The sequence below is a fragment of the Gemella taiwanensis genome (assembly GCF_054054385.1).
Genome location: NZ_JBSMTL010000005.1, coordinates 1 through 110,526, shown reverse-complemented (window position 1 = coordinate 110,526; position 110,526 = coordinate 1). Strand labels below are relative to the sequence as shown.

The window sequence follows — 110,526 nt, the reverse complement described above, 5'->3', positions numbered from 1 at the left end:
TTCGCTCGACTTGCATGTATTAGGCACGCCGCCAGCGTTCGTCCTGAGCCAGGATCAAACTCTCCAAATAAATTTGTTAGCTTGATTAGCTCATTAAAAAGTTTTATAGTTTCTTTTTAAAACTGTCCTTTTTTGGAATTAACGTTGACTTAATTCGTTTAGTTTTCAATGTTCAAATCGTTGCGATTAACAACTTTTATATTTTAACATTTTTAAATTTCTTTGTCAAGTCTTTTTTAGAACTTTTTTTTAAAAATGTTTTTTTATCTCCATCAGAAGATTTTAATTATTTTATCATTTCTTTGAATGTTTGTCAAGAAGTTTTTTATATTTTTTTTTGAACTTTTTAATCGTTTACTTCGTTGAAATAATAAGCGTTGTCTTTCTTCAAGACTTTTATAAGTTTTTCATTTCTTTTTTTTTATCAAGAAGTTTTTTATATTTTCTTAACTTTTAATTATTAGAAATTTTATATTGTTCGTCTTCTTCTTGAGAAGACTTTTACTATTCTATCATCAACTTTATTACTTGTCAACATTAATTTTCATATTTTTTCATTTTTATTTCAATATTTCTTTCTATTTGCTATTTATAATCAAATTTTATTGTGATATTATATAATTAAACACTTCAAGGAGGATTATTTATGATTTATTTTAAAGAACCTAAAGATGTTACTTTTGAACAAATATCAGATTACAAAGAAGAATTTGTTCTTAATAATGAAATCATTCATGGTGCAGCAAATATAACTGATTTATCTATCCCTGAATGGGTACAATTTACAGAAGATACTAAATATAAAGAATCAGTAACTCCTGGTTTTGTCACTGCTCATACATTTTTCGCTTTAGATAATGATAAAATCATTGGTATTATTAACGCAAGGCATAAACTGAATGACTACTTATTAAACTTCGGTGGCCATATAGGCTATAGTGTTAGAAAGTCACAGCGAAGAAAAGGATATGCTAAAGCGATGTTATCTTATACAGCAGATTTTTTATTTTCACTTGGCCTAGAGAAAATCTTAATTACCTGTGATAAAAAGAATATTGCCTCAAAACGCACTATAGAATCATGCGGTGGTATTTTAGAAAATGAAATAATAGAAGAAACTAGAACTACATTAAGATATTGGATATATAAAAAATAAGGTTAGGTTGGAATTTAATCCAACTTAACCTTTCTATTTCATCTCGACTACAGTAGCTCCCATACCACCTTCGTTTTGACCTCCGGTTCTATAGCTAGCTACATATCTATTATTTTTTAGATATTCACCTATATTTTTACGAAGTATACCTGAACCTAAACCATGTATTATAGTAAATGTGTCATATCCTTGAAGTATTACTTTATCCATATAATCTTCTATTTCCCTTATAGCTTCTTCTGTATTTAATCCTATTACATTAATATCAATACCTACTTTTTTGCTGCTAACACTACTTGTGCTCACGTATCTAGTAGTCACTTCAGGTTCACTGTCTATTTTTCTAACTTCTTTTTTCTTAATATTTAGTTTCATAGCACCCATTTTTATCTGTAACGTATTTCCTGAAATTTCTAAAACTGTCGCTCTTTGATTATAACCTAATACTAATACATCATCTCCAACTCTAATTTCACTATTGTCAAACTTAGGTTGGTTTTGTAGTTTTTTATGAAATTTAATATTATTTTTACTTCTATCCATAGTATGCAGCAATTCATTAACTTCATGCTGTTTTAACGAAGAACTATCTTTAAACTCTTTATAAATCTCAAGCATTTCTGCTTTCTTCTCTTCAATCTCTCTATTAAGTTCTATACTTAAATCATTATATAAACTTTCTCTATACTCTTCATATTTTTGTAGATTGGTATCTAGAGTTTGTTTTACATCATCTATCTCATCTAGTGTTTTATTTATATACTCTAATTTATAATCATATTCTCTGATACTTTCAGAAAGTTTATCAATAAATAGATTATTTTCTTTTGTATTTACTTCCAATAATGAAATTGCTTCATCTATAATTGATTGTTCTAAACCTAGTTTAGCTGATATATTAATCGCGTTAGACTTCCCTGGTAACCCAATAATAAATCTATAGGTTGGTTTTAATTTTTCAAAATCAAATTCCATTGAAGAATTTTTATAATACTCAGACTCAAAACAATAATTTTTGATTTCTGGATAGTGAGTTGTACATAATATAGTTGCATTCATTTTTTTGAATTTTTCTAGTAATGCAATAGAAAGTACTGCCCCCTCACTAGGATCTGTTCCTGAACACAACTCATCTAGAAGTATCAAACTCTTGTTATTCGTTTTATTTAGTATATTAATAATATTAGTCATATGAGAAGAAAAAGTAGATAAGTTATTTTCAATAGACTGTTCATCACCTACATCTACAAATACATCTTCAAAAAATCCAACTGTTGATTCCTCTAATGCTGGAATATAAAATCCTAGATGTGATAAGTACACACATAATCCAACTGTCTTTAAAATTACAGTCTTACCACCAGTATTAGGACCAGTAATTATTAGTGAATTTCCTTTATTATCTAGGATAACATCATTTTTCACAACTACGTCTTTATCAATTAAAGGATTATATGCTTTCTTTAGATTAAGCTCTTGTGAATTTACTATGTTTTGTTTATTAAAGCCATTTCTAGCACAAAAATTCATTTTTGAAAATATAAACTCTATTTGAGAAAAGTTCCAAAGAGAATTTATAAGTTCATCTGCTTTTTCTTTAATTACTTCAGATGCTTCTTTTAGTATTCTAAGAATTTCTTCTTTTTCCTTACGTTTTAGAATTCCTATTTCATTATTAATCTCTACATTTTCTTTTGGTTCAACGTAAAATGTATTTCCTGAGGCACTCTCATCATGTATTATCCCGCCAAAGTCATTTTTATATTCGGGTTTTACTAAAATTACATCACGATCATTTCTCTTTGTTACAATTGCTTCTGTTAATTTTTTTACATTTGAACGAAGGATATTTTTTAGTATCTGATCACTCTTATTTTTCAACTTAGAAATATTTACTTTTATATTTTTTAATTCAAGTGATGCATCTGGTCTTATATATCCATCTTCATCTATTATTCTATCTAAATATCTTTCCAAATCGCTAAAATCATCTAATTTAACAACATATTTTGTTAAACTTGGATAATTAGAATGTTCGTGTAATTTTATATTTTCAAATCTTCTTGAGAATCTATCATAAGTTATAATATTTCTTAATATATAAAAAAGTTCCTTTTCTGACAGTACACTATCAATTTTTGCCTTTTTAACACTAGAATTATAATCAAATATTTTTAATTTGAATTCGTTTGGGTATTTTCTAAGAAGATCATATCCCTCTTCATTCTCCTTATGTACTTCGACTAATTTATCAAAATTTGTAATATACTCTAAATTTTTTATTTTTTCAAATGATAGCTCTGAAAAACAGTATTTTTCTACATCTTTTAATACTAAGTCTAAATTAATTTTCTTTTGAGTAATTTTATTCAATCTAATCTCACTCCTTCAATCTATATTTACATGCTTTATCTTTTTATAACACAAACTATTATACACTAAATAAAAGTATTAAACAATTTCTTTTGATTAAAATCGACTTCTTACTCACATAATAGAAAAAATTCGGAGCACCTCAGGAACCCCGAATCTAATTTTATTTATTAAAGAATAAACTAATAAACTGCTTTGATAATACTGGTGTATTTTGAATTATATAATCTGGTAATGTAGAATCTTTAAATATCGCTATCTTCCAATCTGGAGCAGGCAATACCGTTACAAGGTAAAGTACTACAAACACAATCAAGTAAATCTCCACGAATCCTAGTATAGCACCAAGATATCTATCAGTCGTTTTTATTAATGGTAATTTTCTAATAACGCCCAATGTTTGAGCTAAAATTTGTATTATTAATCGAATAACAATAAATAATACGATAAATGATACTATACGATAATATGCTGTTGGAATATTAAGACCTTTATATATTCCCTCAAGCCCTTCCGTAACATCTGTTGGAATCGGGATCATACTCGTAAACAAATACGCTAATCTTGAACTAAATAACATAGATACTGCATAACCAATCACTATTGTTCCTAAATAGAATATTTGCATGATTAATCCACGTTTGTATCCTAAATATGCTCCCGCAGCTAATAATAATGCAATAATTATATCAACCATTTTTTCTCCTTTCAAATCGTTATCTATTTCTTAATGACTTATAATTAATATATAAGTATTTTAATCTACCAACTTTAAAGTAGCATTAATCTATTTTAGACTAATGCTACTTTTTTAAAAAATTTAAATTATTATTCAACTCCGATAATGTATGGATATACCGGTTGTCCTGATTCTATAAGTTCTACTTCTACGTCAGGGTATTTTTCTTCTATTAATTGTTCTAAGAAATCAGTATATTCTTCTGTACTTTCTTCACCTAAGTAAAGAGTTACAATTTCTTTATCTTCATCAATAGATTTTTCTAATAATTCTTCTAATACTGTATTCAGAGATAAGTTAGAAACCACTATTTTTCCATCTTTAATTCCCATGAATTCATCTTTTTTAATTTCAACACCTTCGATATTAGTATCACGAACAGCATGTGTTACTTCCAGAGTACTTACTGTTGATAATACTTCTTGCATATTAGCGAAGTTTTCATCAGCTGAAGCTTGAGGATTAAACACCATAACCGCAGCTAAACCTTGAGGCGCTGTTTTACTTTCAATAACAAAAACATTTTCCTCAGCTAACTCAGCAGCTTGTTTTGCTGCAAGTTGGATATTTTTATTATTAGGGAAGATAAAAATGTTCTTAGCGTTAACTTCTTTAATTGCTTTCATTATATCTTCAGTTGATGGATTCATAGTTTGTCCACCTTCCACGATATAATCAACTCCCATAGAAGTTAATACTTTACTTAATCCAGCTCCCATAGAGATAGAAATCATTGCTTGTTCTTTTAGTTCTTTTGGAGTAGTCGCTTGTTTAGCTTCTTGTTTTCTTAGAACTTCACGGTGCTGTTCTCTCATATTATCAGATTTAATCTTGATAAGTTCTCCATATTGTTGACCATAATTGAATACATCTCCTGGAGTTTCTGTGTGAACGTGAATTTTTACATACTCACTATCAGAAATAACTAGAAGAGAATCTCCAAATTTACTCATATCTTCACGGAATTTATCTTCGTTGAAATCTTTTTTCTCTTTATCAAGACGAACAGTAAATTCTGTACAGAATCCATACACGATATCTTCTGGAGACATAAAGTCCATATCGTGATCATCTTCAAACTGCATATCAACAACATTAGTTTCTACAGATTCTAATCCTTCAATTTTTTCACCTTTAAGTGCAGCTACAAAACCTTGATATACACAAACAAGCCCTTGACCTCCTGAGTCTACTACACCAACTTCTTTTAGAATTGGTAATAAATCCGGAGTTCTTTTTAGTGAAGCTTGAGCTTCAACATAGATTGCTTCCATTACTTCTACTACTGACGTAGTATTTTCAGCTGCTTTAAGTCCAGCTTCCGCTGCTTCACGAGCTACTGTTAAAATAGTTCCTTCTACTGGTTTAATAATCGCTTTATAAGCAATACTCACACCATTTTGAATAGCATCTGCAAACTCTTTAGCATTAACTTCTTTTTTATCAGCTATGTGCTGAGACATTCCTCTAAATAGTTGAGAAAGGATAACACCTGAGTTTCCACGTGCTCCCATTAATAATCCTTTAGAAAAAGACTTACCTAATTCACCGATGTTTTCTACAACATTTGCAGCTGTTTCTTTAGCACCTGATGACATTGAAAGGTTCATATTTGTTCCTGTATCACCATCTGGTACAGGGAAAACATTTAATGAGTTTATTTTTTCTGCATTTTTAGCTAAATTTTTTGATCCTAAATCAATCATTTCAGCTAAAACGAGTCCGTTAATTTTCTCCACTATCTTTCCTCCTATTTATTTACCTTGATGCCTTGAATATAAATGTTGATTTCATCAACTTTGACACCTAAAGTTTTTTCAATTTGATATTTTACTGAAGATTGAACATTGTTAGCTATTTCTGAAATTTTTGTTCCATACATAACTATGATATATAAATCAATTACAAGTTTTTCTTCATCTTTTTTTACTACTATTCCTTTTGCGTAATTTTCTTTACGTAAAATTTCTGTAATTCCATCCTTAACTTGATTTTTACTAGCCATTCCTATAATTCCGTAACAACTTACAGCTGCACCACCTGCAACTGATGCGATTACATCATCACTAATAGAAACATGACCATATTCATTATTAATTTCTAATGACATATCTTTTCCTCCTATTTTAAAAATAGTCAACTGAACATACGAACTATTATACCTTTTTTAACAGAAAAATACAAGTGAAACATTGATAATTCTTTACTTAGAGCCTTTTAGTATCCCTTTTATATTGCTAATATTATTTATTATTATTAATAAATTCCTTAGAATGAATCATTAATGTAATGACATCACACACTGGTGTAGGAATATTATGAATTTTTCCAAGTCTTGAAATTTCTCCATTAAGATAATCTATTTCCGTCAAACGACCATTCTTCATGTCTTGATATAATGATGGATAATGTGCTCCAGCAGTCTCTAAAGGAAAACAATTTTTTATATTATTTTCAATTACATCTTGATTAATATCAATCCCTTCAGCTTTACCTACAGCTGTAATTTCATTTAAAACCGCTCTTGTTAATTCTAAATTCTTATCATAGCTTCCATACTGATTAATATTACAATCAATAAGTGTGCAAAAAGTATTTAGCACACAGTTTAAACCAGCTTTATGCCATATTGATTGATATGTATCTGCCGAATATTTAATATTTAATCCCGCATCATTTAATCTATCTACAAGTTTCAAAGTTTCATCTAAGTTAATCTCTTTAACTTGTTTTAACTCTATTTTTCCCGTTCCATGAGCATTTAATACACCAGGACCTCCTAGTCCACTAGTCCACACTGTTACACCAATAAGAATGTTCTCTTCTTTTATATAATCTTTTAAAGTCTCAACATGACCTAAACCATTTAAAATACAAATGATTTTAGTATCATCGTGAAATAAATGTTTAACTTTTTCTAGCATAGCTCTTAATTGCATAGATTTAGTTGCAACAAAAACTACATCATATTTTCCTCTAACTTGATCAGGATGATATGTCGGTATATAATAATTACCTAAATCCACCTCATCAATTATAACTTTTAATCCATTATTAGTAATATTTCTTACATGTTCCTCCCAAGAATCTACAAATGTTACATCTTCATTATTTTTAAATAACATATACCCAAATCTTGAACCAAGAGCTCCTGCTCCTGCAAATAATATTTTCATAATTAATCTCCTTAAAGCGTATTCTACCTTAATTTTATAACTATAAAATAACTTTGTCAATGTGTTATCAAATCAATATAAATAATTAAAATAACCTAACAAAAACATCTCTTAAAAAACGAATTTGTTAAGTTATTTTTTATATACTATAAATTATAGATTTTCTGGTTTATATGCATCTTTCTTATATAATTTCAATACATCAGAATAAAATCTATCTGCTAAAAATGCAACTGTAAATGGAATTACGAAGAATGCCAATAACACTGGTAATAAGTTACCATTATTCATTGCGTATGATTTAGAAGGTCCGATTAAACCGATAATGCCAAATCCTGCACTCTCGTGTGTCCCAAGAATTTTTAGGAAATATCCTGAAAGTCCTGTGATTGCTGCTGTTGTTAAAATTGTTAATAGTAACTGTGGTTTACGTGCACAGTTTGGCATCATAAGTTTGATTGCACCTAAGATAATAGCCACACTAGCACCTTTACTTTTCGCTCTATAAGTACCGATAGCTAGTACCGCTGCTGCTGAAACTAATCCTAATGTTGCAGCTCCTGCCCCCACATAGTTTTCATTAGAAAATAGTATTAATCCCATTGCAACTGTTGATACAGGTGTAACGATTAAGAACGAAAATGTCATTGTTATTAAAATACACATTAACACTGGTTGTAATGTTGTAAATTCAAAAATGATCGATGCTAAAAGTTTAGTTAAACTCTTAGTATATGGTAATGTTACTAATCCTAACGCTGCTACTAATCCTCCAGTGATTGGTAAGAAAATAATTGTAACAGCTCCGAATTTATCTTTAACAAGGTTAATTGCTAAAGCTCCAATAATTGTAATTAAAATGACGTTAAATAAATCTCCCATTGGAACCCCAGTCCATGCTTTTGCTTGTGCATTAAAAGTTAAAGATCCACTTGCTGCTAAGACTGTCGCTCCTAATACTGCTGACTCTAATGGTTTAAATTTTAAACTTTGCCCTACAATAACTCCTACTAAAACTGGAATTGCAAATTGTAATAAATACATCGCTTGAGTTAATGTAGTGAATAATCCAGGTGCAAATAATGTTCCTAAATATTTAAATAATGTACTTAGAACTGCATTTGGAATTAATCCTGCAACAACTCCTAAAGCTGTACCGTTTAAAATAATATTAAGAAAATCCCTTACTGATTTTGTCATATACATCCTCCTTTGTTTGTTTTTAATGAATATAATAAATATAATAATATAAAATCAAACAAAAGTAAAGAATTTTTTGAAAATTTATCTATTTTTTCTTTATTTTATTATGTAAAGCGTATACAAATTAAAAAGCAGCTAACATCATTAGGTATAAAATGATATTTAGCTACTTTTATAATACTTTTATTTCATCACAAAATTACACTATAATAATGGTTTTTTATTCGGTGTACCTGCTTTTCTAGGATATTTGTTAGGTGTCTCTTTAGCTTTTCTTATTTCTAAAATATGACGCTCCTCACCTTCAATATCAAATTCTAAATCTTGTTCTAACTTTCCACCTAGAAGTTTTATTGCATTAATCGCTTCTTTCGTCTCTTCTTCCGCTTTTTGTGCTTTTAAACTTAAGAAATATCCACCTTTTTTTACTAACGGTAAACACAATTCAGCTAATACATTTAATCTTGCTACCGCTCTAGCAGTTACGATTTCAAAACTTTCTCTGTAGTCTTTATTTTGTCCAAATTCTTCTGCCCTAGCATGAACAAAATTACAATCACTAAGTCCTAGTTCATCTTTTACTAAATTTAAGAACTTAATTCTCTTGTTTAACGAATCAACAATCGTAACTTTTAAATTTGGATATAATATTTTCAATGGGATTGAAGGAAATCCTGCTCCACTTCCCACATCACAAATACTTTCAATATTAGAATAATCTTTATAGAAAGCTAGTGAAATTGAATCAAAAAAGTGTTTTGTATAAAATTCATCTTCTTCGGTAATAGCAGTAAGATTTATCTTCTGATTCAATTCAACTACTAAATCATAATATTTACTATACTGCTCTTTTTGAAGCTCTGATAATTCTATTCCTACCTTTTCTTTTACTGCAGCATAAAACTGTTCTTTATTCATTGTTTGTTCCTCTACGTTGTTCTAAATATACTAATAAAATAGAAATATCCGCTGGATTAACTCCTGAGATACGAGATGCTTGACCAATAGTTAATGGTAATACTTTTTTTAGTTTTTCCCTTGCTTCTAAAGCTAAACTTGGTACTTCATCATAATTCAGATCTGTAGGTATTTTCATCTCATTCATCTTCTTAAGTTTTTCTACTTGTTGAAGAGATTTTTTAATATAACCTTCATATTTAACTTCGATTTCAACTTGCTCTACTACATCTTTAGGAAGAACTGTATCATCATTAGCTAAATATAGAACATTTGCATGGCTTAATTCTGGGCGTCTTAGCATATCAATCGCCAAAATACCGTCACGAATTTCCGCACTATTTAATTCTGCTAGTTTTTCTAGAGTAGCAGCTGTTGGAGTTATTCTGAAAGTTTTAAGTCTTTCAATTTCGTCAGCAACCATCTTACGTTTTTCACAGAATTTATTATATCTCTCTTTAGTTACTAAACCGTAGTTATAAGCTTTTTCAGTTAAACGCATATCAGCATTGTCATGACGTAATAATAATCTATGTTCTGCTCTTGAAGTTAAAAGTCTATATGGCTCATTTGTTCCTTTTGTTACTAGGTCATCAATAAGAACTCCAATATATGCTTCATCACGACCTAGAATCATCGGCTCTTCACCAAGCACTTTACAAGCGGCGTTTATTCCAGCCATAATACCTTGACCTGCTGCTTCTTCATAACCACTCGTACCATTAATTTGACCCGCAGTAAATAACCCGTCAATTAATTTTGTTTCCAATGTTGGCCATAGTGTTGTTGGATTTACTGCATCGTATTCAATCGCATACCCATTACGCATAATTACTGCATTTTCAAGACCAGCAATACTATGTACCATGTCACGTTGAACATCATCTGGTAACGAAGTAGACAGACCTTGTACATATATTTCTTTCGTATTTCTACCTTCTGGTTCTAAGAAAAGTTGATGTCTTTCCTTATCGTTAAAACGAACATATTTGTCTTCAATACTTGGACAATATCTTGGTCCTGTTCCTTTAATCACTCCAGAATACATAGCTGAACGCCCTAAGTTCTTATCGATAATTTCATGTGTTGTTGAATTTGTATAAGTTAACCAACATGGTACTTGATCTTTAACAAATTCTTTAGTTTCATAACTAAATGCATGTTCTTCTTCATCACCTGGTTGAATTGCTGTTTTAGAAAAATCTACACTATCCGCATTAACCCTTGGTGGTGTCCCAGTTTTAAACCTAACTAAGTCAAATCCTAATTCTTCTAATTGTTTCGCAAGATCGATAGATGGCATTTGATGATTTGGTCCAGAAGAATATTTAATATCTCCAATTACAATTTCACCACGTAAATATGTACCTGTAGTTATAATAATTGTTTTTGCTTTATACGCTGTTCCAAGCATAGTTCTTAATCCAACTACTTTATTATCTTCAATAATAAGTTCACGTACCATTGCTTGCTCAATATCTAAATTTGGAGTATCTTCTAAAATTCTCTTCATCTCTAATTGATACTCAACTTTATCAGATTGCATTCTTAGTGCACGAACTGCTGGCCCTTTTGCTGTATTTAACATTTTACTTTGAATATTAGTCTTATCAGCTACTCGTCCCATTAGACCACCAAGTGCATCTACTTCACGTACAACAATTCCTTTTGCCGGTCCACCCACACTCGGATTACACGGCATAAACCCAATAGTATCTAAATTAATTGTAATCATTAGAGTTTTAACACCTTTTCTACTTGAAGCATGTGCTGCCTCAATTCCGGCATGTCCTCCTCCAATTACAATAACATCATATTCTTTTAAAAATTCAGTCATAGTACCTCCATATATTTTAACGTAATTGCAAAATAATGCTTTGACCAAAATTTTGATATATTACTAAATTTTTACCTTTATAATATTATCATATCGAGAAGAAAAACACTAATAATATACCTATGTTCATAAAAAAATCGTAGCACTTTCGTACTACGATTTAAATTATTTATTCTGTTACTTTATCAAACTCATAAAATTTATCTTTATTAAATAAACCTAAGTGTTTATCAACCATTATTGAGTTTGTCATACCACCACTAACATTTAAGCAAGTACGTCCCATATCTAAAATTGGGTCAACTGCTAAAATTGGGTTAATTTGATTGAATAATGCTCCAAAACCTACTCCGTTAACTGAAACTGAGGCAGCTGTAATTGCTGTACCAGGAACCCCTGCGATACCTACAGAACCTAATGTTACTACAATAACAGTCATAATAAATAATGTTGCATCAATTGTTATTCCATTTGCATTAGCTAAAAATACTACTAACATTGTTGGATAAATACCAGCACATCCTTGCATTCCCGCTGTAGAAGAGAACGAAGCAACAAAGTTTGCTGTTGACTGATTAACTCCCATTTCTTTAGTTAAAGTATTAATAGTTAAAGGTAATGTACCCGCACTTGAACGTGAAGTAAATGCTAAAACTAATGGCTTACTTGCTTTTTTAAAATATGTAACAGGTGAAACACCATGTAGTAATAAGAATAATCCTTGAATTACAAATTGAATTACTACTGCTACATATAATAATCCGATAAATAATAATACATCTTTAATTGATTTTAATCCTCTTTGTGCAATTGTGTTAGCTAGTAACGGGATTACAGCATAAGGTAATAATCTAATTATTAGTACTGTCATTCGAGATACAATAGCATGTAAATTAGCAATATAGTCTATGAAAGTTTTTACTTTACTTTCATCTTTATTTTGAATATATCTTGCAGCTAGTCCGATAAACATCGCAAAAATTACTACACCAATTACATTAAAGTCAACCATTGCTTTAATAGGATTTGAAGGAATTAATTCTCGAATAATTGTAACAACATTTTTTACTTCTTTAATTTTACTATCCCCATTACCTAAAACAATAGAACTACTTCCAAGTTTAAATACTGCAGAAACTACAAAACCAACTATAGAGCTTATTGCAACCATTCCTAATGTAATAATCAGTGTTAATCTTGTTAATTTTTTAACATCAGTATTAGCATTAATATTTACAATTACATTGATAATTGAAACTAATACTAATGGTACGATTAACATTTTAATTAAATCAATAAATCCATTCCCAAATAATGAATACCATGTAGTTGTTTCAGAAACATATTTAATCTTCATCGGTTCATCACTAAATCCTGAATATGCTTGTATACCAATCCCTAGAAGTAAACCTATTGCTGTTGATAATAACGTTCTTTTTGAAGAACTAACTCTTTTTTTTGCTAAATAATACATTAAGTAAAATAACGCAAAAAGTACTACTAAAAATAATAATGTTTCTTTTGTAGAAATCATAATAAATTTCTCAAAAAATGTAAATTTGTTTTCCATTTTCTATCCTCCAAATGAGTTTTTACTCATCTTCTTTTTTATTTTGTAAAATTTTAATCTTAAATTTTACTCCATCTACAGATAGAATGGAAAAGATAATGACCTTTTTCCATATTGTACCTCCGTAATGTAAAAGATATTTAAATTAAACTACAATTTTCAGAAATTTTCAATAGTTTTGCTCAAAAAAATATATTTTATAAATTCTTTTTATTTACTTAATATTTTTAATAAGTTATAATAATGATTAGTTATTATTTATATATTAATAGAATGGAGGGATTTTTTTGAGTATTAAATTAGTTTACGCAAGTTTAACAGGTAATACTGAAATGTTATCTGATTTAATAATAGAAAAATTCGAAGAAGAAAAAGGTCTAGAAATAGAAAAACTATTTATCGAAGACATGGAAGATTTTGATTTTCTAGATGATGCAGATGCTTTTATCGTTGCAAGTTATACATATGGTGAAGGTGAACTTCCTGAAGAAATGGAAGAATTTTACGAAGCATTAGCAGATAAAAACTATGAAGGAAAAATCTACGGGGTTATTGGAACTGGTGATACTATCTACGATGAGTACTGTGTTTGTGTAGATCAATTCGATGAGCAAATCGCTAAAACTGGTGCTACTAATCCAACTGAAAATCTTAAAATTGAAATTGAAGCAGATACTGATGAAGATTTCGAAAACATTGATAAATTTATTGAAGCATTCGCTAGCGCTCTATAATAAAAAAAACGGTTATGATAAATCATAACCATTTTTTTATTTATCCTTTAAAGAAAACATTAACCCTTTCAAATTCGTCTTCCCAATTATTCCAATCTAATCTTATCTTAGAATTTTCTTCAAGAATATCCTCAACTAAATTTTCGATTGTAATTTCTTCTAATGAAGCTTTAATCGCTTTATTCACAGTATTAACCTTTTTCAAGTATTTACTATAACGTTTATCTACCGCTAAAGCACCTTCAAAAATTTTTGAAACATAATCTGTTTTTAGTGCAAAAATTTCTACTTCGTCATTTAGCGCTACATATATATCATATAAAGTAACTTTTTTATTTGACTTGTATTTATATCCCCCGCCAATACCAGTGTTAGCTTTTACTAGATCATTGACAACCAATTTTCTCATAATTTTTTTCAGATATGTTGGAGAAATATTTAAACGCTGGCTTATTTCCTTAGAATTCAAGAAAACATGTCTATCTTGAAGGTATAACATAACCATTATACAGATTGCTTGTTCAGTACTCTTTGTTAAATGCATAAACTCAACCTCTTTTCTTTTTAATATAACTCTACTTACATCCTTATTTTATGATATATTTTTATAATTGTCAAATGTTATCTTAATTTTTCTCCCCAGTATTGATAATAGGTACATTCAATGGAACCATTAAAAAGTTTTCTTCTTTTTGTTGCTTTTTTCCCATATAAATGTTCAAACATTTTATGAGATGTTAATAAATAAAGTGACCAATGTTTCTTATTTTTAAGCTCAGTTCCTAAAAACTTATACATTGCTTCTACTTCTTTTTTCTCACCAAGACGTTCACCATAAGGTGGGTTTGCAATTACACAACCAGTTTCTTTTTTCGCTACAAAGTCAAATACCGACATTTGTTTGAACTTAATTACTCCTGCAAGTCCAATTTCCTCAGCATTATTTTCAGCCGTCGCAATCATTTTAGGATCAATATCAGAACCATATAGTTCTAATTCTTTATCATAATCAATAAGATCTTCTGCCTTATTTCTTTCTTCATCTACAAGACTTTTTGGCATCCATGGCCACTTTTCAAAGTCAAAGTTTCTATTAATACCAGGAGCCATATTTTGAGCTGCCATAGCCGCTTCTATTAATAATGTTCCAGATCCACAGAACAAGTCATATAATGGTGTTTCACCTTTCCAGTTAGTTAATTTAACCATTGCTGCTGCTAGTGTTTCTTTTAACGGTGCAGTACCTTGTTTAGCACGGTATCCACGTTTATGAAGTCCATCTCCTGAAGTATCTAGTAGGATAGTTGCAATATCATTCAACATAATTATCTCTAATCTATATCTAGCACCAGTTTCTGTTAACCATCCTGTAACTCCATAACTCTTTTTCATTTTTTCTACAATTGCTTTTTTTACAATAGACTGACAGTCAGAAACACTAAATAATGTAGACTTATGACTACGTCCATCTACAGGGAACTTAGCATCTACTGGAAGATATTTATCCCATTCGATTGCTTTAGTTTTTTCAAATAATTCCTCAAAAGTATACGCTGGAAATTGTGCTACAACGATTTTTACCCTGTCAGCACATCTTAACCATAGATTTGAACGAACTATCGCTCTTTTATCTCCAGAATAATAAACTCTTCCATTTTCTACTTTTGTCTCATAACCTAACTCTTGAACTTCTTTAGCTACTATTGCTTCAATTCCCATTGGGGTTGTTGCTACTAAATTAAATTTCATCTCTTCCTCCTTAAAAAAAAGAGGCTCCTAAGAGCCCCTAGAACTAGTTGTTTTTCTTATCATAAGCCATATTCTGTATCTATCTTACTCAAACGAGACTAGTCTACTCTCGTAAAAATAGCTGTGATCATCTGTCTAAATATATATATATATATATTTCCTATTCCTACATTCATTTCTGCGGAATAAGTGCTTCTACCAAAATTTGAATTGCTCACTCAAGGGGTTTACCGCGTTCCACTTCTTATATTTCTATAAGAACTCCGTCACTGTGGCACTTTCAAGACATATAACCATATAGAAAACTACTTAGGTTATATTTTCTGCCGTCACCATAAGGTGCCTAAACTTATTTTTTCGTTTAGCGTTGAACACTACAAGCATCTCAGCCTGTGTGAGTATGGACTTTCCTCAGCATTTCTGCCGCGATCACTCAAAGAAAAACACTTATACTACTTTACACTAAAAATATTATTTTGTAAACAATATTTTAAACTATTTTTCTAAAACAGAAATTTTCCCTTCAGCAATTTCTTCTAATGCTTTACCTACTTCTTTGTGAGAAGTATATTTATCTAATTTTGCTGTTTCAGGGTTTGCAAATAATTCTCTTGCTCTTTTGCTTGCTAATGAAACTAACATATATTTTGAATTTACTTTTGATTTTAATACATCTAATTTTGGATATAACATCTTCTTCTCCTACATTTCTTCTAATTCTAATAATGCTCTTCTATATTTCATCTCTATACGTTCGCGTTTTAAATGTTCACTAAGTATAATTGCTTTGATTCTTTCTACAGCTTTATCTACTTCATCATTTTCTACTACATAGTCATAAAGGTGCATCATATTAATTTCTTTTTTTGCTTTAGCTATACGTGATTCTATTACTTCATCGCTTTCTGTACCACGACCTTTTAATCTATCTTTAAGATCTGCAATACTTGGTGGAGCTAAAAATATAAATAAGGCATCTGGGATTTTACTTTTAACTTTCTCAGCACCTTGAACTTCAATTTCTAAAAATATATCTTTTCCTTTTTCCATCGTCTCCCTAACGTACTTAACGGGAGTTCCATAATAATTGTTGACATATTGGGCATATTCTAATAATTCACCTTGTTGAATTAAACTTTCAAATTCTACTTTTGTCTTAAAGAAATAATCAACTCCATCTTCTTCACCAGGTCTCATGCCTCTTGATGTCATTGAAATTGAATATTCGAAGTCAACATCTTTACTTTCAAAAATTCTTTTTCTTACAGTACCTTTACCTACTCCTGAAGGTCCTGAAAGAACTATTAGTAATCCTTTCTCCATTTTTCGTATCCTTCTATTATGTTTTATTATCTTTTTATAATACCATAAATCGGAAAAAATATAAACTATAAACATGTATATTTAAGTTGAAAATTAATTTACTTATATTTTCTCAAAATTCTCAATTTTCTAGTATAGTTTACTTCTAATTCTTTATTTATATCTTCCTAAAAAGCATATCTTATTATCCCTAAAGATAATATTCCAACCGCAACAATAACGAGAAGACTTTTTGAAATAATAGCACTAACTACTGTAGGCAAAGATGCTAATAGATTTTCATAATTGATTTGAGGAAATTCTCCAATTTTTTGTATAAATAAACCATCAAACCACAATGCTGACATTATTACAATTGGTACAAAACTAAGATACTCAATTATCGCTTTTGGTAGATCAAATTTTTTCAATAGTACAAATGGAAGTACTCTTGATAGCCATGTTACAATTGTACATCCCAATATTGTTAAGAGAATATAACTAGTTGATAACATTCTTTAATACCACTCCTATCGCACATCCTATTAAAGTAACTACTATTATCAATACATTACTCGGAATAAAAATCATTCCAAAATATACTAAAAATAACACAACAATAATTACAATAAACTGGACCTTTTTCTTTATAGTAAAGTCTGAAAGAACTTGTAAATATAATAATCCTATAAACATTGCTACTAAAGCAAAATCTAAACCAAGAGATTTAGGATCCTTAACTATTCCCCCTAATAATGCTCCTGAAACTGATGAAGTAAACCATGTAAAATAAGATATTAAATTTGCTGCATTAAACCATTCATAAGTAAGATTTCCATTTGTATAGTTTTGCTTATTCATTCCTAAAGCAAAACTCTCATCTGTTAAAAAAGTACCTATTACTATATTCTTAAATACACTATAACGTTTAAAAAATGGAGCTATGGCCATACTCATTAATATCATCCTCGAATTAATTAGAAACGTTGCTAGAACGATTGAAAGTATAGGAGCACCGCTTGAGAGCATACTCACTGTAATAAATTGAGCTCCTCCTGCATAAATAATGACATTGCTCCTACAAAGAAAGGACTAATCCCCACTGAACTAGATATAATTCCAAATGCCAAACCTATACCTATATATCCAAATACGGTTGGTAATGTATCTTTTATAGCTGTTTTTACATCTAATTTATCATCCATATACTCACCTTCTTTTGATGTTTAATATTTAATTTTTATCATTTGTTAAAAGTTGTCCAATAAGATCTTTATCTATCTTTTGCTTAACAGTTTTTTGTCCTGTATACGTCACTAATCCAGGTTTAGCACCAGATATTTTTTTCACATTTTTTATTAATGTTCTGTCAACATTAACATATTCTTCATTTTTAAACTTCGAATAGTATGCTGCTAACATTGATGCAACTTCTATTGTATCTTCACTTGGATTATTATCAAAAATTACAACATGACTACCTGGAATATCTTTTGCATGAAACCATAAATAGTCACGTCTTGCTAATTTATTTGTAATAGTATCATTTTGAAGATTATTCTTTCCAACATATATTGCTGTTTCATTATGATAAATAATAAAATAATTACTCTTGTTCTTTTTCTTATTAATTTTTATCTTTTCTTTTAAAATACCATTAGCAATCAATTCTTCTTTAATTTCTGCTATATCTGTTTTATCCGCATTTTCAAGTTGGAATTTTATCGTCTCAAAGTATCCTAAATCTTCTTTAGCTATCTCTATTTGTTCAATCAGATTCTCAATGGTTCTCTTATTCTTTTTATAAAGATTAAAATATTTCTCCGAGTTTTTTTCAATAGTTAAATTCGGATCTAATTCTATCTTAATTTCAGACAAATCTTCACTATAAAAATTCTGTAACGTTACTGTTTCTGGTATCTCTCTTTTAAATAAATAAATATTAGAAATCAATAGCTGACCTTTTAATTTGTAATCATCTCTATTTTCAGCTTGAATAAGCTCACTTTCTAGTATACTTACCTTTTTATTTAGTCTATTTATTTTTGTATTAATAAAATTAAATAGTTTTCTGTCAGTATTCTTATTAATTGATTCTCTAGCTATATCCATATAATAGTAATCAAGCAATTGTGATAACGAATCAAACTCTTTACTATACTCTTTAACTTCAAAGAAGTAAAAATCCTTTTTACCATTTTCTTCAATCAAAATAGGCTTATTATACTTATCAAATTCCTCACAGAAGTTTAGAAAAGCATTTTTCAAATCCAACTCAGAATTTTTTTCGAAATACTTATTCAATAAAGCAGAAACACCATAGAAATTTTTCATTAAAAACTTGTTATCTTTATTCTCAAATTCTAAATTTTTATATTTGTCAAAGTCGAATGGATCATATTTTTCTTTAGTAGGAGGTAAAGTATAAGCCATGTTTGAAATTGTAGATCGTTTAAATTCAAGACTATAACTATTTTTCAATGATTCAAGTATAATATTATCTTCATTTGTTAAAATAATATTAGAATGTTTCCCCATTAGTTCTGTTATTAAATAATAGTATTTCTCATATCCAAGGTCATCAAAATTTTTAATTTTAAAAACCAAAATACGATCATTATTTACTTGCTTTATTTCTTGTATTATCCCACCTGTTAAGTATTTTCTAAGTACAGAACAAAAATTTGATGGTGTTGAAGGATTTTCATAACTATTATTAGTTAATTGTATTCTAGATGCACTTGGATTTGCTGATAGAAATAATTTCAAATTTTTCCCTTTTCTGATTGAAAAGACGAACTCATCTGTTGATAGATTATTTACTTTATTTATTCGCCCTTGTAATATAGTTTCTTCTAATTCTTTTACCATCTTTCTTACAAAAAAACCATCGAATGCCATTTTTCTCCTCCTAATTCTAATTCAATATATATCTTAAAATTATATCACATATCTTTCTATGTGTATATGAAAACCAGAAGTCTAAGTGAACACAAAAAAAAAGAGATAATAACTATATCATCTCTTTTTTCTATTTATTATTTATTTTCAAATCTTTTAGATACTAATACTCCCCATACTAATAATCCAAGTAATACAACCCAGAAAATAACAGTCCAAAGTGTTGAATGAGGAAAATCGTGTGGTATTAATCCTAATTTTTCATGGGCAGCTGCTATAACAAATAGTTTAATACCTACCCAGCCAACTATTAAGAAAGCTGCGATTTCTAATCCAGGTTTAGTTTCTAATACTTTAATAAAAATATTAGCTGCATAACGCATTATTATAACACCTACAAAACCACCTATTACCATAACTGAGAATTGTCCAAGGTTAATCCCTCCGATTGATGTCTCTGAGATATGTGGTAATGTAATTGCAATTGCCACAGCTGCTAAAATTGAATCGATAGCAAAAGCTATATCTGTAAATTCTACTTTTATAACTGTCGCCCAGAAACCACTTTGTTTTTTCGGCGCTTTTACTTCCTCTTCAGAATCTTTTTGTTTCTGTTTATTAAAAAATTCCTTGATGTGAGTACCAGCCATATATATTAAATATAGCCCACCTAGTACCTGTATTTCCCAATACTGTGCTAAAATTGTAATTAGGAAAATTGCAATTATTCTAAAAATTAATGCTCCTGCAAGACCATACATTAAAGCATGTTTTTGATCCTTCGGAGGAAGATGTCTAACCATAACAGCTAGTACAATAGCATTATCTGCCGACAATAATCCTTCTAATAGTATCAAACTAAGCAATACTATTACATACTGAATTAATATCTGTGTATCCATTTAAATCTCCTTCTATCCGAATATTTTTTTTATTAATCTTACTATAAAAATAACTATTACTAACCCAACAAAATTTAACACTACAGGTAAAAAAGTAGTAAGGTTAAATGAAATATGTTGATTCAAATTATTAAATGATTTAGTAAAAATAGTAAGCACACTATTATCTATTCTTTCACTTGCAAAGTTAAGCCTTGTTTTAATCATCTTAGCAATTACCTCTCCACCTAAAAAGTATAAAAGCGAGACAGAAATAGCTAAATTAGTATTATTGAATAATGTTAACGATAATAAAAATATAATATTTGCAAAAAGTAACAATAATATTAACATTGTTACGAATGCCCCAGCAGTATTTACATTCATCATAATCGATTTTATTTCACTAAATAAACTATTCTTACGAACAAATAATAAAGCTAATAAACTTGATACTATTATTACATAATAAACTAAAAAGTAAATTAAATTAGCTAAGATTGAAGAAAAATCTCGGACACTTTTCTTTTTATGAATCTCAAGAAAAACATTTACCTTTGAAACATAATCTTCTCTGTATGAAAAGATGTAATTTAATCCCATAATAAATAATATTACCACTAAATCTATTTTTAATACAATATTAAAAATAATATCCACCAAAGACTTATCAAAAAATAATGATAAAGATTCTAATTTAAAAACTATACCTAAATTTAATAAAATTAAAATTAATGCGAATAGATAATTAAATTTTCTTCTAAATAACTTACCAAATTCAATCCTAAAAAACATTATAAATCAGCCTCGCCCTCATACAATTTAATTTTCTCACCTAAGTTACGAATTTGATATACTTCAATATTATTTTTTAATAGGCTATATACTACTTCTTCAAGAACCTCTTCTCTTACTACTATTTCATTATCATGATATATAGTATACTGATATCCAGATAGTATATCATCTAGTTTTTCGTTGTCAGAAATATTAATAGCAGTAAGTTGTTTTAAGATTAATAAATCTTCAAGATTACCAAAATATGATTTAATTCCATCAGTAATAACTAGAACCTTATCTGCAATACTGTTATATCTATTTAACATAGTATCTAAAATAATTACATTGGCATTATTTGATTTATCCAAAATAAAGTCACTTATAACTTCCATATCTTCAGAAGTTAAATCTTTATCAGTATTATCAATAATAAGAACATTTTGATCTACGAGTATTGAAAATAGTGTATGAAATTTATTAACTTCGTTTGGAAGTAATTCCTTATACTTAGAACTTGATTTAAGATTTAAAGATTCTAAATCATTTTCTAAATCATCAATTGAAAATTTTACATTGAATAAATCTAATGCTACCTTTAAATTTTTTATTAATGTTAAATCATTATAAAATCCAAAATCCTTAGTGAATAATAGTTTTTGCTTACTAACATCTTCATTATCGAAAAGAATCTCCCCTTTATACTTCGTTCTTTTTCTAAAAGAATCTTTTAGAAGTTCTAAATCCTCTGATTTATTATTAATAATAGTTAATATTTCACCTGTGTCCACCTGTAAATCTAATTCTAAGATTGTATCTTTTTTTATTTTCTTTTTATATTCTCTAAATTCTAAAACCATTGCTTCTCCTAAATAAAAATAACAAAATTTTATTACTCTTTTTCTATATCTTTTTTTCCTCAAAAATATAAGATTACATCTTACTATAATACCATTGCTTTATCTCATTGTCAAAACAATAGTCAAAAAAATTAAAAGATGATAGAAGATTAAACTCCTATCATCTTTTAATTAATTATTTATTTTCTTTTACAAAGAAAGTTAAAACGATACCTAGTACAAAACCGATTAATGCAAAGTCTAACCATGCAAAATCTGCAGGTACTGGTAAGAATTTAACTTTTGCTAATAAATTATCAACAGCTGGTACTGCTAATTTAAATGTTGAAATTACAGTTGTATATAAACTAAATAATCCTGTAAATAATACTGTAGTTACATAAACAACTCTCTTTCCTCCAAAGAAATTATTTAAGAATCCTAATAGGATTAATACCATTGTTAATGGGTATAATAAAACTAGTACTGGTACTGCACCTTGAATGATTGCAGCTAATCCATAGTTACCTACTGCAAATGAGAATAAAGTAAGTGCAATAGCATAAGTTTTATAGCTAACTTTATCATACAATCTTACGAAATATGAAGAACAAGCTGTTACTAATCCTACACTTGTTGTTAGACAAGCTAAGAATACAATAACGAATAATAATAATTTACCAACGTTACCGAAGTAATAAGTTGTTGCTCCAGTTAATACTCCTGCACCTGTTTTTTGTAATCCTAATACTGAAACAGATGTAGCTCCAATATTTGAAATGAATACATAAACTAAAGCTAGTAATATAGCTGCAATAATTGCTGATTTTGCTGTGTTGTTAAACACTTCTTTCTTAGTTTTAGCTCCGTATAGTTTTACAGAGTTAATAACGATAATACCAAATACTAATGACGCCAATGCATCCATAGTATTGTATCCCTCCATTAAACCATTCGTAAATGCTAATGAAGTAGTAGCATATGTTTTAGTAGGTTCTTGAGCTACACCCATAGGTTTAACTAATGATGCAATAATTAATACAACCATTGAAAGTAGTAAAACTGGTGTAATTACTGTACCAATTCTATCTACTAGTTTATTTGGGCTAATAGCTAACCATAATGTTAATCCCATGAATAAAGCTAAGAAAATAGCTTGAGCAATTGTAGTATTTTCAGGTGCTACAAAGCTTGATAATCCTAATTCGTAAGTTGTAGTCCCTGTTCTAGGAATTGCAAAGAAAGGCCCGATTGTTAAGTATAATAAAGTCGTAAAAGCAATACCGAAACCTTTACCTGCTCTACTAGATAAATCTAATAAGTCCTCAGCTCCTGAGTAACCCATTACAATAACTCCTAAAAGTGGTAATCCCACTCCCATAATAATAAATCCTATCATCGCTGTAGATAAATTACTTCCAGCGTTTTGTCCTAGGAATGCTGGGAAAATTAAATTACCAGCACCAAAGAACAGTGCAAATAACATAAGTCCGATTGATATATATGGATTTTTCTTTAAAAATTTCAACATGTCATCTCCTCCAAATAATTTTTGTTTTTCAAAGTATGTTATATACAATAATATATTTATTAATATTTGTCAATAGATTTTTAAAAATATTTCATTTTTTGTTGGATAAATGTTTTAAATTTTCAGATAATTAACTCCTTAAATAACATAAGTTAATCGTTTTCTCGATTAATTTATGGTGTTTGAAGACGCTATTTTAATACTAATAAATTATTATCTATCAATAATTAAAAATTAAAAAGATTTGACAATTAAACAAATTATCAAATCTTTATTATTGTTTTTATTTTTTAATTTCTTCTTTGTAATCACAGTGATCACAATGAACACCTTTTTTACCTTCAAATAGAATATTATCACACTTAGGACAATTTCTATTTATCGGCTTATCCCATGATACAAAATCACAAGTTGGGAATCCTTCACATCCATAGAAAAGTTTACCTTTTTTAGATTTCTTTTCTAATATATCATGTTTCTTACATTTTGGACATTTTACCCCTACTTTTTTTTGAATTGTATTTGTATATCTACAATCAGGGAAATTAGAACAAGCTATGAATTTACCAAATTTACCTAACTTGAATACAAGTGGAGATGAACATTCTGGACAAGATTCACCAGTAAATTCTTGTTTTATCTCAACTTTTTCCATTTCTGATTCCGCTTTTTCTACATCTTTTCTAAAACCACTGTAGAAATTATAAATTGTTTTTTCCCATCCAACTTTTCCTTCTGCAATATCATCTAGCTGACTTTCAAGATTTGCAGTAAATTTTGTGTTAATAATATCAGGGAAATACTGTTCGGTAATTTTGCTTACTAATGTTCCTAATTCTGTTGGAGTAAATACTTTATTTTGCAACTTAGCATAATATCTTTTTTGTAGAGTATCCACTATTGTTGCATAAGTTGATGGACGACCTACACCTAATTCTTCAAGTTCAGCAATTAATTTTGCTTCAGAATATCTTGCTGGTGGCTGTGTGAAGTGTTGCTCTTCTTTCATCTCTTTAACCTTAGCATCTTCTCCAACTTCAAATTCTGGTGCTAATTTAACTTTTTCTTTTTCTTTTAATACTGCCAAGAATCCATTAAATAAAAGCTTAGAATGCGCTCCGCGATACATAACTTCATTATTTTCAAATGTAGTAGTACTCGTTTCATAAACTGCAGCACTCATACGACTCGCAAGGAATCTTTCCCAGATTAATTTATATAACTTATATTGATCATTTGATAAATATTCTTTAATAGAATCTGGGGTGAAATTAATGTTTGTTGGTCTTATCCCTTCATGAGCATCTTGAACATTCTTACTAGATTTTCTTGATTTTACTGATGTAGCTAAATAATCTTTACCAAAATTATTTAGTATATAATCACTAGCCATTTTTACCGCTTCATCAGATACTCTAGTTGAGTCTGTTCTCATGTACGTAATTAATCCGGTAACACCACCCAATTTTTTAAGATTAATTCCTTCATATAACTCTTGTGCTACACTCATAGTTTTACGAGTTTTAAAATTAATCTTTCTTGAAGCATCTTGTTGCATAGTAGAAGTAATATAAACATTAGGAGCATTCCTATTTTTCTTAGTTTTCGCTACATCCGTTACTTTAAATGTATCACCTGCTATAGCTTTTCTTATATTGTCTACATCTTTTTTGCTCTCAAGTTTAATCTTTTCACCTTTATACGAATAGAAATTAGCTGTTAAGACTTTTCTATTTTTAATAAAATCTATAGGCATTGACCAATATTCTTGAGGTACGAATTTTTGTATCTCTTCTTCCCTATCTACAATTAGTTTTAATGCAGCATTTTGCACTCGACCAGCAGATAACTTTGGTTTAACTTTTTTCCATAGAACTGGTGAAATATTATACCCTACAAGACGATCAAGAATTCTTCTCGCCTGTTGTGATTGAACTAAGTCCGTATTAATTTTTCTTGGATGCTTAATTGCATCCATTACCGCATCTTTTGTTATTTCATTAAATACTATTCTATTATCAGAATCATTATCTAATCCTAATATGTGAGCAATATGCCATGCTATTGCCTCTCCTTCTCTATCAGGGTCGGATGCTAGGAAAACTTTTTTCCCTTTTGCCTCTTTTTTTAGAGATTTGATTACATCACCTTTTCCTCTTATAGAAATATAATCAACATCCACACTCCCATTATCTAGTACTTCTACTCCCATTCTACTTTTAGGTAGGTCTCTTACATGACCTTTTGAAGATATTACTCTGTATTTTTTCCCTAGATATTTTTCAATAGTTTTTGCCTTTGAAGGAGATTCGACTATTACTAAATTTTCTGCCATTTTCTTCTCTCCATAATTTTTTAATAAGTAGTATCTTAAATCATTTTTATTAAATTGTCAACTTTTTTCAATGAAAATTAGTCTATTTTTGTTAAGATTAAGGGTTCTTGATTCTCACGGACAACAATTGTATGTTCATATTGAGCGATATATGAACCGTCATTTGCGACTAATTCCCATTCATCTCTATCTGAATTTCCTACAGTTTTTGCTTTTGTAGATACGAATGGTTCTACAGCCAAACACATACCATCTTTTAGGATAATGTTATCCCATGGGTCAAAATAGTTGAAAACATGTTGTGGCTCTTGGTGTAACGAAGTTCCAATTCCGTGACCTGTTAAGTTTTCAATTACTTCTAACTTATGTTCTTTAATTTTTTTGTGGACATTTTTCCCAATTTGATTAATTTTTCTTCCAGCAACAGCATGTTTAATACCTTCGTAAAATGCTTCCTTAGCAACTTCACAAACTTTTTCTTTCATCGGATCATCTACTTTACCTACTACAAAAGAAATACCAGTATCTGCATAGTAACCATCTTTACATCCTGATACATCGATATTAAGAAGATCTCCATCTTTTAAAATTTTAGTACTTGATGGAATACCATGTGCTGCTTGATAATTTAATGAAATACATGTATATCCAGGGAAATCATACTCAGTTATTGGAGCAGACTTTGCTCCATATTTTTCAAATAATTCTTTAGCAATATTATCAAGTTCTTTTGTTGAAACTCCTGGTACTGCTTTTTTTACCATTTCGTCTCTGATTGTTGCACAGATGAAACCTATTTCTTTCATTTTCTGTAATTGTTCTTCAGTTTTTATAATCATTTATATTCTCCTCGCTATTTAATCAATTGATATAAGTTTTCTATTGAATACGTTGGTTTTTTCTCTTTTTCTTTCAATTCTTCGAAGCTTGTCACACCTGTTTGAACATGAATTGTATCTATTCCGCTATTTATACCTGACATAATGTCTGTATCATAATTATCACCTACCATTACTATTTCATCTTTTCTATAATTGAATAATTTAATGGCAGATTCCATAATAATATTACTAGGTTTACCTATAATTGTAGCCAGCGTAGAAGTTGCATATTCCAAATATTTGACTTGCCCCCCATTACTTGGCGCGAAACCATGTGCAGTAGGTAATAATGTATCTGGATTAGTACCAATAAGTTCTGCTCCATTTAAAATAGCTTTAGTAGCAATAGCTAATTTTTCATATGTAAGTTCTCTATCTAGACCTACCACTACTGCTTCAACATCTTCTTCAGTATCCTTTTGGCAAAATAAACTAAGCGTATTCTTTACCCCAGCTTCTCCTATTACATATAAGTTTTTATATCCTTTAGATTCAAGATAAATTTTAGTAGCATCACTTGAAGTAAAAACATGTTCTTCAGAAGTGTATATAGCAAATTTCTTTAGATGCTCAGCGACATCTTTTGGTTCTTTCGTCGAATTATTTGTTAAAAATAAATAGTCTATATTCTTTTCGTTTAAATATTCAACAAATTCTTTAGCATACCTGATTTTTTTTTCTCCATTATATATAGTACCATCTAAATCTATCAGGTATAATTTATAATTTTTTATAGTCATGCTATTACTCCATAAGTTTCTATTAACATAACAGTAAAATCATCAAATTAAAATAATTTTCGTCTTAAAATATAAATTTATTAATTGATATTACTTAAGCTATATAAAATCACAATTTTGATTCATTTTAGCACATATTATGTTACTCTTTATATTTTACACCGTTTATAAAAAAAATAAAAGCATTAATTAGGTTTTTCCTATTTAATGCTTTAAATAAAATCTTTAAATATTCTATCTAAAAAGATTAACCATGAGTTCATTTCAGATAATTGTTTTTTCTCATGATACCAAACTATCATAATAACTGATTGTAACGTTATATACCACTTCAATCTATTTCTATATTTTAAAGTAGGCTCTTGCCCATATATCTCTAACCATTCATTCCACTCGCTTTGAGGAATATATCTATACAGTACAAATGAAATATCGATTGCCGGATCACATAATATTGAGTGTTCCCAATCAACTAAAAACAGTTTCCCTTGATCAGATAACAACCAGTTATCTTTATGTAAATCTGTATGACACGGCGTATACTCAACTTCATCAACCGGAATAGAATTCTCTAGATAATTAAGTGCATTTACTATATTACTATTTTTACGAAGTTCATCGGCAATAATTGATTTCAAATTATATAAGGAACTCGCAGCTGTTTCCTCTGTATATCCCTGAGCCTTCATTATTTTCTTTAATTTTTCAGATCCATGAACTTTTTTTAAAATTTCAGGAATTCGTCTATCAGTCATGTCTTCTGTATTTAATGTTCTACCATTTTCAAAATCCTGAGCAATTAATACATCTCCATTACTTATACGCTTAGTCCATCTTAATCTAGGTACTATTCCTTCTGCTGAAAGAGTTGCTATCATTGGAGTAGTATTTTTTTTAATAAAATATCTCTGATTATCTCTCGAACAAAAATAATCTTCTTGATATGTATCATCTAAAGTCCAGCCCATTTGATAATATTCTTTAGACATTTTTCTTACTGCTCCTTTCTTCAATCTCTTTTTCTAATTTTAAAAACTATAATGCACTATATATTTTACATTCTTTAATCATTTTTTTCAAGATGCTATTTTTAATTAAAATTAAAAATCTCAAAGATATTCTAATTTTAATATTAAAAATATATAAGAACATCTTTGAGATTGACTTTTTATGTTACCTTGTGCTCTAAAATTATTATATCAAATAAATATTTTTATATAATTTTTATTCGCAGCAAAGTTTGTAAATTCCTTCTGCATAAATCGCAGTTGCTAATAATAAATCTTCAATTTCTAAGAATTCATTAGCTTGGTGCATTGTATCTTGTTTACCTGGGAAAAGAAGTCCAAATGCTACACCTTTTTTCAGACATCTAGCATATGTTCCACCACCAAGTACAAATGCATCATTTTCAATATCTCCTGTATACTTTCTATATACATCCATTAGAGTAGTTACTAACTCATCATCTTTTGGTACGTAGTGCGCTTCTTTTGTACTAGTTACTTCAATATTTACATTATCAACTTTTATTGTTTCCAGTTTTTCAACTAGATTAAATTTCTTAGGATGACGGCAGTCAGTTGATACTACCCCAACTTTTTCTGATAAATCATATTTTAAAATACCATAGTTGTATGTTGATGCACCCATTTCATCATCAGAATAATTTATCCCTAATTTTTCACCGAATGGATCATTTGCTAATTTTTCTACTATATAGTTAACGAAGTTTTTACCATTAACATCTAATCCTAATGTGCTTAAAAATTCTGCTAATTTTGTAGCACCATTAATACCAAATTGTGGTGTTGATCCATGAGCAGCTTTACCTTTTAGAACAAGTTTAATTGTATTACCAACTTCAACTTTTCCTTCTAGTTTTTCATTTGCTAAGAATTTTTCAAATTTTTCTTTAATATCGCTAGCATCGCCTTCTAATTCAGCTTCTGCACTTGCAATAACCATATTAAGAACTTGTCCACCATTAAATTTAACAAGTTTGTATTCATAAGTTCCTTCTTCATCTATAAAGATTAATTTATGATCGAAAGTAACACGAGCTTTCTCAGCATAAACTAATGGGAACATAGCATCTGGTGTAAATCCTAAAGCAGGTTGTTCTTCATGTTTAAAGTATGATTCAACACATCTAAATCCTGTTTCTTCATCACTACCGATAATTAAACGAACACGTTTATTCCATTTTACACCTAATTTATCTAAAAGTTTTACAGCATAGTAAGCAGCCATTGTAGGTCCTTTATCATCTAACGATCCACGTGCATAGATTTTCCCATCTCTAACTTCTGGTTTAAACGGGTGGCTAATCCAATCAGCTTCAACTACTGGCACTACATCGACGTGACCAAGGATACCGAATAACTCTTCACCTTCACCAACTTCAATGTGACCAGCTTTGTTTTCTACTAATTTAGTTTTATAACCATCACGTTCTCCAAATGATAGAATTAAATCTAATGCTTCTCTTGGACCGCTACCAAAAGGTGTTTCCTCAGTTACATCAGTTCCTAAAATTGAACGAACACTTAATAAATCGAATAAATCTTTTAATAGATCCTCCTTATGATTTTGAACCTCTTGTTTAAAATTGATATTCATAATATATCCCTCCATTATTTATTTAAATTTTTTAGTTCCTTTTCTGTTAAATATCTATATTCACCTAATTTTAGATTTTCATCTAATTTTAATGATCCTATAGACAATCTCTTTAAGTATGTTACTGTAGTTCCTAGAGCTTTCATCATTCTTTTTACTTGATGAAACTTTCCTTCAGTTATAAATATACTTGCTCTACTTTTTTCTTCATTTGATTCGAGTATTTCTAAGCGAGCACTTTTACACTTATATCCTCCGTCTATAATAATTCCATTTTCGACAAGTTCGATATACTCATCTTTTAATTTTCCAGATACTTCAACATAGTATTTTTTTTCTACATCTTTTTTTGGGGAAATTAATTTATGAGCAAGCTCACCGTCATTCGTCAGTAACATTAATCCTTCAGTATCCTTGTCTAGTCTACCAACAGGAAAAACTTTATGTATGCGATCTTTTTCTTCTAAAATATCAACTACTGTTTTTTCAACCGCATCTTCTGTAGCTGATACAACATTTTTAGGTTTATTCATCATTATATAAATATATTTTTGATAAACTAACCTTTCACCATTCACTATAACCTGATCACTTAATTCATCGACCTTATAATCAGGAGATTTTACAAGAATATTATTAATCAATACTCCCTTTTTTATTATTTTTTTTGCTTCTGCTCTACTTAGCGTCGTCGTTGTACTTATAAATTTATCTAGTCTCACTATCCTCTTCTCCTCATATTTCTTAATGATGATAAGGTTATTGTTCTTCCAAACAAATACTTATCAAATTTCATTCTAGTAATACTAAAGAAGTAGACTACAGCGCCTATAACAGCACATATTATAATTAATATCATACTAGAGATTTTTGACTCAATAACAAAATTAGAGACAATCGAATCATAAACCGCAGCGACTGCGATAAACATAATGAAACAACTACTTAAAAGAATAATTAATTTTGATAAAAATTCTAAAACTTTAAGTTTAACAACACTATTTATTATTACTAAGTTAATTATAATCATAACTACATAAGTTGTTACTGAAGATAAAATTACACCGTTTGTCTCATAATTAACGACAAATGGAGTAATCGTCATGTATTTGACCGCCAATCCAATTACTATAGTTATAAGATTTATCATTTGTTTATTTATTGCTTGCATTATAACACTTGTTAAACTATAAAAAGAATATAAAATCGCAAGTGGTAAATAAAATCTAAGTAAATCTGCATTTATAAGACTTCGACTATAAAATGTAGAATATAGCGGATCAGCAAGAACAAACATACCAACCAAAGCTGGTAAGACCATCATCATAAGAGCCAATATGACTTTATTAATCTGCGTACTTACACTTACTTTATCACCTTGGGCAAATAATCGCGTAATAGAAGGTAAAAATGTACTTGAAAATGCTGGTGCGATAGCTACAGCTATCATTACTACTTTATTAACAAGTTGTAAAGCAGAGAACCTTCCATCAACAATATCAGCTTTTCCTATTTTTGTCATACCATGAATAAAATTGTGTTGATCTATTATATTTAAAATCGGAAATAATCCAACAATAAATATAAACGGAATTGAAACTGATAGAAATTCTTTTACTAACTCTCCAGTAGTAATTTCTATAGAATTACTATCTTTTGGAGTATTAAAATCTAAACTTCTTCTATATTTAGTATAAAAAAAGGATAGCGTAATTAAAGAAAACACAGCTCCTACTGCTGCAGCAAAAGTTGCACTAACATTCCCTTCAACGACTCCATAACCTAAAACTCTCATGATAAAGTATGTTGCTCCTAACATGAAAGCAATACGAGCTACTTGTTCTACAAATTGACTTAATGCTGATGGTAACATAATCTCATGACCTTGGAAAAGTCCACGAATACCTGCAGAAATCAATACAAGTGGTATTCCAAAACTCAAACTTTTAAGCACCAACGCTCCTTCTTGAGGTGTAAATTTTTGTTGGTTACTAATTAATATCTGTTCCGAAATAAATCCAGAACCGAAAAATAAAATACAAAAACCAATTATTCCCATTACAACAAGAATCCAAGAACCTAATCTATAGATTTTTCTACTTATACTATAAGCACCTAAAGCATTATATTTCGCAACTAATTTTGCAATTGCTAAAGGAACCCCTGCTGCAGAAACCTCCAGTATAGTAGCATAATAACTATATCCATAATTGAACAAGGCCATCTGCTCTTCTCCACCAATAATCTGATAAAACGGAATTAGATATACAGCTCCCAAAACTTTCGTCAAGATTAAACTTATGCTAAGTATAGCAGTCCCTTTAAACAAGGAATCTTTTTTCAAAATTTTCACATCCAAACTTAATATTTAATTGTAATTTATATTATCTTATAAGTATAAATATTGATAGCAAAATACTAAAGCACTAACTAAGCTGTATGCCGCCACCAACTTCAATACCTTATCCATACGTCTTTTTTTTATTTTTCTTTTTGCCACTAGCATTATGTACGAACCTAAAAGTAGAACAAACGAGATAATAAAAACTATAACAGATAAAAATATCGCCATACTATCATCCTTTCTTTTTTATATAGCTTTATTTTATCACGATTTCTAAAAATTTTAAACACACTTTATATATATATTTAAAAAAACTCTATAATAATGCTTCTTCTGTTAACATAAAATTTAAATGTTAGATTTTTTAACATATACTTTATTTTTCAATTTTATTTTGTTATTATACTAATAGATATAAAATATTTATTTCACAAAATCTAATCTGAGAGGTGCTTTTATGGGGTTTAAAGAATTACAAAAAAATCTTCCTGTTTTTTCTATAAGTGTAGTAACTAAGATTACGCAACTTACAGCTAGACAGATAAGATATTATGAAGAAAAAAAACTATTCACTCCTAAACGTACTGAAGGAAACACTAGGCTTTTTTCATTTAATGATATTGATAAACTATTAACTATAAAAGATCTACTTACAAAAGGTTTTAGTTTAAAAGCAATAGATGAAATAATAAATGAGAAAGACGTATCTGCTAAAACTACACAAATCAGACAAATTATTCACAACGATATATTTGCTGGTCCAAACGGATTACCTAGGGAACGCTCTATTGGACGAGGTGACTTATCAAGATTTTATAACAATAAAAAAAATAAATTTTAATGTTAGATTTTTTAACAAATTTTTTACAGAGTTTTAAGGAGAAGACATGGCTAAAACTATTACTAGAGAAGAAATTATTAAAAGAATTGAAGAAGAAAATGTTAAATACATTCGATTACAATTTACTGATATTACTGGAACTATAAAAAACGTAGAAGTACCAGTTAGTCAAATTGAAAAAGTATTAGATAACAAAATGATGTTTGACGGTTCATCAATTGAAGGTTTCGTTCGTATCGAAGAAAGTGATATGTATTTATACCCTGACTTAAATACATTCTTAGTATTTTCATGGGATAGTGAATATGGAAAAGTTGCTCGTTTTATCTGTGATGTGTACACAGTTGATGGCAAACCATTTGCTGGAGATCCTCGCGGTAATTTAAAACGAACTCTTGAAAGAATGAAAAAACTTGGTTTTGATACTTTAAATCTTGGACCAGAACCAGAATTCTTCTTATTCAGACTTAAAGAGAATGGTGAACCAAGTTTAGAATTAAATGATAATGGTGGATATTTCGACCTTGCTCCAGTTGATTTAGGAGAAAATGTTCGTCGTGACATTGTACTTGAATTAGAACGCCTTGGTTTTGATATCGAAGCAAGTCACCATGAAGTTGCACCTGGTCAACATGAAATCGACTTTAAGTATGACGATGTAATTTCAGCTTGTGATAATATTCAAACTTTCAAATTAATCGTTAAAACTATCGCTAGAAAACATGGACTACATGCTACATTCATGCCAAAACCTATCTTTGGTATTAACGGATCTGGTATGCACTGTAACGTTTCATTATTTAGTAAAGGTGAAAACAGCTTTTACGATAAAACTAGTGAAAATGGTTTAAGTGAAGTTGCTTCACACTTTATCGCAGGAATTCTTAAACATGCTCGCAGTTTCACAGCTGTTTGTAACCCTACTGTAAATTCATACAAACGTCTAGTACCAGGATACGAAGCACCTTGTTATGTTGCATGGTCAACATCTAACCGTTCTCCTCTAGTACGTATCCCAGCAGCTCGTGGTAAATCAACTCGTGTTGAAGTTAGATCGGTAGATCCAGCAGCAAATCCATACTTAGCTATGTCTACTATTTTAGCAGCTGGCTTAGATGGTATTGAAAATAAACTTATTCCGGCTGAAGAAGTTAGAAGTAATATCTATGTTATGACTCCTGAAGAAAGAATTGCTAATGGAATCGATGAATTACCATCAACATTATACACAGCCCTAAAAGAGTTATCTTCATCTTCTATTATGAAAGAAGCTCTTGGTGAACACATTTTCTATAACTTTATAGAAGCAAAATCAATCGAATGGGATTCATTTAGAACTCAAGTTACCGATTGGGAAATTGATCAATATTTAAAAAATTATTAATATTAAAAAAATCAGGAATAATTCGCAATCGAGTTATTCCTGTTTTATAATATTTAAGGTAATAAAGGCCACAGAAAATTAATCCTGTAGCCTCTTTTTTTATTAGTATTTTGATAATAATTCTAATAATGCTTCTTTTGGTTGGTATCCAGTTTTTTCTTCTAATACTTCACCATTTTTCATAATTAATAGTGTAGGAATTGACATAATTCCATATTCACCAGCTGCTTCTTGATTTTCATCAACATTAACTTTATAAAATTCAATGTTAGTTAATTCATTAGAAACCTCTTCTAATACTGGTGCTAACATTTTACAAGGACCACACCATGGTGCCCAAAAGTCAAATACTTTTACACTATCAGTTTTTGATAGTTCAAAAAATTCTTTATCTGTAATTTCTCTCATTGTTTCCGTCTCCTTTATTACTTATGTTTTTATTTTATAATATCATAAAAAAATATTCAAATTATTTGTCTTACTAATAATTTACTACATCATTGGCATTTGAGGTTGCATAGGTTCATCCTTTGAAACATCAGCTACTACTGCTTCTGTTGATAAGAATAAACTTGATACACTCGCTGCATTTTGCAAGGCAGAACGAGTAACTTTTGTCGGGTCTACGATACCAGCTTTGATCATATCTACCCATTCTTCAGTAGCTGCATTAAACCCATATCCAACTTCAACTTCTTTCAATTTAGCCACGATAACACTACTCTCTAATCCAGCATTTTCAGCAATTTGACGAACTGGAGCTTCAAGAGCTTTTTTAATTATGTTAATACCTGTTTGTTCATCACCAGTTGCTTCTAGTTTTTCAACCTCAGATATTACTTGAACAAGTGCTGTTCCACCACCAGGAACTATACCTTCTTCTACCGCGGCACGTGTTGAATTTAAAGCATCTTCTATACGAAGTTTTCTTTCTTTTAATTCAGTTTCTGTTGCTGCACCAACTTTAATTACTGCAACACCACCTGAAAGTTTCGCTAGTCTTTCTTGTAATTTCTCACGATCAAATTCAGAACTTGATTCTGCATATAGTGCTTTTATTTGTTGAGTTCTACTTTCAATTTTTTCTTTATCACCTTTACCACCAACAATAACAGTATTGTCTTTAGTAACATTAACCTTAGCTGCTTTACCTAGCATTGTAATATTAGCATCTTTTAGCTCAAGACCTAAATCGTCAGTAATTAATGTTCCACCTGTTAAAATAGCAATATCTTCTAAAATTGCTTTTCTTCTTTCACCAAATCCTGGAGCTTTTACAGCTACAACATTAAATGTACCACGAAGTTTGTTTACAACAAGTGTAGCAACAGCTTCTTGCTCAATATCATCTGCAATAATTAATAGTGGTTTAGTGGCAGCAACTACTTCTTCAAGTACTGGTAAAATTTCTTGAACCGCACTAATTTTCTTATCTGTTACAAGGACATAAGGATTATCTAAGTCAGCAATCATTTTCTCAGTATCACTTACCATATAAGGAGATAAATAGCCTCTGTCAAATTGCATCCCTTCTACTACTTCTAGCGTTGTCTCAAGACCTTGAGATTCTTCGATAGTAATAACACCATCATTCCCTACTTTATCCATAGCTTCTGAGATGAATTTTCCTATTTCTTCATCAGCTGCTGAAATAGCTCCTACTTGTGCAATTTTATCTTTAGAATCCACAGTTACACTAATCTCACGAAGTCGTTCTACAGCTACTTTTACAGCTCTTTCCATACCTTTTCTAATTCCAATTGGATTAGCTCCGCTTGTAACATTTTTTAAACCTTCAGTTATCATTGCTTGAGCAAGTATTGTCGCAGTAGTTGTACCATCTCCTGCAATTTCATTTGTTTTATTTGCAACTTCAGCTACTAACTTTGCTCCCATATTCTCATATGGGTCTTCCAGTTCAATTTCTTTAGCAATTGATACACCATCGTTAGTTATTAATGGCGAACCAAATTTTCTATCTAGTACAACATTTCTCCCTTTTGGTCCTAATGTTATTTTTACAGCATTTGCTAATTTATCCACACCAACTTTCATCGATTGACGTGCATCTTCTGAAAATTTTAATTCCTTTACCATGATTCCTCCTATAATACTAAAATATCTTCTTTTTAAAATACGAACTTAATCTTCAATAACAGCTAAAACTTCTTCTTCATTAACTAAGAAGTACTCTTCGTTTTTAAAATTTACCTTTTTATAGTTATCTGAAAATACTACTTTACTTCCTGCCGTAAGTTCTCCATCATTATCTTTTGATAATAAACAACTTTCTCCTAAAGCAACAACTACTGCAATATTTGAAGTCTCTTCTTTTGAAGCTAATACTATTCCGCTAGTCGTTGCTTTTTCTTCTTCTACTTTTTTTAATAATACATTATCAAATAATGGTTTAATCATATTAATAACCTCTTTTAAAATTTTTATTCTATATACCTTCTGAAATATATAATAAAACAAAAGTCAAAAAAAGTCAAATCATAAATTCCAATAGGTAATATATAATAATATTCAACTTAATTTTAAAATAAATATTTAACAAAATTGCTTATAATTTAAAACATATTTTTCATACAAGTAAAACGATAACAAAAGCATTCTCATCATTCTTTCAAAGTATATTATTTTTATATTTTGGTGTTATGTGTTATAATACTATTTGTATAATAATACAATAGAAATTATACGGGAAAATTTTAATATTAATTTAGGAGGAAAATATATGAAATATGTAGTTGTTGGAACATCTCACTTCGGTTACGAAGCTGTTCAAACTATTTTAAAAAACGAGCCTAATGCTGAAATTCACTTGTACGAAAGAGGCGCAGGGGCTTCATTTATGGGTTGAGGTAGCCAATCTTATTTAGATGGGACATCTAAAGCGTTATCTGAACTACACTTTGCTACAGAGGAATCTTACCGTTCTCAAGGTATTAACATCCACTGTAACAGCGACGTTGTAGGATTAAACTCAAAAGAGAAATATGTTGTTGTTAAAACACCAGCTGGTGAAGAAAAACAAAGTTACGATAAATTATTATTAAGTCCTGGTGGAGCTGCAATTAAACCTCCATTCGAGGGAATTGAATTAGAAAATATCCACACTTTCCGTGGACCAGAAGACACTCAAGCAGTATACGATTGCATGAAAAACAGTAAAAAAGCTGTTGTTGTAGGTGGTGGATACATCGGTCTTGAAGTTGCAGAATCTTATGCAAAACACGGTATCGATGTAACAATCGTTGACTTTGCACCAAGAATCTTAAACACATACTTAGACCAAGAACTAACTGACATCCTTACAGAAGAAGGTGCTAAACACAACCTTAAAGTTCGTGGTGGAGAAAAAGTTCTTTCATTCAAAGGTGAAAATGGAAAAGTTACTTCTGTAGTAACTGATCAAGGTGAATACGAAGCAGATACAGTAATCGTTTCTGTTGGTGTTCGTCCAGATGCTTCATGGTTAAATGGAGAATTAGAAATGACAGAACGTGGTTTTGTTGTTACTAACGAATACTTAGAAACATCTGCTAAAGATGTATACGCTGGAGGAGACTCTACTTTACTTCCATACGCTCCAACTCGTGGAGAATTACCAATAGCTCTTGCTACATTAGCTCGTCGTCAAGGTGTTGTAGCTGCATTAAACGCTATGGGTACTAAAACTAAAATGCCTGCAGTAAACGGTACTTCTGCATTATCATTCTTTGATTACAAATTTGTAAGTACTGGACTATCTCAAAACGGTGTAGGTCTATATGACGGTAAAGTAGCTTCTAAATATGTAGAAGAAAGAATCTATCCTGACTTCATGAGAAAAGAAAACAATCTAGTTCACATGAAAATTTACTATGATGAAGATACTCACAGAGTTCTAGGAGCTCAATTCATGTCTAAACACGACGTTTCTAGTGCTATCGCAGCTTTATCAATAGCTATCGCATCAGACTGGACATTAGAACAATTAGCACTTGCTGATATATTCTTCCAACCAGAATTTGACCGTCCATGGCACTTTATTAACGTACTTGCTATGGCTGCTCTTGACTACAAACTTGGTGGAGCAGATAAATTACTATTTTAGTAAAAATAAAGAAGTTCGCAGGAAAATTTCTGCGAACTTTTTTTATTCCAAACAATAGTTTCACTATATTTTTACAAAAAAACCTACACAAGCTCCTTTTGGACTGTGTAGGTTTATGATTTATTCTGAAATTACCTGATCTAAATTTGATACAATTCTCGCTCTTCCTTGTACTTTAAAGTTTACGATATTATCAAAAATGTTTAAAATAATAACTTCTCCCTTATTTAATATTTCTAAAGCTTCTTCATTATTTGTCTTTTTCGTAATAACTTTTACATTATCGACTTCAGCTCTAATAATAATATAACTACTCTCTTTCATAATCTACTCCTTATATTATCAGTTATTCTTATAACTTAATTTTATATTGAATATCTTTAACTAATTCCGTATCTTCTAAGAAAATACCAGTTTTTTTACTAGTCACTGTTTTTGATCCAATTTTCTTGATTCCTCGCATAGCCATACACATATGTTCAGCTTCAATAATTACATACACACCTTTTGGTTGTAGTTGTTCTTCTATTGCATTTACAAGCATCAATGTCATATCTTCTTGAATTTGCAGTCTACGACTAGCACTTTCTACAAGACGAGCTAATTTACTAAGACCTGTTATTTTTTTATTATTTGGAACATATGCGATGTGACACACACCATAAAATGGTAACATATGATGTTCACATAATGAATAAAACTGAATGTCTTTTACTAATATAGGTTCATCATTATCTGATTCAAAAAATGTATTAATTTCTTCTTTTGGATCTACATTCGTTTTTGATAATAACTCTTCATACATTTTCACACATCTTTTTGGTGTATCTAGTAATCCTGGTCTTGATGTATCTTCCCCAATATTTTCTAATAATGTTTTTATAAGTTCTTGTGATTGTTCTTTATTTTTCAAAACTATCCTCCATTTTTATAAAAAAAAGAGCTACTAAGTAGTAACTCCTCTTTTTGAATTAAATTGTTATTATTTAACTGCGTCTTTAAGAGCTTTACCAGCTTTGAAAGCAGGAACTTTGCTTGCAGCGATTTCGATAACTTCGTTAGTTTGAGGGTTACGTCCTTTACGAGCAGCTCTTTCTCTAACTTCAAAGTTACCAAATCCGATAATTTGGATTTTTTCACCTTTAGCTAAAGTTTCTTCAACTGTTTCTACGAATGCTTCGATAGCAGCAGTTGCTTGTTTTTTTTGTAGTCCTGATTTCTCAGCAACTTTTGAAATTAATTCTGATTTATTCATTAATTCTTTACCTCCATTATTGAGTAACGGTTCTCCCGTTTCACTTATTAAATATTACCACATAAATCGCTAATAATCAAGGTTTTATTATATAAATTTAGCATTTTTTAGCATTTTTTCTATATTTTACTTAGTAATTTTCAAATTATTTTATCTTTCTATTAATATGTAAACTTCTTTATTCAAATTTATTTAATTCTTCTGCAGCCATTTTATTCATAAGGTTGTTAACACAGTCTTTTATACTAAGTCCTTCATATAGAACTTTATATATATTTTCAGTGATTGGCATATATACATCAAACTTCTTAGATAAGAAATAACATACTTTCGTTGTTCTAACACCCTCTGCCACCATGTCTAACTTTTCTATTGCTTGATCTAATGTATAACCCTGACCAATTAAATAACCGCAGTTATAGTTTCTTGAGTGCTTAGATGTACATGTTACTACTAAATCACCTATTCCTCCAAGCCCTAAGAAAGTCATTTTATCGGCACCTAATTTTTTACCTAATCTAGTTATTTCTATTAATCCACGTGTAAGTAACGCTGCTTTAGCATTATCACCGTATGCCATTCCATCAATAATCCCACATCCAAGAGCAATAATATTTTTAAGTGCTCCACCAACTTCTACTCCTACAATATCCTTGTTGACATAAATTCTAAAATATTTATTGTGGAAAATCTCCTGTGCTATCTTATTTAGTTCATCATTTTCAGAAGCTATTGCTACTACAGTAGGATTTCTTAAAATTAACTCTTCTGCATGAGATGGGCCACTAAGAACTCCAACACCTTTAAGTTTATCTTTATCAATTTCATCAGATATAACCTCTGACATCCTCTTGTTAGTATCCATCTCCAATCCTTTGGATACATGGATTATATATTTTGGTCGATCTAAGTATTTATTAATTTCCCTTGATACTTCTCTCATTACTTTAGTAGGTACTGCTATTACAATTACCTCTGCAAATTCTACTGCTTCTTTTAAATTACTAGTAGCAACAACTTCCTTAGGTAAAATAGCATTTTTTAAATATCTACTATTTGTGTGATGGATATTAATTTCATCACGCGATTTCTCACTTCTTGAATACAATAATAGTTCATGCCCATTATCAACAACAGCTTGAGATAAAGCTGTTCCCCAACTTCCTGAACCTATCACAGATATTTTCATCGTTCTGTCCTCACTATGCATTATTCTAACTATAATTATATCAAATTTTTTTAAAATATACATTAATTTTACTTATAAGCATCATTTTATCTTAACCAAAAAATTCAACTAAAATAGCGTCCACTAACTGCTATACTATTTTTTTCTTTTAAATTATGTTATAATTTAGTCAGAATAAATATAAGGAGGTAATTTTATGAATTGGTTTGAAATTACTTTAATTGACGGGAATCGTGGATTAATCAACTTAAACAATATCGTTGATATTTGGAAAGGATTAAATGATGAGTATGCGACTATTTCTCAAGTAAATGGAGAAGAAATTGAAGTACCTGCATCAGAATATGATAGATTAAAACGTGCATTAGATATGAAAGGATACGTATTAGGAGGTTTCTAATATGGCTAGATTTTTAAAAATATTTCTTACTTTATTAACTATAACAATTGTAGGGTTTGGTTTATATTATTACTTCAACAACAACTCTACCGATGATAATAAAGTAGATGACAAAACTAATATTGAAAATACTGTAAAAAGCGAAACAAATTCTCAAGAAAATATCGAAGGGACTGTCGTAGCAAAACGCAGTACTGAAAATAATTAATTCTCTTGAAAGGATAATACTATGAAAAAGAATACTTTAAAAAAAATAACAAGTTTATTTCTTACATCTACATTAATATTTTCTACAATAAGTGCATCAAGCATTAATCTTATAGAGGCAAAAGGATCATCAGCTAGACCAAGCGCTTCAAGATCTAGTTCTAAACCTAGTTCTTCTAAACCATCTAGTAGTAAACCAAGTTCTAAACCTACTAGTTCAACTTCTAGTAGCAAACCAACTTCAAGCACTACTAAGAACTTCACGAAAAATTCAGGTGGTTCATATAATAAGGATTATAATAGTTACAATAATCAAGGTTATAAAAAACAGTATACTGACTACATAAATAATAACTACAGAAGTAGCGGTTTCTTTTCAGGAAGTAATATAACGAATGCACTTCTATGGTATACATTATTCAGTTCTGCTACATCACACAATCATGTTCAAGCAAGTGATAAGCAAAAAGAGTTAGTCGATAATGTAAAAGATTCCAAAGTTCCAGTTTATATGCTTGAAATTAAAACTAAAGATGGTGAAACAAAACACGTTACCGTTACAAAAGAACAATACGAAAAAGTTAAAGAAGGAGATAATATCTCTTTAAAAGACGGTAATTTAGAAATTAAAAATCAATAACTCATAAAAACTAGCCTAAGAATTTTATAATTCATAGGCTAATTTTTTTTATTTACAGTATTTTTCTCTTAATATTTTTGAAGCTTTTACCATATTCTCTAGTTTTTTCTGAATTATTGGATAAGGATTTAGAGGTCTCTTCGAAAATGTTGCAAATCCACAGTCAGGATTTAGCCATACATTTTCAGGTGGTAAAAATTCGAGAACTTTTTCTACATTTTTCACTATTTCCTCAACAGTTTCAACTCTGTCACTTCTTGGATTTATACATCCAAAACCTAAAATAATCTTTGTATCTAGAAAATTATTATAAAACAATTTTTCCACTTCTCCTGCTCGAGGTGTTGAAAATTCTAATGCCAACATATCTACTTTAAGAGAATCAAAAAATTTCCCAAGTTTATCATATGCTCCTTCAAGTAATACACTTTCATCTTTTGTCCAATTCCCTCTACATACATGCATAATACTCATTACACCTTCATGAGAATTTATTTCATTTAAAACCTCAATTAATAAATTTTTTGCAAACTTTAACTCTTTGTCAACCTTGACTTTTTCCGATAAAGCACCTCAGTAGAAAGAATTATCTGATTTAGAACTAGTAAAGACGACTTCTGATAATATCGGTTCATCTATCTGGATAATCTTTACTCCTTCTTTTACTAATTCTCTAATTTCATGACGTAAAAGTTTTACTACATCTTCTCCTAGTTCATTTCTACTCTCATACGAATTTCCTGTAATTTCTTTTAACCACATTGATCTAGTTAATAAATATGGACTTGGTAATGTACATTTGAAATGTTCTATTGAACTATTCTTTAGTACTTCTATTTCTAATTTATTTAACCTAACTCCGGTATTTATTTTTTCAAAACAAATTGGACTATTCATACTATTATCTGAAGCATCCATTTCTTCTAAACTTTTACGAAAATTTTCATTATTCCCTGTTAATTCTTTTAACTCTTCAAGAGTTAATAATTTTACACCATCAACTATTTCACCTATGTAACTCATATAGTTATCTCGATTTAATTCGCCGCTAACAATAACCTCTATTCCACAATCTTTCTGAAAAGAAATTACTTTATTTGTTTCTTCAATATATTTTTCTAAATACACATTACTATATTTTTCACTTTTCATACTACTTTCTTTCAACATCAACAGTTCCTTTGATCTCGGCAAACTACCTATTAATGATGTAGTAAAAGGTTTAAACATATTTTCATCCATACTTAATACCTCCATCACCCTAAAGTCCTAAAATTTAACAAAGTTTATATGAAAACTTATAGACGCAGTGGTTTATTGATTTAAAAAATATCTTTATTAAAGCTTTTTTGAAATCTAATAAACTGTGTGAAAGCGACTCCACAAAATCTTGTTTCTACGAAATCACGATTTTTGAGTCGCTCCCTTAAAACAATACTATGGTTCAACAACTAGTTCGCTATTTGACAAAATATCTATTACTTCTGACATAGTTGTTAGTCCACCTACTTTTAAGTAATCAGTTAAGTCATAATAGTCTACACAAATTCCACAAGAAAGTATTTTTACTCCTCTTAATTCTAGTTCTTTTAAATCTTCTAACGCTTCAGAACCTTTTGCAGTATATTTTACTCCTTCTCCATAAAATATAATATGCTCTGGTAAGTGTTCTTTTTGAGCAAGAGTATGGATAAACCCTTTCATTAGGTTATCACTTAATTCTTGTTCTCCACTACCCATTCCTGTAGATTTAATAACAACATCATATTTTTTTGACATAATTATGTCCCCCTTAGTTTTTATAATATTTTTATAGAATTATTTCTAATACATATTATATCATTATATATAAAGTTAATCTACATCAAAATTAAATAAAGAAAAATTATTATATTTCTAACTATAAAGATTCTATTAAAATAATTTATTTATCTCTCTATATATTAATACAATTTTTCTATAAATATACAATAATTTTTCTTCATAAAAAAACTTTCGAAATAGTTTCCTACTTCGAAAGTTTCTTTAATTTTATTCTTCTGAATATTTAGCTTTACGAGCTGCTTTTTCGCGAGCCGCTTTATCTAATTCTTTTTTACGTAGACGAATTGACTCTGGAGTTACCTCTAAGTATTCATCATCACTTAAGTACTCAAGACTTTCTTCTAAAGTCATGATACGAGCTTTTTTAAGTGTTACAGTTTGGTCCTTAGTTGAAGAACGTACGTTTGTTTGAGCTTTAGCTTTTGTGATGTTAACTGTTAAGTCATTTTCACGGCTGTTTTCTCCAACAATCATACCACCATATACATCAGTACCTGGTTCAATAAATACTGTACCACGATCTTCTAAACTTGAGATAGAGTACGCTGTAGCTTGACCATTTTCTAATGCTACTAATACACCATTACGACGTCCACCAACACGTCCTTTTTGCATTGGTTGGTAAGAATCAAATGTGTGGTTAATAATACCATATCCTTTAGTCATAGACATGAATTCTGTAGAGTATCCGATAAGTCCACGAGCTGGTACATTGAAGATAAGACGAGTTTGTCCATTGCCATCAGCTTGCATGTCTACCATATCACCTTTACGTTGTCCTAATGACTCAATAACTGCTCCAACACTTTCGTCTGGTACGTCAACTTGAACACGCTCAACTGGTTCACAATCAACACCATCGATGTTACGGATAATTACTTCTGGTTTAGAAACTTGAAGTTCGTAACCTTCACGACGTAAATTTTCAATTAAAATTGATAAGTGAAGTTCTCCACGTCCACTAACTACCCAAGAATCACTTGTATTTGGTTCAACACGTAATGAAACGTCAGTTTCTAATTGTTGCATTAATCTATCTTCTAATTTACGAGCTGTAACAAATTTACCTTCCTTACCAGCAAATGGTGAGTTATTAACTAAGAAAGTCATTTGTAGTGTTGGTTCATCAATGTGAAGCACTGGTAATGCTTCTTGGTGATCAGTTGGACAAACTGTTTCCCCAACGTTGATATCATCCATACCACTTACTGCAACGATATCACCTGCATGTGCTTCTTGAATTTCTTCACGTTTTAATCCAAAGTAACCGAAAATTTTAGTTACACGGAAATTTTTAACTGTTCCGTCAAGCTTCATAAGAGATACTGATTCCCCTACTTTCATACTTCCACGGAATACACGTCCGATACCAATACGACCAACATAGTCATTGTAGTCTAATAATGCTACTTGGAATTGTAGAGGTTCGTCACTATTATCTTTTGGTGCTGGAACATAATCGATTACTGTTTCATATAAACATTGCATGTTTTCTTCTTGAGCATTAGGATCACTTTCTAAAGAAGCTGTTCCGTTAATAGCTGATGCATAAACAACAGGGAATTCAAGTTGCTCATCGTTTGCACCTAATTCAATAAATAAATCAATTACTTCATCCACAACTTCTTCTGGGCGAGCTGAAGGTTTATCAATTTTGTTTACTACAACGATTGGTTTTAAGTTTTGTTCTAAAGCTTTTTTAAGAACGAAACGTGTTTGAGGCATTGTTCCTTCATAAGCATCAACTACTAAAAGAACACCATCTACCATTTTCATAATACGCTCTACTTCTCCACCGAAGTCTGCGTGTCCCGGTGTGTCTAGAATGTTAATTCTCTTACCTTTATAATCAATAGCTGTATTTTTCGCTAAGATAGTAATACCACGTTCTCTTTCTAAATCGTTAGAGTCCATCGCTCTTTCTTCAACGTGCTCATTAGAGCGGAAAATCCCTGATTGTTTTAATAATTCGTCAACCAACGTTGTTTTACCGTGGTCAACGTGAGCGATAATCGCAATATTTCTAACATCATCTCTTAATTGTACTGACATTTTTTTCTCCTTGTTCTTACTTTATAAAACATAATAAATCATTAAATATAATTTTTATAATCTAACTTATCAATAATACCACTATTTTCCTCCATTGTAAACAAATATACTAATGAAAGTGATTTATTTTAGAATTTTTTTCTACAACTCTATATACAATGAAAAAGAAGACCGAGTATAACTCGATCTCCCTCTAAAATTTCTTTTATTATGGGTGTACTGGAATCATCCATCCAAGTACTCCTGTTGATTGAAGTGCGATGATAGCACACACAACGATTAATAGGATGAAACTGTGTTTAACTGTAAATTTAAGTAAATCTGACTCTCTTCCTACTAATCCAACCGCTGCAGCTGCTACCGCGATAGATTGTGGAGAAATCATTTTACCTACAACTCCTCCAGATGCGTTAGCTGCCACTGCTAATAATGGATCCATTCCTACCTGGCTAGCTGTAACTTGTTGTAATTTAGCGAATAGTAAGTTAGCTGATGTATCAGAACCAGTGATGAATACTCCAATCCATCCAAGTGCTGGAGATAAGAATTTAAATGCTCCTCCAGTTGCCGCTAATGCGTATCCTAAAGTATTTGACATACCTGATGCATTCATGATGTAAGCAAATCCTACTACAAAACAGATAGTTAGCAATGCAATTTTAACTTCATTAAATGTTTGAACGAATGTTACAGCTGCATCTTTCCAACTAATTTTAATGATAAATTTAGAAATTAATGCTGCTACTAAGATTGCTGTACCAATTGATCCTACTAAATCTAACTTGAATACTGCAGCTATTTCTTTGCCAGATACTGAACTGATAATATTGTTGTGAATAAATGGTACTTTAGGGTTTAAAGCAATTGTTTTGAAGAATGCTTTAGAAGATTTCATAGTCCATAAGAAGATAATCACTGTTAATACTACGAATGGTGACCAAGCTACTAAAACTTCGTTTAAGCTGTGTTTTGCTTTAACATCCTCTTTACCATCAACTTCTTTTTCATCAGCAAATCTCCAAGTTGTTTTAGGTTTCCAGAATTGAAGTAAAATAACGATTGAAACTAATGATACTAATGATGAAAGAATGTCAGGTAACTGTTCTCCCATGTAGTTAGAACTTACAAATTGTGCGATTGCGAATGATCCACCAGATACTAATAATGCTGGCCAAACTTCTAATGTTTTCTTAAATCCAGCCATAATTAATACTAAGTAGAATGGAATGAAGATAGACACTAGTGGTAATTGACGCCCAATCATTGCTGCGATTTCAGCAGCTGCGATTGGTGAACCATTTGCGTATGTTGCTAATCCGTCCATAGCTGTTACCGGTGCTCCAACCGCTCCGAATGCAACTGGTGCAGTATTAGCGATCATACAAACACCTGCAGCATAAAGTGGTTTAAATCCTAAACCTACTAATAATGAAGCTGTGATTGCTACTGGTGCACCAAATCCTGCAGCTCCTTCCAAGAACGCTCCGAATGAGAATGCAATGATTAATGCTTGAATACGACGGTCATCAGTTAATGAAGTAATACTGTCTCTGATAATGTCAAAGTGACCAGTTTTTACTGTCATTTTATATAAGAACACTGATGTTAAGATAATCCAACCGATAGGCATAACTCCGTATACCATACCATGTAATGTTGAGAATGCCGCAAATTGGAATGGCATTTTAAAGAATAGACATGCAATTACAATTGCTACTAATAAAGTTAAAAGTCCTGTTAACCACCCTTTAACTTTGAATCCAGCTAGTGCTACTAAGTAAAACACAATCGGGATTAATGCAACAAGTGCAGAAACATATAAATTATCAGCCACCGGCTGTAATAATTGAGTGAATTTTTCCATAAATACACTTCTCCTTTGTATAAATATATTTTGTTTGGTTTGAGAAAATCTATTGTTTTTAACTACCAAATAATATGTTAACCAAAAATCAAATATCATAAAAATTCTAAACTGTTTATTTTAAAGACTATTTTTTTCTTTTTCGAAAATCAGATATATAACAGATTTAAAACTGTTTCATTCTTTATTGATTAGATATAATAACCGCTTGATATTTGATGGTAATTAATCAATGATTTTCTTGTTTACATTAAACATTGTAGCACGCTTTCATTTAAATGTAAAGCGTTTTTTTAGTTATTTTTACAACATTCTTAAGAAATCCACTAATACCAAAGATAATTGTATGTATTTTTTTGAAATAAATTACAAACGTTTTTTATAACAGTTCCATTTTCTATTTACACTTTTCAATAAAAAATTAAGGTCAAAATAATTATTTTATACTATTTTATTCTTTAGGTATAAAAAAAATATATCGTAATAAACCTTATTACGATATGTTTGATTATACTTACTATAAAATAATACATAGTTTTTTAATATTTTTGTTTATCTTTTAAAACCCTACTTATCTCTTTATTTGCTTCTTTTTGCTTCAACACATGACGTTTATCATAGTTCTTTTTACCCTTAGCAACTCCAATTAACAGCTTTGCGTAGCCATTTTTTATATATAGTTTTAAAGGAACTATACTCATACCAATTTCATTTTGTACATTAGTCAATGAAGCAATTTGTTTTTTCTTTAATAACAATTTTCTTACTCTTAATGGTTCATGATTAAATCTATTCCCCTCTTCAAAATGAGATATATGCATATTATATACAAACATTTCTCCACGTCTAGTTTGACAATAAGAATCCTTTAGATTAATCCTTCCACGACGTATCGATTTTATTTCCGTACCAGTTAGAACTAATCCTGCCTCGTATGTTTCCTCAATAAAATAATCATGATTTGCTTTTTTATTTTGAGCTATTACTTTAATTTCTTTGTTCATAATATCTTCCTCTATTTACCACTAATTAATGATTTATGTTTTAATATTTTGAAATCTATTTCCTGATTCTCTAAATCAACATTCGCTACTTTAACGATAACCTCATCACCTAGGCGATATATTTTTTTCTTTCTTCTTCCAATTAAAACCATGTTCTTTTGATCATAAGTATAATAATCATCATTCATAGCCTTAATATGGACTAGTCCTTCAATATTACTTCTTTCTAACGTAATAAATACTCCAAAATTAGTAACACTAGATATAATACCTCTGAATGTTTGTTCTTGATATTTTAACATATACTCACATTTCTTCATTCTATCAACTTCACGTTCACAATCAACCGCTCGTTTTTCATATTCTGAAGAACTTTCTGCTAATTCTGGAAGTCTAGTTAGAAAGTTATCAATCGTTTCATCAGATACATCTCCATTAAACAGATAAGTTCTTATCATTCTGTGTACCAATAAGTCTGGATAACGTCTTATAGGCGATGTAAAGTGAGTATAATATTTCGTCGCTAATGCAAAGTGCCCTATATTATTTGTAGAATATCTTGCCTGATTCATAGTTCTTAATAAAATTGTAGAAAGCATAGGTTCTACTACTTCACCTTTAAATTTTCTAAGCATATTCGCAAGTATATAAGGTTCAATTTCTTCTATTTTCCCTTTTGTTCTGTATCCTAAACTAGCTGCAATATCGAAAAATTGTCTAATTTTTTCCATTTTTGGTTCTTCATGAATACGGTAAATAAACGGCACTTGCATCCAAAAGAAGTGTTCTCCTATTACTTCATTTGCACTTAGCATAAAATCTTCTATTAAGCGTTCTGATATACCTCTTTCTCTTAGAACGATATCCACTACCTCACCATTCTCATCAACTACAACTTTAGATTCTGGTTTATCAAAATCAATAGCTCCTCTTGTTTCCCTATTCATTCGAATTTTTCTAGATAATTCTAATGCAGTTTTTAACATAGGGACATACTCTTTATATTCATCTATAACTTCTTTATTTTCTGCATAGACTTCATTAACTTTTTTATAAGTTAGTCGTCCTTTTGATTTGATAACCGCTGGATAAATATCATAACTTTCAGGATGTCCTTTAAAATTAAAATCAATATCACAACATATTGTATATCTTAATATATGTGGATTTAAAGAGCAAATATTATTAGATAATTTTCTTGGTAACATAGGTACAACCCTATCCGCTAAATACACACTGCACCCTCTATTAGCTGCTTCTTTATCTAATGGGCTATCCTCAGTAACATACCTACTGACATCAGCAATAAATACTTTTAATCTATACCCTTTTTTAGTTTTCACAACAGAGACAGCATCATCTAAATCCTTCGCATCATCTCCATCTATTGTGACAACCATTTCGTCTGTACAATCTCTGTACTTATCCTCAATTTTAATCTCCTCACTGATTTTTTCAGTTTGTTCAACTACTTCCTTTGGAAATTCATTCGGGACATTATGTTTATATATTACTGAAAGAATATCAACTCCTGGATCATCTTTATGACCTATTGACTTGATTATTATCCCTTTATGATCTTCAAAGCTAACCTTAGAATAATCAGTAATTTCAACTAACACCTTAGTTCCATCTACAAAATTAAAATTTTTGGCATTTGTTATTTTTATATATTTTACAATATTTTTATCATCACTTTTTACAAAAGAGAAAAATTTTGCATTAGTTAATGTTCCAACCGTATACTTAGTATTTCTTTCTAGTACTTTTTGAACAATACCTTCTAAATTACGATCGTTTTTATATACACTATCTACTTTAACAAGAACAACATCACCAGTCATAGCACTTTGTGTAAATCCTTTAGGTATATATACTTCTATTCCTAAATCAGCCGAATAAACAAATGCAAATCCTTTTTGATGTAATCTAATTACCCCTTCTACTTCTAAAGCTTCTTTGACATAAAGAAATTTCTCATTAGGTAATTGAGTTATAACTAATTTTCTTTCTAACTTTCCAACATTCTTAACTAACTCAACAAATTCTTTTGCTGAATCAATATTTAATTTTTCTTTTAAATCTTCAATACTTAAAACTTTATCTTCATTGAATATTTTTTCAATTTTTTCTAACATATAATCCTCCTTTATTAGATTATACAACATATAATTATTTCTATAAAAATAAACCTAAAATGAAATTACATTTTAGGTTTATCATTGTTTAGTCTATAATTTTAACCAAGTAAGACACACTAGTGTTATAAAAAATATTAGTCCTAGTACTATTGTAATTCTTTGTAAAACTAATTCAGCACCTCTTACTTTTTGTTTTCCAAATAGTTCTTCTGCTCCACCAGTTAATCCAGATAAACCTCCAGATTTACTTTCTTGTAATAAAACTACTACAATTAACAGAATACTACTTACTATTGCTATTGTCATTAAAAAAGTGTGCATACTCTCCTCCTAAAATAATCATTCATTAATACAATACAATTTATATTAACACATTTTTTCAAAAAAAGCAAATTAATTAAACAATTCTTGTGAATATTATTCTTCCTGAAGATGTTTGTAGTACACTTTGCACCTCAACTTCGACAGTTTTTCCTACGGCACGTTTACCATTTTCAACAACAATCATTGTACCATCTTCAGTATATGCTACACCTTGATTATTTTCCTTACCTTCTCTTAGAACCTGAACTTCTAATTTTTCACCTGTAGTTAACATAGGTTTTACAGCATTACTTAAATCATTAACATTTAGAACCTTAATCGATTGTAAAGTAGCAAGTTTATTAAGGTTATAATCAGTTGTTATAATAGCACATTTATATTTTAAAGCATAGTCAATTAGTAGATTATCTACACCTTTATGCTCGTTATAATTGTATTTATTATCTATCTCGAGATCAATCTCTTTCATTTTTTGGAGATGTTCAACACAATCTAACCCTAATCGACCTTTGGCACGTTTTAATGGATCCTCTGAATCTGAAATTAATTGTAATTCTTTTAATACAAACTCAGGAACAATAATCTTCCCTTCTAAAAATCCAGTTTTAGCAACATCTTGAATACGTGAATCAATTAAGGAACTTGTGTCAACAACCTTAGCTACAACTTTCTTAGTCTTAACTTTAGGTTCTTTTTCTTTAGGTTTATTTCCAAATTTAAAAGCTGTAAGGATATTTAAAAATTCACCTTCACGTCTATATCCTAGTACCAACCCTAAGTATCCAAAAATAATATAAATCACAGCTGAGATAATTCTTCCCATTATTCCTGCACCAGCTATAACATCAACTCCTGATGAAAGTAAACTGGCTAAAAGTAACCCAAGAATTAATCCTATTGTCGTGAAAACAATTTTTTGTATTGGTGTTCTTGAAAGACGATCTTCGATTCTTTTTAACATTGCTACAAATCTATCTGAAAATAATAAAGACATTAATACAAAAAATACTGTAGTTCCAATTGTAACAATGATTCTTAACGTCGTCTCACTCATTGAAGTAAATATATTATAATAAATCAATGCACTAGTTGAAAGTGTTCCGACAGTTATTCCTAGAAAAAAGGAAATTGTAATTATAACTTTTTTCAACATAAAAATCACTCCTTTAAATATTTAATTGTAATTTAAAATTATTAATTATTCTCTAATAATTTTATATTGTATGATAAAGAGATATAAAACGTCTCTTCTAACTATTCTACTACATTCTACTTAAAATTAACATAATTAAGTTCAAAATAATTTAAGTATTTTTAATATTTTTTTATACTAATAGATGAATAGAGAAATTAAATTACTAAAACTCTATTCACCTATCATAATTTATTTAAAAAACATTGCTAAAAGCTATGTCTAAACATTCTCTAATATCTTTTACCGGAATTATTTCAATCCCATCTGGAAAATCAGAATTTTTCATATTGCCTATTGGCACTATAACACGTTTAAATCCATGTTTTTTAGCCTCATTGATTCTTTGTTCTATTCTACTTACTCTTCTAACTTCACCAGTTAATCCAACCTCACCGATGAAACAATCATTCATATTAACCGCAATATCTTTAAAACTTGAAGCAACAGCCATGACTACACCTAAGTCTACAGCAGGATCATCAATTTTAACCCCCCCTGAGACTTTAACGTAGACATCTTGTTGTTGAAGTAAATACCCTGCTTTCTTCTCAAGAACAGCCATTAATAGGATTAATTTATTATACTCTAATCCAGTAGAAATTCTTCTTGGGTTATTAAAAGCAGTTGGTGTAGTTAGCGATTGTATTTCTACTAATAATGGTCTACTACCTTCCATTGTACTTATAATTGTTGCCCCTGCAAGATTTTTACTTCGTTCCTCAAGGAACATCTGCGAAGGATTAGCTAAATCTTCTAGTCCACTATGTTTCATCTCAAAAATACCAATTTCATTAGTAGATCCAAAACGATTTTTTACCGCCCTAAGTATTCTGTAACTATGTTGACCTTCCCCTTCAAAATACAGTACAGTATCAACCATATGCTCAAGCATACGTGGCCCTGCAATAGTTCCTTCTTTAGTAACATGTCCTACTATAAAGATAGCTATGTTTAGACTCTTAGCAATCTTCATAAGTTGTTGTGTGCATTCTCTAACTTGGGTAATACTTCCCGGAGAATTTTCTAAGTTAGGGTTATAAATTGTTTGAATTGAATCGATAACTAAAAACTGAGGTTTTATTTTTTTTACTACTTGATAAATTAAATTCAAATCAGTTTGCGCATAAACAAAAAGTTCATCCGTATTATTTTTTAATCTATCTGCTCTTATTTTAACCTGCCTTACAGATTCCTCACCTGTTACGTAAAGAACATCGTGTTCTTTGGCTAAATATGCTGATATTTGAAGAAGTAAAGTAGATTTCCCAATACCTGGATCCCCTCCTAAAAGTACTAACGATCCTCCTACAACTCCTCCACCTAAAACCCTATTTAATTCACCACTATCTGTAAGTGTTCGTGGAACATCCTGTGTAGAAACTGATTTTAGTTTCCCAGCTTCTACACGTTCTGTATCATTTGTTTTAACTTCAAATTCTGTATGTTTAGTAGCCTTCTTTGCTTCAACTACTTCTTCCATAGATGCCCATTTTTTACAATTAGGGCATCTTCCCATATATTTCAAACTTTGGTAACCACAGGCATTACATTCATATTTAACATTTACCTTTGCCATAGTTACCTCTTAGTTTTCTTTACAACAAAACTATCATTTTTATAATCAATATTAATAGTCCCAGTTAATTCGGGATTTCTTAATAGTTCTTCACTTAATAAGTCTTCAATATTTTTTTGAATACTACGTTTCAATGGACGAGCTCCATATTCTTTTATACTACCGTCTTCAACGATTTTAGCCATAGCTTTTTTCGTAAGTTTAATAGTAATATCTCTATCTGCTAATCTCTTAGATAATCCATCTATTAATAACTCAGAAATTTTTTCTAATTCTTCTCTTTCAAGAGTTTTGAAGACAATAATATCATCTATTCTATTTAAGAATTCTGGACGATATTGTTTTTTCAATGCTTCCATCATAGTATTTTGAACGTTTTTATAATCATTTTTGATAGATTCACTTCCACCGAATCCTACGAATTTTTGATCATTTAGTTCACTCACTCCAACGTTAGAAGTCATGATAATAATAGTATTTTTGAAATCTACTACGCGACCTGAAGCATCTGTTAAACGTCCATCATCTAATACTTGTAATAAAATATTAAAAATAGATGGGTGAGCTTTTTCAATTTCATCAAATAATACTACAGAATATGGTTTTTGACGAACTTGTTCTGATAATTGTCCCGCTTCCTCATATCCTACATAACCTGGAGGAGCTCCAACAAGTCTACTAATAGAGTGTGGTTCCATATACTCACTCATGTCAATACGAATCATATTATCTTCTGAACTAAATAGTGCTTCAGATAAACTTTTCGCAAGTTCTGTTTTCCCTACACCTGTAGGTCCTAGGAAAATAAAACTTCCTATTGGTCTATTAGGTGCTTTAAATCCGCTTCTTGCTCTTCTAACTGCTTTAGCTAGGCTCACCACAGCCTCATCTTGACCAATAACTCGTTTGTGTAAAATTTCTTCTAATTTTAGAAGTCTTTCACTTTCAGTTTCTGTTAATTTAGTAACAGGAACCCCAGTCCAAGCAGCAAGAACTTCAGCTACATGATCAGCACTAATTTTAATTTTATCTTTTGATAAACTATCTTGCCAAGAAATTTTAAATTGTTCAATTTTACTAATTACTTGGTTAACTTCATCACGTTTTTTTGCTGCTATTTCAAATTCTTGATTAATTACAGCTCTATCTTTTTCTTTATTTAAACGACTTAATTCATCTTCATATTCTTTTAATTTCTCTGGAGATTTATAAAATCTTAGTTTAACTTTAGAACAAGCTTCATCGATAAGGTCAATTGCTTTATCTGGTAAACATCTATCAGTAATATAAGTTGTACTTAACTTAACCGCTGCATCTAAAGCTTCATCTAAAATTTCCACATTATGATGTTCTTCATATTTATGGCGTAATCCTTCTAGAATTTTAATTGAATCTTCTGTATTTGGTTCTTCAACTTTAATCGGTTGGAATCTACGTTCTAAAGCTGCATCTTTTTCAAAATATTTTCTATATTCTTCGGTAGTTGTAGCTCCTATACATTGAATTAAACCACGTGATAATGCTGGTTTTAAGATGTTTGATGCATCAGCACTACCTTCAGTTCCTCCAGCACCAATTATCGTATGAATTTCATCGATGAATAAAATAATATCTCCTGCATCTTCAATTTCAGTAATAATATTTTTTAATCTTTCTTCGAATTCACCACGATATTTAGTACCTGCAAGTAAAGTTCCCATATCTAGAACCATAACTCTCTTACCCAATAAATTACTAGGAACATTTTGAGATACTATTCTTTCCGCTAAACCTTCAACAATAGCTGTTTTCCCTACCCCAGGTTCTCCAATTAATACCGGATTATTCTTAGTACGTCTATTTAGTATCTCTATCATTCGAGTAATTTCTTTATCACGAGCTAAAACAGGGTCTAATTTATTATTAAAGGCATCTTTTGTTAAATCCTTAGCTAATGAATTTAGTGTTTTAGTTTTTGCTGAACTATCTTCTGGTGCTTCTAATTTTTTAAATCCATCGAATAATTTAGACAGTAACCCCTGGCTTTGTTTTAATAATTCAAATAGTTCCGTAATTAACGCATCAACATTAACTCCTAACTTGTCAGTTAATAAACGAACAGCAGTCCCTGTTTTTTCATTAAGTAAAGATAACAGTAAGTGCTCACTTGTAACTACAAAACTAGATGTATCATCTGCAAACTGTTGACTTTTTTCTATAGTTCTAACAGCTCCATTAGTATAATCTATTTTCATTAGAACATTGCGATAAAAATCAGTACCTTCTAATTCTGCTTCATAAAAGTCTACTACGTTTTTTCTGAAGTCATCATAATAAACACCATATTTATTAAGTGTTTTACATGCTAATGTATTATTCATACTCAACATAGCTAATAGTAAGTGTTCAGTCCCTACAGCCTTAACACCAAAATCATTAGCTTCTTCTTTTGCTGTCGTTAGCACCATAAGGGCTGTTTCATTAAATCTTATGTACATAACCTTATCCTCTCTTATTATATTTTATATTTGTTAAAAATCTTATTGTTAAATCTTTTAAATTTGCTTTTGTTTTAGAAATCATCTCTTCAGCACTATTATCATCAATATGCTCTAAGAACTGATTATGCACTTCTGTAACAATCTCTACGCTATCTATAAAATGATTGTAATCAAATTTATCTATGTATTCTTTTTCAAGTAGAATTTTAGCTATTCTCATAGCTTCATCTACCTCTAAAATTTCATTATCTATTGTCTCAATTAAATAGTCTATGTAATCTTTATTTTTGTGAAGGGTTATTTTAGTAATCCTAATAAATCCTCCCCCTCCACGTTTACTTTCTATAATAAATCCATGTTCCGGAGTAAATCTCGTTTTTATTACATAATTTAATTGGGATGGTACACAGTCAAATTTTTGTGCGACATTACTTCTTTTAATAATTATATGATCTTCTGTTGCCTCATTAAATAAGTTCATAATATATTGTTCAAGAATATCTGTCATATTATTATTCATAAGGGCACCTCCTTTATTGACTAAAATTGACCTTTATTAAATTATACTACATCTACAATATTTTGTACACAAAAAACATTGATTTTTAAGCCTAAATACATAAAAAAAGAGAACGTTTTTATAAAATCGAAATATTATATAAATCAATATTATAAAGTCATTCTCTTTTTAATTTTTAATAAATTTCTATATCTAAATCACAATCTATATCTAGCTAATTAATTATTTAATTTTGATTTTCTATTAAATATTAAATTCATTACAATAGCAACTATTGTTCCTAGTACAATACCACTATCCGTAAACATACGAATAAAGCTTGGTAATTGTGAAAATGCTGTTGGTACTGTAGTAACACCAAGTCCTAATCCAACTGAACAAGCTATTATCATAAGATTTTCCTGTTTCGCAAAATCTGTATTACCTAACATCTTAACCCCATACGCAAGTACCATACCAAACATACTAATCATCGCCCCTCCTAATACTGGTTGAGGTACGATTGTAGCTAAAGCTCCGATTTTTGGAATAGATCCAAAAACTAGTAGTAAAAGCACCATTACATACATCACTTTTTTACTCTTAACACCTGAAATTTGCACAAGCCCTACATTTTGAGAATAAGTTGTATACGGGAATGCATTTACTAATGAACCTATCATTACAGCTAAACCTTCAGCTAAGTACCCTCTTCGTAAATCTGGTTCTTTAACTTCTTGATTACAAATATTTCCTAGGGCATAATATACACCAGTTGATTCAATCATACTAACAATCCCCACTATAACAAATGTTAAAATAGCACTCATGTTAAATTCAAAACCAGTAAATTTAAATGGTGTTGGGTGCTGGAACCAACCCGCTTGTGATACTTCTGATAAACTCACCAACCCCATAAAACTAGCAATAATTGTACCAGATACTAAACCTAGAAGAATAGCTATTGATTGAATAAATCCTGTAGTGAATTTATATATTACTAAAATAATTGCTAAAGTGATACATGCTAATAAAATATTTTTTGGATTCCCAAAATCTTTTGATCCTTGTCCACCTGCAATATAGTTCATCGCAACAGGCACTAAAGTAATACCAATAATCGTAACTACACTTCCTGTAACAACTGGAGGGAATAATTTAGCCACCTTTGCAAAGAATGGAGCTATTAAAACTACTACTAATCCAGAAACGAAAATAGCTCCATACATAGTTGGCAATCCAGAACTATTACCTATAGCTATCATCGGTGCTACTGCCGTAAAAGTACATCCAAGAACAACAGGTAAACCAATACCTGTAAATTTTCCTTTATATACTTGTAGGAATGTTGCTACCCCACACATGAAAATATCAACTGACACCAAATAAGTTGTTTGTTCTGCTGAAAGACCTAATCCACCAGCCACAATTATCGGAACAATAACTGCTCCTGCGTACATTGCTAGTACGTGTTGTAAACTTAATATAAAAGTTTTCAAAATTCTTATCTCCTTAGTTATATATTATTTTTTGACAAATATAACTATATAAATACAAAAAATCACCTATAATTACTTATAGGCGATTTAAAATTCTACTACAAATAATACTTTAAAAACTAGTTTAAAGTAAAATATAATAATAAGTATGCCCATAGTCATCAAATTTACGGTTTGATGGTAGAAACTTGCAAGCCATATTCTTGCCTTTATATGTGCTATATTTTGTCTGTACAATATATAATAACAATTTTCAAATTGATTTTCAAGTGTTATCCATAATTTATTTAATATTTTATTATCTATCATAGAAGAATTTAATACATTATTAGGTTCTCAAATAGAATCTTTAAGCCCCAATGACTAATCTATTACTTTTAGCTTACCTCTAAAGTCCTCTAAACTTGAGTATCCTTTTTCTTTCATGATTTCTTGTAGTTCTTTAGTTAATCTAGAAAATACTGAAACTCCCTCTTTATGTAAAGTTGTTCCTACTTGAACTAAATCTGCACCACATAGAATATGTTCGAATACATCTTTACCATTAATAACTCCACCAGTTCCAATAATTTTTATACTTGGATTTAATCTTTCTCTAAATGCACGAACATTGGCTAATGCTGTTGGTTTAATATATTCTCCACCAAGACCACCAAATCCACCTTTTGGTTTAATAACTACTTGTTCTTTATCTAAATCAATATATAAACCATTACCTACACTATTTACGCTATTTACATACGTAAGTGGATATTTATTAAGAATTTTTGCCATTTCATCAAAATGTGCAATGTCAAAATATGGTGGTAATTTAACACCTAGTGGTTTTGTAAAGAATGTGAATACCTCAGCTAATAATTTATCTGTAAGTTCAAAATCATAAGCAATCTGAGGTTTCCCAGGAACATTCGGACATGACAAATTAAACTCTGTGACCCCTTCATATTCGCTCTCTTGAATTTTCTTTAATAAACCAACATTCTCTTCATAACTCATACCAGTAACTGATAAAAACTGTAATTTTGCTCCAGATTTTTGACGCTCAATAACATAGTCTAAATAATAATCTAAACCATTATTTGGTAATCCCATTGAATTAATACTTCCTAAATTTGTATCATAATATCTTGGTTCAGGATTACCTGCTCTATAGTCTCTAGTTGCAGTTTTTGTAACAAAAGCCCCCGCTTCACTATTAGCTAATTCATCTAATTCCTCGATAGTCATACAGTGTACCCCTGATGCATTCATTAACGGATTAGATAATTCTACATCTAAAAAATTTGTTTTTAACATTCTTCATACCTCCTATGTTTACTAACAATAGTTTATCACAAATAAATTCTAATAACCATTGTTAAAGCTAGTTTTAGATTTGTATCCAAGTAAAAAAAGAAGGAGATAAAAAATCAATTTTTTCTATCTCCTTCTATAGAAGTTAGTAATAAATAAATAATTCTTATTATGCTTCTATATACTTAATTATATCTAAATATAAATTGTCCATCTTAGGTAATATTTCTTTTATTCTATCAGAATGATTTTCTTTTAACCAAGAAGTAGGTTTTTCATATAATACTTCTGTCTTATCTTCTCTCTTAATAAGTAATAATTTAAGTGGTAGGTTAAAACTTAGATATAAGTCATCTTTCATTAGTAATGTTCCAACTTTTGGATTCCCAAAAACAACATATTGAATATCCTCTAATTCTAAATCAACGTTTCTAGCGTATTCACCTTGGTTAATATTTAGAAATTGGTGAATATTATTTTTTTCTAAATATTCATCTACTTTCGATTTTATATTTTTAAATTCGTCATTAATTAGATACTTTTCCATAATTTACCTCAAATAAATACTAATATACTTTTTTAACCATATCTTAGTATAAAAAAGACATTTACACAAATAATTTGTACTTTTCTTCTAAATTTTAAAATGTTTTAATATCATTTTTTATTGAAAAAAGTAGAAATCTAAGCAACAAAGTACACCTAGATTTCTAATAAAATTTTTCTTACTTGATAAAACCTCTTTTTATTTTCTCGTATAGCCCAACCCTAAGCATGCTAGCAGAGCAAAACCTAATAATCCTAACATAGAATCTTTCATTCTTGTATTTGGAAGTTGCTTCTTAGATTTTCCTTTTGAGTTAGTAACTTTTACAGATTCTTGAGATATTTTATCATCTTTAATTTCTTCATTCTCAACCATTTCTTTTTTTGTTTTCTTCGCATCTACAATGTTTATGACTTTACCAATAGCATCAGTAACTTCTTTTTGTTCACCTCCTATGTTAAAAGAAATACCATATCAATATTTTTTAGTAAATTATTTTTTATCTTATTTAATACTTAAAGCTCTCTACTGCTTTTGATCTCTCAATTAGTTTTCTATACACCCTAGAATGTTCTAACAAGTAATTATGTGTTCCTTGGCACTCAACTATTCCATTATCTAAGACTATTATTTTATCTACATTCTCTATTGATTTAAGTCTATGAGAAATAACAATTACTGTTTTATTTTTTATAAGATTATTTAAACTATCTTGAATTTTTTTCTCATTTTCCACATCTAAAGCCGCAGATATTTCATCTAAAATAACAATTGGAGAATCTTTTAAAAATACTCTAGCTATCGATAATCTTTGTCTTTCTCCTCCAGATAAGGTTGCACCATTTTCACCAACTATTGTATTGTAGCCATTTTCTAAATCATCTATAAAATCGCAACAAGCCATCTTCGCAGCTTCCATAACTTCCTCATCAGTAGCACTACTGCATCCTATTCTTATATTTTCCAAAATAGATGTATTGAATAATACGACATCTTGGAAGACGATTGAAACATATTTATATAGCGTATCTGTAGAAATTTCTTTTATATCATGTCCATCAATAATTATCTGTCCATCATCATAATCATATAATCTAGATATTAATTTTAAAATACTAGTTTTACCACATCCTGAAACACCTACTAGTGCTGTAACTTCATTTTGTTTAGCTGTAAAACTGACATCTTTTAATACGGGACTTTCTTTATCATAACCAAATTTCACATTTTTTAATTCAATACCAAAATTATTCAATTTAATTTCTTTACCTTTTTGAATTTGAGTCTCTTTTATCTCTTTGATTCGTTTAATACGAGAATCCAGGTAAAATAGCTCTGTAGTATTAGCAGCCAATCCATCAACTATATCTTTCATTTTCATCGCAACGAATATATAACCAATTAAGTATAATATATTAATACTTCCACTCGCATAAAGTGCTGTACCAACTATTATTACGACTACTAAAGTTCCTTGAGCAACAACCCATGATAAAAATAAAGGTATAAATAGTACCATTTCCACTTTAAGTTTTAATTTTTCACTTATATCCATATCTTTATTTAATTTTTCTCTTATCTTATTACCTAAACCAAAACTTTTTATATCTTGTTGAAGTTCAATCGCTTCTTGGAAACTTTCAGAATTATAACGAAGTTGTTCAAAATTCTCATATTGTTTTTTTAATTGAATTCTTTTAGAAACTAGTATTAGAGAATAACTTAGAACTACAGGTATCATTATTGATAAACCTAAATATATATTTCCAACTAACATAAGTATAGACATAATTGGGAAAAATAGAATAAATCCTATAATTTTTGCCATTGCATGACTCATTGCATGCTCTATTGCTTCAACATCTTTCATAACAGTTTGACTTATATCTGATAAGTTGTGTTTTGAAAAATAAGCAAGTGGAAGTTTGCTTAACGTTGTAGCTATATCTATTCTTAAATTAGCACTTTCTTTATAGGTTGCACTATATAATGCATCGTACTCTTTAGCCAAAAGTACATATATAACAATCAGTACCACTATTGATATTACTATATATAGATATTTACTTTTAACATTTCCTAACAAAAGTTCATCTACTAATATCATAAGTAACATAGCAGGAAACATATTTGAAAAATATACTAGAAATGATAAAATACTAGCTTTTATTAAATCAGTCGCTCCTTGATTTGTTAAAGCAAACCAATTTTTAATTTTATTTTTCATAATTAACCCTCCACTCATTTGCTTTATTATATAAACTTTGGAGTTTTTTATACTCACCATCTAAAGCCATCAATTCTCTATCAGTTCCACGTTCAATAATATTCCCATTATCCATTACTAATATTTCATCAACATTTCTAATACTAGGTAATCTATGAGCAATCATAATAACTGTTTTATTTTTTATTAGATTTGAAAATGCGCGCTGTAATTCATATTCATTTTCTGGGTCTACTGCTGCACTAGCTTCATCCATAATAATAATTTTTGCATCTTTTAAAATAGCACGAGCTATAGCAATTCGTTGTTTTTCACCACCTGATAGATATACTCCTTTAGTACCTATTTGAGTTTGTTCTCTTTCTCTGAATTTATCAAGAATACTATCACATCCCGCTAAACTCATGGCATTCATAACTTCTTCATACGATGCATCAGCTTTACCGATTTTAACATTCTCATATATTGATGTTTTAAATAATTTAACATTTTGAAAAACAAAAGCAATATTATTAATTAAAGTCTCTTCAGTATATGAACTTATACTTTTATCTCCAATTTTGATAACTCCACTATCTACCTTATAAAAACCAGAAATTAGTTTTGCAATAGTAGATTTACCACTACCAGATGATCCAACCAAAGCATAGCTTTTATTTTCTTCTAAGCTAAAACTCAAATCATTTATAATTTTTTTATCAGTATAACCAAAGCTAACATTTTCAAATGTAATATTATAATTTTCAAACTCCTCATTTGAACCAAATGTTAATTTATTACTATTCATCTCTTCAAAAAGGCTCTCTAGCTTTTCAACAACAGATTGCCCCATAAATGCATACATCGATACATACATTATTGCCATTAATGAAACAAACAGTGCACCGCTTAAAAACAGTACCATAATCAATTCAACAGCTAACATTTTTGGATCTTCAATATTGTAAAACAGTAAAAGAATTGGGATTACCATAGCTATAAAGCTAAAAAAGAACCATTGAAATCCAACAAAACCTCTTTTACATGACAAAGCATATTCTAAAGAATATTTAGAATAATTTTTTATGGCTGTATTTAAGGCTTTAAATGATTCAACACTAATACCAAAAATTTTAATAACTTGAATTCCTCTAACATACTCTACTGTTTCACTACTTAAAGTTTCTAAAGATTCTTGATAAATCTTCATAAATTCTTTTTCACCAGTCATCATAGATAGAGATATTCCTCCAACAATACTCAGTATTATCAGAATAATCCCTACTTTTATACTAACTAAAAATCCAAGGATTAATAATAGAATTGGCATTAATATAGCTCCAGCATTATCAGGTATTAAATGTGCTACAATCATATGTGTATCCGTTGCATTATCATCTATTATTTTTCTAGTTTTTCCTGAAGGATGAGTGTCAAAAAAACTAAAGCTCGCTTTTGATAATCCTTCAATTCCATATTTTCTAAGATTTGTTTCCAATCTAAATCCTAATACATGTGTTACTAATCCAGAAATTCCATATAATGTAATACCAATAATTAGTAAACCAACTATACAAAATCCATAATACTTAGCATTTTCTATATTATTATTAACAATTATTTCAATTAAAAACTTACTTAAATAATAATATCCCCATACTTTGAATACTACTGACAACATAGATAATAAAATCCCTATATATGCCAAATATCGTTCTTTAGGAACATAAGATAAAATTTTTTTATATACTGTTAACATAATTTCCTCCTTATTTTTTTATAAACTCCCATTTAAATTAATACTTTAACAATAATTTAAAACTCTTACATTAATTTTATCACTCTTATTTGTAATTGTAAATAATAACTATTATCAATTATATATAAAAAAGTAAAGAATTGTTAAAATTCAATTCTTTACTTTTTTATACTTATTTATTTAGTTTTGTGAATATATCTAAGTCTATATATTCACCATTCAATACTTCGTGTTCTACTAGTATAGCTTCTTTAAAATAACCTAAACGTTGAGGAACACTTGCACTCTTATAATTTTCAGGATGTACCCTAATTTGTAATTTATGTAGTTTTAATTCGTTAAATGAATACTTTTCTATCATATCAACAGCTTGTGTCATTATGCCATAACCTTCGAATTTTTCACTTAGCCAATAGCCGACTTCAGCCCTTTTTGAACTTCTATTTATATTATGAAGGTCAATCATTCCTGCCACATTTTCATCTACTAGAATAATAAACATCATCATTTCTTCTTTATGAATTTTTTCTATACTATACTCAAGGAATTGTTCCTCATCCTGAACTGATTTCATATCCATTACCCACGGTAAGTACTTTGCTAGTCTTAATCTTTCATCTACTATTACTTTATAAATATCTTCAGCATACTCTAAATCCGGTAATACTAATTTACATTCACTACCATTGTTTAAAATAAACTTCTTTGTTTTATAAATAAACATTGTACACTCCCTATTCGTTTTCTAATTCATCTACAGCTTCTTTTAATAATTCATATGAATAATGTTGAGCTTCTTCATCATAAATATATGAATTTATCATTAATTCATCAAACTCTACCCTGCGTTTTAAATCAGCAATTTGTTTTTTTACTGTTTCTTTACTACCAATAAACGAAATTTTAGTCATTTGTTTAACTACAGATTTCTCATGATCTACTATTTCATCGTGTTCAAAAGCTATTGGTCCAAAGTGTGGTACCTTAGTTGTAGCAATATAATTTTTCCAAACCGCTTCTTCAGATTGTACCGGTGGAACCATCCCCTGAGGATTACTTGTAATAATATTTAAAAATGATTGAATCTGAGTTGTTGATAACCTCTTCGCTTCTTCATCCGTGTCTGCGACAACTGCATTAGCTCCTAAAATTACATACGGTTCACTCAAAACTTCTGATGATTTGAAGTAATGTCTATAAATTGCTACTGCATTTTCCATCATAGCTGGAGCGAAATGTGATGCAAATGCATAAGGTAGTCCTAGTTCAGCAGCTACATATGCACTATCAGTACTAGATCCTAGTATATATAATGGCACATCAAGCCCTGCAGCTGGATATGCATGAACAGGTCTATTATCTTTAAAATACTCTGAAAGTTCTACTACTTCTTTTTTAAAATCCATCTCTCTATTAGTATTTCTTCTAATAGCACGTGCAGTATTATAATCTGTACCTGGTGCTCGCCCTAACCCTAAATCAACTCTATTTGGATAGAGAGTCTCCAAAGTCCCATATTGTTCTGCTACTATATAAGGACTATGATTAGGTAACATCACACCGCCCGAACCTACTCTAATATTACTAGTGTTATCTAGTGTACGTTGGATTAATAACTGCGTTGCGCTACTAGCTACACTTTTTGTATTATGATGTTCTGCAATCCAATATCTTTCATATCCTAATTCATCAGCCTTTTTAGCTAATCTAATCATTGCATCTATAGCATCTTTAAAATTCTGCCCCTGTCTTAATGGAGCTAAATTTAAAATTGAAATTTTCATAATTGTCTCCTTACTTATTTTCTATCAATATTTTAATAGGAATATATAACTAAATAAAAATATCCTTTTGAGCTAAATTCTCAATACACTCATCATAGTATTTCTCATCATGTTCTTTATAAATTGGTTTATTGATTTTATACTCTTTTAGATTGTTATGAGGAGCACAAATTTTTCCTCTGTAATTTTTATCTAGCCATTCTTTGCTGACATTATAGCCTCTTTTCTTCATTTCCTGCATGATTAATTCATGATACTTAAAAAGGAAAAATGGCTTATGTTCAAATACATAATCTACCGTTGCATGTTTCTTACCCCAACCATTTCCTCTTAATGCACAACACTCTCTATGCTGGCCTAAAAGTTGTTGCCTTGGTAATTTTGATATCAGTTCTTCATGCCAAAGTCTCATTTTGTCCTCCATTGATAAAAGTAGATTCTTCTAAATATTTATTTGGATATTTATTTAAAAGATGTTTTACTTCTTTTATCAAATCTTCTTTTTTGTATTTATTATTATGATATTCTTCAATTATTTCGAAAAAATTATCTTTTTCTTCTTTTGTTGCATATTTTTTGAAATATCCCCAGACATGATGTAATGCATTCGTTACTTGTCCTTTATCTTCAGGTAAATTTACAGCTTGTTTTATAAGCTCATTCACTTTACTTAGAGATACTTCTTCTTGCTTTAAATACGTTCTAATTTCTAAGTATATTTTACTCGAGTGACTTAAAACAAGATATTTATTTTTTGCCCATAACTTTTGACATTGAACTCTTTCTTCTTTATTATTCATTTTATCCTTTCAAAAACAGTTTGTTTTTATTTTAAAGCCATTACATTTCTTAGATATCCTACTAATGAATCATTTAATTCTTTCCCTTGAATGTATTCAAGTATTATAGAACCATCATTTTTTTCTATATCTAATACATTATAATTTTCATCAACATAATTATTAAATTTCATTTTATTAATAAAATCAGGAAAATCCTTAAATTTTTTCAACCAAATTTTTGTAGTTCCATTATTATAGGCTTTTTCCATGGGTGTTTTTTTACAATTAAAATACATTTTTAAATCATATAGCAAACAATCAATTCGGTCTTTATAGATGGCATATCTATAGGTATTTATTGTTGGTAGTTTATGTCTTGGCCATATAAAATGTAAATCTAATTTTGATCTTATAGTTTCATAATCTTTAATCCATTTTGAATATACTTCATCATTTATTTTTACCAGTTGTTTTCTACCACATATTACATCTGCAGATAATATTATTTTTTCGTTATCTACATAATCAATAAGTTTTTTCCCTTTTCTTTCTAAATTATACTTTTCGCTTAATTTTATATATAATTCTTCATCACACTCATCTGCATCTAAACACAGCTCCGTGAAAATTATCTCTAAAAAATCCGAATCATTTTCATTAAGAAATTTATAAAAATCACTATTATAAAATTCATTACATCTCACTATGTTTTCTTTGTATATCTTCATACTAGTCATTCTCCAACTTTTAAAATTCTATAATTACTATCTTCTAATTGTAAATCCCACACTAATATTGTATTATATTTCATTATCATTTACTACAAATTAATATCACAATATATGTAAAAAGTTCCTTATTAAGTTATATATTAATAAGAAACCTTTTTATTAGATTTTTGTTGTATTAAATTTAACCATGTTCTTTTGATTTGCTACGTCCATTTTTATACGCAATAAATTTAATAGATTGTCATTATCAATCGATACTTTTCCCGAGTCGTCTACTTGAATTGCAAGGTATTGTTTTTCTTTTGCCAAATAATCCATGCCTTGTAAATTCACATATCCATCACCTTTGAAATCAACTGATGCTAAGTAAAAAATAAATTTAGAAAATCCTTTTTCTGCAATATTTTTACTTGTTGCATTCATTTGAGCTAACGGCTCAAAAAATGTTTTGTAGTTTGGTTTATAAGTAGCTTTAACCGTGTATTGATATGTATCGATAGTTGGGGCGATTAAAGATAAGTAAACAGTATTACCCTCAACTTTATAATCTATAAAATCATAAGCTCCAGCCTTACCATAAGCATTACCATTAACTTTAAGAATCATAGGACCATATTCATTCATATCATAATTAATATTTTGATATTTAAAATTAACATTTTCTTCCGATGGAATCATAGATTGTTTTAAATCATTCCAAACCTTTTTATACATTTCTTTTTGATTATTAAAACCTGCTGCTTTCACAATAACATCGATATTTTCTTGGTTTACATAGAATGCATCAACAACTTTAAGTGCTTCTTGTACTTTTTTATCAGTTATGGTTTTACGTTTTTCGGATAATTTACTCTGAGCTCGCTTTAATCCAGTTAACTCGTGATCAAAACTTTTCCCAGTATTTTGCTCAGTATAAGTACGTTTAGTACCAACAGGTGAAACTTTAGCATTCCAATCAAAATCTTTACCTGGACCCTCAATAGTTTTTTGTTTTTGCTCACTCTGCTTATTTTCAGTTGATTGTTTAACACCACACCCAACTGTACCAATAGATAACAGTGTTGCTACTGAAATTAATAAAATATTTTTCTTCATATACTTTCCTCCTAAATAACTATAATATTATAATCACTATGATTATACCATAACAAAAAAAGAAGTGCTAATTTTAATATACACTTCTTTTTAATAATTTTTACTTTTAGAGTACCAATGAAATATTTCCATATAATATTATTCTAAATATACCTATAATAGCTAAATGTATTGGATAATAGTAGTAGAAGAACCACTTAGAACCAATATGTTTTCCTCTGGTACCATCATATCTCATTAATAATGGTAGAGAGAATAAAGTTGCAAACTGTAATACTCCATAGAATACATCTATAAAGATAATATAAATAGCAGCATAAACACTTATCCATATAACATAATCGAGTATTTGTTGTTTTTTACTATCTCTATGATTATATAGAAAGAATGGCATCATTAGGGCTATTGAAGACCAATCCGCTACAAAAGTTAATAAACAGAACACAATAATTGTTAAAATCTTTAATGTATTATTTATCTTCTCATTTTTAAAGATTGCGATCAATGCAACCGACATCGCCAATGGGAATAAGACACTTGTTTTATTAAATATACTTCCTGTAGTTATATCAAATGGTACACCTAGACCGAAGCAAAATGCAAAGTGACTGATAACAGCAAAGCTAATAATTCTAAAGAAATATTTTTTAATATTTTTTGTATAATAACATCCTTCTGCGATAAAATACCACATAATTGGCGCTGTTAAACGTCCTACTATGTGCATAAATACTGGTATCGGTTCTTTAACTAAACCTGGATATAATAGCCACGCTAAATGATCAATTGTCATAGCAATAATAGCTATATATTTTAACTGAGTTCCATCAAACTTTAAATTTTTCATTTTCTTCCTTTCTATATTATTTTGACTTTATTTAAAAATATTAGTTTATATATTACTCATAAATTTAGGGTAATGAGAATACTCTACACTAAGATATATTATCATATTAAAATACATTATACAATTATTTATCTAAACAATATATATAATTCAAAAATAAAAAAGACTTTCAAGAATAAAAGTCCTTCTTATCTAAACATGGCTATTTCTAGACTATCCATATATTGAGCTAATGACTTATTAAATTTTTCATAATCAGCTACTTGAAATTCCTCTGTAGCACAGGCTACTGAACATCTAGCTACTTGTAGTTGATTAAAAAATGTTATCATTAATGGTACACCTATTATTTTAGAAATACCTCGTATTGTCATCTTTCCAGCTTCTTCTAATTCCATAACTTGTTCTTTTGAATTTATATTTACTATTTTATCATCAACTAAGACTTCAACATTATCATAGTAATCATAAGCTAATTCAACACCTCTACAAATATGCTCCCAACCTACTCTATAAGTCAAGCTATATTCTGCAAATAACCATCCATTTTCTTTTTCTACACCTAGTAAAAGCATATTATTTATCTCCTATATATTTATGTATTAGTTTAATTATATTCTAACTTAAACTTATAAGCAATAAAAAATGCCTAAGTTATTTCACTTAGACACTTTATATATTATCTTTCTTTTGTTAAAATTCCATCTTTCATTCGATAAACATGATCACATTTTTCAATCATTCTATTATCATGAGTTACCATAATAATTGATTTATTTTTTTCTCTACATTCTTTTGAAAGTAAATCTACAACTTCAAACGCTCTATCTGAGTCAAGACTTGCTGTAGGTTCATCAGCTAAGATGATTGCCGGATTATTGTAAAGAGCTCTAGCAATAGCTAATCGTTGCCTTTCTCCACCTGATAAGTCTTTTGGTAATTTATTTTCTAAATGATCTATTCCTAATTCTTTAAATAGGGAGTTTTGATCTTGAAGTGTTTGTTTTTTTTGCTTATTTATTCTATCAACTAATTCTAACTGTTGTTTTGCAGTTAAAAATGGAACAAGATTAGATGCCTGCAGAACAAATCCAATATCATTAAATCGTAACTTTGACCTTTCTTTCTCAGATAGATTAGTATAATCTTTTCCATTAATAATTATTTGACCTTTTGATGGAGTTTGTAAACCACCAGCTAACGTTAAGAAAGTTGATTTTCCTGAACCTGATGGACCTATAATCGCAATAAATTGACCTTCTTCTATTTTAAAATTTGTTTCTTTCAGAGCTTCTATCTCTTTATTTCCATCTTGATATGATTTAGTAACATTTTTAAATTCTAATACATTCATATGACACCTACCCTATTGCTTTTAATGGATCAATTTTTCTAATAGCTAAAACAGAGAATAATGTTCCAACTAAAGAAAAAATAATCAAACTAACGAAGATAATACTGTAATAAAGTCCATTTCCTAAAAATGGTACTGCTGATGGTAATACAAGTGATGTTACCCACGTTCCAACCAAACCTAGTATACTTCCAACTAATGAAAGTAAGAATGTTTGCGATAAAACAGAAATTCCAATAATTCTATTCGAGATTCCTTGGGCTTTCATTATACCAAAGATTGGAGTTTTCTGAATAGTAAGTACATACATAAAAATACCAATAATAATAGCAGAAATCACTATTAGGAATCCTATCATTAGTCCAAATGTTAAAATTTGAGCACTATAACCAGGTAATTCATTAATAAAATCAGCTATACTAACTTTTTGGAAGATAGAACTGTCGTAATCCTTTAATTCTCCTTTTACTACGAAAGCATTAATCATAGGATTATCAGTTGATTTATTATTACCATATTTCAACACTTGAAAATCATTAATATTCATATATACTACAGGCGCAACATTAAATCTTGATTTTTCCGTGTAACCTACTATTTTTAATTCAATATCCGAGTTAGCAGTCTTAATAGTATCACCTATAGAATATCCTTCTTTTTCAGACAAACTTTTTTCAATAATAACTTCATTTTTAGATTCAAAAGTTCTACCTTGAATTATTGGAGGAATTAAAAAGCTTCCATTATTTACTCCAAAAATACTGATTTTTTGTTTAACATCGACATTTAAACTCTTCTCAGTTTTAGAAACTGTAACCATTTGACTAAAAGGTTCAACATTATCTGCAGATAAAGATTCTTTATCTGATAATTTTAGATTAGATAAACCAATAGTTTTATTTGCTTCTGAAGAAAGCAATACCGTATCCGCCTTCCAATGATCAATTGAAGATCTATTCTGGTCTATCAATCCAAAAGCTAATCCTGATAAGAAATACATTAAATAAGAAACCAGTGTAAGAAGTCCTACCATCAGACTATACCTTAACTTAGCATCCTTTATTTCATTAATAGCTAAAAACATTTTTTCTCCTTAAAATATAAAATTTTTATTCATAAATAATAAATTGCATTATACTAAGCATATAGAATAAAACTTGTAAAGTCAAGTTATTAAACTAAACCGAATATCTATTGTCGCTATTTATGATTAAATTATATTTTTCGATATAAAACTAAAAAGGCATTTAGAACCTTCCAAATACCTCTTTTGTTAATAGCAAATTATTAAAATTATTATTTATTAATCCAACTGTTTACTGTATGAGCAATTTCTAGAGGATGCTCCATATACATCTCATGACCACAATTTTTTAGTAACTCAACATCAAAATATTGTGGAAGTTTATCTAGTGATATCTTTCTCCATTCAGGTTCTTTATCATATGCTGGAGCTATAAATAATACGTTTTTTGATTTTAAATTTCTTTGATATGATCTAATAACTCGACGTAATTCAAGTAAATAAGAGACTTTTTCGAAATCTAAATCTAACTCAAATTTTTCTAATGCACTATTATAACGATATGAATTTTTTAATGCTTCTTCGAGATTTTCTGACCAATAATAAGATTGAGATTTTTCATTGGCTATAACTTCTTCTAAATTTGTAAAAGTATGCTGGTCAAAATAAGCTTTTGCTGCTTCTAACTCATTTTCAAGAGGCATTATTTCATCTAAATTCAAATAGCCTCCATCTAATAAAATGAGTTTAGTTACTTTCGGACAACGTGATGATAAAAATCTAGCTAAATCACCACCTAATGAATGACCAATCAGATAAACCTCTTCATCATCTTTTATTGCATTATTAAACCAATTTTGTAATATTTTTTTATCTTGTATCATTTCTTTATAAGGATTTAGAAAAACAGTATCTACTTCAAGCTCTTGAAAGAAATCCTTTGCGAAATAATAATTACTGCCTAAACCACCTATAAAATATACTTTAATTTTTTGATTCATCAATTCTTCCTTCTCCTAAAATAAATTAATTTTCTAGAAAAATACTATAAACGATTATATACTAAAACTTGTTAATTATAATTTTTAAAAATAATAATTAGTAATATACTAATTATAAGTAAGATAAACTGAACTACGAAAATAACTAACGCAATCTTATAAATAGATATATACTTACGAACTTGAATAGTAGTATTAAAAATAAACTCTCGAAATCTCTCATCACTTTCAAATGAAATAATATACTCCCCTTCATCAGCTTGAAAACAATATATCTCTACTCTTCTCCAAATAACCCCTAGACCTTTAGATCTATAAAATACTTCTTCTAGAGATTTTTTTTCACCAGTATTTTTATTAGCAACAGTTATCCTTAAATCTCTAATGTTAGTAAAAGAATACCTCTTATCTTTTATCCAAATAGAGTATTTCCCACCTTTTCTGATAATAAATTCCTCTTTTTTAATCCCGGTAGATAATTCACAAATTGCTTTATTTCTAAAAAATTTTATAACAATTAAACTACAAATAAATAATAAGACTATTAATATCAAGGCTAATATATAAATTATAGTATTCACAATCTTCTCCTTTTCTTTACTAACTTATAACGATAAATTATATACTTATAATAATATTATAAGCTATTAATTTTATGAGAACAATAGTAAATTAATATGCTATGATATATAATAGAAATTTAATAAATAAATATTCAAAAAACTATTATTCTTATACTTATATATGATTATAAAAACTCTATTTAGAATAATTAATTAAAAAATCGAAGCTAATTTCTTAACTTCGACTTTTTACTATTACTCAATATCCCTAGAGTAATTATGTTTTATTTTAATAATATATAAATTATTTAAATTTATTATATTATTTCCCCTATACTACCTTTAACTATATTATACACCTCTTACAGTTTTTCTGCAAGGATTTATTAAAAATAGTACGTATTTTGTAATAAATTTACTAAAAATAATGATTCTACACTGAAAATACAATATTAATACATATAATATATTGAAAGTATCAAATATCTCTAATTAAATATGAACATTATGTAAATCTGTATTAAATATATAAAAAAAGCAAGGTGAAATTCACCTTGCTTTTTATGTTTCTATTCGAAATTATTTAACGATAGAAGTTACAACACCTGAACCTACAGTACGTCCACCTTCACGAATTGAGAAACGAGTTCCTTCTTCGATCGCGATTGGAGAAATAAGTTCTACGTTGATTGATACGTTATCCCCAGGCATTACCATTTCAGTACCTTCTGGTAAAGTAACTACACCAGTTACGTCAGTAGTACGGAAGTAGAATTGAGGACGGTAGTTTGTGAAGAATGGAGTGTGACGTCCACCTTCTTCTTTAGATAATACGTACACGTCAGCTACGAATTGAGTGTGTGGAGTGATTGTTTTAGGAGCTGCTAAAACTTGTCCACGTTCGATATCTTCACGAGCAACACCACGTAATAATGCACCGATGTTATCTCCTGCTTCAGCGTAATCTAATAATTTACGGAACATTTCAACACCTGTTACAGTAGTTGAAGCTGGTTCTTCAGTTAATCCAACGATTTCTACTACGTCTCCAACTTTAACTTGTCCACGTTCAACACGTCCAGTAGCAACTGTACCACGACCTGTGATTGAGAATACGTCCTCAACTGGCATCATGAATGGTTTAGCGTTATCACGTTCTGGAGTTGGGATGTACTCGTCAACTGTTTCCATTAATTCGATGATAGCTTTTTCTGCATCAGCGTCTCCTTCAAGAGCTTTAAGAGCAGAACCTTTGATTACTGGTAGTTCATCTCCATCGAATCCGTATTCAGATAATAGTTCACGAACTTCCATTTCAACTAATTCTAATAACTCTTCGTCATCAACCATATCACATTTGTTTAAGAATACAACGATTTTTGGTACTCCAACGTTACGAGATAATAGGATGTGCTCACGAGTTTGAGCCATTGGTCCATCTGTAGCAGCGATTACTAAGATAGCTCCGTCCATTTGAGCAGCACCAGTGATCATGTTTTTAACATAGTCAGCGTGTCCTGGGCAGTCTACGTGTGCGTAGTGACGGTTTGGAGTTTCATACTCGATGTGAGAAGTGTTGATTGTGATACCACGTTCTCTTTCTTCTGGTGCGTTATCGATTGAAGCGTAGTCTTTAGCTTCTCCACCATAAGTTTTTGCTAATACAGTAGCGATAGCTGCTGTTAAAGTAGTTTTACCGTGGTCAACGTGACCAATTGTTCCAATGTTAGCATGTGTTTTACTACGGTCAAATTTTTCTTTTGCCATTTTAAAAATGTCTCCTTCAAGTTAATAAAATTTTAATTTTTTAAATTAGTCACATAGCATTCTATGATAACTATATTTTATAATGTTACAACGAAAATTGCAACTATAAAGAATAATTTTTATTATCCTTTATTTTTTTTGATAATTTCTTCAGAAATTGATTTAGGTACTTCTTCGTAGTGGTCGAATACCATTGAGTAAGTACCACGTCCTTGAGTTGAAGAACGTAGAGAAGTTGCATATCCGAACATTTCAGATAATGGTACTGAAGCACTTACTACTTGAGCGTTACCACGAGCTTCCATACCTTCAACACGTCCACGACGTGAAGTGATATCACCCATGATATCTCCTAAGTATTCTTCAGGCATAACAACTTCAACTTTCATAATTGGTTCTAAGATTACTGGGTTACATTTTTTAGCAGCTTCTTTTAGAGCTAATGATGCAGCAACTTTGAACGCCATTTCAGATGAATCGACATCGTGGTATGATCCATCGAATAATTTAGCTTTAACGTCGATTAATTCGTATCCAGCTAATACCCCGTTTGCCATAGAGTCTTTTAATCCTGCTTCTACTGCTGGGATGTATTCACGTGGAACTACCCCACCAACGATAGCATTTTCGAATTCAAATCCTGCACCTGGCTCATTTGGAGTGAACTCAATCCATACGTCCCCGTATTGTCCACGTCCACCAGATTGACGAGTGAATTTACCTTGTACTTGTGCAGCTTGTTTGAATGTTTCACGGTAAGATACCATTGGAGCACCTACTGTACATTCAACTTTGAATTCACGACGCATACGGTCAACGATGATGTCTAAGTGAAGCTCACCCATACCTGCGATGATAACTTGTCCAGTTTCTTCGTCAGTTCCAGCACGGAATGTTGGGTCTTCTTCTTGTAATTTTTGTAAAGCTGTAGACATTTTATCTTGGTCAGCTTTTGATTTTGGCTCAACTGAAAGTTGGATAACTGGTTCTGGGAATTCCATTGATTCAAGAATAACTTCGTTTTTCTCGTCACAAAGTGTGTCCCCAGTAGTAGTATCTTTAAGACCAACAGCTGCAGCGATATCACCAGCATATACTTCAGCGATTTCGTTACGAGTGTTAGCGTGCATTTGTAGGATACGTCCTACACGTTCACGTTTACCTTTAGTTGAGTTTTTAACGTATGAACCAGATGATAAGATACCTGAGTACACACGGAAGAAAGTAAGTTTCCCTACGAATGGGTCAGTCATAACTTTGAAAGCTAGGGCTGCGAATGGCTCTTCGTCAGAAGAGTGTCTTTCTGTTTCTTCATCAGTGTTTGGATCAATACCTTTAATTGCTGGTACATCTAATGGAGATGGTAAGTATTCTACTACTGCATCTAGCATTGGTTGTACACCTTTATATTTGAAGGCTGATCCACATACTACAGGGAAGAATTCTACAGATAATGTAGCTTTACGGATTGCAGCTTTAAGCTCATCAATTGTAATTTCTTCTCCACCTAAGTATTTTTCCATGAAGTCTTCGTCGAATTCTGCAACAGCTTCGATAAGTTTTTCACGGTATTCTTCAGCTTGATCTTGATAGTCAGCTGGGATTTCTTTTACAACAAGATTTTCCCCAACGCTACCTTCGTTGTAGATAGCTTTCATCTCAACAAGGTCGATTACACCTTCGAATAGATCTTCAGCTCCGATTGGAAGTTGAATTGGGTGTGCGTTAGCTTGTAATCTGTCGTGGATTGTTCCTACAGAGTATAGGAAGTCAGCTCCTGTTTTATCCATTTTGTTTACGAATACGATACGAGGAACTCCATAAGTTGTTGCTTGACGCCAAACTGTTTCTGTTTGTGGTTCAACACCTGATTGCGCATCTAATACTGCTACTGATCCATCAAGTACACGAAGTGAACGTTCAACCTCAACTGTGAAGTCTACGTGTCCCGGTGTATCGATGATGTTGATACGGTGGTTTTTCCATTGAGCAGTTGTTGCAGCAGATGTAATAGTGATACCACGTTCTTGTTCTTGTTCCATCCAGTCCATTTGTGAGTTACCATCGTGAGTATCTCCGATTTTGTGGATTTTCCCAGTATAGAACAGAATACGCTCAGTAGCAGTTGTTTTACCTGCGTCAATGTGAGCCATGATACCGATATTACGAGTATCTTTTAAAGAAAATGCTCTAGTCATGAGTCAATTTTCTCCTTTCATAAATTTTTAAATGTTTTGAGTAATTTGTCTTTTATAGTGAAAAACTCAAGCTATAAAATAGCTTGATATTCACCCTATAATTACCAACGATAGTGAGCAAATGCTTTGTTTGCTTCAGCCATTTTGTGAGTATCTTCACGTTTCTTAACAGCTGAACCAGTGTTATTTGCTGCGTCTAAAATTTCATTAGCTAAACGTTGTTCCATAGTTTTTTCTCCTCTTAAACGAGAATAGTTAACTAACCAACGTAGACCTAATGTAGTTCTTCTTTCAGCACGTACTTCTACTGGTACTTGGTAGTTAGAACCACCAACACGACGAGCACGAACTTCAAGAACTGGCATAATGTTGTTTAATGCTTCTTCGAAAACTTCCATAGCATCACGTCCTGATTTTTCTTTGATTAAATCAAACGCAGAATATAAAATTCTTTGAGCTGTACCGCGTTTCCCATCTAGCATTAATTTGTTAATCAATTTTGTAACTAATTTTGAGTTATAAATTGGATCTGGCAAAACGTCACGTTTTGCAACTGGACCTTTACGTGGCATAGTGTCTGCCTCCTTTCACGAATTCTTTATCAAATTTTTATCTTATATTATTTTTTCTCTTTTGGTTTTTTAGCACCGTATAGTGAACGTCCTTGTTTACGGTCGTTAACTCCTGCAGTATCTAAAGCTCCACGGATGATGTGGTAACGTACCCCTGGTAAGTCTTTTACACGTCCTCCACGAATAAGTACAACACTGTGTTCTTGTAGGTTGTGTCCGATACCTGGGATATATGCTGTTACTTCGATTTGGTTTGATAAACGAACACGTGCATATTTACGTAAAGCTGAGTTAGGTTTTTTAGGTGTCATAGTCCCAACACGAGTACAAACTCCACGTTTTTGAGGTGAAGAAATGTTAGTTTCTTTCTTTCTTTGAGAGTTGTAACCTTTGTTAAGTGCTGGTGAATCTGATTTTGATACTTTTGATTTACGAGGTTTACGAACTAATTGGTTAATAGTTGGCATTTTCCTGATTTCCTCCTTCCCTGTTTATTTGTGAATCACCTAGCCAGGTGTATCACATTTTTAAATTTTTTATAAGCCTTAGTGGCTTTACACAGAGTGCCATAACACTCACGTACTAAATAATACCACTTTTATTTTTTCTTGTCAACACTTTTTTAAAATTTTTTTATATCTTTTTTCACTTGCTATTATCATATTCTATTTTTACACTTAACCAGGTGTTTCATTTCACCTATATAAACAAACACTTCCAGGTGTATCGCAATAGTATTTTTAATAAACTATTCCAGGTGTTTCATTTCCCATTTTAAAATTTATTATTTTTATATGAATAATTATATTATACTCTTGTTGATTAAAACGATTACAAGTATAATATAACTATATAAATATATACGGAGTGATAGTTTATGATAAAAATTAAAAATCTTACTGTGAAATTTGATACAAAGTGTGCTGTTGATGATTTGAGTTTCACTATTAATGATGGAGAAATATTTGGTCTTATCGGACATAACGGAGCTGGTAAGTCCACTACGATCAAATCTTTAGTTAGTATATTAGAACCGACTTCTGGAGAAATTTATTTCAATGACCTTCTTTTAAAAAATAATAGATTAGAATGTAAAAAGCAAATTGGATATGTGCCTGATTCACCTGATATGTTTCTTACATTATCAGCATTTGAATATTGGTCATTAATCGCTAGCATATATGAAATTGATAATAAAACAAGAGATGATATTCTTCATAGATACTGCAAATTATTTAATATGGTAGGAGTTGAACATCAAGAAATTAGTTCTTTTTCTCACGGCATGAGGCAAAAAGTATTTGTTATTGGTGCTCTATTATCAGAACCTAAATTCTGGATTATGGATGAACCGATGACAGGATTAGATCCACAAGCTGCTTTTGATTTGAAAAACTTGATGAAAGAACATGCATCAAAAGGAAACAGTGTTCTATTCTCTACTCACGTCTTGGAGGTCGCAGAACATCTATGTGACAGAATTGGTATCCTTAGTAAAGGAAAACTAGTTTTTATTGGTACTCTTAATGAACTTAAGGAAAAATTTGAGGGAGATAATTTAGAAGAAATTTATCTTAATATAGTAAAAAATTCGAATTCAAGTATTTTAGGTGGTGATTAAATATGAGATTCAATGTAATGAAGGAATTATTCTTAACGAATCTTCTTTACAGTTTTCCACCACAAAGAAATACATATAGAAAAAAATTCAGTGGGAAAAGTGATATAAGACATAAGCTTTTTAGAAATATATTAATGATGAATTTTTTCAATTTCTTAAACATTTTATTTGTATTTTCAATGTTTTCTCGTGGTTTTAACTTTTCTGGATCGGGTTATAGGAGTATACTTTTCTTTATTTTATTAATGGTGTTTATTCAAATTTTAAATACTTTTACCAATATGTTTTATGAAAGTGATGATACATTGGCAATTATTCACTTACCTGTTACAGCATCTGAAATATTTTTTAGTAAATTGTTTACTCTACTTTCACTAGTTATAAGTAATTTTATTCCATTAATAGTTATAAACTTGATTATTGGATTAAATGCAGAGTTTTCAATTCAAAAACTTTTCTTCGTATTAGTATATAGTTTTGCATTTATGATTACTTTAATATGTTCTATAATGACGATACTTTCATTTATTACTTATATACCAAATTTCAAGAAGAATAAAGGGAAAGTTAATGCAGCTACAATATTGATTGCGTTGATATTCTTCACAGGATACATATTTGATTTTGCTCATACTTTTAAAAGTATTGGTTCTGAATATTCAGGAGATATATTTTTAAATATACTCATATTAGATATTTCTAAGACTTATACTTATTTAATAATAACTATAATTCTAGCAGTTATCTCTTTCTTTACTACTTATATATTCGTAGTAAAAAAATATATGAAAGACCTATATAGAATATCAGATAATACATACACATCTAGTTCAAAAAAAGTAAAAATTAAAGAAAATACTAATAGTACATCAACTACACTATTTTCTAAACTAATTAAGAGAAATGTAAAACTATTGTTAAACAGTACAATTTCGACAACTGTATTTACTAATCTTCTTATCACACATGGTATATTTGTAATTCCAATTATAGAAATTAGAAAGCACGGAGGTATTACACTACCACTTATATTCTATCCAGTAGCTATGACTATAGGATTCACGTTAGCATTGTACATTAATTCTAATCCTATGAATTTTACAAGTATAGCAATATCACTAGAAAAACAAGATTACTATTTTTTAAAATCTCTTCCTTTTGATTTCAAAAAATACCTGAAAATTAAATTAGCAATCGCCACTTGTTTACAACTTAGCTTTGGATTATTTGCTCTGATTATGATGTTAATTATAACTAAAACACCAGTCTTACTGGTAATTGTAACAGTAATATCTTATATTATTTCAAGTATTGTCTTTTCATTCCATAGTTATACAAATGACTATAAAAAATTATACCTGAACTGGAACACTATCACAGATTTAGCTAATCGTAGTTCGGTAAATCAAGTCCTATTAACTATTTTAGCTTTCGGAGCTATTTTATTATTAGTACTACTTAATGTAGCGACATTCTTCTTAATTGCTATGGTTCCATCATCAACAAATATAGTAGGAATAATATATTCTCTAATACTAATTATATTGTTGATTCTTGCAACAAGAAAATTAAGAAAAAATGTATTTGATAAAATACATTCATAAAAAAATATAGCGAAAGGGACTCAACAAAATCGATTTTTGAGTCTCTCTCGCTTTTATCTTATTCTATTCCCCTATAATAATCACTGTCTATTTCTCTATAAGGAGCTATATCCTGAACATATTCTAATACTCCTTGAAATTCACCATTTTCATCATAAACACCTGCATAAGTGACATGAACAAATTTTCCTCTAGATTCAGATTTAAACCACATTTCGTACTTATCTTTTTTTCTATCTCGCAAGTTCTTCATTATAGTTTTAACTTTTTCTAGGTACTTAGGTGGATGACATAGTTCTACATTTCTACCTACTTGTCCTGGCGTGCGTTTGAAAATCATCTCTTCTTCTGAACAATGATCATTGTAATATTGAAAAACTTCGTCTTTATTAACAAAGGTAATTTCCATTGGCAGATGATTTAATATCAAATCAATTTGATTTAATGATAGATAACCATTTCCGATTTTCTGAGGTGTATCTCTATTGAAAGTTTCTTTTTTAACTTCTTTCGGTTTGTAAGTAATAGTGAACTCTCCTTCAGGAGTTTGTATTACTTTCGTTAATTCCCCTTCTGTAGCTTCTATTACTTCACTATCAGCACTAGTAATTTGCGTTTCAAAATTTTCTCTATGAGGAATCCACTCTTCTTGAGGTCGAATTATTGCATAACCGTAAGCATCACTGTCCTTAGCTATACTCAACCAATCGTCTTGAGTAAATGTTTCTAATAATATCATCAGAAGAATCGACTCTTCCTTAAAGATCATTTCCTCAAATTCTTTAACAAAAACTTCAAATTTTTCTTTAACAACCTCTATCTCTGCATTAGGTAGTTTTTCCGCTTCTTCTTTAGCAAGTTTGAATAAATCTCTTATTTCATCGTCAACACCCCACATAACCTTAGGTGGTGCATCGTGACCATATTTTTCCATTATAGGAAACATAAGTTCTTCTTTGCGTCTATAATGAATATCAAATTGCCCTAACAATTGCAACTGACGAAGCAATCCTTTTAAAACAGCTTCTTTTGTTTCACCTTCATCTAACTTTGCATAGTTATCTAAAATTCGACGAATTCGTATAATCGCTGCTCTTAAAGCTAAATTCTCTTGTTTAAACACTTGAACTGGATGTCCTGGATGCTCACTATCTTCGACTTCTACATTTTTTATCGCACCTTTAAATAAATTAGCATGTACGTTACATAATTTCATAACATCCTCAAAAGTCACACCAGAATCTGAATTCATAAGTTCATGCTCCATTAAAGAAATCTCAATAGCAGATACTCCAGAAAAATGCTCATCAAATTCAGCTTGTACTGACTCTGCAGATTCTCCATTATGAAGTCGTAATAGTATATCTCTTAAAACTTCAATTCTCTTTGTAGCCATTAGTCTAACCCTACTACTTCATACCCATTAGCTTCTAATGTAGCAACAATTGTTTCAAGTTTAATTCCTGCCAACTTCGAACCCATTTTTAGCGAAGTCTTTCTCCCTATAGTATTTCTCATAATTGGATTAGCTAGTGGTTTAAATCCAAGATCAACCAAAATATCCAACACTTCTGGATGTTTATCAACAACTTGCGCAACTGGTATACTTACATCAATAATATTATCCATTTCTCATTCCCTCACTGCTTTATATTAATACTATAATTATATCATAAGCCATTGATAATCGCTATCAAATTAAAATAATAAAATAAAAAGGTGTAACTTAAACATCTCTTCCTATGTTACACCTTTAATATTTTGTAAGTTCTTATAAATTATTTCTCCACTCAAGAAGTTTTTCTACGTCTTCTTGTTTTATATAATTACTCGCTACCGCTTCTTCGATTAAGTAATTATAGTTAGTTAAAGTGTGGTACTCTACTTTATCAGCTGCAAAGGCATCTTGTGCTTTCTTAAGTTCATAACTAAATATTGCTACAACACCAAGAACTATTGCACCAGCTTCTTCTAATGCTTTAGCTACTTTTAATGAAGATAATCCAGTTGAGATTAAGTCTTCAATAATAACAACTTTTTGACCTTCTAGTAATCTACCTTCGATCTGATTTGTTTTACCGTGTTTTTTTGCTGAATCTCTCACGTAAATCATAGGTAAGTCCAGTACTTCACTTACCCATGCAGCATGAGGAATACCTGCTGTCGCTGTCCCGGCAACCACTTCTACTTCTGGGAATTTATCTTTAATTACTTCACTCATACCAGCTGCTATTTCACGACGAATCGCAGGGTATGACATTGTAATCCTGTTATCACAGTAAATTGGTGATTTAATTCCAGATGTCCAAGTGAAAAAATCGTTTGGTCTTAATGCCACTGCTTCAATATCTAATAAGTGTTTTGCTATTTTTCTTTCTAATACCATATTCTTCTCCTGTATGTTATCTGTATTTTTTTATTTTACGAATTGACTTTTTATTAGTTTATAAACTTCAAGTGGATTTTCTGATTTAGTTATAGAACGCCCAACCACGATGTGTGTACTTCCTTCTTCATTAGCAACAGTTGGAGTTGCTACACGTTTTTGATCTCCTACTTCATCTGTTTCTAATCTTATTCCTGGAGTTACTTTTAAGAAGTCATCTCCACAGTTTTCTCGAATTAATCTTGCTTCCCAAACTGATGAAACTACTCCATCAAGTCCTGCTCTTTTAGCTAGTTTAGCATAATTTATTACACTCTCTTCTAGAGATACAGCAATTAGTTGCTCTTCTTTCATCGCTTCTTCTGATGTTGAAGTTAATTGTGTTATTGCTATTACATTAGTATCTCCACTACCACCTTCAACCATTCCTCTTTTTGCTGCTTTTAGCATTTCATAGCCACCTGCCGCATGTACAGTAAGAATATCAACTTTGAATTTTGCTAATCCTTTTGTCGCACCATAAACTGTATTAGGAATATCATGTAGTTTAAGATCTAAGAATATCTTGTGTCCTAATTCTTTGATTTTTTCAATAACAACAGGTCCATTTTGTAGGTATAATTCCATTCCAACTTTTACAAATAATTTCTCTTCACCAAATTTTTCTAAAAAATTTAAAGTATCTTCCAAAGTTGGGAAGTCTAACGCTATTATTACATCTTTATTCATAATATTTCTCCTTTTTATTTATATGCACGACCACGAAGTTCTAATATATGCTCTACTCCTAGTTCATCAAGTGCTGCTTCTAATTTATCAATAATTTTTGGACAAGCATATGGATCTGCAAAATTCGCTGTACCCACTGCTACTGCACTAGCTCCAGCAGAGATAAAGTCAATTACATCCCACTCATCCATAATTCCTCCCATACCTATAATAGGAATGTTTACAGCTTGACTTACTTGATAAACCATTCTTATAGCTACAGGTTTAACAGCAGGTCCAGAAAGTCCTCCAGTTACATTCGCTATAATTGGTTTTCCAGTCTTTTTATCTAGCCTTACACCTACTAGAGTATTTATCATTGTAATACCATCAGCTCCACCTTCTTCTACAGCTTTTGCCATAGCTACAATATCGGTAACATTAGGTGAAAGTTTCACATAAACAGGTACGCTAGATACCTCTTTTACTTTTCTAGTTAAATTTTTCGCTGTTTCTGGATCCGTTCCAAATTGAATCCCACCATGTTTTACATTAGGACAAGATATATTTAACTCTAATGCATAAACATTCAGTGCTTTACTTATATGCTCTGCTACATATACATAATCATCTATTTCACTTCCTGCCACATTAGCAATAATAGGAACATCATATTTTTCTAATTCTTTTAATTTAGTTTCTAATATCTCATGAACCCCAGGATTTTGTAGACCTATTGCATTCAACATTCCACTAGAAGTTTCAGCGACACGTGGTGTAGGATTTCCAAAACGTGGTTCTTTAGTGGCTGCCTTAATCATGATTGCTCCAAGTCTACTTAGGTCATAAAAGCTGGCATATTCTAAACCAAATGCAAAGCATCCTGATGCTGGCATTACAGGATTTTTCAAATCTAATCCTGGTAATTTTACTCGTAATCTTTCGCTCATAAATTCCTCCTATAATGCTATTTCTTTCGAATCATATACAGGTCCATCGTAACACACTCGTGAGATAGAACCATCAATTTTTTCACAAACACATGCGTAACATGCACCTACTCCACAAGCCATTCTCTCTTCTAGAGAAATATACCCCATTTTTTCTTCATCCATTTTAGTCAATGCTTTTAACATAGCAAATGGACCACAACTATAATACTTATCATAGTCAACTTCATAATTTTTTATAACATCAGTAACAAAACCTTTTTCTCCATAACTTCCATCAGCCGTAGCAACATAAGTTGTACCAAGCTCTGCAAATTTTTCTTCATAAAACACATCTTTCACATTATTAAAACCTAAAATATGTACTGTGTTTACCCCTTGTTTTCTAAATTGCTTTGCTAACTCATATAATGGTGGAACTCCAATTCCTCCACCTACTAGCAATGCAGTTTGCCCTTTTTCTAGTGTATAAACATCATATCCTTTTCCTAATGGACCTAATACGTCTACTAAATTACCTGCTTCTAATTCTGAGATCTTTTTAGTACCTGCTCCATCTGCTCTGTAGACCATCACAAATGTATTTTTTTCTTTATTAATTTCACAAATTGAAATTGGTCTTCTTAATAAAAACTCATAACTGTTACTTACTTTAATATTTACGAATTGTCCTGGTGTATTCATTTCTTTAACTACATCACCTTGCAGTTCAATTCTAAATATTTTATCTGCTACTTGTTCATTACTGATTACTGTTGCTAAATAAGTATCCATCCAAATGCTCCTTTTTATAAGAAGAAGGGAGTGACTCAAAAATCGTGATTTCTTAAGAAATCGATTTTGTCGAGTTACCCCCGCACAGTTTATTAGATATCTAAAAAGCTTTTATAAAGCGAATTTAGATATCAATAAACCGCTGCGTCTACGGGCTCTCATATAAACCTTGTTAAATAATAGGATTTTTTGGTCAGCACCCTTCTTCATTTTTATTTTATAGTGGTAATATATCAAATGAGATTGATTCTAAAACTTTTAGTAGCGCATCTGCTGTATCTAATGATGTTAAACATACAACCTCTTGCTCACTCGCTACACGGCGAATCTTGAATCCGTCTTTTGTTACATCTTTATCTTTTGAAGTAGTATTTACTACTACATCCACATCTCCATTATATATAGCGTCAAGTACACTGTACTCACTCTGATTAATTTTTCCTACTGGAGTGACTCTTAATCCGTGTTCATCTAAGTACTTAGCTGTTCCTTCTGTTGCTAATAGATTATATCCTAATCCGAAGAATCGTTTTGCTATATTTAATGCTTCTTCTTTATCATCGTCACTAATTGTGAATAGGATATTTCCTTGATCACTTACCTTGATTCCTGCTGCAAGAAGTCCTTTATAAAGTGATTTTTCTAGAGTTTTATCACTTCCCATTACTTCTCCAGTTGATTTCATCTCAGGTCCAAGAGTAGTATCTACATCTTTTAATTTTTGGAAACTAAACACCGGTACTTTAGTGTACACATTCTCTGCTTCTGGTAATAATCCTGTTTCATATCCTTTAGATTTAAGTGTTTCTCCAATGATAGCTCCAGCAGCAAGTTTTGCCATTGGTACTCCTGTTATTTTACTTAAGAATGGTACAGTTCTTGAGCTTCGTGGATTAACTTCTAGTACGAATACTTCCCCTTTACTGATTACATATTGAATATTTAATAATCCAACGATGTTTAATCCTTTTGCTAATTTAATTGTATATTCTATTAACTTAGCTTTTTCACCTTCTGTTAATGTTTGAGGTGGATATACTGCTATTGAGTCTCCTGAGTGAACTCCTGCTCTTTCGATGTGCTCCATAATACCTGGAATAATTACCGTTTCACCATCACTAATGGCATCCACTTCTATCTCACGCCCAACTAAATATCTGTCAGTTAGTACTGGGTGTTCTGGTGTAAGTTTTACCGCTGTTTTCATGTAACGACGTAGTTCAGCTTCTTCATAAACTATTTCCATAGCTCGTCCACCAAGTACGTATGATGGTCTTACTAATACAGGATATCCGATTTCTTCAGCATTCTTAACTGCTGTTTCTACATCAAAAGCAGTTTTTCCTAGTGGTTGTGGTATATCTAGTTTATGTAATAGTTCTTCAAATTTATCTCTATCTTCTGCATTATCAATTTCTTCTAAGGCAGTACCTAGAATTTTCACACCGTGTTTTTCTAATTTAGCCGCTAGGTTGATCGCTGTTTGCCCACCGAATTGAACTACAACTCCAAGTGGATTTTCGTGATTTATTATCGCCATTACATCTTCTTCAGTTAGTGGCTCGAAGTACAGTTTATCAGAGATTGTAAAGTCTGTAGAAACTGTTTCTGGGTTGTTGTTAACAATAATTGCTTCATAACCAGCATCTTTAATTGCCATTACTGCGTGTACTGTTGCGTAGTCGAACTCTACCCCTTGTCCAATTCGGATAGGACCAGATCCTAGTACAACAATTTTTTTCTTATCGCTAACGATTGATTCTTGTTCTTGTTCATAACTTGAGTAGAAGTATGGAGTTTCTGAAACAAACTCAGCTGCACAAGTATCAACCATTTTGAATACTGGCGTAATTTTATTTTCTTGACGAAGGTTGTAGATATCGTCTTCTGTCATTGACCATCTATGCGCAATTACCTTATCAGAGAATCCGTATTTTTTAGCATATTCTAGTAAATCAATATTTCCAACATTGTCTTTTAATTCATGTTCGATATCGATGATATTTTGCATTTTTTCTAAGAAGAACATGTCAATTTTTGTAATATCGTGAATATCTTTTGTGCTTTGTCCACGTCTTAACGCTTCTCCGATGAAGAATAATCTTTCATCTCCGGCTTGTTTAATCTTATCAATAATTTCTTCTAATGTGAAATCATCTCCATTAGGTAATCCAAGATGGTGCACTCCATATTCTAATGAACGGATAGCTTTTAGTAAACTTTCTTCATAAGTTCTACCCATCGCCATTACTTCACCAGTGGCTTTCATTTGTGTTCCTAGTTTTCTATCTGCATTTTCAAATTTATCAAATGGGAAACGTGGAATTTTACTTACTACATAGTCAAGCGTTGGTTCGAAACAAGCATATGAGTTTTGTGTAACTGGGTTTATTATTTCATCAAGAGTTAATCCTACTGCAATTTTCGCTGCGATTTTCGCGATTGGATACCCTGTTGCTTTTGAAGCTAGAGCTGATGAACGTGATACCCTTGGGTTAACCTCGATAATATAGTATTTGAATGAATTTGGATCAAGTGCAAGTTGTACGTTACATCCTCCTTCAATTTTTAAAGCTCTAATAATTTTTAATGATACATTACGTAGCATGTGGTACTCTCTGTCTGTTAATGTTTGAGAAGGTGCTACTACTACTGAGTCCCCTGTGTGAATCCCTACAGGGTCAATGTTTTCCATGTTACATACAACAATCGCTGTATCGTTAGAGTCACGCATTACTTCATATTCAATCTCTTTAAATCCTGCGATAGATTTTTCTAATAAACATTGCGTAACTGGTGAATAGTGTAATCCACTACTTACGATTTCTTCTAAATCTTTTTCATCGTAACAGATACCTCCACCTGTTCCTCCCATAGTGAAGGCAGGACGAACGATTACTGGGTAACCTATTTCAGCAACGAATTCTCTCGCTTCTTCTAAAGTTGTTATAATTGCTGATTCCGGAACTGGTTCATTTAGTTCGTTCATAAGGTCACGGAATAATTCTCTATCCTCTGCTTGTTCGATTGAACTTAATTTCGTTCCTAATAATTCCACTCCGTATTTATCTAAGATTCCACTTTTATGAAGTTCAACCGCAAGGTTAAGACCTACTTGTCCTCCTAATGTTGGAAGTAATGCATCGGGTCTTTCTTTTCTGATAATTTTACTTACAAACTCAAGAGTTAAAGGTTCCATATAAACTTTATCTGCGATTTCTTTATCAGTCATAATTGTTGCTGGGTTAGAGTTAACTAAGATAACTTCATATCCTTCTTCTCTTAAAGATAGACATGCTTGAGTTCCAGCGTAGTCAAACTCTGCTGCTTGACCTATTGTAATTGGTCCAGATCCTATTACTAGTATTGTTTTTATATCATTACGTTTTGGCATTTTTATTCTCCTTAATTTTGCATTGATACTCTATAGTGTCAGGTTATTTCCTATTTGTTTTCTTTAAATTCTCTCATATAATCTATAAACTGATCGAATAAGTAGTTAGGATCGTGTGGTCCTGGTGATGCTTCTGGGTGATATTGTACTGAAAATACTGGGTATTTTTTGTGACGTACCCCTTCACATGTTTTATCATTTACTGATAGGTGTGTAAGCTCTAAGTCTGTATCTTTTAGTGAGTCGATATCTACACTGAAACCATGGTTTTGTGAAGTAATATCAACTTTTCCAGTTATCAAGTTTTTAACTGGGTGGTTAGCTCCACGGTGCCCAAATTTAAGTTTGTATGTTTTTGCTCCAGACGCTAGTGCAATAAGTTGATGTCCCATACAAATTCCAAAAACAGGAATTTTCGGCATAACTTCTTTAAGCATCTCGATTGTTTCTGGAACATCTTCTGGATCCCCAGGTCCATTACTTAACATGATTCCATCTGGATTAAGTCTAAAGATTTCCGCAGCAGTTACATTGTGAGGAACTACAACGATATCACAATTACGTTCATTTAATTCTCTAAGTATTCCTGATTTCATACCGAAGTCTACTAGTACTACTCTATATCCATTACCTGAAGATAAGAAAGCTTTTTGAGTTGAAACTTGTTCAATTTGATTCGTTGGCAGATCTGTTTTTCTAAGATTTTCTAATTGTTCTTCTGGATCCATGCAAAGGTCTGTGATTATTCCTTTGATTGTACCGTGTTCTCTTATTTTTCTTGTTAAACTACGTGTATCAATCCCTGAAATTCCAGGTATATTAAGTTCTTTTAATACTTCATCTAAACTGTATTCTGTTCTGAAGTTAGAAGGTTTTTTACAAACTTCTCTAACGATAAGTCCTTTGATACTTGGATTAATTGTTTCAAAGTCATCTCTGTTGATTCCGTAGTTCCCGATTAATGGATAAGTGAATGTTACTATTTGTCCATTGTACGATGGATCTGAAAGTGTTTCTTGATATCCTGTCATACCTGTGTTAAATACTACTTCTCCGGCTAATGCTCTGTTAGCACCAAATCCATATCCTTTATATACTGTTCCATCTTCTAAAATTAATTGTCTATCGTAACTGTACATCTTTGTTCTCTCTTTCTAAGTTTTGTTATTTTTTAAACTTCAAATACTTCGCTATCTTTGTATGCAACTTGACCTTCACATAATGTTAATACTGGTATTCCGTATATTTCTTCTCCAACATAAGGTGTGTTTCTACCTTTTGATAAGAATTTTTCCGGGTCAATTTTCAGTGATTTTTCTAAATCGATTACTACTAGGTCTGCAAAACCACCTTCTTCTAAACGTCCATATGGTAAGTCGAATGTATCTGCAACTTTTTCCGTCATTAACTTAACTAGTAAGTCTAGTGAGAATACTTCAGTTTTAACAAACTTCGTATAAAGTTGACTGAATGCTGTTTCACTTCCAACAATTCCAAATGCAGCTTTTCTCATTGATAAATCTTTTTCGTGAGTTGCATGTGGGGCGTGGTCTGTCGCTATTACATCAATTGTTCCATCTAATAGACCTGCGATAAGAGCATTTCTATCTTCACGTGCTCTTAAAGGTGGATTCATTTTCCACATTCCGTTATCTTCTGGAATATCCATTTCATCACTAATTAGGTGATGAGGACATACTTCACAAGTAACTTTAATTCCTGCCGCCTTCGCTTCTCTTACTACCCTAACTGATTCTTTAGTAGATACGTGACAAACGTGGTAGTGACATCCTGCTGCTTCAGCTAAAAGAACATCACGTGCAATCTGAACACTCTCACATACTGAAGGAATTCCTGGTAAGTCTAATTCGCGACTTCTACGTCCACAGTGCATACATCCTCCGCGAATTAATGAGTTATCTTCACAGTGAGCTACGATTGCTTTATTTAATTTAGCAGCAACCATCATAGATTCATACATCATGTTAGCATCTTGTACTCCTCTACCGTCATCACTGAAGGCGAACACATGCTCGGCTAATTCTTCGAAATCAGCATATTCTTTTCCTTCTTCTCCTTTTGTTATTGCACCAAAAGGAATCGCTCTGATTACTGAATCACGTTCGATAATGTCTAATTGTAATTTTAAATTTTCATAACAGTCTGGTACCGGATTTAAGTTCGGCATTGGCATTGCTGTAGTGAATCCACCACGCGCTGCTGCTCTTGAAGCGTGATAAATGTTTTCTTTGTATTCAAATCCTGGTTCTCTCCAGTGTACGTGAACATCTATAAATCCTGGTGAAACGAATTTCCCTTCTAAGTCTAGTACCTTAGCTCCACTCTCTTCGATGTTCTCAGAGATTTTTACGATTTTCTTATCTTCAACCAAAATATCTCTTTCTACCAATACACCATTTTCTAAAATTTTACCATTTTTTAAAAGTAACATATGCTTCTCCTCTTTATAAATTATTATCTTTAATTATTTTTTCTATCATTGCCTGTCTCATGAACATTCCATTTTTCATCTGTTCAAAGATTACCGATTTAGGTGCTTCGACTAGTTCCGAAGCTATTTCCATATCTCTATTAACAGGTGCTGGATGCATCACTATTGCTGATTCTTTTAATCTTTCATAGCGCTCTTTAGTTAATCCAAAGTTATTATGATATTCATCTTTACTTAGACCCATCTTAGAGTCATGTCTTTCATGTTGAACTCTTAGAAGCATACAAACATCAACTTCTTCAATTACTTTATCAAAGTCTACTACTTCTCCAAGCGTCTCGTCCTTGAAAATGTCAGGACAAACAAATCTTACTCTTGCTCCTAATCTTGTAAGCATGTTGTAATTACTTCTAGCCACACGAGAATTTTTAATATCTCCAGCGATAATTACATTAAGATTTTCAAATGTTCCGAATTTCTCATACATTGTCATAAGATCAAGTAAGCATTGGCTTGGATGTTCTCCACTTCCATCTCCTCCACTTAAAATCGGAATATTTAAGTTAGTCAGTTCATTGTAGTAAGCGTCTTGTCCGTGTCTAATGACCAACATATTACAACCTAACATTTCTAATGTTTTACAAGTATCGTATAATGTTTCACCTTTATTTACTGACGATGTTGAAGCCTCGAAGTTTATAACATTTAATCTATGTTTATGCTCAGCTACCTCAAAACTATGTTTTGTTCTAGTTGAGTTTTCAAAGAATAAGTTTGCTACATATAAGTCTTCTCTTGGCTCTACTTGTTTACCATTTTTCAACTCTAAAGCTCTTTCTATCAGTTGATAAACTTCTTCATTTGTTAAGTCTGACATTTTTACTATATTTCTCATAGCACTTCCTCCATTTTGTATAAAAAAATACCTTGTATCCGTTCGGCTACAAGGTATGACTGTTCATCAACTATTAAATTCAAGTTATTATCTGGGTATAGTTATACTTAAACATAGCTATACCCAAATAAAGTATAAACTTTAAATTCAATCCCTTGTTAGCCTCTCTGGACTAGCTTAAAAAGATTTTATATTTAAATTAATAATATTTCTTCAACATCATCTACTTCATTTAAATGAACTTTTACATTTTCTTTTCTTGAAGTAGGAATATTTTTTCCAATATGATCTGCTCTAATTGGCAGTTCTCTATGTCCTCTGTCTACAAGAATCGCAAGACGAATTGCTTTTGGACGACTCGCATCCATTATGGCATCTATCGCTGCTCTAACCGTTCTTCCTGTATACAGAACATCATCTACAATAATTACAACTTTGTTTGTCAAATCAAGTTTAAAACGTGGAACTTTTATTTCAGGTTCGTCACTTATTTTTTCTAAATCATCACGATAAAATTTTATATCAAGTGTTTCTACTGGAATATTAGTATTTTCAATTTCTTTGATTTTTTGTTTCAATCTTTTGGCGATATGAATCCCTCTTGTTTGAATACCTACTAAAACAATATCATCTAATTTATTTTGTTCTATAATTTCATTCGCAATTCTAGTAATCATTCTAGAAATCATTGTTTCGTCGAAAAGAATTCGTTTTTTCATACTTCACCTCAAAAAAAAATAGCCTACTCTATTGAGCAGGACAGCATAAATAAACTTGGTTTTCCAATAAATAAATCTTTGCTGACCTCTCTGGATCACATTAAAGATGTGTTATTCAAATTATCAATATTATATACCATAATAAGAGATTTGTCAAATGTATAATGGATTATTGGAGCAATTAAATGTCTCCAATAATCCACTTTTCTTTTTATTCATCCTCATCTTTTTCTTTCCATCTCGCACTAGCAACAGCAGCTGAGACAAAACCTAATATCAAGAATGCTGCGGAGTGACTCAAAAATCGTGATTTCTTAAGAAACAAGATTTTGTCGAGTCACCCCCACACAGTTTATTAGATATCTAAAAAGCTTTCATAAAGCGAATTTAGATATCAATAAACCACTGTGTCTATGAGTTTTCATGTAAACTATTTTAAAATCTAGTACTTTTTGGGCATCCTCATTTTTCTCCTGAATATATTATTAACTTCTAATTTATTCAAATTTTAAAACTTCTTTATTCGTGATGTTTATAACCTTAGTTGCAACATTATCGATAAATTCCATATCATGACTGACCATAATTAGTATGCCAGGATATTTCTTTAATATCTTCTCTACCGCTTCTATCGCAACAACATCTAAAAAGTTAGTTATCTCATCTAATAACAGTACATCTGTATTTCTAAAAAGTAAACTTACGAAATAAAGTTTAACTTTCTCCCCTTTGCTTAAAACTTCTATCTTTTTATTAATATCATCTCCTCTAAAATTTAGTAAAGCTAGTATATTTCTAAGTTCAATATCATCTAGTGATGTCGATTCTTTCACGAATTCAAACAGTGTCTTCTCTTCCTCAAAAATATCAAATCTATTTTGTTCAAAATATGCTACTTGCAAGGAATTCGGAATGGACTCCTTCACATAATTTAGAAAAGTAGTTTTTCCTGAGCCATTTTTTCCTTTAATTAAAATCTTCTCACCACTAGCAAAAGTAAAACCAGGTGATTGCCAAAGAAATTTCCCATCTATTTCACAACTTTTCTCGCTAATACAAAAACTCTTCTTATGGGTTTCCTTAAACATCTCTAAAAATTCAATATCATATTTATCTTTTAACGGCTTAGGTTTAATATTAGCCTGTAACTTATCTTCTTGCCTTAATATTTTTTTCTGCAATCTCTTTTGGTTTTTTGAAATTTTATTTTTTACACTTATAATTCTATAATCTGATCCACTCATATTCTTTGGCTTTCCAGATTTTTTCTCCTGTTCCTCTTTCATCTCTTGGATGCTTTTCTTTATTTTCTTAGCTTCTTTATTGTACTTTTGCAGTTCAGTTTCATACTCAGCAGTTTCAATTTCTTCTTGAAACTTGTACTCATGATAATTTCCATTAAATTCCCTTACAGTATTATTTTCGATTATCCATAACTTTGTACAAACATTATTTAAGAAATTCCTATCATGACTTGCTATACAAAAAGTTGCTGGAGTTCTTTTTATAAGATTAGCTATTTTGTTAGCATTATTATAATCTAAGTATGTTGAAGGCTCGTCAAGTAAATATAGATCAACATTCGATAATAAACCACTTCTAATCTTGTTTACAACAACTTCTCCACCACTTTTTTTAAGAAGAGAATTTTCTCCAAATTCTAAAAGCTCCAAAGAAATGTTATTTTCATCTTTAAGCAAGTCATCTATATGTTTTAACAGAGTTGTCTTCCCTGAACCATTTTTCCCTATTAAACCAATAATGTCACCAGTATTTATACTCAATTTTTCGATTTTAAATAATATCTTCCCTTGTTTTTCAAACTCTATGTTTTTAATATTTAATATTTGCATACATTAACTCCTTTGTTAATAAAATTTCTCTATTAATCTAATGTATCCATGCTCCCACCCCCAAATTGAGTTTTACTAGTGTCTATTTACTCATATTATATCAAAAATAAAAATAATTGAAAGCAATTTCCTTATCAATTTTCTATTTATTAGAATATTTGTGTTATAATTGTATTTATAATTTAAAATAGTAATCTGGAGGTTTTTATGATTGAACAAATTATACAAGATGAACTTGATAAATTTTATCCAGAAATGATTGAACTTCGCCGCTATATGCATATGCGTCCTGAAGTTTCATTTAATGAAAAAAATACAGCGAGATTCATTAAAGAATATATAGAAAAAATTGGTGTTACTGATATTAAAACACAGGTCGGGTTAAATGGTGTAGTCGCAAGAATTAAAGGACATGATTCTTCAAAAACAATCGCTTTTCGAGCAGACTTCGATGCCCTACCTATAAATGATGCAAAAGATACCCCATACAAGTCTACAATTCCTAATGCAATGCACGCTTGTGGTCATGATGGACACACTACAGCATTACTTGCAACGTGTAAAGTTCTAATGGATCATCAAGAAGATCTTCCACATGATGTTGTCGCAGTTTTCCAATATGGAGAAGAACAAGCTCCAGGTGGAGCAAAACCTATGATAGACGCTGGTTGTTTACAAGGAGTTGATGCGATATTCGGTGCACATCTTTGGACACCTCTTCCACTTGGAACTTTAGGATATAGTTATAAAGAACTATGTGCCGCTGCTGATAGATTCGAAGTAAAAATCAACACCAAGGAAAATGCAAACATTATTGCTGCAGAATTTATTAGTATGACTCAACAAATAGTTTCACGATTTTCTAAACCAAGGGAAACACTTGTCATCACCTTAGGAAAATTAGAAAGTTCTATTGAAAAAGCTAGTATAACTGGGACTATTAGACATTTCAATAAAGAACTTCATAAAATGGTGCTGACTAAACTTCAGAACTTATGCAAAGCTCTAGAAAATGAATATTTCGGAACTAATGTAGAGTTTATATATTATGGTGGTTATCCACCTCTTGTAAACCACAAAAAAGGAACGGTAGAAATACAAAAAGCAACTTCTAAGATTCTTCCAGATATTAAACAGTTAGAAATTGAACCGTTAATGATCGGTGAAGATTTTGCTTATTACGTTGAAGAAGTCCCAGGAGCATTCTTTTTAATTGGTGCCGGTAATTCTACCTTCGCTAAATACCCACATCATCACCCAAATTTTGATTTTGAAGAAGAAGTAATGAAACAAACAGCTTCAATATTCTTGACACTAGCATTTGATTCCGCTAATGTAATAAAAAATCTAAAGGGGGAACAGTAATTATGAATACATATTTAGTTACTATCTACGGTAAAGGCGGACACGGTGCTGAACCTCATGAAGCTATCGATACAACTGTTATTACTGGTGAATTTGTTAGAAAAACTACAAAATACAAAAATATAGAGATAATCTCTGTAAAAAGTGGTGATGCTTTTAATGTAATCTCAGGTAAGGCAGAAATCATTTTAAAAACTGATAATTTAGAACAATTGAAATCAATACTATCTTCACTACTTATATATTATGGTGAGCAGACTAGCTTTGAAATAATAGAAAATTAAAAAGACTGAGGTAACTCGAAATCACGATTTCATAGAAATCTTCAAGTTATCTCAGCCTTTATTTTTTTATGATTTATTTCCCTAGTATTTCCTTCACCCTTTTTTGTAATTCCGGTACTACTTCTTTAATAAACCATGGATTTTTATTATGCCAACGAAAATTCAATGGTGATGGATGGACAATTGGAAAATAACGGGGCAAATACTGTTTATAATTAAATACAGTTTCCGTTAGATTCTGTTTTTTATCATTTCCCAAGTAATAATCTTGTGCATATTTTCCTACAAGAATAATAAGTTCAAGATTAGGCATAAGTTCTAACACTTTAGAATGCCATTTAATTGCAAAGTTTTTTCTTGGTGGTAAATCACCACTTTTACCTTTACCAGGATAATAGAAGTCCATCGGTACTACACCTATTAAACCAGATTTATAAAATATCTCATCATCTATTCCCATCCACTCACGAAGTTTAACTCCACTTTTATCATTGAAGAAGATTTTACTTTCTTGAGCTTTGATACCAGGCGCTTGACCTACGATTAATATTTTTGCTGTGCTAGGGGTAGAAAATAAAGGTTCTATTCCTTTATCCGTGTATTTTTTATTATCACTATCTGCCATTATTTCTTTTTTCAATTGTTCAAAACTATCCATATTTTTCCTCTAGAATTTATTTTCTAATTAATTCAACTACCGCTTCAACTGCTGCTGTTCCCGGGAACATGTCTACTGGTTGAATACGTCTAATTTTATATTTATCTTAACATGTTATCCTATTTAGTTCATTCGTTAAGTCTTGAAAATATTTTTCTCTTAATTTTTCTCTTAAACTTTCATTAAATTTTATCTTATTACTTGAGATTTTTCTATAATCTAAATTAAAAATTTTATTTGCTAATTGATATGTCAAGGTTTTAAAACTAGCATATTCTAAATATTCCTCATATTTTCTTTCTTTAAATATACGAGTTAACTTTACCTCTATTTCTTCAATCTTCTCGTCAATCTTTTTGTCATTAAGAATTTCATTATAATAATGTCTTATATCTGTAATAGAAAAGTCTTTTTTTATCTTAGTAGTGTCTATTTCATTCATTCTTTCATCTACTAAATATTTAATAAAATTCCTAAGTATTTCTTCTCGTTTACTCTCAATATTATCCATACATGAATTAACAAATGTATTTTTTAAGGATTCTTTTTCATCAGGATAATCATCATTCAATACACAATCCAAGACATCCTCTACAATCAAGAGCGATTCAATTTCATTAACTTGTAAATGATATATATTATTTTTCTTAAGTTTTTCTAATTTTTCAAAAGAATGAAAATCTTTATCTATAATTCCAAATGCTTTATCAGTAAAAAAATTCAAACTATTATACGCCATTGTATATTCTATTACTTTTTTATGCCCTCCAACCGGCATAACAATTATTTTATTTTCAAATAATGAGTTATATACTTTATAATCTAAACTATTTTTGTCACCTTCACAAAATAGTACTGGTTTTGTTGCTCCTATTAATTCCATCATCAATGGCTTCGGGATATTATTTTCTAAGGAATTCAGAATTTCTATTATTTCCCAGCTAAAATTTCCATTATATTTTTTGCACCAATGATAATATTCTACATTTCTTGAATTAATAAAATTTATATTGTGAGAAACATAAATAAAAGTACAATCATCTCTTTCATTCTCTAATAAATTCCACAATCTATTATAAATTGAAGAATTCAAAAAAGTTTCAGGTTCATCTATAATTATATAACTTTCTCTAGGCGCAAATAAAACTATTAATATATATAGGATAACTACTTTTTCTCCTTCACTCATATAATTTATATTATACTCTACACCTTTTTTCACAGGAATTATACATAAATTATAATGATCAATTTTAAATTTTATATCCCCATATAATTTTTCCCAAATACCACACAACTTCGTATATACAGATTCTTTTTTATTTTCTTGTTCACTAGCATAATATTCTAGTGATACTTCTACATGAGAATTAACTGCTGCCACTATATGGTTAGTAAACAAATCAGAAATTTCATTTATTCTACTATTAATTTCATATAAAGCATTAAATGATTTTTTATTTAGATTTTTCTTTTGTCCTTCTTTAATTTTATCTCTAGTAACTATTCCTGAACCTCTAAAAAACATAATCTTTTGTGCAGGTATAACTATAATATTTTCAGAATCAGAATCCTTTAAAAATGATACTAACGAAGATTTCCCTGAACCATTTCCACCTACAATAACCGTATTTTCTTTCCCTAGAATCTTTAAATATTCTAGCCTTTTGAATTCCTCCACGATTTCTTTAAGCACTTTTTCTAAATCATTAATTTTTTCTTCCGATCCTTCTAGAGAGGAAATCTCACAAGAATTTAAACTCTTACTCTTACTATCTAATATATCTTCAATTACTTTTAATTCCCTAATATTAATATCATTTAAAGCTTCAATCTTCCCTTTTATTTCATTACATAAATTCTTAATTGATTCTTCTTTATAATCTAGCATTTTATCTAAATATAGCTTAAAATCTTCTAATTTCATAATTTCCTCCTCTTTTTCTCACTATTTTCTAATTAATTCAACTACCGCTTCAACTGCTGCTGTTCCCGGGAACATGTCTACTGGTTGAATACGTCTAATTCTATATTTTCTTGTTAAAACTTTTAAGTCACGTGCTAATGTAGATGGATTACAACTCACATAAACAATTTTCTTAGCATCAACTGCTAATAAGTTTTTAGCTAATGGTCCAAGCCCTACACGAGGTGGATCTACTATTGCTACATCAAAGTTGATTCCTTTTTTCTTCCAACGTGGAACTATTTTATTAGCATCTCCTGCAACATAAGTACAGTTTGTTAAATTATTTAATTTAACATTATCATTCGCGTCTTTAATTGCGGCAGGAATAATATCAACACCATAAACCTCTTTACAATTACGGCTGACATATTGTCCAATTGTTCCAACCCCACAGAAAGCATCTAATACAACATCTGTTTCTTTTAGTGCAGCAAACTCAACTACTTTATCATAAAGTTTTTTAGTTGCCGGTGGATTTAATTGGAAGAACGATTTAGCCGAAAGTTCATACTTAATTTCGCCGATTTTCTCAACGATATAATCTGAACCATATAAAGTTACACTTTCCGTTCCCATTACTAGATGATCTTTATCATTAGTAATATTTAATATAATACTTTTAACGATTCTCTCACGCTTAAGTTCATTAACGACCTTATCCATGTTCTTAATCTTATTAGTATTCGCTACGAATGTTACTTGAACATCTCCATTATAGAATGAAGTTCTTGTCGCAATATATTTCACACCGTAATTCTTTTTATTTGTTGAAATTTCTACTTTATATTTTCCTAATAATTTCTTAGCTAGGTTTGTTATTTTATTACCATTCTCATGTAATGCTAAATCTTCATTGATTTCAACTAAATCATTAGAACCTTCTTTATATAATCCTGCAATAACACGTCCATTTCTAACAGCTAATGGAAATTGGTTTTTATTTCTATAGCCTTCAGTTACAGGGCTCGCTAATGTTTTTAATACTAATTTATCAGGTTTAGGTAGTCTATAGTATTTATCAAAAGCATCTAATAAAATTGTACGTTTATACTCAAGTTGTTTCTCATAACTAACATGAGCTAAACCATAAGCTCCACTTTCAGCGTATTCTCTTTTGATTTCCACTCTATGCGGACTTGGCTCTTTTACTTTAACAAGTTTACCGATAATATATTTCGGTGTCTCTTCTACTATTTCACAAACAATAACTTCGTCTGGTAGAGCTCCTTTTACGAAAGTAATTTTCTTTTTATAATATCCTATCCCCTCACCATTAATTCCTATCTTTTTAATCGTAAGTAAGACATTTAATTTTTTTTTGTTTTTATTTTTCATCGTATCCTCATTCATAAAGATAAGCTGAGTAAAAGCAAAACACTCCCACTTCAGCTTATCCAATCTACTATTATTTTATAGTTTTAATTTCGTTATCTAATTCTTCTACTAATGCAATTAATCTATCAATTTGAGTTAAATCAACTTTCTCAGGCTCAATATTTTCTAACTCACTTGCAAAATCTTCAAATTTCGTTTTTAATTCTTCTAAAATATTATTAGGCATAACATTCTCCTTTTTTGTTCTCTATTCCATTATAATATAAATTCACAAAAATTCAACTCATATCATAAAAATAATCAATAATTTTAACTATTACTAATCCGCATACATTCAGAAATAAATAATCCATCTTATATTAGTGATAATTATATATTATTAGTAAAAAGAAAAATTACTATATTACGTAAATATTATTAATAGACTTTTAATATATTTTAAGGTACTATTAAATTAGGAGTGTTATATTATGAATTATATTAATTTACAATTATTAAACATTGATATTTCAAATGTTTTTTACTATATAACTTCTATTTTTAATGATATAAACTTTGATATAGTGTTAACTATATTTTTAATAATAAATACTTTATTAGCATTTTCTATTGTTTTTATAGAGTATCAGACCACTACGTCTTCTTGGGCATGGATATTAGTTCTATTCTTATTTCCATACCTAGGATTTGTTCTTTATTTAATATTTGGAAGACCAATATATAGGGAAAAGATTTTTCCTTTTTCAGATGATGAAAAGATAAAATATCAACAAAATCTATTGAAAAGAGAAACCCCTTATGAAATCTCAAAGAATGAACAAGTAATACACAAACATAGAAATCTAATAGAATTAAATTTTGAAACTGATAAATCATTCTTGTCAAAAAATAATAAAATACAAATTATTACAGATGGAAAAGAAAAATTTAGATTATTATTTGAAGATATAAAAAATGCTAAATGCTATATTCACATTCAATACTATATATTAAAAAAAGATGGTATCGGTAAACAACTCTTTCAACTTTTAGAACAAAAACTTCTAGAAGGTGTAGATGTATATATTCTATATGATGATATTGGTTCGAGAAAGTTAAGTATTTCTTCTTTAAGAAAACTTACTAAAAACAATGCAAAAATAAAACAATTCTTTAAATCAAAACTTCCACTGATTAATTTTCGTATGAATTATAGAAATCATAGAAAAATAGTTACAATAGACGGTAATATTGGTTATACTGGTGGTTTTAACGTTGGGGATGAATATCTAGGATTAGATCCGAAATTCGGTTATTGGCGAGATACACATCTTCGTATCGAAGGAGAAGCTGTAGGTTCTCTAGAATATCGATTCATTGATGACTGGAATTCACAATCAACTAAGAAAACCGAACAACTAGAATTAACTTCTGATCATATTTCAACCCCTGTTGATAATTATTTACCAATTCAATTGGTTTCTAGTGGACCAGATAATAAACTTCAAAAAATCAAATATAGCTACCTATATATGATTTCAAGAGCCAAAAAATACATCTATATTCAATCACCCTACTTCATTCCTGATGAAAGTGTTATGGATGCATTAAAAATGGCAATATTATCCGGAATTGATGTTAGAATTATGGTACCTAATAAACCCGATCATATATTTGTTTATTGGGCAACATACTCATTTATTGGAGAATTAGCTAAGTTAGGGGCAAAGACATATATTTACGAAAATGGATTTATTCATACAAAAATGATTATCATCGATGATGAAGTTTCAAGTTTAGGAAGTGCAAACTTTGATTATAGAAGTTTCAAACTAAACTTCGAACTTAATGCATTTATGTATGATTATAAAACCACAAAGGAATTTAGACATATTTTCTTGAAAGATATAGAAAAGTCTACCCTAATTACTTTTGCTAAGTATCAACAAAGAAGTTTACTAATAAAAATTAAAGAAGCCTTTGCAAGGTTGATTTCACCGATTCTTTAGTTGTTTTATATTAAAAAATATGATATATTAATACATATGTACACATAGGAGGACAAAATTTAATGAAGAAGTTTAAAAAAGCTATTTTACCTATAGCCCTTAGTATATCAGTTATAGGTTTAGCAGGATGCTCTACTGGAGGAACAAAATATATTTCTAGTAAAGCAGGAGATGTAACAGAAAAAGATATCGTAGAAAGTATTGGAGCTAGCCAACTTTCAAAAACAGCTACTAGTATGATGATTCAAAAAGTACTACTAGACAAATATAAAAATAAAATCGATCAAAAAACTATCGATGAGCAACTTCAAAAAGCTCAAGAACAATACGGTGGTAAAGATAAATTTGAACAACTTTTAAAACAACAAGGATTTACTCTTGATAAATATAAAGACGGTCTAAAAGTTAAAGCTGCTCAAACATTATTAATTAATGACTACGCTGGAACTAACGATGACAAACTTAAAGAAAGCTATGAAAAAAATAAACACCAATATCACCTAGCTCACATTCTTGTAAGTGTTAAAAGTGAATCAAATCCAAATGGATTAAGTGATGAAGAAGCTAAGAAAAAAGCAGAAGAAGTACTTAAAAAACTTAAAGATGGTGGAGATTTTGCTACATTAGCAAAAGAAAATTCTAACGATACAGCTAACGCTTCTAACGGAGGAGATTTAGGATGGTCTTCTAAAGAAGATAACTCATTCGTTAAAGAATTCAAAGATGCTGCATACGCATTAAGTAAAGATAAAACATCAGATGTTGTAAAAACTTCATTCGGATATCACATTATTAAAGTATTAGATGAAAAAGACTCATCATTTGATGAATTAAAACCAGCATTAGCTGAAAAAGCAGCTGAAGAAGCTGTTAAGAAAGATAGCACTATCGTAAGTAAAGCTCTTAAAAAATTATTTGAAGAGTACAATGTTAAATCAAGTAACAGTGATGTTGAAGCATACATTAAATCAATGTTAGAAGGAAATACTTCAGCTCAATAATAAAATTCGTAAAGACGACTAATAGCAACTTAGCTTTTAGTCGTCTTTATATAAATATATAAGAGGTTGGGAAAAAATAATTTTCCAACCTCTTATCTTAATTAACTAACATCATCACGTGCACCTAGAATCTCGATAGCATTTTTTATTCGATCTTTCGTAGGTGGATTAATATCATTTAATTCGTAATCTATTCCTAATTCTTTATATTTGAATTTTGCCATATCGTGGTAAGGTAATACTTCTACACGCTCAACTCCATGTAATGTATCAATATATTCACGTAATTTTTTTAAGTAATAATCATCATCTGTCCATTTTGGGACAAGTACGTGTCTTATCCACATTTTAGCACCATGTTCACTTAAAAAATTAGTAAATTGAATAATATTTTTATTTGTACGTTTAGTTAAACGCATATGGTGTTCATCATCAATATGTTTAATATCAACTAAGAATAAATCAGTTAAAGATATTAATTCTAATACTTTTTCATTCATACTTGGAGCATTTACATAGAAACCACCACAAGTATCAACGCAAGTGTTTATACCAATTTTTTTCAATTCTCTAAAAAGCTCTAAAATGAAATCAATTTGCAGTAAAGATTCTCCACCACTTACTGTTACTCCTCCACCTTCACTAGCTTCAAAGAAATCACGATATTTTACAATCTCTTTTGTAAGTTGATCTACTGTCATAACTTTAGCATCAGGATTGTGCATTTTCCAAGTATCTGGATTATGGCAGTATTTACATCTTAACATACATCCTTGGAAGAATACTACATATCTTATTCCAGGACCATCTACATTACCGAAAGATTCAACTGAGTGAACATTTGCTGTTAATTCTTTTTTCTCTTCTGCAGAATTCACTTTTACTTTTTCCATTTCCATATGCGATCTCCTCCTTCTGCTATTTATAGTTCAATTATAACGTATTCATTACTATTTTGTAAACACTTTTATAGTTTTATTTATTAATCTAAAAAAGTGGAGGCCGTAGCCTCCACCTTCTTACTTTTTATTCACTTAATTACATGAATTGGTGCATTGTACGGCTTAATACGTCACGTTGTTGTTCTGGAGTTAAACTGATTAGACGTACAGCGTATCCTGATACACGAATTGTGAAGTTTGGATAATCTTCTGGAGATTCAATAACTTTAAGTAATGTTTCTTTATTGAATACGTTAGTATTTAAGTGGTAACCACCTTTTTTGAAGTATCCATCCATCATTGCTGTTAAGTTTTTGATTTGATCTTGTTTAGTTTTACCTAATGAGCTTGGTGTAAATGCAGCAGTTAAGCTGATTCCATCACGGCTGTATTCATATGGTAATTTAGCTACTGAGCTTAAGCAAGCTAGAGCTCCACTTTGGTCACGTCCGTTCATTGGGTTAGCACCTGGAGAGAATGGTTCTCCTGCACGACGTCCATCTGGAGTGTTACCAGTTTTTTTACCGTATACTACGTTAGAAGTAATAGTTAAGATAGATGTTGTAGTTTCATCTGCACGGTAAGTTGGGTGTTTTTTAAGTTTAGTCATGAATGTTTTTAGTAATTCAACAGCGATTTCGTCTGCACGATCATCGTTGTTACCGAATGTTGGGAATTCACCTTCAACTTTGTAGTCTACAGCTAATCCAGTTTCATCTTCGATTGGAGTTACTTTAGCATATTTAATAGCTGATAAACTATCTACTGCTACTGAGAATCCAGCGATACCAGTTGCCATGAATCTTCTAACTTTAGTATCGTGTAATGCCATTTCTAAGCTTTCGTAAGAATATTTATCGTGCATGTAGTGGATTACATTTAATGTATTGATGTAAAGTTTACATAACCAATCCATGAATACATCGAATTTAGCCCAAACTTCATCGTAGTTTAATACGCCACGTAGAGGTTCTGTTTTAGGTCCAACTTGGATTCCTAATTTTTCATCGCGTCCACCGTTGATTGTGTATAGTAAAGCTTTAGCTAAGTTAGCACGAGCTCCGAAGAATTGCATATCCTTACCAGTAGTCATACCACTTACACAACATGCGATAGATTTGTCACAAGTTCCTAAGAAGTCTGCTAATAATTCATCGCTTTCATATTGGATAGCACTGTGGTTGATTGAAGATTCAGAACAGAATTCTTTGAATCCAGTTGGTAATTTAGACGACCAAAGGATAGTTAAGTTTGGTTCTGGAGAGTTACCCATGTTATCTAATGTGTGGATGAAACGGAAGTCAGTTTTAGTTACTAATGATTTTTCAGCGTCTAACATTTCACCTACGATTAATGTAGCCCAGATTGGGTCACCAGAGAATAATTGGTTATATTCTGGAGTACGAGCGAATTTAACGCAACGTAATTTTAATACTAAGTGGTCAATTAATTCTTGAGCTTGAGATTCGTTAATTGTTCCATCTTGTAAATCTCTTTCAATATAAATATCTAAGAATGTAGCGATGTTACCGATTGACATTGCAGCACCATTTTGTTGTTTGATAGCTGCTAAGTAACCAAAGTATAACCATTGAACTGCTTCTTTAGCATTTGTAGCTGGTTCAGAAATATCGAATCCGTAGATTTTAGCTAATTCTTTTAATTCTCCTAAAGCACGAATTTGTTCGTTAACTTCTTCACGGTCACGAATAACGTGTTCAGTCATAACACCATCAGCTCCGATTTGAGCTAAGTCTTCTTTTTTCCAAGCGATAAGTTGATCAACACCATATAAAGCTACACGACGGTAATCCCCGATAATACGACCACGTCCGTATGCATCTGGAAGACCAGTGATTACACCAGATTTTCTTACTAAACGCATTTCCGGAGTATATGCATCGAATACACCTTGGTTGTGAGTTTTACGGTAGTCAGTGAAGATTTTAATAACTTCTTCGTCTACTTCGTATCCGTATGCTTTACAGCTGTTAACAGCCATGTTAATACCACCGAATGTCATTAACGCACGTTTAAGTGGTTTATCAGTTTGTAACCCAACAACTTGTTCTAAATCTTTTTCAATGTATCCAGGTCCGTGAGAAAGGATAGTTGAAGGAATGCTAGTATCCATATCTAATGTTCCACCAGCTAAACGTTCTTGACGCATTAAATCATTGAATTTTTCTACTAATTTAGTAGTTGCTTCTGTTGGTCCTGCAAGGAAAGATGCATCTCCTCTATATTCAGTATAGTTAGATTTAATGAAATCTACTAAATCTACCTCTGTTTGCCATTTACCACCAACGAATGCTTTTTTTTCTGCAACTGTTGTCATATTAATGTCACTCCTTAAAATTTTTTATTATATATGTGATAAATAAATTTATTAATTAAACTATTTGTTACACCCTTAGTGTACCGCATACATATTACTAAGACAATATTTTTTTTATTCAAATTGTGTACAATCTGTGAACTCCAGTATTAATACAGCAATTATAAATTCTGAATTATCTACCAAATTAATAGTAAAATATTGATGTGATTCTTTGTAAATCCAATTGCAAAAAAATGAAAACGTTAACTTTAAGCATTTATTTTTTTAAGGATATTTTATATCTATAAGAAATCTGTTATTATACTGTAACTATTTATATCAAATTAATTCGGTAGACATATATTAAAAATATCTTATTTTTTTACAAAAAACAAGAAGTAAACGATATCATTTATCATTCACTTCTTTAATTTGCTATTTTTCAAATAATTTTAATAGATTTTTATAACCTTCTTTTTCTAAATCTTCCTTCTTAATAAACCTTATAGAAGCACTGTTTATACAATATCTAAGCCCTCCTAATTCACTTGGACCATCTGGAAATACGTGTCCTAAATGAGCATCTCCCACTCTACTTCTAACTTCAATTCTTTCGACAAGATGTGAGTTATCTTTATAATATCTAGTAACTTCTTTTTCAATTGGTTTTGAGAAACTTGGCCAACCGCAGTGCGACTTAAATTTATCTTTTGAAGAAAATAATGGTTCACCCGTTGTTATATCTACATATACACCTTCTTCAAAACTATCCCAATATTGCCCAGTATACGGACTCTCAGTTGCACTTTCCATAGTAACTGCATATTCTAAATCAGATAATTCTTTTTTTAATTCATCTTTAGATTTTCTTTCAAATTCTTCTGGATTAATTTTAATTTCTCCACTCATTTTATTTCTCTCCTTCATTACTAATGTATTGTTTTAAATCTTCTATTATATTCTTACCATCTTTTAACCCTAAGTTATAGACATGTTTTAATTTTTGTGTATCTTTCTCTAATCTTTTTACAGTAATATCCTCACTTGGTCGTATAACAAATACTTTCCCTTGTTTTTCTAATTCTAATATTCGTTCAACCGTTTCATTATAGTCTTTATATCGATTCTCCAACTTTTCAATTAGATGCGGATATTTCTTATAAAATAACTTAAATTGTAGACTTGTTGATTTTTTCTTTCTATATGTAATTGGTCTTGTTAGTATTACAATTATTTTATCAAAGTTTTGTTTTTCAAAGAAGTCTATCGGTATACTATTAGCTATTCCACCATCTAAATACTTTTTATCATCTATCTCAATTATTTCCGAAATAAACGGAAGAGCAGAAGTTGCTCTTAACGTCTCCATTTGTTTGTAAGGATCTGTTATTTTTATAAATTCCGCTTCTCCATTTTCTATATTAGTTACCGTTGCATAGAAATTTGTCTTAGAATTTTTAAATGTTTTGTTATCAAAAACATCAAGTTGAAATGGAACTTTATAGTACGTAAAGTCTTTATTTATTAAATTACCTGTTCTTATCCAACTTTTTAAACTCATATATCTTTTATCATTAATATAATTAACATTGTATCGTAGTGCCCTTTTAGGTTGTTTAGAAACATAATTTACTCCGAACAGTGTTCCTGCAGAAACTCCAACAATATCAGTAACTTCTATATCATTTTCTAAGAACACATCAAGGACACCTGCTGTAAATAATCCTCTCATAGCTCCACCTTCTAATACTAAACCTACTTTCATTCAATCACACTCCTTTTTAAATTGATACTATTATATCATCTTTTTTTCATTAGTTTAAATAAATTTACTCGGGTACTAAGTTATGTTACTATTTTAAATGAGAAAAATAATTCAATTCGAGGTACATATGAACATACTACTAATCGGTGGCAATGGCTTTGTTGGAAATGCATTAATTAAAGAATTTAAAAAATACAATGTAAAAGTTAACTTTTTATCTAGGTCTCAAAACTACTCTATCTCTAAAGATGAAGCAACTTGGATACATGGAGATATTTTTGATATCGAAAATATAATAACCAACGAAAAATACGATATCGCCATTCATTTAATTGGAACAATTAAAAATAAAAAGCTATATTCAAAACTAAATACAGAGAGTGTGGCACAGACAATTAAACTATGCCAAAAACAAAATATCAATAAACTTGTATATTTTTCCGCAAATGGTGGCTTTAAACAATATATAGAAAGCAAACGCAACGGAGAAAAATTAGTAGTAGATTCAAAACTAGATTATCTAATAGTACGCCCAGGTCTTATGTATGGTAAAGAAAGACTTACCTCTTATTTCAATATATTACCTATTAAATTTTTTTCAAAATTAGGGATACCATTTTTCAAAAATGTTTATCCTCTTCCAGTTGAAAAAATAGCAAGAGCAGTAGTAAAAGGAATTTTCGACAATACTGATTCACCTATTATTGAAATAAATGATATGAAATAACTATATACGTCGACTTAAAGGGAGTTACTCAAAAATCGTGATTTTGATATGTACCCCTTTTACTGGACAAACCAGTGAAAGGGGTATTTTTATGCGTTATAGTTTTGAATTTAAAGTAAAATGTGTTGAGATGTATGAAAGAGGGGAATATCCAGATACACCTAACGGAAT

The 110,526-nt window shown here is 30.2% G+C and carries 103 protein-coding genes, 1 rRNA gene, 1 other RNA gene and 1 riboswitch; of the genes, 15 read left to right on the top strand and 90 right to left on the bottom strand.

The window, feature by feature from the left end; translation table 11 throughout:
• A 16S ribosomal RNA gene (locus ACWOA3_RS05620) occupies nt 1-70 on the bottom strand; the annotation flags it as partial.
• A 576-nt stretch (nt 71-646) separates the two neighbouring features.
• Here ACWOA3_RS05620 and ACWOA3_RS05615 point away from each other — a divergent pair.
• A complete protein-coding gene (locus ACWOA3_RS05615; protein ID WP_456884580.1) occupies nt 647-1,156 on the top strand; it encodes a GNAT family N-acetyltransferase in 510 nt (169 codons plus the stop codon).
• Between the two features lie 33 nt (nt 1,157-1,189).
• Here the strand turns inward: ACWOA3_RS05615 and ACWOA3_RS05610 are convergent, their stop codons facing one another.
• The 9 genes from ACWOA3_RS05610 to ACWOA3_RS05570 form a co-directional block, all read right to left on the bottom strand.
• A complete protein-coding gene (locus ACWOA3_RS05610) occupies nt 1,190-3,529 on the bottom strand; it encodes an endonuclease MutS2 (RefSeq protein WP_442566577.1) in 2,340 nt (779 codons plus the stop codon).
• 163 nt (nt 3,530-3,692) lie between these two features.
• Nucleotides 3,693-4,226, bottom strand: coding sequence for a CvpA family protein (locus tag ACWOA3_RS05605; protein WP_003146845.1), 534 nt, complete (start codon nt 4,224-4,226; stop codon nt 3,693-3,695).
• Between the two features lie 131 nt (nt 4,227-4,357).
• The gene (locus ACWOA3_RS05600) at nt 4,358-6,007 is read right to left on the bottom strand and encodes a DAK2 domain-containing protein (RefSeq protein ID WP_456884577.1); all 1,650 of its coding nucleotides are present in this window, start codon (nt 6,005-6,007) and stop codon (nt 4,358-4,360) included.
• A gap of 11 nt (nt 6,008-6,018) precedes the next feature.
• Nucleotides 6,019-6,378 carry an Asp23/Gls24 family envelope stress response protein gene (locus ACWOA3_RS05595; RefSeq protein WP_003146848.1) on the bottom strand — a complete coding sequence of 120 codons (360 nt, stop codon included), beginning with the start codon at nt 6,376-6,378 and terminating at the stop codon, nt 6,019-6,021.
• A 133-nt stretch (nt 6,379-6,511) separates the two neighbouring features.
• Nucleotides 6,512-7,444, bottom strand: a complete 933-nt coding sequence (locus tag ACWOA3_RS05590) for a ketopantoate reductase family protein (protein WP_003146849.1) — start codon at nt 7,442-7,444, stop codon at nt 6,512-6,514.
• 153 nt (nt 7,445-7,597) lie between these two features.
• Nucleotides 7,598-8,644, bottom strand: a complete 1,047-nt coding sequence (locus ACWOA3_RS05585) for a PTS transporter subunit IIC (protein WP_003146850.1) — start codon at nt 8,642-8,644, stop codon at nt 7,598-7,600.
• Between the two features lie 207 nt (nt 8,645-8,851).
• On the bottom strand, nt 8,852-9,565 hold the full coding sequence (gene rsmG, locus ACWOA3_RS05580) for a 16S rRNA (guanine(527)-N(7))-methyltransferase RsmG (protein ID WP_456884574.1): 714 nt from the start codon (nt 9,563-9,565) through the stop codon (nt 8,852-8,854).
• Nucleotides 9,558-11,441 (bottom strand): tRNA uridine-5-carboxymethylaminomethyl(34) synthesis enzyme MnmG, encoded by a 1,884-nt coding sequence (gene mnmG, locus ACWOA3_RS05575; protein WP_003146852.1) that lies wholly within the window; start codon nt 11,439-11,441, stop codon nt 9,558-9,560. The genes rsmG and mnmG overlap by 8 nt, the downstream gene beginning before the upstream one ends.
• Nucleotides 11,442-11,610: 169 nt before the next feature.
• Nucleotides 11,611-13,011, bottom strand: a complete 1,401-nt coding sequence (locus ACWOA3_RS05570; protein ID WP_456884572.1) for a cation:dicarboxylate symporter family transporter — start codon at nt 13,009-13,011, stop codon at nt 11,611-11,613.
• A 287-nt stretch (nt 13,012-13,298) separates the two neighbouring features.
• Between ACWOA3_RS05570 and ACWOA3_RS05565 the strand changes: the two genes are divergently transcribed.
• The gene (locus ACWOA3_RS05565; protein WP_003146855.1) at nt 13,299-13,745 is read left to right on the top strand and encodes a flavodoxin; all 447 of its coding nucleotides are present in this window, start codon (nt 13,299-13,301) and stop codon (nt 13,743-13,745) included.
• Nucleotides 13,746-13,785: 40 nt separating this feature from the next.
• Here the strand turns inward: ACWOA3_RS05565 and ACWOA3_RS05560 are convergent, their stop codons facing one another.
• The 20 genes from ACWOA3_RS05560 to ACWOA3_RS05465 all read right to left on the bottom strand — a co-directional run bounded on the left by ACWOA3_RS05560 (nt 13,786) and on the right by ACWOA3_RS05465 (nt 32,656).
• The gene (locus ACWOA3_RS05560; RefSeq protein WP_003146856.1) at nt 13,786-14,289 is read right to left on the bottom strand and encodes an RrF2 family transcriptional regulator; all 504 of its coding nucleotides are present in this window, start codon (nt 14,287-14,289) and stop codon (nt 13,786-13,788) included.
• 77 nt (nt 14,290-14,366) lie between these two features.
• Nucleotides 14,367-15,494, bottom strand: a complete 1,128-nt coding sequence (locus tag ACWOA3_RS05555; protein ID WP_456884570.1) for a THUMP domain-containing class I SAM-dependent RNA methyltransferase — start codon at nt 15,492-15,494, stop codon at nt 14,367-14,369.
• A gap of 57 nt (nt 15,495-15,551) precedes the next feature.
• Nucleotides 15,552-15,935: RNase P RNA component class B (gene rnpB / locus ACWOA3_RS05550), an RNA gene on the bottom strand.
• A 54-nt stretch (nt 15,936-15,989) separates the two neighbouring features.
• The gene (rpoZ, locus tag ACWOA3_RS05545) at nt 15,990-16,187 is read right to left on the bottom strand and encodes a DNA-directed RNA polymerase subunit omega (protein WP_003146858.1); all 198 of its coding nucleotides are present in this window, start codon (nt 16,185-16,187) and stop codon (nt 15,990-15,992) included.
• A gap of 9 nt (nt 16,188-16,196) precedes the next feature.
• Nucleotides 16,197-16,817, bottom strand: a complete 621-nt coding sequence (gene gmk, locus ACWOA3_RS05540) for a guanylate kinase (protein WP_456884568.1) — start codon at nt 16,815-16,817, stop codon at nt 16,197-16,199.
• 167 nt (nt 16,818-16,984) lie between these two features.
• On the bottom strand, nt 16,985-17,311 hold the full coding sequence (locus ACWOA3_RS05535) for an AzlD domain-containing protein (RefSeq protein WP_456884566.1): 327 nt from the start codon (nt 17,309-17,311) through the stop codon (nt 16,985-16,987).
• On the bottom strand, nt 17,298-17,825 hold the full coding sequence (locus ACWOA3_RS05530; protein WP_456884564.1) for an AzlC family ABC transporter permease: 528 nt from the start codon (nt 17,823-17,825) through the stop codon (nt 17,298-17,300). The genes ACWOA3_RS05535 and ACWOA3_RS05530 overlap by 14 nt, the downstream gene beginning before the upstream one ends.
• Nucleotides 17,826-17,827: 2 nt before the next feature.
• Nucleotides 17,828-18,001, bottom strand: coding sequence for a hypothetical protein (locus tag ACWOA3_RS05525; RefSeq protein ID WP_456884562.1), 174 nt, complete (start codon nt 17,999-18,001; stop codon nt 17,828-17,830).
• Between the two features lie 28 nt (nt 18,002-18,029).
• Entirely contained in the window at nt 18,030-19,697 is a 1,668-nt protein-coding gene (locus ACWOA3_RS05520; protein ID WP_442566570.1) for an NFACT RNA binding domain-containing protein, read from the bottom strand.
• Between the two features lie 137 nt (nt 19,698-19,834).
• The gene (locus ACWOA3_RS05515; protein ID WP_456884560.1) at nt 19,835-20,599 is read right to left on the bottom strand and encodes a TerC family protein; all 765 of its coding nucleotides are present in this window, start codon (nt 20,597-20,599) and stop codon (nt 19,835-19,837) included.
• A 12-nt stretch (nt 20,600-20,611) separates the two neighbouring features.
• Nucleotides 20,612-21,373, bottom strand: coding sequence for an iron ABC transporter permease (locus ACWOA3_RS05510; RefSeq protein WP_456884558.1), 762 nt, complete (start codon nt 21,371-21,373; stop codon nt 20,612-20,614).
• Nucleotides 21,373-22,215: an ABC transporter ATP-binding protein gene (locus tag ACWOA3_RS05505; RefSeq protein WP_456884556.1), complete on the bottom strand. Its 843-nt coding sequence runs from the start codon at nt 22,213-22,215 to the stop codon at nt 21,373-21,375. Before ACWOA3_RS05505 ends, ACWOA3_RS05510 begins: the two co-directional genes overlap by 1 nt.
• 175 nt (nt 22,216-22,390) lie before the next feature.
• The gene (gene brnQ / locus ACWOA3_RS05500; protein WP_456884554.1) at nt 22,391-23,725 is read right to left on the bottom strand and encodes a branched-chain amino acid transport system II carrier protein; all 1,335 of its coding nucleotides are present in this window, start codon (nt 23,723-23,725) and stop codon (nt 22,391-22,393) included.
• A gap of 283 nt (nt 23,726-24,008) precedes the next feature.
• Nucleotides 24,009-26,060 (bottom strand): type I DNA topoisomerase, encoded by a 2,052-nt coding sequence (topA, locus tag ACWOA3_RS05495; RefSeq protein WP_456884552.1) that lies wholly within the window; start codon nt 26,058-26,060, stop codon nt 24,009-24,011.
• A 77-nt stretch (nt 26,061-26,137) separates the two neighbouring features.
• Nucleotides 26,138-26,899 carry a type I methionyl aminopeptidase gene (gene map, locus ACWOA3_RS05490; RefSeq protein ID WP_003146873.1) on the bottom strand — a complete coding sequence of 254 codons (762 nt, stop codon included), beginning with the start codon at nt 26,897-26,899 and terminating at the stop codon, nt 26,138-26,140.
• 14 nt (nt 26,900-26,913) lie between these two features.
• Nucleotides 26,914-27,681 carry a TIGR01457 family HAD-type hydrolase gene (locus ACWOA3_RS05485; RefSeq protein ID WP_003146874.1) on the bottom strand — a complete coding sequence of 256 codons (768 nt, stop codon included), beginning with the start codon at nt 27,679-27,681 and terminating at the stop codon, nt 26,914-26,916.
• A 212-nt stretch (nt 27,682-27,893) separates the two neighbouring features.
• Nucleotides 27,894-28,670 (bottom strand): phosphotransferase family protein, encoded by a 777-nt coding sequence (locus ACWOA3_RS05480; protein WP_003146875.1) that lies wholly within the window; start codon nt 28,668-28,670, stop codon nt 27,894-27,896.
• A 235-nt stretch (nt 28,671-28,905) separates the two neighbouring features.
• Nucleotides 28,906-30,303, bottom strand: coding sequence for a dipeptidase PepV (gene pepV / locus ACWOA3_RS05475; RefSeq protein ID WP_003146876.1), 1,398 nt, complete (start codon nt 30,301-30,303; stop codon nt 28,906-28,908).
• 14 nt (nt 30,304-30,317) lie between these two features.
• On the bottom strand, nt 30,318-31,025 hold the full coding sequence (locus ACWOA3_RS05470) for a pseudouridine synthase (RefSeq protein ID WP_003146877.1): 708 nt from the start codon (nt 31,023-31,025) through the stop codon (nt 30,318-30,320).
• The gene (locus ACWOA3_RS05465) at nt 31,025-32,656 is read right to left on the bottom strand and encodes a putative polysaccharide biosynthesis protein (RefSeq protein WP_231291944.1); all 1,632 of its coding nucleotides are present in this window, start codon (nt 32,654-32,656) and stop codon (nt 31,025-31,027) included. Before ACWOA3_RS05465 ends, ACWOA3_RS05470 begins: the two co-directional genes overlap by 1 nt.
• Before the next feature lie 448 nt (nt 32,657-33,104).
• Here ACWOA3_RS05465 and ACWOA3_RS05460 point away from each other — a divergent pair, with 448 nt between their 5' ends.
• Nucleotides 33,105-33,488 carry a MerR family transcriptional regulator gene (locus ACWOA3_RS05460; RefSeq protein ID WP_271965182.1) on the top strand — a complete coding sequence of 128 codons (384 nt, stop codon included), beginning with the start codon at nt 33,105-33,107 and terminating at the stop codon, nt 33,486-33,488.
• 46 nt (nt 33,489-33,534) lie between these two features.
• Nucleotides 33,535-34,872: a type I glutamate--ammonia ligase gene (gene glnA / locus ACWOA3_RS05455; protein ID WP_003146881.1), complete on the top strand. Its 1,338-nt coding sequence runs from the start codon at nt 33,535-33,537 to the stop codon at nt 34,870-34,872.
• 102 nt (nt 34,873-34,974) lie between these two features.
• Here the strand turns inward: glnA and trxA are convergent, their stop codons facing one another.
• The 3 genes from trxA to ACWOA3_RS05440 all read right to left on the bottom strand — a co-directional run bounded on the left by trxA (nt 34,975) and on the right by ACWOA3_RS05440 (nt 37,290).
• A complete protein-coding gene (gene trxA / locus ACWOA3_RS05450; protein ID WP_442566561.1) occupies nt 34,975-35,280 on the bottom strand; it encodes a thioredoxin in 306 nt (101 codons plus the stop codon).
• Between the two features lie 84 nt (nt 35,281-35,364).
• Nucleotides 35,365-36,969: a chaperonin GroEL gene (gene groL, locus ACWOA3_RS05445; protein ID WP_003146883.1), complete on the bottom strand. Its 1,605-nt coding sequence runs from the start codon at nt 36,967-36,969 to the stop codon at nt 35,365-35,367.
• A gap of 45 nt (nt 36,970-37,014) precedes the next feature.
• On the bottom strand, nt 37,015-37,290 hold the full coding sequence (locus tag ACWOA3_RS05440; protein ID WP_442566560.1) for a co-chaperone GroES: 276 nt from the start codon (nt 37,288-37,290) through the stop codon (nt 37,015-37,017).
• A 322-nt stretch (nt 37,291-37,612) separates the two neighbouring features.
• On the opposite strand from ACWOA3_RS05440, the gene ACWOA3_RS05435 reads away from it, so the two are divergent.
• On the top strand, nt 37,613-38,974 hold the full coding sequence (locus ACWOA3_RS05435) for an NAD(P)/FAD-dependent oxidoreductase (RefSeq protein ID WP_456884547.1): 1,362 nt from the start codon (nt 37,613-37,615) through the stop codon (nt 38,972-38,974).
• 120 nt (nt 38,975-39,094) lie between these two features.
• Here the strand turns inward: ACWOA3_RS05435 and mtrB are convergent, their stop codons facing one another.
• From mtrB to ACWOA3_RS05415, 4 genes are all read right to left on the bottom strand, one after another.
• Nucleotides 39,095-39,298 carry a trp RNA-binding attenuation protein MtrB gene (gene mtrB / locus ACWOA3_RS05430; RefSeq protein WP_003146887.1) on the bottom strand — a complete coding sequence of 68 codons (204 nt, stop codon included), beginning with the start codon at nt 39,296-39,298 and terminating at the stop codon, nt 39,095-39,097.
• A gap of 28 nt (nt 39,299-39,326) precedes the next feature.
• Nucleotides 39,327-39,887 (bottom strand): GTP cyclohydrolase I FolE, encoded by a 561-nt coding sequence (folE, locus tag ACWOA3_RS05425; RefSeq protein ID WP_003146888.1) that lies wholly within the window; start codon nt 39,885-39,887, stop codon nt 39,327-39,329.
• Between the two features lie 69 nt (nt 39,888-39,956).
• Complete coding sequence (locus ACWOA3_RS05420) at nt 39,957-40,229, bottom strand: HU family DNA-binding protein (protein WP_003144688.1); 273 nt, start codon at nt 40,227-40,229, stop codon at nt 39,957-39,959.
• A gap of 178 nt (nt 40,230-40,407) precedes the next feature.
• On the bottom strand, nt 40,408-41,418 hold the full coding sequence (locus ACWOA3_RS05415; protein ID WP_456884544.1) for an NAD(P)H-dependent glycerol-3-phosphate dehydrogenase: 1,011 nt from the start codon (nt 41,416-41,418) through the stop codon (nt 40,408-40,410).
• Nucleotides 41,419-41,614: 196 nt separating this feature from the next.
• Between ACWOA3_RS05415 and ACWOA3_RS05410 the strand changes: the two genes are divergently transcribed.
• The 3 genes from ACWOA3_RS05410 to ACWOA3_RS05400 are packed head-to-tail and all read left to right on the top strand — an operon-like array spanning nt 41,615 to nt 42,665.
• Nucleotides 41,615-41,818: a hypothetical protein gene (locus ACWOA3_RS05410; RefSeq protein ID WP_003144653.1), complete on the top strand. Its 204-nt coding sequence runs from the start codon at nt 41,615-41,617 to the stop codon at nt 41,816-41,818.
• Between the two features lies 1 nt (nt 41,819).
• Nucleotides 41,820-42,026: a hypothetical protein gene (locus ACWOA3_RS05405; RefSeq protein WP_003146890.1), complete on the top strand. Its 207-nt coding sequence runs from the start codon at nt 41,820-41,822 to the stop codon at nt 42,024-42,026.
• 21 nt (nt 42,027-42,047) lie between these two features.
• On the top strand, nt 42,048-42,665 hold the full coding sequence (locus ACWOA3_RS05400) for a hypothetical protein (protein ID WP_456884542.1): 618 nt from the start codon (nt 42,048-42,050) through the stop codon (nt 42,663-42,665).
• Nucleotides 42,666-42,713: 48 nt separating this feature from the next.
• Here ACWOA3_RS05400 and ACWOA3_RS05395 read toward each other — a convergent pair whose 3' ends face one another.
• From ACWOA3_RS05395 to rpsL, 33 genes are all read right to left on the bottom strand, one after another.
• Nucleotides 42,714-43,907 carry a cobalamin-independent methionine synthase II family protein gene (locus tag ACWOA3_RS05395; protein WP_456884540.1) on the bottom strand — a complete coding sequence of 398 codons (1,194 nt, stop codon included), beginning with the start codon at nt 43,905-43,907 and terminating at the stop codon, nt 42,714-42,716.
• Nucleotides 43,908-44,102: 195 nt separating this feature from the next.
• Nucleotides 44,103-44,444, bottom strand: a complete 342-nt coding sequence (yedF, locus tag ACWOA3_RS05390) for a sulfurtransferase-like selenium metabolism protein YedF (RefSeq protein WP_003146895.1) — start codon at nt 44,442-44,444, stop codon at nt 44,103-44,105.
• Nucleotides 44,445-44,696: 252 nt separating this feature from the next.
• The gene (gene typA / locus ACWOA3_RS05385) at nt 44,697-46,541 is read right to left on the bottom strand and encodes a translational GTPase TypA (RefSeq protein ID WP_003146896.1); all 1,845 of its coding nucleotides are present in this window, start codon (nt 46,539-46,541) and stop codon (nt 44,697-44,699) included.
• A gap of 208 nt (nt 46,542-46,749) precedes the next feature.
• On the bottom strand, nt 46,750-48,405 hold the full coding sequence (locus tag ACWOA3_RS05380) for an L-lactate permease (protein WP_456884538.1): 1,656 nt from the start codon (nt 48,403-48,405) through the stop codon (nt 46,750-46,752).
• A gap of 539 nt (nt 48,406-48,944) precedes the next feature.
• Nucleotides 48,945-49,409 carry an SsrA-binding protein SmpB gene (gene smpB / locus ACWOA3_RS05375; RefSeq protein WP_003146898.1) on the bottom strand — a complete coding sequence of 155 codons (465 nt, stop codon included), beginning with the start codon at nt 49,407-49,409 and terminating at the stop codon, nt 48,945-48,947.
• A gap of 11 nt (nt 49,410-49,420) precedes the next feature.
• On the bottom strand, nt 49,421-51,547 hold the full coding sequence (gene rnr / locus ACWOA3_RS05370; RefSeq protein ID WP_456884536.1) for a ribonuclease R: 2,127 nt from the start codon (nt 51,545-51,547) through the stop codon (nt 49,421-49,423).
• 93 nt (nt 51,548-51,640) lie between these two features.
• Complete coding sequence (gene secG, locus ACWOA3_RS05365) at nt 51,641-51,871, bottom strand: preprotein translocase subunit SecG (protein WP_003146900.1); 231 nt, start codon at nt 51,869-51,871, stop codon at nt 51,641-51,643.
• A gap of 76 nt (nt 51,872-51,947) precedes the next feature.
• Complete coding sequence (locus ACWOA3_RS05360; protein WP_442566192.1) at nt 51,948-53,027, bottom strand: PIN/TRAM domain-containing protein; 1,080 nt, start codon at nt 53,025-53,027, stop codon at nt 51,948-51,950.
• 235 nt (nt 53,028-53,262) lie between these two features.
• Nucleotides 53,263-54,645 carry a DNA repair protein RadA gene (gene radA, locus ACWOA3_RS05355; RefSeq protein WP_204644434.1) on the bottom strand — a complete coding sequence of 461 codons (1,383 nt, stop codon included), beginning with the start codon at nt 54,643-54,645 and terminating at the stop codon, nt 53,263-53,265.
• Between the two features lie 2 nt (nt 54,646-54,647).
• Complete coding sequence (locus tag ACWOA3_RS05350; RefSeq protein ID WP_442566193.1) at nt 54,648-57,122, bottom strand: AAA family ATPase; 2,475 nt, start codon at nt 57,120-57,122, stop codon at nt 54,648-54,650.
• A 4-nt stretch (nt 57,123-57,126) separates the two neighbouring features.
• Nucleotides 57,127-57,645 carry a CtsR family transcriptional regulator gene (locus ACWOA3_RS05345; RefSeq protein WP_003146905.1) on the bottom strand — a complete coding sequence of 173 codons (519 nt, stop codon included), beginning with the start codon at nt 57,643-57,645 and terminating at the stop codon, nt 57,127-57,129.
• 218 nt (nt 57,646-57,863) lie between these two features.
• Entirely contained in the window at nt 57,864-59,123 is a 1,260-nt protein-coding gene (locus ACWOA3_RS05340; RefSeq protein ID WP_442566194.1) for a solute carrier family 23 protein, read from the bottom strand.
• Between the two features lie 135 nt (nt 59,124-59,258).
• Nucleotides 59,259-59,360: riboswitch (purine riboswitch) on the bottom strand.
• Between the two features lie 126 nt (nt 59,361-59,486).
• On the bottom strand, nt 59,487-60,419 hold the full coding sequence (locus tag ACWOA3_RS05335) for a dihydroorotate oxidase (protein WP_003146907.1): 933 nt from the start codon (nt 60,417-60,419) through the stop codon (nt 59,487-59,489).
• Nucleotides 60,420-60,585: 166 nt separating this feature from the next.
• Nucleotides 60,586-60,963 carry a DUF302 domain-containing protein gene (locus ACWOA3_RS05330; protein WP_456884532.1) on the bottom strand — a complete coding sequence of 126 codons (378 nt, stop codon included), beginning with the start codon at nt 60,961-60,963 and terminating at the stop codon, nt 60,586-60,588.
• Between the two features lie 198 nt (nt 60,964-61,161).
• Entirely contained in the window at nt 61,162-61,338 is a 177-nt protein-coding gene (locus tag ACWOA3_RS05325; protein ID WP_456884531.1) for a hypothetical protein, read from the bottom strand.
• A gap of 133 nt (nt 61,339-61,471) precedes the next feature.
• Entirely contained in the window at nt 61,472-63,190 is a 1,719-nt protein-coding gene (locus ACWOA3_RS05320; protein ID WP_456884529.1) for an ABC transporter ATP-binding protein, read from the bottom strand.
• Nucleotides 63,180-64,928: an ABC transporter ATP-binding protein gene (locus ACWOA3_RS05315; protein ID WP_456884527.1), complete on the bottom strand. Its 1,749-nt coding sequence runs from the start codon at nt 64,926-64,928 to the stop codon at nt 63,180-63,182. The genes ACWOA3_RS05320 and ACWOA3_RS05315 overlap by 11 nt, the downstream gene beginning before the upstream one ends.
• Nucleotides 64,929-65,100: 172 nt before the next feature.
• Nucleotides 65,101-65,652, bottom strand: coding sequence for a GNAT family N-acetyltransferase (locus ACWOA3_RS05310; RefSeq protein ID WP_456884525.1), 552 nt, complete (start codon nt 65,650-65,652; stop codon nt 65,101-65,103).
• Between the two features lie 10 nt (nt 65,653-65,662).
• A complete protein-coding gene (locus tag ACWOA3_RS05305; protein ID WP_442566200.1) occupies nt 65,663-66,712 on the bottom strand; it encodes an MsnO8 family LLM class oxidoreductase in 1,050 nt (349 codons plus the stop codon).
• 49 nt (nt 66,713-66,761) lie between these two features.
• Entirely contained in the window at nt 66,762-67,124 is a 363-nt protein-coding gene (locus ACWOA3_RS05300) for a TIGR02328 family protein (RefSeq protein ID WP_456884523.1), read from the bottom strand.
• On the bottom strand, nt 67,108-67,512 hold the full coding sequence (locus tag ACWOA3_RS05295) for a YbgA family protein (protein WP_456884521.1): 405 nt from the start codon (nt 67,510-67,512) through the stop codon (nt 67,108-67,110). Before ACWOA3_RS05295 ends, ACWOA3_RS05300 begins: the two co-directional genes overlap by 17 nt.
• Before the next feature lie 26 nt (nt 67,513-67,538).
• Nucleotides 67,539-68,222, bottom strand: coding sequence for a DUF6994 family protein (locus tag ACWOA3_RS05290; protein ID WP_456884519.1), 684 nt, complete (start codon nt 68,220-68,222; stop codon nt 67,539-67,541).
• A 162-nt stretch (nt 68,223-68,384) separates the two neighbouring features.
• On the bottom strand, nt 68,385-69,320 hold the full coding sequence (locus tag ACWOA3_RS05285) for a hypothetical protein (protein WP_442566204.1): 936 nt from the start codon (nt 69,318-69,320) through the stop codon (nt 68,385-68,387).
• Nucleotides 69,321-69,426: 106 nt separating this feature from the next.
• Nucleotides 69,427-70,167 (bottom strand): TraX family protein, encoded by a 741-nt coding sequence (locus ACWOA3_RS05280; protein ID WP_456884517.1) that lies wholly within the window; start codon nt 70,165-70,167, stop codon nt 69,427-69,429.
• A 188-nt stretch (nt 70,168-70,355) separates the two neighbouring features.
• Entirely contained in the window at nt 70,356-70,742 is a 387-nt protein-coding gene (locus ACWOA3_RS05275; RefSeq protein ID WP_456884515.1) for a hypothetical protein, read from the bottom strand.
• A 104-nt stretch (nt 70,743-70,846) separates the two neighbouring features.
• The gene (locus ACWOA3_RS05270; RefSeq protein ID WP_456884513.1) at nt 70,847-71,521 is read right to left on the bottom strand and encodes an ABC transporter ATP-binding protein; all 675 of its coding nucleotides are present in this window, start codon (nt 71,519-71,521) and stop codon (nt 70,847-70,849) included.
• Nucleotides 71,522-71,528: 7 nt separating this feature from the next.
• A complete protein-coding gene (locus tag ACWOA3_RS05265; RefSeq protein WP_456884511.1) occupies nt 71,529-72,605 on the bottom strand; it encodes an ABC transporter permease in 1,077 nt (358 codons plus the stop codon).
• Between the two features lie 212 nt (nt 72,606-72,817).
• Nucleotides 72,818-73,546, bottom strand: a complete 729-nt coding sequence (locus tag ACWOA3_RS05260; protein ID WP_456884509.1) for an alpha/beta hydrolase — start codon at nt 73,544-73,546, stop codon at nt 72,818-72,820.
• Between the two features lie 71 nt (nt 73,547-73,617).
• Nucleotides 73,618-74,127 carry a hypothetical protein gene (locus tag ACWOA3_RS05255; protein WP_003146925.1) on the bottom strand — a complete coding sequence of 170 codons (510 nt, stop codon included), beginning with the start codon at nt 74,125-74,127 and terminating at the stop codon, nt 73,618-73,620.
• 561 nt (nt 74,128-74,688) lie between these two features.
• Nucleotides 74,689-75,876, bottom strand: a complete 1,188-nt coding sequence (gene tuf, locus ACWOA3_RS05250) for an elongation factor Tu (RefSeq protein WP_003144664.1) — start codon at nt 75,874-75,876, stop codon at nt 74,689-74,691.
• 122 nt (nt 75,877-75,998) lie between these two features.
• Nucleotides 75,999-78,074 carry an elongation factor G gene (fusA, locus tag ACWOA3_RS05245; protein ID WP_442566209.1) on the bottom strand — a complete coding sequence of 692 codons (2,076 nt, stop codon included), beginning with the start codon at nt 78,072-78,074 and terminating at the stop codon, nt 75,999-76,001.
• Nucleotides 78,075-78,175: 101 nt separating this feature from the next.
• Complete coding sequence (rpsG, locus tag ACWOA3_RS05240) at nt 78,176-78,646, bottom strand: 30S ribosomal protein S7 (protein WP_003144697.1); 471 nt, start codon at nt 78,644-78,646, stop codon at nt 78,176-78,178.
• 47 nt (nt 78,647-78,693) lie between these two features.
• Nucleotides 78,694-79,113 carry a 30S ribosomal protein S12 gene (gene rpsL, locus ACWOA3_RS05235; protein ID WP_003146927.1) on the bottom strand — a complete coding sequence of 140 codons (420 nt, stop codon included), beginning with the start codon at nt 79,111-79,113 and terminating at the stop codon, nt 78,694-78,696.
• A 410-nt stretch (nt 79,114-79,523) separates the two neighbouring features.
• Between rpsL and ACWOA3_RS05230 the strand changes: the two genes are divergently transcribed.
• Both ACWOA3_RS05230 and ACWOA3_RS05225 read left to right on the top strand, forming a co-directional pair.
• A complete protein-coding gene (locus tag ACWOA3_RS05230) occupies nt 79,524-80,267 on the top strand; it encodes an ABC transporter ATP-binding protein (RefSeq protein ID WP_456884505.1) in 744 nt (247 codons plus the stop codon).
• A 281-nt stretch (nt 80,268-80,548) separates the two neighbouring features.
• On the top strand, nt 80,549-81,871 hold the full coding sequence (locus tag ACWOA3_RS05225) for a hypothetical protein (RefSeq protein ID WP_456884503.1): 1,323 nt from the start codon (nt 80,549-80,551) through the stop codon (nt 81,869-81,871).
• 58 nt (nt 81,872-81,929) lie between these two features.
• Here the strand turns inward: ACWOA3_RS05225 and ACWOA3_RS05220 are convergent, their stop codons facing one another.
• The 12 genes from ACWOA3_RS05220 to ACWOA3_RS05165 form a co-directional block, all read right to left on the bottom strand.
• Nucleotides 81,930-83,267 carry a DUF438 domain-containing protein gene (locus tag ACWOA3_RS05220; RefSeq protein WP_456884501.1) on the bottom strand — a complete coding sequence of 446 codons (1,338 nt, stop codon included), beginning with the start codon at nt 83,265-83,267 and terminating at the stop codon, nt 81,930-81,932.
• Nucleotides 83,267-83,500 (bottom strand): DUF1858 domain-containing protein, encoded by a 234-nt coding sequence (locus ACWOA3_RS05215; RefSeq protein ID WP_003146933.1) that lies wholly within the window; start codon nt 83,498-83,500, stop codon nt 83,267-83,269. Before ACWOA3_RS05215 ends, ACWOA3_RS05220 begins: the two co-directional genes overlap by 1 nt.
• Nucleotides 83,501-83,642: 142 nt before the next feature.
• Nucleotides 83,643-84,257, bottom strand: coding sequence for an orotate phosphoribosyltransferase (gene pyrE, locus ACWOA3_RS05210; protein WP_456884499.1), 615 nt, complete (start codon nt 84,255-84,257; stop codon nt 83,643-83,645).
• A gap of 30 nt (nt 84,258-84,287) precedes the next feature.
• On the bottom strand, nt 84,288-84,986 hold the full coding sequence (gene pyrF, locus ACWOA3_RS05205; RefSeq protein ID WP_456884497.1) for an orotidine-5'-phosphate decarboxylase: 699 nt from the start codon (nt 84,984-84,986) through the stop codon (nt 84,288-84,290).
• Between the two features lie 14 nt (nt 84,987-85,000).
• Nucleotides 85,001-85,915, bottom strand: coding sequence for a dihydroorotate dehydrogenase (locus ACWOA3_RS05200; RefSeq protein ID WP_456884495.1), 915 nt, complete (start codon nt 85,913-85,915; stop codon nt 85,001-85,003).
• A gap of 9 nt (nt 85,916-85,924) precedes the next feature.
• Entirely contained in the window at nt 85,925-86,689 is a 765-nt protein-coding gene (locus tag ACWOA3_RS05195) for a dihydroorotate dehydrogenase electron transfer subunit (protein WP_003146937.1), read from the bottom strand.
• A 217-nt stretch (nt 86,690-86,906) separates the two neighbouring features.
• Nucleotides 86,907-90,083, bottom strand: coding sequence for a carbamoyl-phosphate synthase large subunit (gene carB / locus ACWOA3_RS05190; RefSeq protein ID WP_456884493.1), 3,177 nt, complete (start codon nt 90,081-90,083; stop codon nt 86,907-86,909).
• A gap of 50 nt (nt 90,084-90,133) precedes the next feature.
• Nucleotides 90,134-91,222 carry a glutamine-hydrolyzing carbamoyl-phosphate synthase small subunit gene (gene carA / locus ACWOA3_RS05185; RefSeq protein WP_442566219.1) on the bottom strand — a complete coding sequence of 363 codons (1,089 nt, stop codon included), beginning with the start codon at nt 91,220-91,222 and terminating at the stop codon, nt 90,134-90,136.
• A gap of 32 nt (nt 91,223-91,254) precedes the next feature.
• Entirely contained in the window at nt 91,255-92,535 is a 1,281-nt protein-coding gene (locus tag ACWOA3_RS05180; protein WP_456884490.1) for a dihydroorotase, read from the bottom strand.
• Between the two features lie 13 nt (nt 92,536-92,548).
• A complete protein-coding gene (locus ACWOA3_RS05175; protein WP_456884488.1) occupies nt 92,549-93,430 on the bottom strand; it encodes an aspartate carbamoyltransferase catalytic subunit in 882 nt (293 codons plus the stop codon).
• Nucleotides 93,431-93,624: 194 nt separating this feature from the next.
• Entirely contained in the window at nt 93,625-94,149 is a 525-nt protein-coding gene (gene pyrR, locus ACWOA3_RS05170; protein WP_003146943.1) for a bifunctional pyr operon transcriptional regulator/uracil phosphoribosyltransferase PyrR, read from the bottom strand.
• Between the two features lie 497 nt (nt 94,150-94,646).
• Nucleotides 94,647-96,002, bottom strand: a complete 1,356-nt coding sequence (locus tag ACWOA3_RS05165; RefSeq protein WP_456884486.1) for an ATP-binding cassette domain-containing protein — start codon at nt 96,000-96,002, stop codon at nt 94,647-94,649.
• Nucleotides 96,003-96,209: 207 nt separating this feature from the next.
• Here ACWOA3_RS05165 and ACWOA3_RS05160 point away from each other — a divergent pair, with 207 nt between their 5' ends.
• Both ACWOA3_RS05160 and ACWOA3_RS05155 read left to right on the top strand, forming a co-directional pair.
• Nucleotides 96,210-97,367 (top strand): M20 metallopeptidase family protein, encoded by a 1,158-nt coding sequence (locus ACWOA3_RS05160; protein ID WP_456884484.1) that lies wholly within the window; start codon nt 96,210-96,212, stop codon nt 97,365-97,367.
• Between the two features lie 2 nt (nt 97,368-97,369).
• A complete protein-coding gene (locus ACWOA3_RS05155) occupies nt 97,370-97,651 on the top strand; it encodes a peptidase dimerization domain-containing protein (RefSeq protein WP_456884482.1) in 282 nt (93 codons plus the stop codon).
• Nucleotides 97,652-97,724: 73 nt separating this feature from the next.
• Here ACWOA3_RS05155 and ACWOA3_RS05150 read toward each other — a convergent pair whose 3' ends face one another.
• From ACWOA3_RS05150 to ACWOA3_RS05135, 4 genes are all read right to left on the bottom strand, one after another.
• The gene (locus ACWOA3_RS05150) at nt 97,725-98,309 is read right to left on the bottom strand and encodes a uracil-DNA glycosylase family protein (protein ID WP_456884481.1); all 585 of its coding nucleotides are present in this window, start codon (nt 98,307-98,309) and stop codon (nt 97,725-97,727) included.
• A 106-nt stretch (nt 98,310-98,415) separates the two neighbouring features.
• Nucleotides 98,416-100,236: an AAA family ATPase gene (locus tag ACWOA3_RS05145; protein WP_456884479.1), complete on the bottom strand. Its 1,821-nt coding sequence runs from the start codon at nt 100,234-100,236 to the stop codon at nt 98,416-98,418.
• A gap of 21 nt (nt 100,237-100,257) precedes the next feature.
• Nucleotides 100,258-101,613 carry a 23S rRNA (uracil(1939)-C(5))-methyltransferase RlmD gene (gene rlmD, locus ACWOA3_RS05140; RefSeq protein ID WP_456884477.1) on the bottom strand — a complete coding sequence of 452 codons (1,356 nt, stop codon included), beginning with the start codon at nt 101,611-101,613 and terminating at the stop codon, nt 100,258-100,260.
• A 70-nt stretch (nt 101,614-101,683) separates the two neighbouring features.
• Complete coding sequence (locus ACWOA3_RS05135; RefSeq protein ID WP_003144715.1) at nt 101,684-101,839, bottom strand: SE1561 family protein; 156 nt, start codon at nt 101,837-101,839, stop codon at nt 101,684-101,686.
• A 244-nt stretch (nt 101,840-102,083) separates the two neighbouring features.
• On the opposite strand from ACWOA3_RS05135, the gene cls reads away from it, so the two are divergent.
• Nucleotides 102,084-103,601, top strand: a complete 1,518-nt coding sequence (gene cls, locus ACWOA3_RS05130) for a cardiolipin synthase (RefSeq protein WP_456884474.1) — start codon at nt 102,084-102,086, stop codon at nt 103,599-103,601.
• A gap of 62 nt (nt 103,602-103,663) precedes the next feature.
• Nucleotides 103,664-104,602 carry a foldase protein PrsA gene (locus tag ACWOA3_RS05125; RefSeq protein ID WP_003146951.1) on the top strand — a complete coding sequence of 313 codons (939 nt, stop codon included), beginning with the start codon at nt 103,664-103,666 and terminating at the stop codon, nt 104,600-104,602.
• 101 nt (nt 104,603-104,703) lie between these two features.
• Here the strand turns inward: ACWOA3_RS05125 and pflA are convergent, their stop codons facing one another.
• The 4 genes from pflA to ACWOA3_RS05105 form a co-directional block, all read right to left on the bottom strand.
• The gene (gene pflA / locus ACWOA3_RS05120) at nt 104,704-105,501 is read right to left on the bottom strand and encodes a pyruvate formate-lyase-activating protein (protein ID WP_003146952.1); all 798 of its coding nucleotides are present in this window, start codon (nt 105,499-105,501) and stop codon (nt 104,704-104,706) included.
• 139 nt (nt 105,502-105,640) lie between these two features.
• Complete coding sequence (pflB, locus tag ACWOA3_RS05115; protein WP_003146953.1) at nt 105,641-107,881, bottom strand: formate C-acetyltransferase; 2,241 nt, start codon at nt 107,879-107,881, stop codon at nt 105,641-105,643.
• A 417-nt stretch (nt 107,882-108,298) separates the two neighbouring features.
• A complete protein-coding gene (msrB, locus tag ACWOA3_RS05110) occupies nt 108,299-108,772 on the bottom strand; it encodes a peptide-methionine (R)-S-oxide reductase MsrB (protein WP_003146954.1) in 474 nt (157 codons plus the stop codon).
• A gap of 1 nt (nt 108,773) precedes the next feature.
• Nucleotides 108,774-109,628: a patatin-like phospholipase family protein gene (locus ACWOA3_RS05105; protein ID WP_442566231.1), complete on the bottom strand. Its 855-nt coding sequence runs from the start codon at nt 109,626-109,628 to the stop codon at nt 108,774-108,776.
• A gap of 127 nt (nt 109,629-109,755) precedes the next feature.
• On the opposite strand from ACWOA3_RS05105, the gene ACWOA3_RS05100 reads away from it, so the two are divergent.
• A complete protein-coding gene (locus ACWOA3_RS05100) occupies nt 109,756-110,355 on the top strand; it encodes an NAD-dependent epimerase/dehydratase family protein (protein WP_456884471.1) in 600 nt (199 codons plus the stop codon).
• Nucleotides 110,356-110,526 lie beyond the last annotated feature (171 nt).

What these genes read in the sequence shown, in the direction of transcription:
- ACWOA3_RS05280 (WP_456884517.1), bottom strand. Translation starts at nt 70,167, where the DNA reads ATGAAAAATTTAAAGTTTGATGGAACTCAGTTAAAATATATAGCTATT.
- rpsG (WP_003144697.1), bottom strand. Translation starts at nt 78,646, where the DNA reads ATGCCACGTAAAGGTCCAGTTGCAAAACGTGACGTTTTGCCAGATCCA.
- ACWOA3_RS05105 (WP_442566231.1), bottom strand. Translation starts at nt 109,628, where the DNA reads ATGAAAGTAGGTTTAGTATTAGAAGGTGGAGCTATGAGAGGATTATTT.
- ACWOA3_RS05555 (WP_456884570.1), bottom strand. Translation starts at nt 15,494, where the DNA reads ATGAAATTTAATTTAGTAGCAACAACCCCAATGGGAATTGAAGCAATA.
- secG (WP_003146900.1), bottom strand. Translation starts at nt 51,871, where the DNA reads ATGCACACTTTTTTAATGACAATAGCAATAGTAAGTAGTATTCTGTTA.
- ACWOA3_RS05420 (WP_003144688.1), bottom strand. Translation starts at nt 40,229, where the DNA reads ATGAATAAATCAGAATTAATTTCAAAAGTTGCTGAGAAATCAGGACTA.
- typA (WP_003146896.1), bottom strand. Translation starts at nt 46,541, where the DNA reads ATGTCAGTACAATTAAGAGATGATGTTAGAAATATTGCGATTATCGCT.
- ACWOA3_RS05100 (WP_456884471.1), top strand. Translation starts at nt 109,756, where the DNA reads ATGAACATACTACTAATCGGTGGCAATGGCTTTGTTGGAAATGCATTA.
- ACWOA3_RS05315 (WP_456884527.1), bottom strand. Translation starts at nt 64,928, where the DNA reads ATGTTAACAGTATATAAAAAAATTTTATCTTATGTTCCTAAAGAACGA.
- ACWOA3_RS05415 (WP_456884544.1), bottom strand. Translation starts at nt 41,418, where the DNA reads ATGAAAATATCTGTGATAGGTTCAGGAAGTTGGGGAACAGCTTTATCT.
- ACWOA3_RS05615 (WP_456884580.1), top strand. Translation starts at nt 647, where the DNA reads ATGATTTATTTTAAAGAACCTAAAGATGTTACTTTTGAACAAATATCA.
- trxA (WP_442566561.1), bottom strand. Translation starts at nt 35,280, where the DNA reads ATGAGAGAAATTACAGATAAAGAATTTTTTGAACTATCAAAAACTGAT.
- ACWOA3_RS05515 (WP_456884560.1), bottom strand. Translation starts at nt 20,599, where the DNA reads ATGGATACACAGATATTAATTCAGTATGTAATAGTATTGCTTAGTTTG.
- ACWOA3_RS05125 (WP_003146951.1), top strand. Translation starts at nt 103,664, where the DNA reads ATGAAGAAGTTTAAAAAAGCTATTTTACCTATAGCCCTTAGTATATCA.
- ACWOA3_RS05145 (WP_456884479.1), bottom strand. Translation starts at nt 100,236, where the DNA reads ATGAAATTAGAAGATTTTAAGCTATATTTAGATAAAATGCTAGATTAT.
- ACWOA3_RS05260 (WP_456884509.1), bottom strand. Translation starts at nt 73,546, where the DNA reads ATGAATCAAAAAATTAAAGTATATTTTATAGGTGGTTTAGGCAGTAAT.
- ACWOA3_RS05135 (WP_003144715.1), bottom strand. Translation starts at nt 101,839, where the DNA reads ATGCCTAATAATATTTTAGAAGAATTAAAAACGAAATTTGAAGATTTT.
- ACWOA3_RS05360 (WP_442566192.1), bottom strand. Translation starts at nt 53,027, where the DNA reads ATGTTGAAAAAAGTTATAATTACAATTTCCTTTTTTCTAGGAATAACT.
- ACWOA3_RS05270 (WP_456884513.1), bottom strand. Translation starts at nt 71,521, where the DNA reads ATGAATGTATTAGAATTTAAAAATGTTACTAAATCATATCAAGATGGA.
- ACWOA3_RS05295 (WP_456884521.1), bottom strand. Translation starts at nt 67,512, where the DNA reads ATGAATAATAAAGAAGAAAGAGTTCAATGTCAAAAGTTATGGGCAAAA.
- ACWOA3_RS05530 (WP_456884564.1), bottom strand. Translation starts at nt 17,825, where the DNA reads ATGCTCTCAAGCGGTGCTCCTATACTTTCAATCGTTCTAGCAACGTTT.
- ACWOA3_RS05405 (WP_003146890.1), top strand. Translation starts at nt 41,820, where the DNA reads ATGGCTAGATTTTTAAAAATATTTCTTACTTTATTAACTATAACAATT.
- ACWOA3_RS05380 (WP_456884538.1), bottom strand. Translation starts at nt 48,405, where the DNA reads ATGGAAAAATTCACTCAATTATTACAGCCGGTGGCTGATAATTTATAT.
- carA (WP_442566219.1), bottom strand. Translation starts at nt 91,222, where the DNA reads ATGTACAGTTACGATAGACAATTAATTTTAGAAGATGGAACAGTATAT.
- ACWOA3_RS05290 (WP_456884519.1), bottom strand. Translation starts at nt 68,222, where the DNA reads ATGAAGATATACAAAGAAAACATAGTGAGATGTAATGAATTTTATAAT.
- ACWOA3_RS05345 (WP_003146905.1), bottom strand. Translation starts at nt 57,645, where the DNA reads ATGAATAATAATATGACAGATATTCTTGAACAATATATTATGAACTTA.
- rpsL (WP_003146927.1), bottom strand. Translation starts at nt 79,113, where the DNA reads ATGCCAACTATTAACCAATTAGTTCGTAAACCTCGTAAATCAAAAGTA.
- fusA (WP_442566209.1), bottom strand. Translation starts at nt 78,074, where the DNA reads ATGACTAGAGCATTTTCTTTAAAAGATACTCGTAATATCGGTATCATG.
- ACWOA3_RS05150 (WP_456884481.1), bottom strand. Translation starts at nt 98,309, where the DNA reads ATGGATAGTTTTGAACAATTGAAAAAAGAAATAATGGCAGATAGTGAT.
- ACWOA3_RS05285 (WP_442566204.1), bottom strand. Translation starts at nt 69,320, where the DNA reads ATGAAGAAAAATATTTTATTAATTTCAGTAGCAACACTGTTATCTATT.
- ACWOA3_RS05400 (WP_456884542.1), top strand. Translation starts at nt 42,048, where the DNA reads ATGAAAAAGAATACTTTAAAAAAAATAACAAGTTTATTTCTTACATCT.
- mtrB (WP_003146887.1), bottom strand. Translation starts at nt 39,298, where the DNA reads ATGAAAGAGAGTAGTTATATTATTATTAGAGCTGAAGTCGATAATGTA.
- ACWOA3_RS05175 (WP_456884488.1), bottom strand. Translation starts at nt 93,430, where the DNA reads ATGAGAAATATAGTAAAAATGTCAGACTTAACAAATGAAGAAGTTTAT.
- ACWOA3_RS05460 (WP_271965182.1), top strand. Translation starts at nt 33,105, where the DNA reads ATGGGGTTTAAAGAATTACAAAAAAATCTTCCTGTTTTTTCTATAAGT.
- ACWOA3_RS05325 (WP_456884531.1), bottom strand. Translation starts at nt 61,338, where the DNA reads ATGGTTGAGAATGAAGAAATTAAAGATGATAAAATATCTCAAGAATCT.
- ACWOA3_RS05605 (WP_003146845.1), bottom strand. Translation starts at nt 4,226, where the DNA reads ATGGTTGATATAATTATTGCATTATTATTAGCTGCGGGAGCATATTTA.
- rnr (WP_456884536.1), bottom strand. Translation starts at nt 51,547, where the DNA reads ATGTTAGAAAAAATTGAAAAAATATTCAATGAAGATAAAGTTTTAAGT.
- pyrR (WP_003146943.1), bottom strand. Translation starts at nt 94,149, where the DNA reads ATGAAAAAACGAATTCTTTTCGACGAAACAATGATTTCTAGAATGATT.
- ACWOA3_RS05480 (WP_003146875.1), bottom strand. Translation starts at nt 28,670, where the DNA reads ATGTCTAAAGAATATTATCAAATGGGCTGGACTTTAGATGATACATAT.
- ACWOA3_RS05440 (WP_442566560.1), bottom strand. Translation starts at nt 37,290, where the DNA reads ATGATTAAACCATTATTTGATAATGTATTATTAAAAAAAGTAGAAGAA.
- ACWOA3_RS05180 (WP_456884490.1), bottom strand. Translation starts at nt 92,535, where the DNA reads ATGTTACTTTTAAAAAATGGTAAAATTTTAGAAAATGGTGTATTGGTA.
- brnQ (WP_456884554.1), bottom strand. Translation starts at nt 23,725, where the DNA reads ATGTTGAAATTTTTAAAGAAAAATCCATATATATCAATCGGACTTATG.
- ACWOA3_RS05570 (WP_456884572.1), bottom strand. Translation starts at nt 13,011, where the DNA reads ATGGAAAACAAATTTACATTTTTTGAGAAATTTATTATGATTTCTACA.
- ACWOA3_RS05560 (WP_003146856.1), bottom strand. Translation starts at nt 14,289, where the DNA reads ATGCATTTAACAAAGAGTACTGAACAAGCAATCTGTATAATGGTTATG.
- ACWOA3_RS05525 (WP_456884562.1), bottom strand. Translation starts at nt 18,001, where the DNA reads ATGGATGATAAATTAGATGTAAAAACAGCTATAAAAGATACATTACCA.
- ACWOA3_RS05595 (WP_003146848.1), bottom strand. Translation starts at nt 6,378, where the DNA reads ATGTCATTAGAAATTAATAATGAATATGGTCATGTTTCTATTAGTGAT.
- ACWOA3_RS05215 (WP_003146933.1), bottom strand. Translation starts at nt 83,500, where the DNA reads ATGGATAATATTATTGATGTAAGTATACCAGTTGCGCAAGTTGTTGAT.
- groL (WP_003146883.1), bottom strand. Translation starts at nt 36,969, where the DNA reads ATGGTAAAGGAATTAAAATTTTCAGAAGATGCACGTCAATCGATGAAA.
- topA (WP_456884552.1), bottom strand. Translation starts at nt 26,060, where the DNA reads ATGGCAGAAAATTTAGTAATAGTCGAATCTCCTTCAAAGGCAAAAACT.
- ACWOA3_RS05165 (WP_456884486.1), bottom strand. Translation starts at nt 96,002, where the DNA reads ATGCAAATATTAAATATTAAAAACATAGAGTTTGAAAAACAAGGGAAG.
- ACWOA3_RS05410 (WP_003144653.1), top strand. Translation starts at nt 41,615, where the DNA reads ATGAATTGGTTTGAAATTACTTTAATTGACGGGAATCGTGGATTAATC.
- ACWOA3_RS05590 (WP_003146849.1), bottom strand. Translation starts at nt 7,444, where the DNA reads ATGAAAATATTATTTGCAGGAGCAGGAGCTCTTGGTTCAAGATTTGGG.
- pflA (WP_003146952.1), bottom strand. Translation starts at nt 105,501, where the DNA reads ATGGAAATGGAAAAAGTAAAAGTGAATTCTGCAGAAGAGAAAAAAGAA.
- ACWOA3_RS05350 (WP_442566193.1), bottom strand. Translation starts at nt 57,122, where the DNA reads ATGTACATAAGATTTAATGAAACAGCCCTTATGGTGCTAACGACAGCA.
- carB (WP_456884493.1), bottom strand. Translation starts at nt 90,083, where the DNA reads ATGCCAAAACGTAATGATATAAAAACAATACTAGTAATAGGATCTGGA.
- ACWOA3_RS05300 (WP_456884523.1), bottom strand. Translation starts at nt 67,124, where the DNA reads ATGAGACTTTGGCATGAAGAACTGATATCAAAATTACCAAGGCAACAA.
- yedF (WP_003146895.1), bottom strand. Translation starts at nt 44,444, where the DNA reads ATGTCAAAAAAATATGATGTTGTTATTAAATCTACAGGAATGGGTAGT.
- radA (WP_204644434.1), bottom strand. Translation starts at nt 54,645, where the DNA reads ATGGCAAAGGTAAATGTTAAATATGAATGTAATGCCTGTGGTTACCAA.
- cls (WP_456884474.1), top strand. Translation starts at nt 102,084, where the DNA reads ATGAATTATATTAATTTACAATTATTAAACATTGATATTTCAAATGTT.
- ACWOA3_RS05275 (WP_456884515.1), bottom strand. Translation starts at nt 70,742, where the DNA reads ATGCTTTTACTAGGTGTAGAAAAAGAAAATGGATGGTTATTTGCAGAA.
- gmk (WP_456884568.1), bottom strand. Translation starts at nt 16,817, where the DNA reads ATGGAGAAAGGATTACTAATAGTTCTTTCAGGACCTTCAGGAGTAGGT.
- map (WP_003146873.1), bottom strand. Translation starts at nt 26,899, where the DNA reads ATGATTATAAAAACTGAAGAACAATTACAGAAAATGAAAGAAATAGGT.
- ACWOA3_RS05320 (WP_456884529.1), bottom strand. Translation starts at nt 63,190, where the DNA reads ATGAAAAATAAAATTAAAAATTGGTTTGCTTTAACAAATCAAGGAGCG.
- ACWOA3_RS05585 (WP_003146850.1), bottom strand. Translation starts at nt 8,644, where the DNA reads ATGACAAAATCAGTAAGGGATTTTCTTAATATTATTTTAAACGGTACA.
- ACWOA3_RS05535 (WP_456884566.1), bottom strand. Translation starts at nt 17,311, where the DNA reads ATGTTATCAACTAGTTATATTCTCTTAACAATATTGGGATGTACAATT.
- ACWOA3_RS05220 (WP_456884501.1), bottom strand. Translation starts at nt 83,267, where the DNA reads ATGGCTACAAAGAGAATTGAAGTTTTAAGAGATATACTATTACGACTT.
- ACWOA3_RS05310 (WP_456884525.1), bottom strand. Translation starts at nt 65,652, where the DNA reads ATGTTTATTTATAAAACAAAGAAGTTTATTTTAAACAATGGTAGTGAA.
- ACWOA3_RS05485 (WP_003146874.1), bottom strand. Translation starts at nt 27,681, where the DNA reads ATGACTATAAAAAATTATAAATTATACCTGATAGATTTAGATGGTACT.
- ACWOA3_RS05155 (WP_456884482.1), top strand. Translation starts at nt 97,370, where the DNA reads ATGAATACATATTTAGTTACTATCTACGGTAAAGGCGGACACGGTGCT.
- rlmD (WP_456884477.1), bottom strand. Translation starts at nt 101,613, where the DNA reads ATGAAAAATAAAAACAAAAAAAAATTAAATGTCTTACTTACGATTAAA.
- pyrE (WP_456884499.1), bottom strand. Translation starts at nt 84,257, where the DNA reads ATGGTATTAGAAAGAAAAATAGCAAAACACTTATTAGATATTGAAGCA.
- msrB (WP_003146954.1), bottom strand. Translation starts at nt 108,772, where the DNA reads ATGAGTGGAGAAATTAAAATTAATCCAGAAGAATTTGAAAGAAAATCT.
- ACWOA3_RS05305 (WP_442566200.1), bottom strand. Translation starts at nt 66,712, where the DNA reads ATGAAAATTTCAATTTTAAATTTAGCTCCATTAAGACAGGGGCAGAAT.
- rsmG (WP_456884574.1), bottom strand. Translation starts at nt 9,565, where the DNA reads ATGAATAAAGAACAGTTTTATGCTGCAGTAAAAGAAAAGGTAGGAATA.
- tuf (WP_003144664.1), bottom strand. Translation starts at nt 75,876, where the DNA reads ATGGCAAAAGAAAAATTTGACCGTAGTAAAACACATGCTAACATTGGA.
- ACWOA3_RS05330 (WP_456884532.1), bottom strand. Translation starts at nt 60,963, where the DNA reads ATGGAAAAGTATCTAATTAATGACGAATTTAAAAATATAAAATCGAAA.
- rpoZ (WP_003146858.1), bottom strand. Translation starts at nt 16,187, where the DNA reads ATGTTATATCCAAAATTAGATGTATTAAAATCAAAAGTAAATTCAAAA.
- ACWOA3_RS05200 (WP_456884495.1), bottom strand. Translation starts at nt 85,915, where the DNA reads ATGAGCGAAAGATTACGAGTAAAATTACCAGGATTAGATTTGAAAAAT.
- ACWOA3_RS05335 (WP_003146907.1), bottom strand. Translation starts at nt 60,419, where the DNA reads ATGTTAAAAACAAATTTTTTAGATGTAGAATTATCTAATCCGTTAATG.
- ACWOA3_RS05225 (WP_456884503.1), top strand. Translation starts at nt 80,549, where the DNA reads ATGTTTTATGAAAGTGATGATACATTGGCAATTATTCACTTACCTGTT.
- ACWOA3_RS05160 (WP_456884484.1), top strand. Translation starts at nt 96,210, where the DNA reads ATGATTGAACAAATTATACAAGATGAACTTGATAAATTTTATCCAGAA.
- mnmG (WP_003146852.1), bottom strand. Translation starts at nt 11,441, where the DNA reads ATGACTGAATTTTTAAAAGAATATGATGTTATTGTAATTGGAGGAGGA.
- ACWOA3_RS05510 (WP_456884558.1), bottom strand. Translation starts at nt 21,373, where the DNA reads ATGTTTTTTAGGATTGAATTTGGTAAGTTATTTAGAAGAAAATTTAAT.
- ACWOA3_RS05195 (WP_003146937.1), bottom strand. Translation starts at nt 86,689, where the DNA reads ATGGATACTTATTTAGCAACAGTAATCAGTAATGAACAAGTAGCAGAT.
- ACWOA3_RS05520 (WP_442566570.1), bottom strand. Translation starts at nt 19,697, where the DNA reads ATGGCATTCGATGGTTTTTTTGTAAGAAAGATGGTAAAAGAATTAGAA.
- glnA (WP_003146881.1), top strand. Translation starts at nt 33,535, where the DNA reads ATGGCTAAAACTATTACTAGAGAAGAAATTATTAAAAGAATTGAAGAA.
- pflB (WP_003146953.1), bottom strand. Translation starts at nt 107,881, where the DNA reads ATGACAACAGTTGCAGAAAAAAAAGCATTCGTTGGTGGTAAATGGCAA.
- smpB (WP_003146898.1), bottom strand. Translation starts at nt 49,409, where the DNA reads ATGAACAAAGAAATTAAAGTAATAGCTCAAAATAAAAAAGCAAATCAT.
- ACWOA3_RS05230 (WP_456884505.1), top strand. Translation starts at nt 79,524, where the DNA reads ATGATAAAAATTAAAAATCTTACTGTGAAATTTGATACAAAGTGTGCT.
- pyrF (WP_456884497.1), bottom strand. Translation starts at nt 84,986, where the DNA reads ATGAATAAAGATGTAATAATAGCGTTAGACTTCCCAACTTTGGAAGAT.
- ACWOA3_RS05265 (WP_456884511.1), bottom strand. Translation starts at nt 72,605, where the DNA reads ATGTTTTTAGCTATTAATGAAATAAAGGATGCTAAGTTAAGGTATAGT.
- pepV (WP_003146876.1), bottom strand. Translation starts at nt 30,303, where the DNA reads ATGAATATCAATTTTAAACAAGAGGTTCAAAATCATAAGGAGGATCTA.
- ACWOA3_RS05505 (WP_456884556.1), bottom strand. Translation starts at nt 22,215, where the DNA reads ATGGTTTTAGAATTTAGAGAATATAAAAAGAAAATAAAAAAAGATACA.